This window comes from Streptomyces sp. NPDC053367, assembly GCF_044545925.1.
In the GTDB taxonomy this organism is placed as follows: domain Bacteria; phylum Actinomycetota; class Actinomycetes; order Streptomycetales; family Streptomycetaceae; genus Streptomyces.
Genome location: NZ_JBITYN010000013.1, coordinates 169,921 through 282,965, shown reverse-complemented (window position 1 = coordinate 282,965; position 113,045 = coordinate 169,921). Strand labels below are relative to the sequence as shown.

The 113,045-nt window shown below is 73.7% G+C and carries 99 protein-coding genes and 2 pseudogenes (2 of these 101 only partly in view); 39 read left to right on the top strand and 62 right to left on the bottom strand.

The window, feature by feature from the left end:
* A protein-coding gene (locus ACIGXJ_RS32845) for an NAD-dependent epimerase/dehydratase family protein (RefSeq protein WP_399653216.1) crosses the window boundary here: on the bottom strand, window positions 1–349 show its 5' portion. 677 nt of this gene lie to the left of the window's left edge; 349 of the gene's 1,026 nt are visible here — the first part of the coding sequence; the start codon lies at window positions 347–349; its stop codon lies off the left edge, out of view.
* A gap of 153 nt (window positions 350–502) precedes the next feature.
* On the opposite strand from ACIGXJ_RS32845, the gene ACIGXJ_RS32840 reads away from it, so the two are divergent.
* From ACIGXJ_RS32840 to ACIGXJ_RS32825, 4 genes are all read left to right on the top strand, one after another.
* Window positions 503–1,951: an amidase gene (locus tag ACIGXJ_RS32840; RefSeq protein WP_399653213.1), complete on the top strand. Its 1,449-nt coding sequence runs from the start codon at window positions 503–505 to the stop codon at window positions 1,949–1,951.
* A gap of 2 nt (window positions 1,952–1,953) precedes the next feature.
* Window positions 1,954–2,172, top strand: coding sequence for a hypothetical protein (locus tag ACIGXJ_RS32835; protein WP_399653211.1), 219 nt, complete (start codon window positions 1,954–1,956; stop codon window positions 2,170–2,172).
* Between the two features lie 127 nt (window positions 2,173–2,299).
* Entirely contained in the window at window positions 2,300–3,676 is a 1,377-nt protein-coding gene (locus ACIGXJ_RS32830; protein ID WP_399653208.1) for a flotillin family protein, read from the top strand.
* A 47-nt stretch (window positions 3,677–3,723) separates the two neighbouring features.
* Window positions 3,724–4,173 (top strand): type II toxin-antitoxin system PemK/MazF family toxin, encoded by a 450-nt coding sequence (locus ACIGXJ_RS32825; protein WP_399653206.1) that lies wholly within the window; start codon window positions 3,724–3,726, stop codon window positions 4,171–4,173.
* Here ACIGXJ_RS32825 and ACIGXJ_RS32820 read toward each other — a convergent pair.
* A complete protein-coding gene (locus ACIGXJ_RS32820; protein WP_399653204.1) occupies window positions 4,158–4,985 on the bottom strand; it encodes a TIGR02452 family protein in 828 nt (275 codons plus the stop codon). The genes ACIGXJ_RS32825 and ACIGXJ_RS32820 overlap by 16 nt on opposite strands.
* A gap of 252 nt (window positions 4,986–5,237) precedes the next feature.
* Here ACIGXJ_RS32820 and egtA point away from each other — a divergent pair, with 252 nt between their 5' ends.
* From egtA to egtD, 4 genes are read left to right on the top strand one after another with little or no spacing between them, the layout of a single operon-like run.
* The gene (gene egtA, locus ACIGXJ_RS32815; RefSeq protein ID WP_399653201.1) at window positions 5,238–6,551 is read left to right on the top strand and encodes an ergothioneine biosynthesis glutamate--cysteine ligase EgtA; all 1,314 of its coding nucleotides are present in this window, start codon (window positions 5,238–5,240) and stop codon (window positions 6,549–6,551) included.
* Complete coding sequence (gene egtB, locus ACIGXJ_RS32810) at window positions 6,548–7,870, top strand: ergothioneine biosynthesis protein EgtB (protein WP_399653199.1); 1,323 nt, start codon at window positions 6,548–6,550, stop codon at window positions 7,868–7,870. Before egtA ends, egtB begins: the two co-directional genes overlap by 4 nt.
* A complete protein-coding gene (egtC, locus tag ACIGXJ_RS32805) occupies window positions 7,870–8,661 on the top strand; it encodes an ergothioneine biosynthesis protein EgtC (RefSeq protein WP_399653197.1) in 792 nt (263 codons plus the stop codon). The genes egtB and egtC overlap by 1 nt, the downstream gene beginning before the upstream one ends.
* Complete coding sequence (gene egtD, locus ACIGXJ_RS32800; protein WP_399653194.1) at window positions 8,658–9,629, top strand: L-histidine N(alpha)-methyltransferase; 972 nt, start codon at window positions 8,658–8,660, stop codon at window positions 9,627–9,629. The genes egtC and egtD overlap by 4 nt, the downstream gene beginning before the upstream one ends.
* A 101-nt stretch (window positions 9,630–9,730) precedes the next feature.
* Here egtD and ACIGXJ_RS32795 read toward each other — a convergent pair whose 3' ends face one another.
* Window positions 9,731–10,990 (bottom strand): extracellular solute-binding protein, encoded by a 1,260-nt coding sequence (locus tag ACIGXJ_RS32795; protein ID WP_399653191.1) that lies wholly within the window; start codon window positions 10,988–10,990, stop codon window positions 9,731–9,733.
* 232 nt (window positions 10,991–11,222) lie between these two features.
* On the opposite strand from ACIGXJ_RS32795, the gene ACIGXJ_RS32790 reads away from it, so the two are divergent.
* A complete protein-coding gene (locus ACIGXJ_RS32790) occupies window positions 11,223–11,441 on the top strand; it encodes a dodecin (RefSeq protein WP_399653189.1) in 219 nt (72 codons plus the stop codon).
* A gap of 31 nt (window positions 11,442–11,472) precedes the next feature.
* On the opposite strand, the gene ACIGXJ_RS32785 is transcribed toward ACIGXJ_RS32790, so the two are convergent.
* Window positions 11,473–11,961, bottom strand: a complete 489-nt coding sequence (locus ACIGXJ_RS32785; protein WP_399653187.1) for a hypothetical protein — start codon at window positions 11,959–11,961, stop codon at window positions 11,473–11,475.
* Between the two features lie 112 nt (window positions 11,962–12,073).
* Here ACIGXJ_RS32785 and ACIGXJ_RS32780 point away from each other — a divergent pair, with 112 nt between their 5' ends.
* On the top strand, window positions 12,074–13,072 hold the full coding sequence (locus ACIGXJ_RS32780; protein WP_399653185.1) for an LLM class flavin-dependent oxidoreductase: 999 nt from the start codon (window positions 12,074–12,076) through the stop codon (window positions 13,070–13,072).
* An 11-nt stretch (window positions 13,073–13,083) separates the two neighbouring features.
* On the top strand, window positions 13,084–15,423 hold the full coding sequence (locus ACIGXJ_RS32775; protein WP_399653182.1) for an ATP-binding cassette domain-containing protein: 2,340 nt from the start codon (window positions 13,084–13,086) through the stop codon (window positions 15,421–15,423).
* Here ACIGXJ_RS32775 and ACIGXJ_RS32770 read toward each other — a convergent pair.
* The 5 genes from ACIGXJ_RS32770 to ACIGXJ_RS32750 form a co-directional block, all read right to left on the bottom strand.
* Window positions 15,406–16,269 carry a lysophospholipid acyltransferase family protein gene (locus ACIGXJ_RS32770; protein ID WP_399653180.1) on the bottom strand — a complete coding sequence of 288 codons (864 nt, stop codon included), beginning with the start codon at window positions 16,267–16,269 and terminating at the stop codon, window positions 15,406–15,408. The genes ACIGXJ_RS32775 and ACIGXJ_RS32770 overlap by 18 nt on opposite strands.
* Window positions 16,266–17,021, bottom strand: coding sequence for a GNAT family N-acetyltransferase (locus ACIGXJ_RS32765; protein ID WP_399653177.1), 756 nt, complete (start codon window positions 17,019–17,021; stop codon window positions 16,266–16,268). Before ACIGXJ_RS32765 ends, ACIGXJ_RS32770 begins: the two co-directional genes overlap by 4 nt.
* Window positions 17,022–17,173: 152 nt before the next feature.
* A complete protein-coding gene (locus ACIGXJ_RS32760) occupies window positions 17,174–17,920 on the bottom strand; it encodes a succinate dehydrogenase/fumarate reductase iron-sulfur subunit (protein ID WP_399653174.1) in 747 nt (248 codons plus the stop codon).
* Window positions 17,917–19,866, bottom strand: a complete 1,950-nt coding sequence (locus ACIGXJ_RS32755; protein ID WP_399653172.1) for a fumarate reductase/succinate dehydrogenase flavoprotein subunit — start codon at window positions 19,864–19,866, stop codon at window positions 17,917–17,919. The genes ACIGXJ_RS32760 and ACIGXJ_RS32755 overlap by 4 nt, the downstream gene beginning before the upstream one ends.
* Window positions 19,867–19,868: 2 nt before the next feature.
* The gene (locus ACIGXJ_RS32750) at window positions 19,869–20,540 is read right to left on the bottom strand and encodes a succinate dehydrogenase (RefSeq protein WP_399653323.1); all 672 of its coding nucleotides are present in this window, start codon (window positions 20,538–20,540) and stop codon (window positions 19,869–19,871) included.
* A 120-nt stretch (window positions 20,541–20,660) separates the two neighbouring features.
* Here ACIGXJ_RS32750 and ACIGXJ_RS32745 point away from each other — a divergent pair, with 120 nt between their 5' ends.
* Entirely contained in the window at window positions 20,661–21,545 is an 885-nt protein-coding gene (locus ACIGXJ_RS32745) for a LysR family transcriptional regulator (protein ID WP_399653169.1), read from the top strand.
* Between the two features lie 3 nt (window positions 21,546–21,548).
* On the opposite strand, the gene ACIGXJ_RS32740 is transcribed toward ACIGXJ_RS32745, so the two are convergent.
* From ACIGXJ_RS32740 to ACIGXJ_RS32725, 4 genes are all read right to left on the bottom strand, one after another.
* Window positions 21,549–21,776 (bottom strand): hypothetical protein, encoded by a 228-nt coding sequence (locus ACIGXJ_RS32740; protein WP_399653166.1) that lies wholly within the window; start codon window positions 21,774–21,776, stop codon window positions 21,549–21,551.
* A 54-nt stretch (window positions 21,777–21,830) separates the two neighbouring features.
* Window positions 21,831–23,969: a putative bifunctional diguanylate cyclase/phosphodiesterase gene (locus tag ACIGXJ_RS32735; RefSeq protein WP_399653164.1), complete on the bottom strand. Its 2,139-nt coding sequence runs from the start codon at window positions 23,967–23,969 to the stop codon at window positions 21,831–21,833.
* Window positions 23,966–24,778, bottom strand: a complete 813-nt coding sequence (locus tag ACIGXJ_RS32730; RefSeq protein WP_399653161.1) for an SAM-dependent methyltransferase — start codon at window positions 24,776–24,778, stop codon at window positions 23,966–23,968. Before ACIGXJ_RS32730 ends, ACIGXJ_RS32735 begins: the two co-directional genes overlap by 4 nt.
* 208 nt (window positions 24,779–24,986) lie before the next feature.
* Complete coding sequence (locus ACIGXJ_RS32725) at window positions 24,987–25,934, bottom strand: SCO0930 family lipoprotein (protein ID WP_399653320.1); 948 nt, start codon at window positions 25,932–25,934, stop codon at window positions 24,987–24,989.
* Between the two features lie 1,022 nt (window positions 25,935–26,956).
* Here ACIGXJ_RS32725 and ACIGXJ_RS32720 point away from each other — a divergent pair.
* The 3 genes from ACIGXJ_RS32720 to ACIGXJ_RS32710 all read left to right on the top strand — a co-directional run bounded on the left by ACIGXJ_RS32720 (window position 26,957) and on the right by ACIGXJ_RS32710 (window position 28,645).
* Window positions 26,957–27,094: a hypothetical protein gene (locus ACIGXJ_RS32720; protein WP_399653159.1), complete on the top strand. Its 138-nt coding sequence runs from the start codon at window positions 26,957–26,959 to the stop codon at window positions 27,092–27,094.
* A 15-nt stretch (window positions 27,095–27,109) separates the two neighbouring features.
* Window positions 27,110–27,874, top strand: coding sequence for a DUF4239 domain-containing protein (locus tag ACIGXJ_RS32715; RefSeq protein WP_399653157.1), 765 nt, complete (start codon window positions 27,110–27,112; stop codon window positions 27,872–27,874).
* Between the two features lie 240 nt (window positions 27,875–28,114).
* Window positions 28,115–28,645 carry a hypothetical protein gene (locus ACIGXJ_RS32710; RefSeq protein ID WP_399653155.1) on the top strand — a complete coding sequence of 177 codons (531 nt, stop codon included), beginning with the start codon at window positions 28,115–28,117 and terminating at the stop codon, window positions 28,643–28,645.
* Window positions 28,646–28,766: 121 nt separating this feature from the next.
* On the opposite strand, the gene ACIGXJ_RS32705 is transcribed toward ACIGXJ_RS32710, so the two are convergent.
* A complete protein-coding gene (locus ACIGXJ_RS32705; RefSeq protein ID WP_399653153.1) occupies window positions 28,767–29,498 on the bottom strand; it encodes a hypothetical protein in 732 nt (243 codons plus the stop codon).
* 335 nt (window positions 29,499–29,833) lie between these two features.
* Here ACIGXJ_RS32705 and ACIGXJ_RS32700 point away from each other — a divergent pair, with 335 nt between their 5' ends.
* Window positions 29,834–30,511, top strand: a complete 678-nt coding sequence (locus ACIGXJ_RS32700) for a class F sortase (protein ID WP_399653150.1) — start codon at window positions 29,834–29,836, stop codon at window positions 30,509–30,511.
* A gap of 33 nt (window positions 30,512–30,544) precedes the next feature.
* On the opposite strand, the gene ACIGXJ_RS32695 is transcribed toward ACIGXJ_RS32700, so the two are convergent.
* Window positions 30,545–31,378: a polysaccharide deacetylase family protein gene (locus tag ACIGXJ_RS32695; protein WP_399653147.1), complete on the bottom strand. Its 834-nt coding sequence runs from the start codon at window positions 31,376–31,378 to the stop codon at window positions 30,545–30,547.
* A 138-nt stretch (window positions 31,379–31,516) separates the two neighbouring features.
* Between ACIGXJ_RS32695 and ACIGXJ_RS32690 the strand changes: the two genes are divergently transcribed.
* The gene (locus ACIGXJ_RS32690; protein ID WP_399653144.1) at window positions 31,517–31,972 is read left to right on the top strand and encodes a universal stress protein; all 456 of its coding nucleotides are present in this window, start codon (window positions 31,517–31,519) and stop codon (window positions 31,970–31,972) included.
* Window positions 31,973–32,004: 32 nt separating this feature from the next.
* Here the strand turns inward: ACIGXJ_RS32690 and ACIGXJ_RS32685 are convergent, their stop codons facing one another.
* Window positions 32,005–33,159, bottom strand: a complete 1,155-nt coding sequence (locus ACIGXJ_RS32685) for a CapA family protein (protein WP_399653142.1) — start codon at window positions 33,157–33,159, stop codon at window positions 32,005–32,007.
* A 213-nt stretch (window positions 33,160–33,372) separates the two neighbouring features.
* Between ACIGXJ_RS32685 and ACIGXJ_RS32680 the strand changes: the two genes are divergently transcribed.
* The 3 genes from ACIGXJ_RS32680 to ACIGXJ_RS32670 all read left to right on the top strand — a co-directional run bounded on the left by ACIGXJ_RS32680 (window position 33,373) and on the right by ACIGXJ_RS32670 (window position 35,536).
* Window positions 33,373–33,933, top strand: a complete 561-nt coding sequence (locus ACIGXJ_RS32680; protein ID WP_399653139.1) for a sigma-70 family RNA polymerase sigma factor — start codon at window positions 33,373–33,375, stop codon at window positions 33,931–33,933.
* Window positions 33,934–34,083: 150 nt separating this feature from the next.
* Entirely contained in the window at window positions 34,084–34,590 is a 507-nt protein-coding gene (locus ACIGXJ_RS32675; RefSeq protein ID WP_399653136.1) for a hypothetical protein, read from the top strand.
* Between the two features lie 295 nt (window positions 34,591–34,885).
* On the top strand, window positions 34,886–35,536 hold the full coding sequence (locus ACIGXJ_RS32670) for a zf-HC2 domain-containing protein (RefSeq protein WP_399653133.1): 651 nt from the start codon (window positions 34,886–34,888) through the stop codon (window positions 35,534–35,536).
* 83 nt (window positions 35,537–35,619) lie between these two features.
* Here the strand turns inward: ACIGXJ_RS32670 and ACIGXJ_RS32665 are convergent, their stop codons facing one another.
* On the bottom strand, window positions 35,620–36,174 hold the full coding sequence (locus tag ACIGXJ_RS32665) for an isochorismatase family protein (RefSeq protein ID WP_399653129.1): 555 nt from the start codon (window positions 36,172–36,174) through the stop codon (window positions 35,620–35,622).
* 178 nt (window positions 36,175–36,352) lie between these two features.
* On the opposite strand from ACIGXJ_RS32665, the gene ACIGXJ_RS32660 reads away from it, so the two are divergent.
* Complete coding sequence (locus ACIGXJ_RS32660; protein ID WP_399653126.1) at window positions 36,353–37,534, top strand: PP2C family protein-serine/threonine phosphatase; 1,182 nt, start codon at window positions 36,353–36,355, stop codon at window positions 37,532–37,534.
* An 80-nt stretch (window positions 37,535–37,614) separates the two neighbouring features.
* On the opposite strand, the gene ACIGXJ_RS32655 is transcribed toward ACIGXJ_RS32660, so the two are convergent.
* Entirely contained in the window at window positions 37,615–39,036 is a 1,422-nt protein-coding gene (locus ACIGXJ_RS32655) for a lipase maturation factor family protein (RefSeq protein ID WP_399653123.1), read from the bottom strand.
* Window positions 39,037–39,163: 127 nt separating this feature from the next.
* Here ACIGXJ_RS32655 and ACIGXJ_RS32650 point away from each other — a divergent pair, with 127 nt between their 5' ends.
* From ACIGXJ_RS32650 to ACIGXJ_RS32640, 3 genes are all read left to right on the top strand, one after another.
* Window positions 39,164–40,399, top strand: a complete 1,236-nt coding sequence (locus tag ACIGXJ_RS32650; protein ID WP_399653121.1) for a DUF6777 domain-containing protein — start codon at window positions 39,164–39,166, stop codon at window positions 40,397–40,399.
* A 78-nt stretch (window positions 40,400–40,477) separates the two neighbouring features.
* Window positions 40,478–42,562 (top strand): SpoIIE family protein phosphatase, encoded by a 2,085-nt coding sequence (locus tag ACIGXJ_RS32645; protein ID WP_399653118.1) that lies wholly within the window; start codon window positions 40,478–40,480, stop codon window positions 42,560–42,562.
* A 60-nt stretch (window positions 42,563–42,622) separates the two neighbouring features.
* Entirely contained in the window at window positions 42,623–43,486 is an 864-nt protein-coding gene (locus ACIGXJ_RS32640; protein WP_399653116.1) for an Fpg/Nei family DNA glycosylase, read from the top strand.
* Window positions 43,487–44,078: 592 nt separating this feature from the next.
* On the opposite strand, the gene ACIGXJ_RS32635 is transcribed toward ACIGXJ_RS32640, so the two are convergent.
* Both ACIGXJ_RS32635 and ACIGXJ_RS32630 read right to left on the bottom strand, forming a co-directional pair.
* Window positions 44,079–45,065, bottom strand: coding sequence for an aldo/keto reductase (locus ACIGXJ_RS32635; RefSeq protein ID WP_399653113.1), 987 nt, complete (start codon window positions 45,063–45,065; stop codon window positions 44,079–44,081).
* Window positions 45,066–45,272: 207 nt separating this feature from the next.
* Window positions 45,273–48,287: an alpha-mannosidase gene (locus ACIGXJ_RS32630; RefSeq protein ID WP_399653111.1), complete on the bottom strand. Its 3,015-nt coding sequence runs from the start codon at window positions 48,285–48,287 to the stop codon at window positions 45,273–45,275.
* 233 nt (window positions 48,288–48,520) lie between these two features.
* Between ACIGXJ_RS32630 and ACIGXJ_RS32625 the strand changes: the two are divergent.
* Window positions 48,521–48,726: pseudogene (locus tag ACIGXJ_RS32625) on the top strand (substrate-binding domain-containing protein); the annotation flags it as partial.
* A 113-nt stretch (window positions 48,727–48,839) separates the two neighbouring features.
* Window positions 48,840–50,183, top strand: a complete 1,344-nt coding sequence (locus tag ACIGXJ_RS32620; RefSeq protein ID WP_399653109.1) for an amidase — start codon at window positions 48,840–48,842, stop codon at window positions 50,181–50,183.
* Window positions 50,184–50,238: 55 nt separating this feature from the next.
* Here ACIGXJ_RS32620 and ACIGXJ_RS32615 read toward each other — a convergent pair whose 3' ends face one another.
* Entirely contained in the window at window positions 50,239–50,412 is a 174-nt protein-coding gene (locus ACIGXJ_RS32615) for a hypothetical protein (RefSeq protein WP_399653107.1), read from the bottom strand.
* Between the two features lie 458 nt (window positions 50,413–50,870).
* Here ACIGXJ_RS32615 and ACIGXJ_RS32610 point away from each other — a divergent pair, with 458 nt between their 5' ends.
* Window positions 50,871–51,344 carry a hypothetical protein gene (locus ACIGXJ_RS32610; RefSeq protein WP_399653104.1) on the top strand — a complete coding sequence of 158 codons (474 nt, stop codon included), beginning with the start codon at window positions 50,871–50,873 and terminating at the stop codon, window positions 51,342–51,344.
* 114 nt (window positions 51,345–51,458) lie between these two features.
* Window positions 51,459–51,632 (top strand): hypothetical protein, encoded by a 174-nt coding sequence (locus ACIGXJ_RS32605; protein WP_399653102.1) that lies wholly within the window; start codon window positions 51,459–51,461, stop codon window positions 51,630–51,632.
* A gap of 10 nt (window positions 51,633–51,642) precedes the next feature.
* Here the strand turns inward: ACIGXJ_RS32605 and ACIGXJ_RS32600 are convergent, their stop codons facing one another.
* From ACIGXJ_RS32600 to ACIGXJ_RS32580, 5 genes are all read right to left on the bottom strand, one after another.
* Window positions 51,643–53,136 (bottom strand): SDR family NAD(P)-dependent oxidoreductase, encoded by a 1,494-nt coding sequence (locus ACIGXJ_RS32600; RefSeq protein ID WP_399653099.1) that lies wholly within the window; start codon window positions 53,134–53,136, stop codon window positions 51,643–51,645.
* A gap of 171 nt (window positions 53,137–53,307) precedes the next feature.
* Window positions 53,308–54,654 (bottom strand): wax ester/triacylglycerol synthase family O-acyltransferase, encoded by a 1,347-nt coding sequence (locus tag ACIGXJ_RS32595; protein WP_399653097.1) that lies wholly within the window; start codon window positions 54,652–54,654, stop codon window positions 53,308–53,310.
* Between the two features lie 123 nt (window positions 54,655–54,777).
* Window positions 54,778–55,998 carry a glucose-1-phosphate adenylyltransferase gene (glgC, locus tag ACIGXJ_RS32590; protein ID WP_399653093.1) on the bottom strand — a complete coding sequence of 407 codons (1,221 nt, stop codon included), beginning with the start codon at window positions 55,996–55,998 and terminating at the stop codon, window positions 54,778–54,780.
* 53 nt (window positions 55,999–56,051) lie between these two features.
* Entirely contained in the window at window positions 56,052–57,203 is a 1,152-nt protein-coding gene (glgA, locus tag ACIGXJ_RS32585; RefSeq protein ID WP_399653318.1) for a glycogen synthase, read from the bottom strand.
* Between the two features lie 37 nt (window positions 57,204–57,240).
* Complete coding sequence (locus tag ACIGXJ_RS32580) at window positions 57,241–58,029, bottom strand: (2Fe-2S)-binding protein (RefSeq protein WP_399653091.1); 789 nt, start codon at window positions 58,027–58,029, stop codon at window positions 57,241–57,243.
* A 210-nt stretch (window positions 58,030–58,239) separates the two neighbouring features.
* Here ACIGXJ_RS32580 and ACIGXJ_RS32575 point away from each other — a divergent pair, with 210 nt between their 5' ends.
* The gene (locus ACIGXJ_RS32575; protein WP_399653089.1) at window positions 58,240–59,370 is read left to right on the top strand and encodes a DMT family transporter; all 1,131 of its coding nucleotides are present in this window, start codon (window positions 58,240–58,242) and stop codon (window positions 59,368–59,370) included.
* On the opposite strand, the gene ACIGXJ_RS32570 is transcribed toward ACIGXJ_RS32575, so the two are convergent.
* Complete coding sequence (locus tag ACIGXJ_RS32570) at window positions 59,360–60,601, bottom strand: transglycosylase family protein (RefSeq protein ID WP_399653086.1); 1,242 nt, start codon at window positions 60,599–60,601, stop codon at window positions 59,360–59,362. The genes ACIGXJ_RS32575 and ACIGXJ_RS32570 overlap by 11 nt on opposite strands.
* Window positions 60,602–60,889: 288 nt before the next feature.
* On the opposite strand from ACIGXJ_RS32570, the gene gndA reads away from it, so the two are divergent.
* Window positions 60,890–62,329, top strand: coding sequence for an NADP-dependent phosphogluconate dehydrogenase (gene gndA, locus ACIGXJ_RS32565; RefSeq protein WP_399653084.1), 1,440 nt, complete (start codon window positions 60,890–60,892; stop codon window positions 62,327–62,329).
* A 115-nt stretch (window positions 62,330–62,444) separates the two neighbouring features.
* Here gndA and ACIGXJ_RS32560 read toward each other — a convergent pair whose 3' ends face one another.
* From ACIGXJ_RS32560 to ACIGXJ_RS32505, 12 genes are all read right to left on the bottom strand, one after another.
* Complete coding sequence (locus ACIGXJ_RS32560) at window positions 62,445–63,137, bottom strand: DinB family protein (protein WP_399653081.1); 693 nt, start codon at window positions 63,135–63,137, stop codon at window positions 62,445–62,447.
* 515 nt (window positions 63,138–63,652) lie between these two features.
* On the bottom strand, window positions 63,653–64,291 hold the full coding sequence (locus ACIGXJ_RS32555; RefSeq protein WP_399653079.1) for an aspartate/glutamate racemase family protein: 639 nt from the start codon (window positions 64,289–64,291) through the stop codon (window positions 63,653–63,655).
* Between the two features lie 198 nt (window positions 64,292–64,489).
* The gene (gene panD, locus ACIGXJ_RS32550; protein ID WP_399653076.1) at window positions 64,490–64,909 is read right to left on the bottom strand and encodes an aspartate 1-decarboxylase; all 420 of its coding nucleotides are present in this window, start codon (window positions 64,907–64,909) and stop codon (window positions 64,490–64,492) included.
* A 600-nt stretch (window positions 64,910–65,509) separates the two neighbouring features.
* Window positions 65,510–67,192 (bottom strand): SulP family inorganic anion transporter, encoded by a 1,683-nt coding sequence (locus tag ACIGXJ_RS32545; RefSeq protein WP_399653074.1) that lies wholly within the window; start codon window positions 67,190–67,192, stop codon window positions 65,510–65,512.
* Between the two features lie 8 nt (window positions 67,193–67,200).
* The gene (locus ACIGXJ_RS32540) at window positions 67,201–67,878 is read right to left on the bottom strand and encodes a GAP family protein (protein WP_399653071.1); all 678 of its coding nucleotides are present in this window, start codon (window positions 67,876–67,878) and stop codon (window positions 67,201–67,203) included.
* A gap of 11 nt (window positions 67,879–67,889) precedes the next feature.
* Entirely contained in the window at window positions 67,890–69,323 is a 1,434-nt protein-coding gene (locus ACIGXJ_RS32535; protein WP_399653069.1) for a DUF1254 domain-containing protein, read from the bottom strand.
* On the bottom strand, window positions 69,307–70,290 hold the full coding sequence (locus ACIGXJ_RS32530) for an HAD family hydrolase (protein ID WP_399653067.1): 984 nt from the start codon (window positions 70,288–70,290) through the stop codon (window positions 69,307–69,309). The genes ACIGXJ_RS32535 and ACIGXJ_RS32530 overlap by 17 nt, the downstream gene beginning before the upstream one ends.
* Complete coding sequence (locus tag ACIGXJ_RS32525; protein WP_399653065.1) at window positions 70,287–71,879, bottom strand: DUF1254 domain-containing protein; 1,593 nt, start codon at window positions 71,877–71,879, stop codon at window positions 70,287–70,289. The genes ACIGXJ_RS32530 and ACIGXJ_RS32525 overlap by 4 nt, the downstream gene beginning before the upstream one ends.
* A gap of 444 nt (window positions 71,880–72,323) precedes the next feature.
* Window positions 72,324–72,509 carry a hypothetical protein gene (locus ACIGXJ_RS32520; protein WP_399653062.1) on the bottom strand — a complete coding sequence of 62 codons (186 nt, stop codon included), beginning with the start codon at window positions 72,507–72,509 and terminating at the stop codon, window positions 72,324–72,326.
* A gap of 415 nt (window positions 72,510–72,924) precedes the next feature.
* On the bottom strand, window positions 72,925–73,167 hold the full coding sequence (locus ACIGXJ_RS32515) for a DUF5302 domain-containing protein (protein WP_399653060.1): 243 nt from the start codon (window positions 73,165–73,167) through the stop codon (window positions 72,925–72,927).
* A 179-nt stretch (window positions 73,168–73,346) separates the two neighbouring features.
* A complete protein-coding gene (locus tag ACIGXJ_RS32510) occupies window positions 73,347–74,762 on the bottom strand; it encodes a DEAD/DEAH box helicase (protein ID WP_399653057.1) in 1,416 nt (471 codons plus the stop codon).
* Between the two features lie 151 nt (window positions 74,763–74,913).
* Window positions 74,914–77,010 carry a HelD family protein gene (locus tag ACIGXJ_RS32505; protein ID WP_399653054.1) on the bottom strand — a complete coding sequence of 699 codons (2,097 nt, stop codon included), beginning with the start codon at window positions 77,008–77,010 and terminating at the stop codon, window positions 74,914–74,916.
* Between the two features lie 145 nt (window positions 77,011–77,155).
* On the opposite strand from ACIGXJ_RS32505, the gene ACIGXJ_RS32500 reads away from it, so the two are divergent.
* From ACIGXJ_RS32500 to ACIGXJ_RS32485, 4 genes are all read left to right on the top strand, one after another.
* Window positions 77,156–77,797 carry a TetR/AcrR family transcriptional regulator gene (locus ACIGXJ_RS32500; RefSeq protein ID WP_399653052.1) on the top strand — a complete coding sequence of 214 codons (642 nt, stop codon included), beginning with the start codon at window positions 77,156–77,158 and terminating at the stop codon, window positions 77,795–77,797.
* A 575-nt stretch (window positions 77,798–78,372) separates the two neighbouring features.
* A complete protein-coding gene (locus tag ACIGXJ_RS32495) occupies window positions 78,373–78,513 on the top strand; it encodes a hypothetical protein (RefSeq protein WP_399653050.1) in 141 nt (46 codons plus the stop codon).
* A complete protein-coding gene (locus ACIGXJ_RS32490; protein WP_399653047.1) occupies window positions 78,503–79,708 on the top strand; it encodes an MFS transporter in 1,206 nt (401 codons plus the stop codon). Before ACIGXJ_RS32495 ends, ACIGXJ_RS32490 begins: the two co-directional genes overlap by 11 nt.
* A gap of 69 nt (window positions 79,709–79,777) precedes the next feature.
* Window positions 79,778–79,933, top strand: coding sequence for a hypothetical protein (locus tag ACIGXJ_RS32485; RefSeq protein ID WP_399653045.1), 156 nt, complete (start codon window positions 79,778–79,780; stop codon window positions 79,931–79,933).
* Here ACIGXJ_RS32485 and ACIGXJ_RS32480 read toward each other — a convergent pair.
* From ACIGXJ_RS32480 to ACIGXJ_RS32420, 13 genes are read right to left on the bottom strand one after another with little or no spacing between them, the layout of a single operon-like run.
* Window positions 79,930–80,112, bottom strand: a complete 183-nt coding sequence (locus ACIGXJ_RS32480; RefSeq protein WP_399653043.1) for a hypothetical protein — start codon at window positions 80,110–80,112, stop codon at window positions 79,930–79,932. The two genes, ACIGXJ_RS32485 and ACIGXJ_RS32480, sit on opposite strands and share 4 nt — an antisense overlap.
* Window positions 80,109–81,008 carry a glycosyltransferase family 2 protein gene (locus ACIGXJ_RS32475; protein ID WP_399653040.1) on the bottom strand — a complete coding sequence of 300 codons (900 nt, stop codon included), beginning with the start codon at window positions 81,006–81,008 and terminating at the stop codon, window positions 80,109–80,111. The genes ACIGXJ_RS32480 and ACIGXJ_RS32475 overlap by 4 nt, the downstream gene beginning before the upstream one ends.
* Window positions 80,998–81,177 carry a hypothetical protein gene (locus ACIGXJ_RS32470; protein WP_399653038.1) on the bottom strand — a complete coding sequence of 60 codons (180 nt, stop codon included), beginning with the start codon at window positions 81,175–81,177 and terminating at the stop codon, window positions 80,998–81,000. The genes ACIGXJ_RS32475 and ACIGXJ_RS32470 overlap by 11 nt, the downstream gene beginning before the upstream one ends.
* Window positions 81,167–82,165, bottom strand: a complete 999-nt coding sequence (locus tag ACIGXJ_RS32465) for a glycosyltransferase family 9 protein (protein WP_399653036.1) — start codon at window positions 82,163–82,165, stop codon at window positions 81,167–81,169. Before ACIGXJ_RS32465 ends, ACIGXJ_RS32470 begins: the two co-directional genes overlap by 11 nt.
* Before the next feature lie 8 nt (window positions 82,166–82,173).
* Window positions 82,174–83,649, bottom strand: coding sequence for a D-glycero-beta-D-manno-heptose 1-phosphate adenylyltransferase (gene rfaE2 / locus ACIGXJ_RS32460; protein WP_399653033.1), 1,476 nt, complete (start codon window positions 83,647–83,649; stop codon window positions 82,174–82,176).
* A 50-nt stretch (window positions 83,650–83,699) separates the two neighbouring features.
* Window positions 83,700–84,287 (bottom strand): SIS domain-containing protein, encoded by a 588-nt coding sequence (locus ACIGXJ_RS32455; RefSeq protein ID WP_399653030.1) that lies wholly within the window; start codon window positions 84,285–84,287, stop codon window positions 83,700–83,702.
* Window positions 84,284–85,516, bottom strand: coding sequence for a glycosyltransferase (locus tag ACIGXJ_RS32450; RefSeq protein ID WP_399653028.1), 1,233 nt, complete (start codon window positions 85,514–85,516; stop codon window positions 84,284–84,286). The genes ACIGXJ_RS32455 and ACIGXJ_RS32450 overlap by 4 nt, the downstream gene beginning before the upstream one ends.
* Entirely contained in the window at window positions 85,513–86,469 is a 957-nt protein-coding gene (locus ACIGXJ_RS32445) for a glycosyltransferase (protein ID WP_399653026.1), read from the bottom strand. Before ACIGXJ_RS32445 ends, ACIGXJ_RS32450 begins: the two co-directional genes overlap by 4 nt.
* Window positions 86,466–87,473, bottom strand: coding sequence for a glycosyltransferase family 9 protein (locus ACIGXJ_RS32440; RefSeq protein WP_399653024.1), 1,008 nt, complete (start codon window positions 87,471–87,473; stop codon window positions 86,466–86,468). The genes ACIGXJ_RS32445 and ACIGXJ_RS32440 overlap by 4 nt, the downstream gene beginning before the upstream one ends.
* On the bottom strand, window positions 87,470–88,057 hold the full coding sequence (locus ACIGXJ_RS32435) for a D-glycero-alpha-D-manno-heptose-1,7-bisphosphate 7-phosphatase (RefSeq protein WP_399653022.1): 588 nt from the start codon (window positions 88,055–88,057) through the stop codon (window positions 87,470–87,472). Before ACIGXJ_RS32435 ends, ACIGXJ_RS32440 begins: the two co-directional genes overlap by 4 nt.
* Window positions 88,054–89,121, bottom strand: a complete 1,068-nt coding sequence (locus ACIGXJ_RS32430) for a glycosyltransferase family 2 protein (protein WP_399653020.1) — start codon at window positions 89,119–89,121, stop codon at window positions 88,054–88,056. Before ACIGXJ_RS32430 ends, ACIGXJ_RS32435 begins: the two co-directional genes overlap by 4 nt.
* Complete coding sequence (locus ACIGXJ_RS32425) at window positions 89,118–90,755, bottom strand: carbamoyltransferase (protein WP_399653017.1); 1,638 nt, start codon at window positions 90,753–90,755, stop codon at window positions 89,118–89,120. Before ACIGXJ_RS32425 ends, ACIGXJ_RS32430 begins: the two co-directional genes overlap by 4 nt.
* 22 nt (window positions 90,756–90,777) lie before the next feature.
* Entirely contained in the window at window positions 90,778–91,773 is a 996-nt protein-coding gene (locus tag ACIGXJ_RS32420; RefSeq protein ID WP_399653015.1) for an NAD-dependent epimerase/dehydratase family protein, read from the bottom strand.
* Between the two features lie 281 nt (window positions 91,774–92,054).
* Between ACIGXJ_RS32420 and ACIGXJ_RS32415 the strand changes: the two genes are divergently transcribed.
* Complete coding sequence (locus ACIGXJ_RS32415) at window positions 92,055–92,972, top strand: pentapeptide repeat-containing protein (RefSeq protein WP_399653012.1); 918 nt, start codon at window positions 92,055–92,057, stop codon at window positions 92,970–92,972.
* 13 nt (window positions 92,973–92,985) lie between these two features.
* On the opposite strand, the gene ACIGXJ_RS32410 is transcribed toward ACIGXJ_RS32415, so the two are convergent.
* From ACIGXJ_RS32410 to ACIGXJ_RS32390, 5 genes and pseudogenes are all read right to left on the bottom strand, one after another.
* Window positions 92,986–94,860: an ABC transporter ATP-binding protein gene (locus tag ACIGXJ_RS32410; RefSeq protein ID WP_399653316.1), complete on the bottom strand. Its 1,875-nt coding sequence runs from the start codon at window positions 94,858–94,860 to the stop codon at window positions 92,986–92,988.
* Between the two features lie 79 nt (window positions 94,861–94,939).
* Window positions 94,940–95,659, bottom strand: coding sequence for an SDR family oxidoreductase (locus tag ACIGXJ_RS32405; protein WP_399653009.1), 720 nt, complete (start codon window positions 95,657–95,659; stop codon window positions 94,940–94,942).
* A gap of 87 nt (window positions 95,660–95,746) precedes the next feature.
* Window positions 95,747–96,595: pseudogene (locus ACIGXJ_RS32400) on the bottom strand (NAD(P)/FAD-dependent oxidoreductase); the annotation flags it as partial.
* Complete coding sequence (locus ACIGXJ_RS32395) at window positions 96,585–97,997, bottom strand: FAD-dependent oxidoreductase (protein ID WP_399653007.1); 1,413 nt, start codon at window positions 97,995–97,997, stop codon at window positions 96,585–96,587. The gene ACIGXJ_RS32395 and the pseudogene ACIGXJ_RS32400, both read right to left, overlap by 11 nt.
* A gap of 161 nt (window positions 97,998–98,158) precedes the next feature.
* A complete protein-coding gene (locus ACIGXJ_RS32390) occupies window positions 98,159–99,598 on the bottom strand; it encodes an FGGY family carbohydrate kinase (protein WP_399653004.1) in 1,440 nt (479 codons plus the stop codon).
* Between the two features lie 435 nt (window positions 99,599–100,033).
* Between ACIGXJ_RS32390 and ACIGXJ_RS32385 the strand changes: the two genes are divergently transcribed.
* The gene (locus ACIGXJ_RS32385; protein WP_399653002.1) at window positions 100,034–101,131 is read left to right on the top strand and encodes a mechanosensitive ion channel family protein; all 1,098 of its coding nucleotides are present in this window, start codon (window positions 100,034–100,036) and stop codon (window positions 101,129–101,131) included.
* A gap of 18 nt (window positions 101,132–101,149) precedes the next feature.
* On the opposite strand, the gene ACIGXJ_RS32380 is transcribed toward ACIGXJ_RS32385, so the two are convergent.
* Complete coding sequence (locus ACIGXJ_RS32380; protein ID WP_399652999.1) at window positions 101,150–102,709, bottom strand: M1 family metallopeptidase; 1,560 nt, start codon at window positions 102,707–102,709, stop codon at window positions 101,150–101,152.
* A 977-nt stretch (window positions 102,710–103,686) separates the two neighbouring features.
* Here ACIGXJ_RS32380 and ACIGXJ_RS32375 point away from each other — a divergent pair.
* Complete coding sequence (locus ACIGXJ_RS32375; protein WP_399652996.1) at window positions 103,687–105,906, top strand: NADP-dependent isocitrate dehydrogenase; 2,220 nt, start codon at window positions 103,687–103,689, stop codon at window positions 105,904–105,906.
* Between the two features lie 123 nt (window positions 105,907–106,029).
* Entirely contained in the window at window positions 106,030–106,815 is a 786-nt protein-coding gene (locus tag ACIGXJ_RS32370) for an N-formylglutamate amidohydrolase (protein WP_399652994.1), read from the top strand.
* Window positions 106,816–107,045: 230 nt separating this feature from the next.
* On the opposite strand, the gene ACIGXJ_RS32365 is transcribed toward ACIGXJ_RS32370, so the two are convergent.
* From ACIGXJ_RS32365 to ACIGXJ_RS32355, 3 genes are read right to left on the bottom strand one after another with little or no spacing between them, the layout of a single operon-like run.
* On the bottom strand, window positions 107,046–107,528 hold the full coding sequence (locus ACIGXJ_RS32365) for a hypothetical protein (RefSeq protein WP_399653314.1): 483 nt from the start codon (window positions 107,526–107,528) through the stop codon (window positions 107,046–107,048).
* A gap of 5 nt (window positions 107,529–107,533) precedes the next feature.
* Entirely contained in the window at window positions 107,534–108,133 is a 600-nt protein-coding gene (locus ACIGXJ_RS32360) for an RNA polymerase sigma factor (protein WP_399652991.1), read from the bottom strand.
* A gap of 56 nt (window positions 108,134–108,189) precedes the next feature.
* Window positions 108,190–109,614: a S8/S53 family peptidase gene (locus ACIGXJ_RS32355; protein WP_399652988.1), complete on the bottom strand. Its 1,425-nt coding sequence runs from the start codon at window positions 109,612–109,614 to the stop codon at window positions 108,190–108,192.
* 149 nt (window positions 109,615–109,763) lie between these two features.
* On the opposite strand from ACIGXJ_RS32355, the gene ACIGXJ_RS32350 reads away from it, so the two are divergent.
* Window positions 109,764–112,328: a CHAT domain-containing protein gene (locus ACIGXJ_RS32350; RefSeq protein ID WP_399653312.1), complete on the top strand. Its 2,565-nt coding sequence runs from the start codon at window positions 109,764–109,766 to the stop codon at window positions 112,326–112,328.
* A gap of 12 nt (window positions 112,329–112,340) precedes the next feature.
* On the opposite strand, the gene ACIGXJ_RS32345 is transcribed toward ACIGXJ_RS32350, so the two are convergent.
* On the bottom strand, window positions 112,341–113,045 hold the 3' end of the coding sequence (locus ACIGXJ_RS32345; protein WP_399652985.1) for a LuxR C-terminal-related transcriptional regulator. 1,140 nt of this gene lie beyond the right edge of the window; the window shows 705 of its 1,845 coding nt (coding positions 1,141–1,845); its start codon lies beyond the right edge, outside the window; it ends in the stop codon at window positions 112,341–112,343.

Below are 113,045 nucleotides of genomic sequence, written 5' to 3'. Positions count from 1 at the left end.
GGCGCGGACAGGTGTAGCGGCCCTCGCCGTAGACGACCATCGACCCGGCCAGCACCAGGCGCGGCACGCGGGCCTCGGCCGTCGCGGCGAGCAGGACGGCCGTGCCGAGGTCGTTGTGCGAGACGTACGCGGCGGCGTCGGCGACGCCGTCGCCCAGGCCGACCATCGCCGCCTGGTGGCAGACGGCGTCCACCCCCGCCACGGCCCGGGCGACCACGTCGGGGTCGCGGACGTCCCGCGCGGGGTCCGCCCGGACGTCGAGGACGGACGTCTCGTGACCGGCGCGCTCCAGCGCCTCGACGACATGGGACCCGATGAACCCGGCTCCGCCGGTGACCAGCACGCGCATGCCGCCACGCTAGGCCGGAGCGGGTCCCGGCAGTCCCTGCCGCGCCCGTCATGTCACCGCTCCGTAAGACCTCGTGCGTGAAGTGCGTTCCGCCGCCCCCCTCCTGACGTTACCGTTCGGTAGGACAGGCTCGTCCCCCCGGAGGTGTCCCGTATGACGCTCGACCGTGCCGCAGGGCTCGCGGAGACCGCCCGTGCGCTGGCCGCCGGGGAGGTGACCTCGCGCGCCCTCGTCGAGCGGGCGCTGGCCCGCATCGAGGCGACACAGGGGTCGCTGAACGCCTTCCGCGTCGTGCGGGCCGAGGCCGCGCTCGCCGAGGCCGACGCGGCGGACCGGGCGCTGGCCGCGGGGACGCGCCGGCCACTGCTCGGGGTGCCGGTCGCGGTGAAGGACGACATGGACGTGGCGGGCGAGCCGACCGCGTTCGGCTGCCGGGGCGAGTTCCCGCCGGCCGGCGAGGACGGCGAGGCGGTACGCCGGCTGCGCGCGGCCGGGGCCGTGATCGTCGGCAAGACCAACACCTGCGAGCTGGGGCAGTGGCCGTTCACCGAGGGGCCCGCGTTCGGCGCGACCCGCAATCCGTGGAACCCCGGCCACACGCCCGGCGGTTCGTCGGGCGGCTCGGCGGCCGCGGTCGCCGCGGGCCTGGTGCCGGCCGCGCTCGGCTCCGACGGGGCCGGCTCGGTGCGCATCCCCGCCTCCTGGACGAACCTCGTCGGCATCAAGCCGCAGCGCGGCCGGATCTCCACCTGGCCGCGCGGTGAGGCCTTCCAGGGCATCACCGTCAACGGGACCCTCGCCCGCACGGTCGCCGACGCGGTCCTGCTGCTGGACTGCGCGAGCGGCAACCACGCCCTCGACCCGCACCGGCCCGAGCCGCTCGACGTCTCGGCGGCCGTCGGCCGCGACCCCGGCCGGCTGCGGATCGCGCTCGCGCTGAAGCCGCCGTTCACCGCGCTGCCCGCCCGGCTGGACCCGGAGATCCGCGCCAGGGTCGTCGAACTCGCCGGCACGCTCGCCGCTCTGGGACACACCGTGGAGGAGGCCGACCCGCCGTACGGGCAGATCGGGCTGGCCTTCGTGCCGCGCGCCACCGCCGGCATCGCCGAGTACGTGCGCGAGACGCCCTCCCCCGCGCTGCTCGACCGGCGCACCCGGGACGCCGCCCGGCTGGGCCGGCTGCTCGGCGGGGTCCCGCTGCGCGCGGCTCGTCGGGCGGAGGCGGTGCTGCACCGCCGTATCGGCGCGTTCTTCGCCTCGTACGACGTCGTCCTCGCGCCCACGACCGCCGCGCCCGCGCCCCGGATCGGGGCCCTGCTGGAGCTCGGCGGGTTCGCGACCGACCGGGCGATGATCGCGGCCTGTCCGTACGCGTGGCCGTGGAACGTCCTCGGCTGGCCCGGTGTGAACGTCCCGGCCGGGTTCGTCTCCGGCGGGCTGCCGGTGGGCGCGCAGTTGCTCGGGCCCGCTTCGAGCGAGCCCCTCCTGGTGTCGCTCGCCCACCAGTTGGAGGCGGAGCTGCGCTGGCACGAGCGGGTGCCGCCGCGGGATCTCGGCCCGGATTCCCGGGCCGCGCACGGCGGTTCGGCCCGTACGCTGTGACCATGGACGACACCACGATGGTCGGGCTCCTCGGGCGGGTCACCGGCACGATCGGGCCCGGGCTCGTCGGTGAGGTGATCGTCCGCGTGCGCGGCGGCGCCGAGCACTTCCTCGCCTACGCGGCGGCCGGCACCGAGCGCATCGAGCGGGGCACGGTGGTGACGGTCGTGGAGTACCTGCCGCCGCGGACGGTCTACGTCTCGGCGGTGTACGGCGGTTGACGCCCGCGAGGGCCTTCGTACCAAGCGGGCAACAGCGGCCGGGCGGCCCCTGTACACGACCTGTGGCGTGCCTCACACTCCCGGTACGTTCGGTGCCTGTACGGCACCCGGAACAGGGGGTGTGCCGATGTTCGTCGGCGTCATCGCGGGGGCGGCTGTCGCCTCCCTGCTCGTTCTGACCGGTCTGTTCAAACTGATGTGGCGCGTCGCGGAACCCAACGAGGCCCTGATCATCTCCGGCTCCAAGCACCGTCTGGAGGGTTTGGAGGAGGGCATGGGCTTCAGGATCGTCACCGGGCGGGGCACGCTGGTGCTGCCCGGGGTGCAGGCCGTGCGCAAGCTGTCGCTGGACCTCAACCAGACGGAACTGCACGTCGACTGCGTCACGCACCAGGGCATTCCGCTGAAGGTGCGGGGCGTGGTCATCTTCAAGGTCGGCGACGACTTCGTGTCGATCGCCAATGCCGCCCGGCGCTTTCTGGACCAGCAGAAGCTGATGGCGGAGCGCGTGCACACGGTGTTCGCCGGTCATCTTCGGGCGATCGTCGGCGGGTTGACGGTCGAGGACATGATCCGCGACCGGGAGAAGCTCACCGGGCAGGCGCGTGCGGCCTGCGGCACCGAGATGGAGAAGCTGGGCCTGATCGTCGACTCGCTGCAGATCCACGAGATCGAGGACCCGACCGGCTACATCAAGAACCTCTCCGCCCCGCACACCGCGGCGGTACGACGTGACGCGCGCATCGCGCAGGCGGAGGCCGACCGGCTGGCGACCGAGGCGGAGCAGCAGGCGTTCGCGCGGATGGCGGAGGCCACCCGCGACAGCGAGATCCTCAAGGCCGGCTACCAGGCGGAGCAGGACAAGGCCGCCGCCACGGCCCGGCAGGCGGGTCCGCTCGCGGAGGCCGGGGCCCGCCAGGAGGTCGTCATCCAGGAGACGCGCGTCGCCGAACTCGAGGCGCACCGGCGCGAGCAGCAGCTCCAGGCCGATGTGCGCAAGCCCGCCGACGCCAAGGCGTACGAGCAGCGCACCCTCGCCGACGCCGAGCGCGACGCGCGGATGTCGGTGGCCGAGGCGAAGGCGCGCGAGACCCGGGCCACCGGTGAGGCCGAGGCGGCCGCCACCCAGGCCAAGGGCCTCGCGGAGGCGGAGGCGCTGCGGGCGAAGGGGCTCGCGGAGGCGGAGGCCATCAAGGCGCGTGCGGCGGCCCTCGCCGAGAACCAGGAGGCCGTCGTCGCCCAGCAACTCGCCGAGAACTGGCCGGAGATCGTCCGGGCCGGGGCGTCCGCGTTCGGCAACGTCGACAACATGGTGCTGCTCAACGGCGCCGACGGCATGGCCGACCTGTTCGCCAAGGCCCTCACCATGGGCGGCACCGGGCTAGGGCTGGCCCGGCAGCTGCTCGCGTCGATGAACCAGAACGGGACCTCTCCGGTGAACGGCGCGAGTGTCCCCAAAGTCCCGGTGAGTTCCACCCGGAAGGTCCAGGTGGACGAAGGCTGAGGCGGATCGCCGCCCGCGGTCGCGGCGGCACCCTCTAAGGTGCCCCCGTGACCGCGTTCATCGATGAGAACACGCCAGGCCGTTACGGCCCGCACGCGACCACCGAGATCGATCCGCACTCGGTGGGCCGCGTGCGCACCGAGTACTGCCCCGCGCACGACGGCGACCCCGACCCCGGCGAGATCGTGTGGACCTGGGTGCCGTACGAGGAGCACGACGGGCGGGGCAAGGACCGGCCGGTGCTGGTGGTGGCCCGCGAACGCGGCCGGGGCACGCTCCTCGCGGTGCAGCTCTCCAGCAAGCGGCACGACCACCAGCGCGAGTGGGTGGCGATCGGCAGCGGCCCCTGGGACCGCTCCGGCCGCGAGTCCTGGGTGGATGTCGACCGGGTGCTGCGGCTGCACGAGCAGGGCATGCGCCGCGAGGCGTGCGCGCTGGACCGGATGCGGTTCAACCTGGTCCGGCGGCGGCTGCACGAGCGCTACGGCTGGACCTGACGCAACTGCGCGAAGGTGCGCTCGAAGGCGCCCCGTACGACGGCGTCCCGGGTGCGGTCCAGCACGCCGAACACCACGTGCTCGAACCGACCGGCGAACCGTCCGCCGCGCCCCAGCAGTGCGTGGAAGGCGCCCGCGACCTGCGCCGGGTCGTTCTGGAAGACGCCGCAGCCCCAGGCGCCCAGCACCAGCCGCCGGTAGCCCTCGGCGGCGGCCGTCTCCAGGACGCGCTCGGCGCGCGCGGACAGGGCCCGCGGGAGCTCGGCGGCACGCTCCGGGAGCGTACGGCGTACGACACCGGCGTTCGGGGCGGCGGCGGTGAGGAAGCCCGCCAGGTACGGCTCGTCGAGGAGGCCGCCCCGGTCGTCGCGGAAGACCGGCACGGCGGGTGAGTGGATGACACGGTCGGTGTAGAACGGGTCGCGGTGGGCGCGGTGGTGGTCGTAGAACCGCGGGGCCGCACGCAGGCAGGTGTACAGCGCCGAGGCGCGGCACAGGGCCTCCTCCTGCGCCTGGGCGCCGTTGAGGAAGCCGCCGCCCGGGTTGCGAGCCGAGGCGAAGTTCAGGACGGCCACGCGGCCGCCGACGCGGCGGGCGGCCTCCAGGCTGCTCTCGCCTGTGACCTCGACGCGGGTGCCGACCGGGTCCGCCGGCGGGACGGGTACCGGTTGCGGGCCGTACACGCGGGTGCCCGCGCGGGCCGCCTCGACGGCCGCGGCGAGCGGGACCCGGTGTCCGGCGGGGGCACGGTAGGCCCCGGCCGCGACGATCTCTTCCGTCTCCTTCGCGATGCCGCGCAGTCGCGCGCTCACGGCGCCACCCCCGTGGACGCCGTGAGCGCGCACGTCACGCTCTCCCCCGTGGTGCTCATGGCAGCATCCTGCGTAAAGCTGGGGATACGGGCAAAGGATTTTCGAGGGATCGGAGGTTCACACTCCCGGAAGTCCCGGGGGGCGCTCTTGTGCGAATCGTGCGGAGGGTCTTGGCTGGGACGGGTGAGTCCGGCCGGGGCCGTTGGGGGAACCGGGCCGGAGGCATGAGGGAACGCGTTGGAGGATCCTGGCATGTCCGATTCGGCAGGCGACTGTACGGAGCCCCGCAGGGCCATCACGGAAGCCGAGGTCGAGGCCCTGGTACGGGGCATCTGCTTCAAGACCGGACCACCCGGCACGGTAGGGGTCGAGGTGGAATGGCTGGTCCACGAGCCGCACCGGCCGTGGGCGCCCGTGGCACCCGAACGTCTCGCGGCGGCCTACGCCGCACTGCGCGCCGTCCCCCTGGGATCGGCGCTCACCGTGGAACCCGGCGGCCAGCTGGAGCTGAGCTCGCCGCCCGCCGCGTCCCTGACGGACGCGGTCACGATCGTCTCCGCCGACCTCGCCGCCGTACGGGCGGCCCTGCGCGGGCACGAGCTCGCGCTGCTCGGCGTCGGCCAGGACCCCTGGCGTCCGCCCCGCCGCTATCTGCACTCCCCGCGCTACGACGCGATGGAGACCTGCCTGGACCGTACGGGTCCCGCGGGCCGGGACATGATGTGCGCGTCGGCGTCGGTGCAGGTCTGCCTGGACGCCGGGTACGAGGAGCCCGGACCGCTCGGCATGGGGCGGCGCTGGTGGCTCGCCCATCAGCTGGGCGCGGTGCTGGTGGCGGCCTTCGCGAACTCCCCGCTGGCCGGCCGCAGGCCCACCGGCTGGCGGTCGACCCGGCAGCTGACCTGGACCCGTATCGGCCCCGGCCGGGCGGGTGCGCCCGCGCTGGAGGGCGACCCGCGCGCGGCCTGGGCGCGGCATGTGCTGGACGCGCCGGTGATGTGCGTACGGCAGGAGTGCGGGCCGTGGGAGGTGCCCGAGGGGCTGACCTTCCGGCAGTGGACCCGCTCGGGCGGGCCCCGGCCGCCCACCCGCGAGGACCTCGACTACCACCTCACGACGCTGTTCCCGCCGGTCAGGCCCCGCGGGCATCTGGAACTGCGCATGATCGACGCGCAGCCCGGCGACGACGGCTGGATCGTGCCGCTCGCGGTCACGACGGCCCTGTTCGACGACCCCGGGGCCGCGGAGACCGCGTACCGCGCGGTCAAGCCGCTGGCCGAGCGCTCCCTGTCGCTGCCCGCCCCGCACAACCCGCTGTGGCGCGACGCCGCCCGTGACGGGCTCTCCGACCCCGAGCTGCGCGAGGTCGCCGAGCTGTGCTTCGCGGCGGCCCTGGAGGCGCTGCCGCGGATGGGGGCCGGGCGTCAGGTCACGGACGCCGTGGCGGCGTTCGCGGACCGCTATGTGGCCCGGGGCCGCTGCCCCGCCGACGATCTGCTCGACCGCGTCCACCGCACGGATCTCTCCCCGGCCTCCGGGGCGCACGGGAAGGACATCCCCGCATGACCACCGAGCCGGCCCTCGACACCGAGCCCTTCCGCGAGCGGGCGCTGGTCTCGCTGACCGCCGCGCGCGCCCGCACCACCCTGCTGACCAGCTGTGTGGAGGACCCGGACCTCACCGCCCAGCACTCGCCGCTGATGTCGCCGCTGGTGTGGGACCTGGCGCACATCGGCAACCAGGAGGAGCAGTGGCTGCTGCGGGCCGTCGCCGGGCAGGAGGCGATGCGGCCCGAAATCGACAGCCTGTACGACGCCTTCGAGCATCCGCGCGCCGAGCGGCCCAAGCTGCCGCTGCTGCCGCCCGACGAGGCGCGGAAGTACGCGGCCGAGGTGCGCGGGCGGGTCCTGGACGTGCTGGAGGCGGCCGCGTTCCAGGGCGGCACCCGGCTGACCGAGGCGGGTTTCGCGTTCGGCATGGTCGCCCAGCACGAACAACAGCACGACGAGACGATGCTGATCACCCATCAGCTGCGCAAGGGCCCGCAGGCGCTGACCGCCCCGGACCCGGAGCCGGTGCCGCTGTTCACCGGGCCGGCCGAAGTGCTGGTGCCCGGCGGACCGTTCACCATGGGCACCTCCACCGAGCCGTGGTCGCTGGACAACGAACGGCCCGCGCACCGGCGGGAGGTGGAGCCGTTCTGGATCGACACCACGCCGGTCACCAACGGCGCCTATCTGGCGTTCATCGAGGACGGCGGCTACGACACCGAGCGCTGGTGGGCGCCCGAGGGCTGGGCGCACATCCGCCGCAACTCCGTGCGGGCGCCGCTGTTCTGGCGCCGGGACGGCGGGCAGTGGCTGCGCCGCCGGTTCGGGGTGACCGAGGTGGTGCCGCGCGAGGAGCCGGTGCTGCACGTGTCCTGGTACGAGGCCGACGCCTACGCCCGCTGGGCGGGGCGGCGGCTGCCCACCGAGACCGAGTGGGAGAAGGCCGCCCGCTTCGACCCGGCCACGGGCCGCTCCCGGCGCTACCCCTGGGGCGACGCCGACCCGGCGCCCGAGCACGCCAACCTGGGCCAGCGGCATCTGCGCCCGGCCCCCGCGGGCAGCTACCCGGCCGGTGAGTCGCCGCTGGGAGTACGGCAGTTGATCGGTGACGTGTGGGAGTGGACCGCGAGCGACTTCCAGCCCTACCCGGGGTTCGTGGCGTACCCGTACAAGGAGTACTCCGAGGTGTTCTTCGGGCCCGAGTACAAGGTGCTGCGCGGCGGCTCGTTCGCCGTGGACCCGGTCGCCTGCCGGGGCACCTTCCGCAACTGGGACTACCCGATCCGCAGGCAGATCTTCTCCGGGTTCCGCACCGCGCGCTCGGAGTCCGTCTGATGTGCCGGCACCTGGCCTACGTGGGCCCCGAGGTGCCCCTCGGGCGGCTGCTGTTCGAGCCGCCGCACTCGCTGTACCGGCAGTCGTGGGCGCCCAGGCGGCAGAAGCACGGCACGGTCAACGCCGACGGGTTCGGGGTGGGCTGGTACGCCGACGGCGACCCGGTCCCGGCCCGCTACCGGCGCTTCGGTCCGATCTGGGCCGACTGCGACCTGACCGACCTGGCCCGGGTGGTGCGCACCCGGGCGCTGCTCGCGGCGGTCCGGGACGCGACCGTACCGAGCCCCGACGGCGAGGCCGCGGCGGCGCCCTTCGCCGCTGACCGCTGGCTGTTCAGCCACAACGGCGCCGTCACCGGCTGGCCGGACTCCCTCGCCCCGGTCGCCGCGGCGCTGCCGCCGGTGGACCTGCTGCGGCTGGCCGCCCGCAACGACTCCGCGCTGGTGTGGGCGCTGGTGCTGGCCCGGCTGCGGGCCGGCGACGACATGGGCCGGGCGCTGGCCGACACCGTCCCGGAGGTGGCCGCGGCCGCCCCCGGCTCCAGGCTGAACCTGCTGCTGACCGACGGCACCTCGATCGCCGCGACCGCCTGGGGCGACACCCTGTGGTGCCGCAGCGAGCCCGGCCTGGGCACGGTCGTGGCCTCCGAGCCCCACGACGACGACCCGCTGTGGCGCGAGGTCCCCGACCGCACCCTGCTCGTGGCGACCGGCGCCGACGTACAGCTCTCCCCCCTCAAGGAACCGAGCGACGCCTCGGCCCCCGCCTCCCCGAAGGAGCCCCGTCCGTGAGCCAGTTCCTTCTCACCCGCCTGCTCGCCGAGGACGCCACCGAGGCCGCCCTGCGCGCAGACGTCCTGGCCGGCCTCACCGCGCACCCCAAGACGCTGCCGCCGAAGTGGTTCTACGACGCCCACGGCAGCGACCTGTTCGAGCAGATCACCGAGCTGCCCGAGTACTACCCGACGCGCGCCGAGCGGGAGATCCTGCTCGACAGGTCCGACGAGATCGCCGCCGCGCTGCCCGCCCGCACGCTGATCGAACTGGGCTCGGGCTCCTCCGACAAGACCCGGCATCTGCTGGGCGCGCTGACCTCGCTCGGGACGCTGCGGACGTACGTCCCCGTCGACGTCAGCGAGAGCGCCCTCGCGCAGGCCGGGAAGGCGCTGGTGGAGGAGTTCCCGGAACTCGGCGTGCACGCGCTGATCGCCGACTTCACGGCCGAGCTGACCCTGCCCGACACTCCCGGGCCGCGCCTGCTGGCGTTCCTCGGCGGCACGATCGGCAACCTCCTGCCCGCCGAACGGGCCGAGTTCCTCGCCTCGGTGCGCGCCATGCTCTCCCCCGGCGACGCGCTGCTGCTCGGCACGGACCTCGTCAAGGACGAGGAGACCCTGGTCCGCGCGTACGACGACGCGGCCGGGGTGACGGCGGCGTTCGACAAGAACGTGCTGACGGTCGTCAACCGCGAGCTCGGCGCCGACTTCGACCCGGCGGCGTTCGACCACGTGGCGCTGTGGGACGCCGAGCGGGAGTGGATCGAGATGCGGCTGCGCGCCCGCGCCGAGCAGACCGTGAAGATCCGGGCCCTGGACCTCGCGGTCGACTTCGCCGCGGGCGAGGAGCTGCGCACCGAGGTGTCGGCGAAGTTCCGCCGGGACGGGGTGCGCGGCGAACTGGCCGCCGCCGGCCTGGAACTGAGCCACTGGTGGACGGACGCGCGGGGACGGTTCGCGCTGTCCCTGAGCACGGTGAGGTGAGGACGCGCACACGGATCACGGCGAGGCCCGCACGCCGAGGAGGATCACGGCCGGGTGACCGGCCCGGTCAGGCCACCGGCCCCGTCAGGTCACCGGCCCGGTCAGGCCAGTGACAGCAGGTCGGTGATGCGGTCCGAGGCGCGGCGGGCCTCCGTCTCGGCGTCGGCGCCCCGCAGCACCTTGGTCATGTAGGCCTTGATCGGGTTGTCCGCCTCCACCGCGGCCCACTCGGGTGTGGTGGGGGTGGCCCGGCCCTCGGCGGCGCCCGCGGCCATGGCGGCGACGCCCTCCTCGCCCGCGACCGCGCCGGCGAGGGTGGTCTTGTTGGGGACGTAGTTCATGGTGCGGGCCAGGTCGGTGTTCCACTTGGCTCCGGCGAGGGCCTCCACCACCGCGATGGCACCCTCGCGCTGGTCGGTGTTCTCGGGGATCACCAGGTCGGAGCCGCCGGTGAACACGGCACCGGGCCGGGCCGCGGTACGGCCGGGCACGGGGAAGAAGCCGAGCTTGCCCTCCAGTCCGGGGTTGCGCTGCACGACGGCACGGGCGACTCCGGGCACGGCCACGATCTGGGCGATCTCGCCGCGGGCGAACTCGTCGGCCTGGGGCGGGTGTTCCTCGTCGGCGTCGACCGGGCCGGAGCCGAGGGCCTGGAGGCGGCGGTAGAAGTCCATGCCGCGCAGGGCCTCCGGGCTGTCCAGGGAGCCCTGCCAGGTGCCGCCGGCCTCCTCGGCGAGTTCGCCGCCCTCGTCCCAGATGAACCCGGCGAGGGTGTACCAGTCCTGTCCGGCGAGGTAGATCCCCTCGGTGCCGCCGCGGTTCAGCTTCTCGGTGGCGGAGAGCCACTCCTCGCGGGTCCTCGGCGGGGCGTCCACGCCGGCCTCGGCGAAGAGGTCCTTGCGGTAGACGACCACCCGGTTGGCGGCGTACCAGGGGACGCCGTACTGGTGGCCGCGCAGTTGGCCCGGCTCGGCGAGGCCGGGCAGCCAGTCCCGGCTCCCCCAGTCCCGCACGGACTCCAGCGTCAGATCGACCAGCCGGCCTCCGTCGACGTACTGCGGCACCTGGGTGTTGCCGACCTCGATGACGTCGGGCCCCGCGGCGGCCTTCTCGTCCTTCGCCTCCAGGGCCGCCTGCACCTTGGGGCCGATGCCGGTCCACTCCTGGATGCGCAGGTCGAGGTCGATGTCGGTGTGGGTGCGCTCGAAGTCCTCCGTGAAGCGGTCCAGGAAGTCCCGGGAGGCGCTGTCCTTCATCAGCCACACGGTGACGGTCTGCCGTTCGGTGCCGCCCGGCAGCAGGCCGCAGCCGCTGGCGAGGGAAGCGGAGACACAGACGAGGGCGAGGAGGCGGCGTGTCACTGGTCGGTCCTGTTCTGCCTGACGGACAGGGGAGAGGGACCCGACGTGGGGGGACGAGCACAGGGGCCCGAACGGGTGAGCTGGATTTTGGTATGGACCAATGCGAAGGTCAAGGGGCACCGGGCGACCGGGCCGACGTCTCGCGCTCCGCCGCAGCCTGGGGCACGGTGGAGTGACGCGCGCCACATGCGGCGCCGGCGTCATCCGCCGTCACAGCAGGAGGAGCAGCCCCATGTCGAACCACACCTACCGGGTCACCGAGATCGTCGGCACCTCGCCCGAGGGCGTCGACAAGGCCATCCGCAACGGCGTCTCCAGGGCCTCGCAGACGCTCCGGAACCTGGACTGGTTCGAGGTCACGCAGGTCAGGGGGCAGATCGAGAACGGCGAGATCGCGCACTGGCAGGTCGGCCTGAAGGTCGGGTTCCGCCTCGAGGACACCGGCTCCTGAGGACACCGACTCCTGAGGACACCGAGTCCCCTCAGGTACGGCCCTCCCGCTCCTGCGCCGCCCTCAGCTCGGCGGAGGGCGCGGCCCAGCGGGCCCGGACGACGGTGAAGCCGGCCCGTTCGGCGGCCTCGCACACCAGCTCGTCGTCGTCCACCAGCATCCTCACCTCACGCGTACGGGCGAGCCGGCGCAGGATCTCCAGCTTGGTGAACCGGGCCGGCCTGCGGTCGGCGTCGCCCCGCATATGGACACGCCCCTCGGGCAGCCCGTGCGCCGCGAGCCACTGCAGCGTGTCGCGGCGGCAGCGCTCGGGCCGCCCGGTGAGGTAGACGACCTCGCACTCCCCGGCGCTCTCCACCGCCAGCGCAACGCCCTGCGGGATCGGCGGGTCCTGGGGCGCGGCCGCGAAGAACGCGTCCCAGTTCCGCGGCCTGGTCTGCAGGAAGTGCTGGCGGTGCGCGGTGTCGGCGAGGGTGTTGTCCAGGTCGAACACGGCGAGCGGGGGCCGGGTGTCAGTCACCCGGCCCACCCTAGGTCTCCTGGGCCCGGCCCGCCCAGGCCGAAGGACCCGACGGCGACGGCTGTGTCCGCCACTCCGGGAATGCGACCGCCCCGGCCGCGTTGAACCCTGTGTGACTTCCGTGATCGCCGCGACCCGCTTCTCCGTGCTCGACCGCTCCCGCACCCGAGAGGGCCGCCCGCCCGGTGAGGCGCTGCGCGACACCGTGGCACTGGCGCGGGAGGTGGAGGCGCTCGGCTACCACCGGTTCTGGGTGTCGGAGCACCACGGGGTGCCCGGGGTGGCCGGTTCGGCGCCGACCGTGCTGGCGGCGGCCGTCGCCGCGGCGACCGGCACCATCCGGGTGGGCACGGGCGGGGTCATGCTGCCCAACCACCGGCCGCTGGTCGTCGCCGAGCAGTTCGGCGTGCTGGAGTCCCTCTTCCCTGGCCGTATCGACATGGGGCTCGGCCGCTCGGTGGGCTTCACCACCGGCGTGCGCAAGGCGCTGGGCCGCGACAAGGAGGACGCGGAGGACTTCGCCGGCCAGCTCCAGGAGCTGCTCGGCTGGTTCCGCGGCACCTCCCCGACGGGCGTGCGCGCCCGGCCCGCGGACGGGCTGACCGTGCCGCCGTTCGTGCTGGCCATGGGCGAGGGCGCGACGATCGCCGCCGAGGCGGGCCTGCCGATGGTGATCGGCGACCTCCGCAACCGGGAGAAGATGCTGCGCGGCGTCGAGCACTACCGCGACCGCTTCCGCCCCTCCCCCTGGGCGGCCGAGCCGTACGTGGTGATCTCCGGCAACGTGGCCGTCGCGGACACCCCCGAGCAGGCCCGCCGGCTGCTGGTCCCGGAGGCGTGGTCGATGGCGCACTCCCGCACGCACGGCACCTTCCCGCCGCTGCCGCCCGCCGAGCGCGTCGAGTCGCTCGCCATGACCGCCCGGGAGCGCGGCTTCTACGAGTCGGGCCTGACCGGGCAGCTCGCGGGCTCGGAGGAACAGGTCGCGCACGAACTGGAGACGGTGCTGAAGGAGACGGGCGCCCAGGAGGTCCTCGTGACCACCAGCACCTACGACCGCGAAGCCCTGCTGGACTCCTACCGGCGGCTGGCCTCGATCGTCAGCGGCTAGGGTTGCCCGTCATGCACCACCCTCACGACCCGTACGTCCGCGTCCGCGGCGCCCGCGAGCACAACCTGAAGGACGTGGACGTGGACATCCCGCGGGACGTCGTGGCCGTGTTCACCGGCGTGTCCGGCTCCGGGAAGTCCTCGCTCGCCTTCGGCACGATCTACGCCGAGGCGCAGCGCCGCTACTTCGAGTCCGTGGCGCCGTACGCGCGCAGGCTGATCCACCAGGTGGGCGCCCCGAAGGTCGCCGAGATCAGCGGGCTGCCGCCGGCGGTGTCGCTGGAGCAGCGCCGCTCGGCGCCGACGTCCCGCTCCTCGGTGGGGACGGTGACCAACCTCTCCAACTCCCTGCGCATGCTGTTCTCCCGCGCGGGCGACTACCCGCCGGGCGCCGCGCGCCTGGACTCCGACGCCTTCTCCCCCAACACCGCGGCCGGCGCCTGCCCCGAGTGCCAGGGCCTGGGCCGGGTGCACCGTACGACCGAGGAACTGCTGGTCCCCGATCCGTCGCTGTCGATCCGCGACGGCGCGATCGCCGCGTGGCCGGGCGCCTGGCAGGGCAAGAACCTGCGGGACATCCTCGACGCGCTCGGGTACGACGTGGACCGGCCCTGGCGCGAACTGCCCGCCGGGCAGCGGGAGTGGATCCTGTTCACCGACGAGCAGCCGGTCGTCACCGTGCACCCGGTGCGGGACGCCGACCGCATCCAGCGCCCCTACCAGGGCACGTACATGAGCGCGCACCGCTATGTGATGAAGACGTTCTCGGACTCCAAGAGCCCCGCCCTGCGGGCGAAGGCCGAGCGCTTCCTGACGGCCGCCCCGTGCGCGGTGTGCGACGGCGGCAGGCTGCGCCCGGAGGCCCTCGCCGTGACCTTCGGGGGGCGCAACATCGCCGAACTGGCGGCGCTTCCGCTGGCCGAGCTGGCCGCGTCGCTGGACGGCGCCTCGGAGGCGGCCCGGGTGCTCACCGACGACCTCAGGTCCCGGATCGCGCCGGTCGTCGAGCTCGGCCTCGGCTATCTGAGCCTGGACCGGCCCACGCCCACGCTCTCCGCCGGGGAACTGCAACGGCTCAGGCTGGCCACCCAGTTGCGCTCGGGTCTGTTCGGGGTCGTCTACGTCCTGGACGAGCCGTCCGCCGGACTGCACCCCGCCGACACCGAGGCGCTGCTGACGGTGCTGGGGCGGCTGAAGGCGGCCGGGAACTCGGTGTTCGTGGTGGAGCACCACCTGGACGTGGTGCGCGGAGCCGACTGGATCGTGGACGTCGGCCCGCGCGCGGGCGAGCACGGCGGCCGGGTGCTGCACAGCGGGCCGGTGGCGGAGCTCGCCGCGGTGAGCGAGTCGGCGACGGCCCGCTTCCTCTTCGCCCGCTCCCCCGCCCCGGCCCGCGAAGTGCGGGCTCCGCGCGGCCGGCTGAAGGTCGGCCCGGTCACCCGGCACAACCTGCGGGACCTCACGGCCGAGTTCCCGCTCGGCGCGCTCACCGCGGTCACCGGCGTCTCGGGGTCCGGCAAGTCCACGCTCATCGGCGAGATCACCGAGGAACTCGGCGGCGTGGACAGGCTGGTGACGTTGGATCAGCGGCCCATCGGCCGGACTCCACGCTCCAACCTGGCCACCTACACGGGCCTGTTCGACGTGGTGCGCAAGGAGTTCGCGGCGACGGAGGCGGCCCGGGAGCGAGGCTACGGCGTCGGCCGGTTCTCCTTCAACGTGGCCGGCGGCCGCTGCGAGACCTGCCAGGGCGAGGGCTTCGTCAGTGTGGAGCTGCTGTTCCTGCCGAGCACGTACGCGCCCTGCCCGGACTGCGGCGGAGCCCGCTACAACCCGGACACGCTGGAGGTGACGTACCGCGGCCTGACCATCGCCCAGGTGCTGGACCTCACCGTGGAGGCGGCCGCCGAGTTCTTCGCCGGCACCCCCGCCGTGGCGCGCAGCCTCCGCGCCCTCCTCGACGTGGGTCTCGGCTATCTGCGGCTGGGCCAGCCCGCGACGGAGCTGTCCGGCGGGGAGGCGCAGCGCATCAAGCTGGCGGCCGAGCTGCAGCGCGGGCGGCGCGGACACACGCTGTACCTCCTCGACGAGCCGACGACCGGGCTGCACCCGGCCGACGTCGAGCTGCTCATGCACCATCTCCACGCCCTGGTCGACGCCGGGAACACCGTGATCGTCGTCGAGCACGACATGGCTGTCGTGGCCGGGGCGGACTGGGTGGTCGACCTGGGGCCGGGCGGGGGCGAAGCGGGTGGGCGGATCGTGGCGGCGGGACCCCCCGTGGCGGTGGCGAGGGCTTCTGGTGGGCGGACCGCCTCTTATCTGGCGCGGGCCCTAAGGCTGTCCGCCTAGGAGCTCGGGTTGTTCTGCCGTCCGGCGGGTGCGGCTGGTGCGTGGCTTGTCGCGCAGTTCCCCGCGCCCCTTGAAGGCACTGTCCTCAGCGGCCCTTGCCAGCGCACGGCGGTCGGGGAAGGTCCCGGGAGCGATCGCGGGTCGCACCTCCACCTCGGCGGTCACGCTCCGGGTCGTGGTCACGCGCCACACCGACGTGAGCAGGGAGTCCTCGCCGATGAAGGCCGGGCGGGTGGTGGGGGTGCCGTCGGCGAGGCGGTAGCGGATGGCGACCGGCTGGACGGGGACGTTCGCGTCGAGGGCGGCCTGGAACGCCGCCCGGCGGAAGCGGCCCTGGGCGCGGCCGCACCAGGTGCTCCCTTCGGGGAAGACGCCGACGGCCCCACCCGTGCGCAGCACCTCGGCGAGCTGCGCGACCGTGCCGGGCAGCGTCCGCAGCCGGTCGCGGTCGATGAACAGCGCACCGCCGCGCGCCGCCAGCGCCCCCGCCACGGGCCAGCGCCGGATCTCCCGCTTGGCCAGCATGCGCGCCGGGCGTACGGCGGCCAGCAGCGGGACGTCCAGCCAGGAGACGTGGTGGGCGACGAGCAGCAGGCCCCCGGCCGGCGCGGCCCGGCCGGTGAGGCGCACCCGTACACCCGCGGCCCTCACGGTCCACCGGCACCAGCGCCGTACGGCACCGGCGGGGATTCTCGGCCCGAGCGGCGACAGCACCACCCCGGCGAGGAGCAGCGCGAGGACCGCCGCGATCCGCAGCACGCCCCGTACGACCGCCGCGGCGGACGCGCCCGTCTCCTCCAGGCACGCCCGCGGGGTGCAGGGCGCGCTCGGCAGCCAGGCGCTCACCGGGCCGGGGCGAGCGAGAGGAAGTGCCTCAGATAGCGGGCGTCGACCCGGCGCATCGACAGCAGCACAAAGAGGTCGGCGACCCCGAAGTCCGGGTCGTGCGCGGGCTCGCCGCACACCCGGGCGCCGAGGCGGAGGTAGCCGCGCAGCAGCGGGGGCAGCTCGGTCCGCCCGGTGGGCCGAGCCACGCCGTCGGCGTTCCACGGCAGCAGCGGTCGTACGCGGAACTCCTGCGGAGCCAGGTGCCCCGCCCGCACCCGGTCCCAGGTGGCGGCCGCGACCGCGCCGCCGTCGGAGAGGGGCAGCGAGCAGCAGCCGGCCAGCCACTCGTGGCCGCCGTCCACCATGTACCGGGCGATGCCGGCCCAGATGAGCCCGATGACGGCCCCGTCGCGGTGGTCGGGGTGCACACAGGACCGGCCGACCTCGACCAGTCCGGGCCGGATGCCGTCCAGCCGGGACAGGTCGAACTCGCCCTCGGAGTACAGCCTCCCGGCGATCGCGGCCCGCTCGGGCGGCAGCAGCCGGTAGGTGCCGACGACCTGGCCGGTCGAGGTGTCCCGGACCAGCAGGTGGTCGCAGTACGCGTCGAACGGGTCGATGTCGAGGCCCGGCTGCGGTGTGGCCAGCAGAGCCCCCATCTCCCCGGCGAAGACGTCGTGGCGCAGCCGCTGCGCGGCGCGTACGTCGTCCTCGTCGCGGGCCAGGCGGACGGTGTAGCGCGTGGGTGTGAGCGTACTGACGCCGGACATGGCTCTCTCCTGGGCACGGGCCGGTGGAGCGGGGCTGGGGACACCCCTTTTCTTCCGACCCGGGTTGGCGTGGACGTGACCAACGCCGGGAGAGCGGATGTGAGAAAGCTGAACGACGCCCACCCGCGAAGAGGGCGCCGAGACCTACGGCGCTACCGCTTGACCTTCCGCACGGCCCGCAGCCACTCCTTGTTCATGCCGGTGATGGACATCAGGGGAATCCCCTTCGGGCAGGCGGTCGCGCACTCACCGGTGAGCGTGCACCCGCCGAAGCCCTCCTCGTCCATCTGCGCCACCATGTCCAGCACCCGCGTCTCCCGCTCGGGCGCCCCCTGGGGCAGCACGTTGAGGTGGTTGACCTTCGCGGACGTGAACAGCATCGCCGCCCCGTTGGGGCACGCCGCCACACACGCCCCGCAGCCGATGCACTCGGCGTGCTCGAAGGCGAGGTCGGCGTCCGGCTTGGGCACGGGCGTGGCGTGGGCCTCGGGGGCGGAGCCCGTCGGCGCGGTGATGTATCCGCCGGCCTGGATGATCCGGTCGAACGCGGACCGGTCCACGACCAGATCCTTGACGACCGGGAACGCGGACGCCCGCCACGGCTCGACGTCGATCGTGTCGCCGTCCTCGAAGGACCGCATGTGCAGCTGGCAGGTGGTGGTCCGCTCGGGCCCGTGCGCGTCCCCGTTGATCACCAGCGAGCAGGCGCCGCAGATGCCCTCGCGGCAGTCGTGGTCGAAGGCCACGGGGTCCTCACCGCGCAGGATGAGCTCCTCGTTGAGCGTGTCCAGCATCTCCAGGAAGGACATGTCGGGCGAGATGCCGTCCACCTCGTACGTGGACATGGTGCCGTCGGCGTCGGCGTTCTTCTGCCGCCAGACGCGCAGGGTGAGCTTCATGCGTAGCTCCGCTGGGTGGGGTGGACGTACTCGAAGACCAGGTCTTCCCTGTGCAGCACGGGCGCCTCGCCGGTGCCGGTGAACTCCCAGGCGGCCGCGTAGGAGAACTCGTCGTCCTTGCGGGCGGCCTCGCCGTCCGGGGTCTGGGACTCCTCGCGGAAGTGGCCGCCGCAGGACTCGGTGCGGTGCAGCGCGTCGAGGCACATCAGCTCGGCGAGCTCCAGGTAGTCGACGATGCGGTTGGCCTTCTCCAGCGACTGGTTGAACTCCTCGCCGGTGCCGGGCACCTTGATGCGCCGCCAGAACTCCTCGCGGATCTGCGGGATGCGCTCCAGGGCCTTGCGCAGCCCGGAGTCGGTGCGGGCCATGCCGCACAACTCCCACATCAGCTCGCCGAGCTCGCGGTGGAAGGAGTCGGGGGTGCGGTCGCCGTCGACGGACAGCAGCAGGCTGAGCCGGTCCTCGGTCTCCGCCAGCACCTCCTGTACGACGGGGTGTTCGTCCGTCACCTCGTCCTGGCGGGGGTTGCGGGCGAGGTAGTCGTTGATGGTGGCCGGCAGCACGAAGTAGCCGTCGGCCAGGCCCTGCATCAGCGCGGACGCGCCGAGCCGGTTGGCGCCGTGGTCGGAGAAGTTGGCCTCACCGATCGCGAACAGGCCGGGAACGGTGGTCTGCAGGTCGTAGTCGACCCACAGTCCGCCCATCGTGTAGTGCACGGCCGGGTAGATCCGCATCGGGACCTCGTACGGATCCTCGTCGGTGATCCGCTGGTACATGTCGAAGAGGTTGCCGTACTTGGCCTCGACGGCCTTGCGGCCCATCCGCTCGATGGCGTCGGCGAAGTCCAGGTAGACGCCCTGTCCGCCGGGGCCCACTCCCCTGCCCTCGTCGCAGACGTTCTTCGCGGCGCGGGAGGCGATGTCGCGCGGGACGAGGTTGCCGAAGGAGGGGTAGATGCGCTCCAGGTAGTAGTCGCGCTCGTCCTCGGGGATCCTGTTCGGCGGGCGGGTGTCGCCCTGGGCCCTCGGCACCCAGATCCGGCCGTCGTTGCGCAGGGACTCGCTCATCAGCGTCAGCTTCGACTGGTGGTCGCCGGTGCGCGGGATGCAGGTCGGATGGATCTGGGTGAAGCAGGGGTTGGCGAAGTACGCGCCGCGCCGGTGCGCCCGCCAGACCGCGGTCGCGTTGGAGTTCATGGCGTTCGTCGACAGGTAGAAGACGTTGCCGTAGCCGCCGCTCGCCAGCACCACGGCATCCGCGAAGTACGTGTCGACGCGGCCGGTGATCAGATCACGGGCGACGATCCCGCGGGCCCGCCCGTCCACGACGATCAGGTCGAGCATCTCGGTCCGCGGATGCATCTCCACGTTCCCGGCGGCGATCTGCCGGCTGAGCGCCTGGTAGGCGCCGAGCAGGAGCTGCTGCCCCGTCTGGCCGCGGGCGTAGAAGGTGCGGGAGACCTGGACACCGCCGAAGGAGCGGGTGTCCAGCAGGCCGCCGTACTCACGGGCGAAGGGCACGCCCTGCGCCACGCACTGGTCGATGATCTCGACGGAGATCTGCGCGAGGCGGTGCACGTTGGACTCGCGGGCGCGGAAGTCGCCGCCCTTGACGGTGTCGTAGAACAGGCGGTGGACGGAGTCGCCGTCGTTGCGGTAGTTCTTCGCCGCGTTGATGCCTCCTTGCGCCGCGATGGAGTGGGCGCGGCGCGGGGAGTCCTGGTAGCAGAACTGGACGACGTGGTAGCCCTGTTCGGCGAGGGTCGCGCCGGCCGAGCCGCCGGCCAGGCCGGTGCCGACGACGATCACCGTGTGCTTGCGCCGGTTGGCGGGATTGACCAGCTTGGCCTCGAACCGGCGCTTGTCCCAGCGCTCGTGGATCGGGCCGGCGGGCGCCTTGGTGTCGGCGACGGGCGCGCCGGTCGTGTAGTCGGTGTAAGCGGTCATCTTCAGCTCACCACTCCGGTCATCACGCCCACGGGTACGGCGACGAAGCCGGCCGTGAGCAGCAGGGCGAGGACGTCGGCGATCGTCTTCAGGGCGCGGTCGCGGGTGCGGCTTCCGGCGCCGAGGGTCTGGGCGGCGCTCCAGAAGCCGTGCCGGATGTGCAGGCCGAGGGCGAGCATCGCCACGATGTAGATGACGTTGCCGTACCAGGTGGAGAAGGTGTCCACGACGTTCTGGTAGGGGTGCCCCTCCTGGAAGCCGCCCGGGTGCACATGGCCGGTGGTCAGGTCCAGGACGTGCCAGACGATGAACAGGCCCAGGATGATCCCGCCCCAGCGCATCGTGCGGGTCGCGTAGCTGGAACGCGGCTTGCGGTGCGCGTACTTGCTCGGCCGGGCCTTGATGTCGCGCCGGCTGAGCTGGTAGGCGGACACGGCGTGCGCGAGCACGGCGACGAGGAGCACGACCCGGATCAGCCACAGCGTCCACTCGTAGTGCATGAACGGCTCGCCGACCGTGCGCAGCCAGTGGCCGTAGTGGTTGAACTCGTCCGGGCCGAAGAAGATCTTCAGATTGCCGATGACGTGGGCGACCAGATACAGCAGCATGATCACGCCGCTGACGGCCATCACCGTCTTCTTGCCGACGGAGCTGTCCCAGATCGTGCGCGCCATGGACGGCCGTCGGTCCGTCCGCGTTGCCAGAGCCATGGGTCATGACGTTAGAGCCGCGCATACCCATCGGTCCAAGACATGGTCCGGCTCGTTTCGATAGGCACTGGCTATGATGGTGGTGTGCAGTTCCACCAGCTCCAGTACTTCGTGGCGGTCGCCGAGACCCGTCACTTCACCCGGGCCGCGGAAGTGGTCCATGTCGCCCAGCCGTCGCTGTCCCAGCAGATCAAGGCGCTGGAGCGGGAGCTGGGCGCCGACCTGTTCCAGCGGGCCCGGGGCAACATCACGCTGACCGACGCGGGTGAGGCGCTGCTGCCGCTGGCCCGGCGCATCCTGGCGGACGCGGACACCGCGCGGCACGAGGTGCAGGAGCTGGTGCAGCTCCAGCGCGGACGGGTGCGGCTGGGGGCGACGCCGAGTCTGTGCACCGGTCTGCTGCCCGACGTGCTGCGCTCCTTCCACGACCGCTACCCGGGCGTGCGGCTGCACATCGAGGAGGGCGGCTCCCACGATCTCGTACGGCAGCTCGCGCGCGGTGCGCTCGACCTGGCGCTCGTCGTGCTGCCGCTGCCCACGCCCTCGCCGGCGCTGACGACGGTCGAGCTGCTGCGGGAGGACCTGGTGGTCGTCTCCTCGCCGGACGCGCCGCGGCCGGGGCGGGGGCGGCGCGCGGTGGCGGTCGCCGACCTGGAGGGCGAGCGGCTCGTGATGTTCCGGCACGGCTACGACCTGCGGGAACTGACCGTCGCGGCCTGCCGCTCCGCCGGGTTCGAGCCGGACTTCGCGGTCGAGGGCGGCGAGATGGACGCGGTGCTGGGGTTCGTACGGGCGGGGCTCGGGGTGGCCGTCGTACCGAAGATGGTCGCCGCCCGGTCGGGGCACGGACTGCGGGTGACGCCACTGGCCGGGCCCGGACTGCACCGCGCGATCGCGCTGGCCCACCGCAGCGATGTGGCGCCGCCACGGGCCGCGCGGGAGCTGCAGCGGATGCTGCTGGAGCGCTGACCGCTACCGGGCGGCCCTGCGCCGCGCCGCGGCCGCGCGTACGGCGTCCAGCGGGATGCCGGCCTGTTCGCACAGCGTGGCCAGGTCGAAGCAGACGGACTCGCCGGCCGTCAGCCCGTCCCTGAACGTCCGCAGGATGCCGTCGATGTCGCGGGCGGCCTCGGCCGCGCGGTGGGCCTCGAAGAGGCTGCGCATGCGGGTGACGTCCATGTCGGCGGTCCCCTCGCTCAAGGCACCGGTACCCCCACCTCGATCGCAGGGAGGAGGGCACCGGTCAGCCACCGCTCACCCGCTCGCGTCCACCAGGGCCAGCTCGTGCAGGCGCTCCGGCGGGCCGGGCCGGGCGTAGTACCAGCCCTGGGCGGTGTCGCAGCCCAGTATCCGCAGCTGCTCGGCCTGGGCTCCGGTCTCCACGCCCTCCACCGTGACGGCGAGGTCGAGGCTGTGCGCCAGGGAGACGATTCCCTCGACGATCTTCAGGTCGACGGGGTCGGCGGGGAACTGCTGCATGCTCTGGGTGAAGGAGCGGTCCAGCTTGAGGACGCTCACCGGGAGGCGGCGCAGGTTCGCCAGGTTCGAGTAGCCGGTGCCGAAGTCGTCCAGGGCGATGTCGACGCCCATCTCGGCCAGCCGGCGCAGGGGTTTGAGCAGGTCGTCGTCGGCGCCGATGAGGGCGGACTCGGTGACCTCCAGGCACAGCGCGTCCGGGGTGACGCCGGCGGCCTCCAGGATGTCGACGGTGTCCTGGACCAGACCCGGATGGTTGAGCTGGCAGGGCGAGAGGTTGACGTTGATCCGCAGCGGACCGGCGTCGGCGTAGCGCTCGCGCCACTCGCGGGCCTGGCGCACCGACTGCTCGAGGACCCAGCGGCCGAGCGGGACGATGAGGCCGGTGTGCTCGGCGAGCGGGATGAACCGGTCCGGGCCGAGGACACCGTGCTGCGGATGCAGCCAGCGCACCAGGGCCTCCGCGCCGCGCACACTGCCGTCGCCGAGGTGGACGAGCGGCTGGTACTCGATGAAGAACTCGCCGCGTTCCAGGGCCGCCGGCAGCGCGGTGGTCAGACCGTGCCGGGTGATCGCGCGGGCGTCGGCCTCCGGGTCGGCCAGCTCGCAGCGGTTGCCGCCCGCCGACTTGGCCCGGTACATCGTGATGTCGGCGCTGCGCAGCACCTCCGCGGCGCTGCGCCGGCCGCCCGCCGGGCCCTCGACGATGCCGATGCTGCCGCGCACGGTCAGCTCGCGTCCCTCGATCCGGACGGGCGCGAGCAGCACGTTCTGGATGCGGGCGGCCAGCTCGTCGACCTCCTGCTCGGTGTCCGGACCGGTCGTCAGCGCGACGAACTCGTCACCGCCCAGACGGGCGACCATCTCACCGGGCGCCGTGGCGCAGGACTGCAGCCGGTCGGCGACCTCCACGAGCAGCCGGTCGCCGGCCGCATGGCCGAGGCTGTCGTTGATGGTCTTGAAACCGTCCAGGTCGAGGTAGCACAGGCCGAACCGCTGGTCGGGAGCGGCGTTGAGGGCCTTCTCCAGGCGTTCGAAGAACAGGGTGCGGTTGGGCAGGCCGGTCAGGGCGTCGTGGGTGGCCTCGTAGCGCAGCCGGAGGTTGAGCAGCCGGCGCTCGGTGGTGTCCTCCATCAGCGCGAGCTGGTACTGGGGGCGGCCCTCGGGGTCGCGCAGCAGAGACACCGTGAGGTTGGTCCACAGGACCGTTCCGTCGGGCCGGTAGAACGCCTTCTCGATGTGGTAGTGCTCGCGCTCGCCGCTCACCAGCTCCTCGTAGAGCCGCCACACCTGGGGGGCGTCGTCTGCGTGCGTCCACTCGCGGACGTTGCGGCCGCGCACATTCTGCTCGGAGCCGCCGAACATGCGCAGCAGCGCGTCGTTGACCTCCAGGATGTTGCCGTCCAGGTCGGCGATGCCGATCCCTATGGCCGCGCCCTCGAACACCGCGCGGAAGCGGGCCTCGCTGGCGTGCAGGGCCTGGGCCACGACGCCCTGGGCGCGCAGCGCGGCCTGGGCGATGGATTCCTGCTCGGCGAGGGTCCGTTCGCGCAGCGCCTGGGCGAACCCGGCTGCCATGGAGTGCTGCAGCCGCGCCGAACGCGCCCGCAGGTCCTCCTGGTCGCCGTCCGCACCGCAGTAGAGCACCAGATAGGCGTCGACGCAGTCGAGGGTGCGGCTGAGCACGTCCGGGTCGGTGCAGTGGGCGGCGACCAGGGCGGCGCCGACCGCCTTGCCCTCGGCGGCGTCGAAGGACCTGGCCCGCAGCGCCTCGCTCAACCGCCGGGCGAGCGGCAGCAGTTGCTGCTCGAACTCCGGCCGGGTCAGGGCCGTCGCGGTGACGGGGAAGACCGCGCGGCTCCAGATCGTCGCGAACCGGCGCAGTCTGTCCTCCGGCCCGTCCGGCTCCGCGCTCACGCCGAACGCCCCACGCCCGCGAACCCGGAGAACGCGTACGGGTCCTCGTCCTCCGGTGCGGTGTCGGGCCGCCAGTGCGGCATCGGCACCAGTCCGGGTTCCACCATGTCGTACCCCTCGAAGAACCGCGCGACCTCGTCGCGCGAGCGCATGATCAGCGGGTTGCGAATGTCCTTGTATACGTCCACCGCGCCCTCGGCCCGCTCGGCGGACAGCGGGATTCCCTCGTACGAGGCATGCGTGAGGATCAGCATGCTGCCGGGGGCGAGCGCGTCGCGCAGCTCGGCCACCGCCCGGTACGGGTCGTCCGCGTCTTCCACGAAGTGCAGTATGGCAACGAGCAGGAGTGCCACCGGACGGTTCAGGTCGATCAGCCGCCCCACTTCGGGGGCGGCGAGGATGTCGTGGGGCTTCCTGAGGTCGGCGGCGACCACACCGGTGCCGTCGTTGCCCTCCAGGACCGCCTGGCTGTGCGCGACGGCCACCGGGTCGTGGTCGACGTAGACGACCCGCGCGCCGGGGTGGGCCCGCTGCGCCACCTCGTGGACGTTGCCGAACGTCGGGATGCCGGAGCCGATGTCGAGGAACTGGGTGATGCCCTCGCCCACCGCGAACCGCACCGCGCGCCGCATGAACGCCCGGTTCGCCTGCATGATCTTGGGCAGGCCCGGCATGAACTCCATCGCCTTTCGGGCCGCTTCCCGGTCGACCTCGAAGTTGTGCGAACCGCCCAGGTAGAAGTCGTAGATCCGGGAGACGCTGGGCACCGAGATGTCGATGCTCCGTGGGGCCCAGGCGGGACGCTCCATCGATCTCTCCAAGGCGTAGGCGATCCGGTGTTCGAGCAGAGGCTACTGATCGCCCGGCAAAGGAGCGAGCGGAAACGGAAATTGACCATCCGTTCCCGGTCACTGCCTGCGGCAAGTGCCGAATCGGCGTCCGGTAAACCCTTGCAAACACACCAAAGCGGTCCGCCCCTCCGTGGGGGCGGAGGGGCGGACCGGAGCAAGCGGCCGGTTACTCCTTGGGAGCGCCGATCGGCTTGCCGTCGGGCGCCACGGCGTACCAGGTTCCGCCGACGCCCTGGCCATTGGTGTCACCGGGGGCCTTGTCACCGGAGAAGGTGTAGATGGGCCAGCAGTTGACCGTCTGCTGCTTCGTCCCGTCGGGACGGGTGAAGCTCATCAGCCCCTTCTTCTGCACGCCCTTGGTGTCGTTCGCGGCGACCGGGGCGACGGCCGGCCACTTCCCCAGGCAGGCGCCGGTGCACGCGGAGACCGGCTTCGGCCAGGCCTCGTCCTTCATGAAGCGGTAGACCGTCATGCCGTTGCCGTCCACGACGATCTCGCCCAGCTTCGGGTCCTCACGGGTGGACAGTCCGGGCAGATCGGCCAGTTTCGCCTTCTTCCCGTCGGGCGCCAGCGCGAACCAAGTCCCCTTCACGCCCTGCCCGTTGGTGTCACCCGGGTTGACGTCCTTGGCGTACCGGTAGGCGGGCCAGCCACCGACGGTGAGCTGCTTGCTGCCGTCGGACCTGGTCACCTCACCGAGCAGCGCCGGATCGACCCCCTCCCCCGCGCTGGCGTCGTCCGCGAGGACGGGCGGCCAGGCGGCGGCGCAGTCACCGTCGCAGTTCGTCTTGGGCGGCTCCGCGGTGTCCTGGTCGAACCGGTACAGCGTGCGCCCCGCACTGTCGGTGAGCACCTGCCCCAGCTCGGCGTCGGTCGCCACGGAGAGCTTGCCCGCGCCCTCGGCCGCCGCCGCCGGCTGCGCGTCCTGCTGCGTCCCCCCGGTCCCGGCGTCGTAACCACCACCGGAACCGACCCCGTAGCCACCGGCCGGCGCGGCCGCCCCCACGTTCTGACTCGTCGGCTGCGTTCCCTCTTCCTGACCGCACGCCGTCGTCAGCGCCAGCACGGCCACGGCACCCATCACGAACGAGGCGCTCCGCCAGGAGGTCTTCATCGTCAACTCCCCATCATCACAATCCCGTTGCGGCGAGCCATTGCAACCGCCGCACGGCATGGGGTACGGGGCGGCGGGCGGGGGTGTTCAACGGGGCGGCATTTTCTTTTCGCCGGGAGCGCGGGCGGATGCCGCCGGCCGGGGCGCGTCAGGTGCCGTCCGCCAGGGGCGCGAGCAGGTCTCGCCCGCGGGTCTCGCTCGCGGATCTCGCTCGCGGGTCTCGCCCGCGGAAGGAGGAGCGGGTCTCGGTCGCGGAAGGGAGAGCGGGTCTCGGTCGCGGAAGGGAGAGCGGGTCTCGGTCGCGGAGGCGCGGGCAGGTGCCACGTCAACGCCGTTCGAACCCTTCGGGCCGTCCTGTCCCCCGTTTGGGGCAATCCCCTCCGGGACGGGCACGGCAGGCGCCGCCAAGGCTCATGATCTCGGTCGTGCATGGACCCCAACCGACCCGTCGCGCCGCCACCGTACGCGTGCTGGCCCTGACGGCGCTGACATGGGCGCTGGCGGGCGCACCGGCCGGAGTCGCGACGGCCGACGCCTGCGCCTGGGTCTCGGCCGGCCCCGGCGGCACGGAGGCCGTCGCGGTCGCGGGCGGCGACGACGGCCCGCGGGCAGCCGCGGTCGTCGTCACCGGCAGCGGAGGTGTGCGGGCCGTCGCCGTCCTGGGCGGTGGCCCGGACCGGCCGGTCCCCCCACCGTGCCCGAAGCCGCCCCCGCCCCCTCCCTGCCCGAAGCCGCCCCCTCCTCCGCCGTGCCCCGAGCCGACACCCGCACCGACGCCGACTCCCACGCCTGCTCCGACACCGACGCCCACCCCCACACCCCCGGAGCCGACCCCGACCCCGACGCCCACCCCGCCCCCTCCGCCACCACCGCCGGCGCCCCGGCCGACTCCGCCTCCCGAGGCGCCCGCCCCACCGGCTCCGGCCCCGCCGCCGGCGCCGGCGCCCGCTCCGACGCCGACGCCGACACCGACGCCCGCCCCCACCCCGACCCCCAAGCCGACGCCGACGCCCCGTCCCTCGGTGAGCCCGGTGACGTATCCGCCGTACAAGGCCCCGCGGCAGCAGCGGGTCTCGCACGACGCGAACTCGCCGGTCACCTTCGTCCTGCTCATCACCGTTCCCGCGGTGATCGCCGTGGCCGCGCTGCGGGCGCGCTGATCCTGGAGGCCCCTGTTGCCGGAATGGCTTGTTCTCACCCTCGCGATGCTCGCCGCCTGCGCCGTGGTGGTCACCATCACGCTCCTCCGCCACCGCAGGGCGGACGAAGACGAGGACCCCAGCGAGACCCCGGACGTCATCGAGTACATGACGATGTGGATCGGCGTGGTGTACGCCATCGTCCTGGGCCTGGCCATCGCGGGTGTCTGGGAGGCCCGCAGCTCCGCGCAGGAGCAGGTGCGGGCCGAGGCGCAGGCGCTGCACGAGGTCTCCGAGCGGGTCCGGGTCTACCCGGCGGAGGTCCGGGACCGGATCCGGGACGACGTCAACACGTATGTCGGACATGTCGTGGGCGCCGAGTGGCAGCACATGGCCGACACCGGCGAGGTCACCGAGCGGGGCGACGAGCTCCTGGAGCGCATCCGGGCGGACGTGACCGACTACGAGCCGGCCGACGACTTCGAGGCTCAGGCCTACCAGCCGCTGGTGGACCAGGTGGCCGCGGCCGACCAGGCGCGCGCCGCCCGGGCCACCTCGACCGGCGCGACCATGCCGGGGGTGGTGTGGTTCGGACTGCTCGCGGGGGCCGTGATCACCATCGGCATGGTACTGGTGCTGCAAATCCGGCGGACTCCCCGTGAACTCGTCCTCGCGGGGCTGTTCTCCGCGCTCATCGCCTTCCTGCTGTTCCTCATCTGGGACTTCGACGCCCCGTACAGCCGGGGCATCACCGCGTCGGCGGAGCCGTTCCTGCACCTCTTCCCCGGCGTACAGGGCTGATCCTCCCGCCGTACAGGGCTGATCCCGCCGTACAGGGCTGACGGCCCTTCACACCGTCCGAGCCCGGGCGGGCGACCGCCACGCCGTCAGCGTCCCCCGGGCAGCCCACGCCCATGCCCCATTCGTACGACTGCGTTCGCGCACCTGTGCGCATCTTCCTAGCGTTTCGGTCATCGAGGTGCATTTCTGGCGCAAGCGGAAAAGATCCGCAGCTGCTCCTCGGAGACCGGAGGATTCACCATGCGCGCGATACGCGTCGCTTCGGCCGCACTGCTGTGCGTCACCGCCCTGGGCTGTTCCGCGCCCGCCGTCGCCAAGGGGGACGAGAACATCACGCCGGTCGGCTTCAGCGTCCTGCCCTCGACCATCACCGCGGGCGGCCGGATCACCCTGCTCGTGGACCGCGACAGGGGCGGCTGCAAGGGCACCGTCACGGTGTCGTCGGGCATCTTCGAGACCGTCTCCATCCACGCGGGCCGCTCCTCGGCCTCGACGACGGTCGACTGGGAAGCCAGGGCCGGCGCGATGTACCGGGTCACGTTCACCTGCGACGGGGTGAGCGGCTCCACGGACCTCGCCATCGCCGGCGGCCGGCCGGTCGGCCCCACACCGATGCCGTTGACTCCCCCGCGGGGTGTGCACGCCGGTGAGGGCGGCAGCCTGGCCGGGTTCGATCTGAAGGAGATCGGCCTGGGTGCCGCCCTCATCGCGGGCTCGGTCGGAGCGGCGTACCACTTCTCGCGCCGCCGCACGGGCGAGGACGGCGCCTGATCCCTCCGGACTCACGGCCCGCACGGACTTCGCCCCCGGATCCCAGGGTCCGGGGGGCGTAGTCCGTCTCCGTCACGTGCGAGTCGGACGAAGGGGCGCGCGAACGGCGGCGCGGCCGGCGTCAGGCGCGCTTCTCGGCGCGGCGGCGCATCCAGAAGACACCGCCGCCGATCGCGGCCGCCGCCACCAGTCCGCCGCCGATGGCCATGTCGGTCGGGGTGGCGCCGCTGGAGCTGCTGCCGCCGAGACCGCCGCGGACACCGCCGATGACGGTGAAGGCGTTGTCGCGGGTGAGCGGCTGACGTCCGGTGCAGTGGACCGTGATGCTGTACGAGCCGGGGGCGGCGTTGTTGTTGACGGTCGCGGTGCCCCTGGCCGTCTGGTTGGCTCCGTTGATGGGTTCGAGGCGGGTCGCCGGGAAGGCGCTCGACGTCGCCGTGCCGCCCCGGGGGCAGCCGTCGACGGTGATCGTCATCTGTCCGCCGCGCGCGATGACACTGGGCAGGGCCACGATGTTGCTGACGATGTTGCCGAAGCCGTCACCGCCGCTGGGGCCGCCGGGGTTGCCGAAGCCGTTGCCGCCTCCGTTGTTGCCGTTACCGCCACCGTTGTTGTTGCCGTTACCGCCACCGTTGTTGTTGCCGTTACCGCCACCGTGGTTGTTGCCGTTACCGCCACCGTTGTTGTTGCCGTTACCGCCACCGCCGAAGTTGCCGTTGCCACCGCCGACGTCGGCGTTGCCACCGCTGGGGTTGCCGGGGTTGCCGAAACCGTCCGCGACGGCCGCCGGGGCGGCGAGCCCGAGTGCGGCGACCGCGACGGCCGAGACCGCCAGGGCACGAGAGTTGCGCATGTGATCCTCCGCGGAAGGCGCCCCGGGGCCCGTCCCCGGTCGATCGGCGAGAGAACGCCTCCCACGAAAGACCCTCAGATGCCGTGCGCGAGCCCGCATTTCGGGAATGGTCCGTACCGGTGAGGCGACACGCCGAAGGAAAACCACACAATCGGATATTGCCGCAGGTCACGGACCGTCAGAAAATTCCTGGTCCGCGCTACTCGGATGGCGCACCGGCCGCTCTGCCGCATAACCCGTTCGTCGCTGCCCCGTCGCCGGTTTCGCCCGCGGCATCTAGCGTTCTCGTATGCGCGAAATGACGTGGCGACGGCCGCGTCGAGAGGGGATGGCGAATGTCTGCGTCCGAGCTGGCGGCCGAGCTGGCCGAAGAGGAGGAGCGGCGGAAGAAGCGCGCCCCCTGGGGCGTGATAGCGCTTGTTCTGCTGACCGGTCTCGCGCTCATTCGCAATGGGTCCGGGGAATTCGACGTGGGTCCGCCGCAGCCGGCGTCCGCGGCGGCGGCCGACAGCCGCACCGCGCCGGGCGGCACCTTCGGCCAGGCCCCGGACCCGCTGCCGTACGCCGTGCCGGACCGGGTGCGGATCCCGGCGATCCAGGTCGACGCGCCGATCATGCCCGTCGGCCTGGACGCGGACGGCTGGGTGGGCGCACCGCCGCCGGAGGACCCGAATCTGGCGGGCTGGTTCACGGGTGCCGTCACCCCCGGCGAGAAGGGCACCGCGGTGGTCGTCGGGCATGTCGACAACAAGCAGGGCCCGGCGGTGTTCTACGGCCTCGGGGCGCTGAAGAAGGGAAATCGCGTCGAGGTCGCCCGGCAGGACGGGAAGACGGCCGTGTTCGAGATCTACGGCATCGAGGTGTTCGAGAAGAACAACTTCCCCGGCGACCGCGTGTACGCCTCCAAGGGTGCCGCGGAATTGCGGGTCATCACCTGCGGCGGCGGTTTCTCCAAGCAGAACGGCTACGACGGGAACGTGGTGGCCTTCGCCCGCCTGGTCGAGGTGCGCTGAGCGGCTCCCCGGCCGGGCGGGCTGGCGCCGTCCTCAGGCGTAGTGCCGGCGCGGCACGGTGATGTGGTACCCGGAGTCCAGCAGCTGGGGCAGATAGTCGCGCAGGGCCCGGACGCTCTGGGAGCGGTCGCCCCCGGCGTCGTGCGAGAGCACCACGACGCCGGGGGCGGCGCCGTCCTCGACCCGGCGCGTGATGGTGCGGGCGCCGGGGGTGGTCCAGTCGAGGGTGTCGACGGTCCAGGCGAGCGGCTCCATGCCGAGCTCGGCGCCGAGCTGGAAGGCGGCCCGGTTCCAGGCCCCGTAGGGGGCGCGGAACCACTCGGGGCGGTCGCCGTAGGCCTCCTCGATGACGTCGCAGGTACGTTCCATCTCGTCCCGGATCCGGGAGCGGCTGAGGCGGGTGAGCAGGGGGTGGGACCAGGTGTGGTTGCCCACCACGTGCCCCTCGTCGGCCATCCGCGTCAGCAGGTCCCGGTTGTCCGCGGCCATCTCCCCGCAGACGAAGAACATCGCGCGTACGTCGTAGGCGCGCAGGGTGTCGAGGATGTCGGGCGTGTAGCGGGGGTCGGGGCCGTCGTCGAAGGTCAGCACCATGGTCCGGCCACGTCCGGAGACCCGCAGCAGCGGCTCGTGGCGTACCAGGGTCCTGCCGGGCGCCGTGCGGGGCGGGCCGTAGCCGGTGAGCGGCTGGAGGCGGTAGGCGGACGGCTTCATCGGGATCCGGCGGACCGGGGCGCCGGACGCGGGGACCACGGGCGCCGTGGGCTCGCCGCCCAGCGTGAGCAGTCCCGCCGCACCGGCCGCGCCGGCGGCGGCCGCGCCTGCGATCAACACCCGGCGCCTGCTGAACAACTGATCCTTCTTCATGACTCATCAGTCGCCCCGCGGAAGGGTGCCGCACCACCATGCCACCGGTGCGGCGGCGCGATTGCACCCGCTTGGCCCAGCCGTCGGGCCGCCTTCCCCCGCCGCTGCCGGAGGCGGGGGTTCCGATAGCCTCTCGCTGTGACAGAACAGCACCGGTTCGAGCGGGGCACCGACGGCCCCAAGGTCATCCTGGTCGGCGTGGACGGCTCGGACTCCTCGCTGCGGGCAGCGGCCTACGCCGGCGGTCTGGCGCGGCGGCAGCGCGCGCTGCTGGCGGTCGTGTACGTGCAGCCGGTGATGGCGGCCGGGGCCGCGCTGGGCGTGCCGGTGGCGGACACCACCGGGGACATCGCCGAGGAGCTCGTGGCGCAGATCCGTGCGGCGGCCGAGCGGGTCAAGGGGATATTCGAGGTGCGCTGGGAGTTCCACACCTTCCGCGGCGACCCCTACAACGGCCTGGTACAGGCGGCCGACGAGCTCAAGGCGGACGCCGTGGTCGTCGGCGCCTCGGAGCAGGCCGGCCACCGCATCGTCGGGTCGGTGGCGATCCGGCTGGTGAAGGCCGGGCGGTGGCCGGTGACGGTCGTGCCCTAGGGTCGTGCCCTGGGGGAGACCGGCGGGTGCCGCTACTCGCCCATCACCAGGCCGTCCTCCGCCGCGCCCCGGCTGAGGACCACGTCCCTGATCCGGTCGCGTACGGCGGTGAGGTCGGCGCCCTGCTCCAGCGCGGCGTTGAGGTTGACCACCCGTCCCGCGTCGATGTCGAACAGCTGCGGCACGAACTCGGCCTTGGTCACCTCCCAGCGGCCGCCGGGCCGGGCGGGCGGGGCGAAGGTGAACCGGCCGAGCGTGGACTGGTTGCCGCGCGGGTCGGGAACGCCCTGGTAGTTGTACATCTCGCCGGCGATCTGGTCGCCCATGCCGTAGATCACCCAGGTGCCGTTGACCTTCTCGTACGCCTGCGGGACATGGGCGTGGGTGCCGAGGACGAGGTCGATGTCGGGGCGGCCGCCGGTGCGGGCGGCGGTGAGGGTGCGGGCGAGGGCGAGCTGGCGGTCGTCGGGGGCGTCCTGCCATTCGGTGCCCCAGTGCACGGAGACCACCACCACGTCGGCGCCCGCCTTCCGGGCCGCCCGGGCGTCGGCGATCATCTTCCGTTCGTCGATCAGGTTGACGGCCCAGGGCTGGCCGGCGGGCAGCGGGTAGCCGTTGGTGTCGTAGGTGTAGGCGAGGTGGGCGACCTTCGCGTCGCCGGCCCGCAGGACGGTGACCGTGGCGGCCTCGCCCTCGGTGCGGGCGGTGCCCGCGTGGCGTACGCCCTCCCGGTCGAGGGTGTCCAGGGTGCGCCGGATGCCGTCGGCGCCGTCGTCGAGGCTGTGGTTGGAGGCGGTGGAGCAGCCGTCGTAGCCGGTGGCGGCGAGGCCCCGGGCGACCTCGGGCGGGGACTTGAAGGCCGGGTAGCCGGTGTAGTCGCCGTTCGCGCCGTAGACGGTCTCCATGTGACACAGCGCCAGGTCGGCGCGGGAGACCACGGGTTCGATCCCGGCGAGCATGGGCCGGAAGTCGTAGCCCGTGCCGCCGGCGTCGTAGCGCGCGCGGTCGATGATCGAGCTGTGCGGGAGGACGTCCCCGGAGGCGACGAGCGTGAAGCCGCGCGGTTCGGTGCCGGGCGCCGGGCGTCCGGGATGCGCGGAGGGTTCCTGGCGGTGGGCCTGGCAGGCGGCGCCCGCGGCGAGGAGCGCCGTCAGGGCGAGGGCGACCTGTCGTCTGCGTGCGATCATCCGTTCACCTCTGTTTGATCATATTTACCCACCAATAGGTACGAAGGTGAGATTCTCCGCAAACGGCTCGCCCGGCCCCTTTAACCCGTCCGGTCCGCGTGGACGGGGCTGTCCGGACCGTTCGTCGTACCGTTCGTCGACGCGTTCGACCGTCCGCCGCACATCCGTGCGCGCTCCCTGTCCCGGCACGCGGCCCTGCGATTGCCTTCGGCCATGACGGCCGCGACCACTCTCACCACCGGGACGACGACCGCCGAGCACGAGCTCGCCGCACTGCAGCGGGAGCACGGCCGGCCCCTCTTCGCGCTGCTCCTGCGGCTCTGCGACGGCGACCGGCAACGCGCCGAGGACCTCGTGCAGGAGACGCTGGTGAGGGCCTGGCAGCATCCCGAGGCGCTACGGGCCGACGCCTTCGAGTCCGTACGGCCGTGGCTGCTGACCGTGGCCCGGCGGCTCGCCATCGACGCGCGGCGGGCCCGGCAGGCCCGTCCGGCGGAGGTCGGGGACGCGGTCCTGGAGAGCGCGGGGGTCTACGCCGGAGTGTGCGCCGACCACGCGGAGCGGTCGGCCGCGACGGTCGATGTGCGCGAGGCTGTGAAGACACTCACTCCCGAGCACCGTGAAGTCCTGGTGCTGGTGTATTTCCAAGGGGCGAGTGTGGCGGAAGCGGCGAAAACGCTGGGGATCCCGCCCGGTACCGTGAAGTCCCGCGCGTACTACGCGCTGCGCGCCCTGCGCCGGGTGCTTCCGGGATACGCGGCCGACCTGCGGTGAAACCATCCGTCTGGTCAAGCCTCCGTAAAGCGCCTTGCCCAGGACCCCGGTTGAGTAATCGGCTGTCCTCATCCGTGTTCCGGATGGGCCCCTCATCCGACGGGACCCGGGGTCGGGCGACGCGCACGCACCGGAGGAAGGCAGGAAGGGATGCTCCACAGAGGTCAGAGCACGGACGGGCAGGACGGCGGCGAACTCACCGTCCCCATGGCCTGGTTGTACGCCGAGTACATCGCCGACGAGCTGCTGCGGTCCGGCGACCTCATGCCGCCGACGTCCTTCGAGTTCCGCGCCGGACGTGACGCGCTGGCACTCACCGTCTTCCTCTCCGACACCGAGGGCGAGCTGTCCGGCATCCGGGTGGTCACCCAGCTCGAGACCTGGCTGTCCCTGACGGCGTACGACCAGCCGTGGCAGGACTGGGTGCGTGACCGGATGGCCGAACTCACCGAGGAGGCGGCCAGCGCCGGCGCCCCCAGCCCCGATCTCGACCTCGCCACCGCGGCCTGGCGCTGGCTGGAGGACACGGAACTCCTCGCCCCCGACCTCAACGCGGTACCGGGCGGCGCCGTCGGCGAGGAGGAGGGCCCCAAGGTCTGGACGCCCGCCTGGCAGCTGGGCCTGCCCCTGGGGCACCTGGCCATCAGCCTCTTCTAGGGCCGGGCTTGCAGGGCCCGGCTGCCGGGGCCCAGCTTCCGGGGCCGGTAAGGGCTCGGCATCCAGGCCCGGTTTCCAGGGCCCGGCCAGCGAGGCGGTCCGGCTGAGCCGGCCCCGTCCGGCCCCGTTCCGACGGAATCCCGACTTTTTCCGGGACGCGGCCAATCCGCGCCGCCGACCGCTCCGAATCCTCCGGGCCACGATTCGCGCGCGGCTTGAGTGATTCGGCGGTGCGGTGCGTACGGGTGGGAGCAAGGAGTAACCCCACCCGCACTCAACGGCACGAGGATTCGGCATGAGGTCCCTGGAGAGGCATCGCGACGTCGCCGCGTACGCGCTCGGCGTGCTGGACGAGGCGGAGGCCTTCCGCTTCGAGGACCACCTCATGGAGTGCCCCGGCTGCACCGCGCAGGTCACCGAGTTCGGGCCCGTCACCCGGCAGTTGATGCTGTTCCGCCGGGCCACCCCCAGGTCGGTGCACCCGATGGCGGGCGCCGGTCCGCGGCTGCTCGACCGGCTGCTCGCCGACGTGGCCGCACGGCACCGGGCGCGGCGCCGCAGGACGCTGTACGCGGTGGCCGCGGCGGTGGTGCTGGCCGTGGCCGGCCCGGTGATCGCGAGCGCGGCCGGGGGCGGCGGCGGTGCGGTGCGGGTCTCGGCCACCGACGAGCGGTCGGGGGTGTGGGCCCAGGTCACCTCCGAGGACGAGCCCTGGGGCAGCCAGGTGGCGCTGGAGGTGAAGGACGCGGCCGGTCCGCGCGACTGCCGCCTGGTGGCCGTGGGCCGGGACGGCTCCGAGGAGACCGTCACCAGCTGGACCGTGTCCCCGCGCGACGCCCGGCCCAGCAAGGTGCAGGGCGGCGCGGCCCTGCACCCCGACGAGATCGCCCGCTACGAGGTGCGGACCGCGGAAGGGGAGAGACTGGTGGCGATCCCCCTCCCATGAGCCCCCCAAGTCCCCGTGAGCCCCCGCGCACGCCGTAGGTTCCTCGAGTCCCCGTAAGTCCGGGGAGCCCCCCATGAGTCGGCTCAGCCCTTGAAGTCGACCTCCGCCGTCGCCACCGTCCCCGTCGCGCGGCCCGGCGCGCGCTGTCCTTCCCAGTAGAGGTTGGTGTGCGCGATGACCCCCGCCGGGGCCGGGGCGCCGTACTCGGTCAGGTCCTCGGTGGTGTGGGCGTCGCCGACGAGGAAGACGTCGTAGCCACGGGTGAGGGCGCCGTGGGCGGTCGAGCGTATGCAGAAGTCGGTCTGCGCGCCCGTGACGAACAGCCGCCCGACGCCCCGCTCCGCGAGTACCGCCTCCAGGTCGGTGTCCTCGAAGGAGTCCCGGTAGCTCTTGTGCACCAGAGGCTCGGAGTCCCGGCGGACCAGCTCCGCCACGAACTCCCAGCCCTCGCTGTCGCGGGGCAGCCCCTCGTCGGAGTGCTGCACCCAGACCACGTCGACGTCCTCGGCCCGGGCCCGGTCGATCAGGGTGGCGATGTTGGCGGTGACGCCCTCCCGGTCGTGGACCGCGGCCACGACGTCCTTCTGGAAGTCGATGACGAGCAGGGCGCTGTTCGGGCGGTCGGGCAAGGTGGTCACGGTGCCTCCCGGTTCGGATCCCTCACCTGTGGATCATGTGCCGCCAGCGTAGGACACCCCACTGACAGTCCCTCCGTACGCGCGGGCCCGTCCCCGGTACGGCTCCCGCCGCCGGGCAGCCGCGGCGGCTCGGTGTGAGACTGCTCGACGACGCACCCGACCGACGAGGGGAGCCGTGGTGGTGACGGCGGACAGCGGTGACGGGCTCCTGGAGGAGTTCCTCGCCGACCCGGACAACGCGCGGCTGGACCTGTCCACCTTGGTGGCCCGCTGCGCCAAGGCGCTGGGGCTCCAGCAGTGCGTGGTGTACCTGGCCGATCTCCAGCAGCACGAGCTGGTGCCGCTGACCGACGTCGTCCCGGCCGTGTCCGTCGACGGCTCGGAGGCCGGGTGGGCCTACCGGACCCAGTCGCTGCGGGTGACGGAGTCGGAAGCCGGGGGCCTGACGGCCTGGCTGCCGCTGCTCGACGGTGCCGAGCGGCTGGGCGTACTCGCCGTCCACTGCCCCGAGCTGACCCCCGCCGCACTGCGGCGCGGCAGGGCGCTCTCGACCCTGCTGGGCATGCTGGTGACGTCCCGGCGGGCCTACAAGGACTCCTTCGTCCGGCTCACGCGCACCGAACCGATGCAGCTGCCCGCGGAGATGCTGCGCGCCTTCCTGCCGCCCCGCACGATCGGCACCGCGCAGGCCGTGTCGACGGCCGTGCTGGAACCCGCCTACGAGCTGGGCGGGGACGCCTTCGACCACGCGCTCACCCAGACGACGCTGCACGCCACGGTCCTGGACGCCATGGGCCACGACCTCCCCGCGGGGCTGACCAGCGCGGTGGCGCTGGCCGCGTGCCGCAGCGGCCGCCGCACCGGCGCGGATCTGCCGGAGCTGGTGAAGAACGTCGACACCGCGCTGTCGACGTGGCTTCCGGACCAGTTCTGCACCGGCATCCTCGCCCAGCTGGACCTGCAGAGCGGCGTGCTGCGCTGGTGCAACTGCGGGCATCCCCCGCCCCTGCTCATCCGTGACCAGCGGCTCCTCGTCGACGCCCTGGCGCGGGAGGCGGATCCGCCGATGGGGCTGCCGTCCCTGCTCGCCGACCGGGCGCGGCAGTGCCACGAGATCGCGCTGGAGCCGGGCGACCGGGTGCTGATGTACACCGACGGGGTCACCGAGTCCCGTACGCCCGACGGCGAGGAGCTGGGCCTGAACCGGTTCGCGGACTTCGTCATCCGGGCCACGGCCGCGGGCGAGCTCGCCCCGGAGATCCTGCGCCGGCTCATCCACTCGCTGCTGGGCTCCCAGCCCGGCCGGCTGCGGGACGACGCCACGATCCTGCTCATGGAGTGGTGGCCGCCGACCCGCTGAGCCGCCCCGGACCCGCCGGGCCGCCCCCCGACCGCCGGAGCCACGCCTCCCGGGCCCTCCCCCGGCTGAGCCCGCCCGCGTCACGTCCGGCGCGTGGAGCTGTCCAGCCGTGTCGGCGGCAGGTACTCGCGCACGTACGTCCGCTCCCAGCAGGCGCCCGTCTCGCGCAGCTCGCGCCATGTCGTGTAGCGGTAGCGGAACAGCCGGGCCCGGACGAAGCGGGGCGGGGTGTCCGGCGGGAACGGCGAGCGGCGCAGCAGCTTCAGGGTGTCGCGGTCGTTCTCCAGCAGCCGTTCCACCAGCGCCCCGAACCAGGCCCCGGCGTAGGCCGGGGACAGCGCGGCGAACCACATCAGCCAGTCGAGGCGCAGATGGTAGGGGGCGAACTGGCGCGGCCAGCGCCGGGGATCACCGGGCTTGCCCTTGAACTCGTACTCGCGCCAGTCCGATCCGGCGCGCGGGGTGTCCTCCAGCGTGCCCTCGACGACCACCTCGTAGCGGACCCGGCTGACGCTGCCGAACGCGCCGTAGGTGTTGACCAGGTGCAGCGGATCGAAGGAGCGGTTCATGACCTGCCGCCGGGAGATCATGTTGACCACCGGGTGATAACTGAGGAACACGATCAGCGCGGCCACCGCCAGTACCACCACCTCGTACCAGAGCGGGGCGTCCGGCACGGACGGCGGGTCGGCGGGGAACTCGATCGCCGACAGGGCGAGCACGATGGTGATCCAGTTCAGCCAGGAGAAGTTGCCGGACAGCACCAGCCACAGCTGGGTGACGGCCATCAGCGCGGCCGCTGCGGAGGCGACCGGCTGGGGCGTGAACAGCAGGACCGGCACGCCGAGTTGCGTGACGTGGTTGGCGGCGACCTCGACCCGGTGCAGCGGCCGGGGCAGATGGTGGAAGAACCAGCTCAGCGGACCCGGCATCGGCTGGGTCTCGTGGTGGTGGTCGAGGCAGGTGAGCTTGCGCCAGCACTCGTCGCCGCGCATCTTGATCAGCCCCGCGCCGAACTCCACCCGGAACAGGATCCAGCGCAGCAGGAACAGCACCACGACCGGTGGCGCGACCTCGTCGTTGCCGAGGAACACCGCGAGGAACCCGACCTCCAGGAGCAGGGACTCCCAGCCGAACGAGTACCAGGTCTGGCCGACGTTGACGATCGACAGGTACAGCGCCCACGGCACCAGCCACAGCAGCATCGCGCCCCACAGCGGCAGCGATGCGTCGACCCCCGCGGCCAGCCCCGCGGACACCGCGCAGCCCGTCCAGGCGCAGGCCGCGAAGAAGCGGTCGGAGTAGTGGAGTTGAAAGAGGCTGGGCGCCTGCCGGAACGGCACCCGGGCGACGAAGCGCGGCACCGGCAGCATGCCGCGCTCGCCCAGCAGCGCGCGGAACTGCAGGGCCGCCGTCAGGAACGCCACGAGGTACACGGCGGCCAGGGCCCGCTGGAAGACCAGCCGGCTCAGCCAGTAGTCGGGTGCGGTGAACCAGTCCACGGCCGACGCTCCTCCTCACTCGATTCTGCGCCCGTCACCGGGAGTGAAGCACGCTCCCGTTTGCGTAACCCGTGCGAGTGAAGCAGACAATGAGCAGGTATTGCCCGAAACCAGGCGGGAGAACGCGGTGCGGTCACCCATCCGAACCCTCGTCGCCGCAGGCGCCCTCACGACGGCACTGCTCGCCTCGGCCTGTGTCGCCGAGCAGGCCCGGCCGTCGGGCGAGGAGGTCCTCCCGCAGCCGGTCGCGGCCCAGGGCCCCGACCCCTTCACCGGGTCGACGGACACCTCCGGCGCACCGCCGCGGGAGCGAGCCTCACAGCCGGCCGAGCCGGCCTCCGAGCCGCGTACCGTCTCCGGCGCCACCCCGGGCCTGTACGGCGGCACGGAGAAGGCCGGCAGCTGCGACGTGCCCCGGCAGATCGCGTACCTCACCGCCGACCCGGCAAGGGCCCGCGCCTTCGCCGGCGTCCAGGGCATCGCCCCACAGGCCGTGCCGGACTACCTGCGCGGTCTGACGCCGGTCGTGCTGCGCGCCGACACCCGGGTCACCAACCACGGCTACCGCGACGGACGCGCCGCCGGCTTCCAGTCCGTCCTGCAGTCCGGCACCGCCGTCCTCGTCGACACCCGGGGCGTGCCGCGGGTGCGCTGCGCCTGCGGCAACCCGCTGCTGCCGCCCACCTCGGCGGAGCCCGCCCAGGTGACCGAGGGCGGCGTCTGGTCCGGTTACCGGCCCTCCCAGGTGGTCGTGGTGACCCCGGCGCCCGAGGCGATCGACCACATCACGGTCATCGACGTCGTCCACGACACCTGGATCGAGCGCCGCTGCGGCCACGACACCCGTCACGACCGCCCGGTGCGCCCGCCCGCCTGGGCGACGACCCGGCCCCCCACACCGAGCGAGCTGGAGAGCGCGAGCAGCAGCCCGGACTCCGGCACCCCCGCGCCGAGCAGCCTCGCCCCGAGCGGTGCCTCCCCGAGCGCGTCCAGCCCCGACGCCTCCGAGCCCGGCCGGCCGCCGTCCGGCTGCGCGCCCCCCACGGTCACCGTCGCCCCCGGCGGCACCGGCCGCGCGACCGTGCCGCCCCGGCCCGCGGACTGCCCGACGGCCACGGTCACCGCCACGCCGCCGACCCCGCCCCGCACACAGCCGGCGCCCCGCAGCCCCTCCGCCGGCACCGGCCCCGGAACCGTACCGGCCTCCCCCGACGTGCCCGACCGCGGCGGCCTGATCCCGTACGGCACCCCGGACGACACCGCGGAAGACAACCCGGACGCCGTCCCCGACGACACGGCCGGCACCCGCGTCGGCACCGCCGAGAGCGTCTTCGGCAGCCCCACCGACGTCTTCGACGGGTGAGCCGTACGCCCGCGACCGGGGCCGCCCGGCCGGGCGGCCCCGGTCGAAGAATCGGACGAACACTGGCAAGGTGGGCGCATGGCTGACCGGGTAGCGAGCGCGCTGTCACTCCCGGACGACTGGCCCGCCCACGCGGACTCGGTGCTCGCGCTCAACCGCATGGGCGCCTTCGACTGGGACCTGGACACCGGGCTGATGACGATGGACGCCCAGGCCCACGAGGTGTTCGACGTGCTGCCCGAGGAGTACGACGGCCACCCCGAGACCCTCGGCGCGCGCGTGCCGCCCGGCGAGGCGCGCCGGCTGGACGCGATGGTCTCGCAGGCCCTGAAGGACGGCAGCGAGAACTACGGCGCCTACTTCCGCGTCCGCTGCCACGACGGCACCCTGCGCTGGACCCACACCCAGGGCTACATCCGCCGCGACGAGACCGGCCGGCCGCGCCGCATCATCGGCATCGTCCGGGACGCCACGCCCGAGCTGGCCGAGAGCGAGGCGCACAGCCGCCGTCTGATGGGCGACGACGTCCGGCTCGACCAGTCCAGCGTCATCCAGCTGGCCACGGCCGCCCTGGCCCACGCCCGCACCGTCCAGGACGTCATCGACGTCATCAAGGACACCCACGGGCTGACCCATCTCGGCGCCACCAGCCTGGTGCTGGGCCTGGTGGAGGCGGGCCGCATCCGGCTGATCGCCGAGGGGCCGACCGGCAGCTTCGTGCCCGGCACCGACGTCACAGGCATCGACGAGCCGTACCCGATGAGCGAGGTCGTCCGCACGCTCATCCCGCGCTTCATCGAGTCGCCTGAGGAGTTCGCGGCCGGCTACCCCATCCTGTGGCCGCACATCACCGATCTGAGGATCACCGCGGCCGCGTATCTGCCGCTGATCGTCCAGGCCCGCCCGATCGGCGCGATGGGCCTGCTCTACAGCGACCGGCACGGCTTCAGCCCCGAGGAGCGCAACATCCTCGTCGCGCTCGGCAGCAGCATCGCGCAGAGCCTGCAGCGGGCCATGTTCTACGAGCAGGAGAAGGACATCGCCCAGGGCCTGCAGGAGGCCATGCTGCCGCGCACGATCCCCAGCGTGCGCGGGGCCGACGTCGCCGTCCGCTACCGCGCGGCGACCATCGGCGGCTCCCAGGGCCGTGACATCGGCGGCGACTGGTACGACCTGATCCCGCTGCCCGGCGGCCGGGTCGGCGCGGTCATCGGTGACGTCCAGGGCCATGACACGCACGCCGCCGCCGTGATGGGCCAGCTGCGGATCGTGCTGCGCGCCTACGCCGCCGAGGGCCACACCCCGGCGGCCGTGATGGCCCGCGCCTCGGTCTTCCTGCACGAACTGGACACCGACCGCTTCGCGACCTGTCTGTACGCCGAGGCGGACCTGGCCACCGGGGTGGTCCAGGTGGTCCGTGCGGGGCACATCGACCCTCTCGTACGGCAGGCCGACGGCACCTGCCGCCGGGTCGCCGTCGCGGGCGGGCTGCCGCTCGGGCTGTCCGCGGAGTTCGGCAGCCTGGAGTACCCGGTGTCCACCGTCGAGCTCGACCCCGGGCACACCCTGCTGCTGTGCACCGACGGCCTGGTCGAGCAGCCCGGCGCCGACCTCGACGACGGCATGCGCACCCTCACCTCGCTCATCGCCTCCGGACCCGAGGACGTACGCCGGCTCGCCGACATGCTCATCGACCTCGCCGAGGAACGCGGCGGCGACGACGACGTGGCCCTGCTCCTGCTGCACCGCCGCGGCGTGGACAGCCCCCAGGCGGGCGGCCGGCTCCAGCAGCACGTGGCGTCCGGCGATCCGGAGGCCCTGCGCGAGGCCCGCCGGATGATCCGCACCGCCGTCCGCACCTGGGGCGCCGGCGACCGCGCGGACGAGGTCGAGCTCGTCGCCGACGAACTGATCACCAACGCCCTGATGCACACCGAAGGCGCCGCGATCGTCACCCTGCGGTCTCTGGCCGGCGGCCGCCGGCTGCGCGTGGAGGTCGAGGACTCCTCCAGCGCGCTGCCCCGCCGCCGCGAGGCCGGCGACGCCGGCGTGTCGGGCCGCGGCCTGCTGCTGGTGGACCTGCTCACCGACGACTGGGGCGTGGAGGCCCGCGGCGGCGGCAAGTGCGTGTGGTGCGAGTTCGAGGTCGCGCAGCCGGCCTGAGGCCCCCGGCCGCCCCGCGGGCGACATGAGCGCCCGCCTCCCCGGTGGCACCCTGGACCTATGCCGGAACTCCCCGAGGTCGAAGCGCTGAAGGACTTCCTGACCGAGAACCTGGTCGGCCACGAGATCGTCCGTGTGATGCCGGTCGCCATCAGCGTCCTGAAGACGTACACCCCACCCGTGGGCGCCCTGGAGGGCCACGAGGTCGCCGCCGTGCACCGCTACGGCAAGTTCCTCGACCTCGCCACGGACGGCGGACCCCACCTGGTCACCCATCTGGCGCGCGCGGGCTGGCTGCACTGGCGGGACCGCCTGCCCGACGGCCCGCCCCGCCCCGGCAAGGGCCCGCTCGCCCTGCGGGTCGCCCTGGAGACGGGCGCGGGCTTCGACCTCACCGAGGCCGGGACGCAGAAGCGGCTCGCGGTGTACGTCGTCGAGGACCCGCGGCAGGTGGAAGGGGTCGCCCGGCTCGGCCCCGACCCGCTCGCCGACGACTTCGACGAGGCCCGCTTGGCCACGCTGCTCGCCGGGGAACGGCGGCGGCTCAAGGGCGCCCTGCGGGACCAGGGCCTGATCGCGGGCGTCGGCAACGCCTACAGCGACGAGATCCTGCACGCCGCGAAGATGTCCCCGTTCAAGCTGGCCGGGGCCCTCACCGCCGAGGAGACCAGCCGCCTCTACGACGCCCTGCGCACCACCCTCACCGAGGCGGTCGAGCGCTCCAGGGGCCTGGCCGCGGGCCGGCTGAAGGCCGAGAAGAAGAGCGGCCTGCGGGTCCACGGCCGCACCGGCGAGCCGTGTCCGGTCTGCGGCGACACCATCCGCGAGGTGTCGTTCAGCGACTCCTCGCTCCAGTACTGCCCCACCTGCCAGACGGGCGGCAAGCCGCTGGCCGACCGCAGGCTGTCGCGGCTGCTCAAGTAGCGGTTGCTGTACGTGTTCCGCCAGCCGGTCCAGGGCGCGGCCCAGTTCACGGCGGGTGCCGAACGGGACGATCGCCGCCCGGCCGGGTACGCGCACGCCGCCGGTCAGGGCGACCAGGGTGCCGCCGCCGGGTGCGGGGGCGGTGGCCATGCCGATGATCAGGAAGCGGCTCTGCAGCCTGCACCAGCCGGGCCGCACCACGCCGTGCAGCCGGGCGCGCAGGCCGTAGCGGCTGCGGGCGAGGGCCTCGACGCGCTCGCCCTCGCGGAGTACGACGGTGAGGTGCCGCATGTCCGGCTGGAACCGCCCGAACGCGCCCTCCAGGTCTCCCGTCACGGCCCAGACCACGTCCGGCGCGGCGGGCAGGTGCCCGTCGGCGACCTGGGCGGATGTCGGCGCCGAGCTTCGGGGCGCCGCGGGCGGGCAGCTCGGTGGGTTCGGCGGGCCGGTCCCGGGCGTCGCGCCGCGCGATCCGCACGGCCTCGCGTACCGCGATGGCCCGCACCGAGCCATGCAGGTGTTCCTCCTCGGATGCGGACGAGCCGACAGTCCGAGGAGGGGACGGGTCGCCGGAAGGTTCCTGTGAAGGGCGTCACATGGGCGTCTCCCCGGGCACGGGGGCCTCGGCCGGCAGCAGGCCGGTCTCCCGCAGCTCCTGCCACAGCCCGGCGGGCACGGGCGCCGCGAACTGGTGGGCGCAGTCGACGACTTCATGGGCGGTGCGGGCGCCGACGAGCACCGCCGCGACCGCCGGGTGGGCGGTGCAGAAGGCCAGCGCGGCGGCGCGCAGCGTGGTGCCGTGGCGGGCGGTGACGGCCTTCAGCCGCAGGGCGCGGTGCAGCAACTCGGGCAGTGCGGTGGCGTAGTTGTACGTCGCTCCCGGCCTGGGGTCGGCCAGCAGACCGGAGTTGAACGCGCCGCCGATGACGACGGAGGTGCCGCGCTCCAGCGCGGCGGGCAGCAGTTCGGTGAGTGCCTGCTGGTCGAGCAGGGTGTAGCGCCCCGCGCACAGCACCACGTCGACGTCCGTGTCACGGACGAACCGGGTGAGCATCTCGGCCTGGTTCATGCCTGCCCCGATCGCGCCGACCACGCCCTCCGCGCGGAGTTTCTCCAGCGCCGGATAGCCCTCGCGGAAGGCCTCCTCGGCATGGTCGTCGGGGTCGTGCAGATAGACGATGTCGACGTGGTCGAGGCCGAGCCGCTCCAGGCTGCCCTCCAGGGTGCGGCGCACGCCGTCCTCGCTGAAGTCCCAGACGCGGCGGTGCGTGGCCGGGACGGCGTAGCCGTGGGCGAGGTCGTCGCCGCCCCGGTCGGAGGGCTCCAGGCGGCGGCCGACCTTGGTGGAGATCGCGTACTGCGCGCGGGGGCGTTCGCGCAGGGCCGCGCCCAGGCGGCGCTCGGACAGGCCGAGGCCGTAGTGCGGGGCGGTGTCGAAGTAGCGGATGCCGCGCTGCCAGGCGGCGGCCACGGCCTCGTGCGCCTGTGTCTCGGTGACCTCGCCGAAGAGGTTGCCGATGGCGCTGCCGCCGAAGGCCAGCCGGCTGACCCGGACGGCGCTGCGGCCGAGCCGGTTCACGGGGCCACCGGCCGGGCGGCGGGTCGGTGCGGATGGTCGGGGTACCTGGTCACGGAGCACCTTTCGGTCCGGGGCATCGGCGACCGCATGCCTATCAGGCCGATCAGGTCCGGCAACAGGTCAGGTAACGCCAATTCACCTTCTACTAGGCCGAGTTGCGGTCCTTGCCCTCGTGAGGGCCCCTCGGCGGGCAAGGACCGCACCCGGTCAGCTCCGGCGCAGCCGCAGGGTGACCAGCTCGAACGGCCGCAGCCGTACGGCGATCCGCCCGTCCCCGATTCCGGGCGCGGGCACCCCGGCCAACGGGCGCTCCAGCAGGTCGGTGACCTGGACCTCCGTGACGTCGAAGCCCGGCGTCAGGGTGGCGCGGCAGCGGCCGCCGTGGGCCTCGTGGAAGCGGACGACCACGTCGCCGCCGCCGTCGTCGGCGAGCTTCACCGCGGTGACGACGACCGCGTCCTGGTCGACCGTGACCAGCGGGGCCACCTCCCGCGCACCGGTCAGCCGCCGCTCGGGCAGGTTCACCCGCCAGCCCTCGCGCACCGCGTCGGCGATGTCCGCGCCCGGGATCAGGGCGTGCCGGAAGCGGTGCACGCCCTGGTCGGTCTCCGGGTCCGGGAAGCGCGGGGCGCGCAGCAGGGACACCCGGACCGTGGTCGTCGTACCCAGGTCGCCGTCGTCGCGGACCGCGCGGGTCACGTCGTGGCCGTACGTCGAGTCGTTGACGATCGCCACGCCCCAGCCCGGCTCGGCCACATGCACGAATCGGTGGTTGCATGCCTCGAACTTGGCCTCCTCCCAGGAGGTGTTGGTGTGGGTGGGCCGGTGGAAGTGCCCGAACTGGGTCTCGGACGCGTACCGTTCGGCGTGCACGTCGAGCGGGAACGCCAGCTTGAGGAACTTCTCCGTCTCGTGCCAGTCGACCTCCGTGTCCAGCACCAGCCGCCGCTCGTCCGGCGCCAGCGTCAGCACCTGGGTGACACGGGAGGACCCGAAGGACCGGACGACCCGGACGCCTTCCTCGTCCGCCGTGACCTCGTCGGCGCCGGTGAGGTCGGTGACCGTGTTGCGGTAGAACCGGTCCACGTCCCAGACGTCCCACATGTTGGGGAAGTCGGGGTGCAGCTGGAGCAGGTTGGCGGCTGCGCCCGGGGCGATCGTCTCGCGGTCCGCGGCGATGTCGTACGCCGAGACGACGAGCCCCTGCCGGTCGATCTCGACCCGCAGCAGACCGTTGTCCAGGACGAAGCCGCCGTCCGCGCGCGGGCTCGGCGCGACCGGCCGGTGCGTGGCCCGGGCCTCGGCCGCGCCGGCCGGGACACCGTTCCTGCTGTGCGGTGCGGAGTTGAAGACCAGGTCGCGTGTGCCCTCGCCCGCCAGGGCCCGCTGGGCGGTGTCGATGATGCCGTTCAGTTCCTCGGCCACCCGGGCGTAGGTCCGGCGGGCCTCGCGGTGCACCCAGGCGATGGAGGAGCCGGGCAGGATGTCGTGGAACTGGTGCAGCAGCACCGTCTTCCAGATCCGGTCCAACTCCTCGTACGGGTAGGGCAAGCCGGCCCGTACCGCCGCCGTGGCCGCCCACAGTTCGGCCTCCCGCAGCAGGTGTTCGCTGCGCCGGTTGCCCTGCTTGGTCCGGGCCTGGCTGGTGAGGGTGGCGCGGTGCAGTTCGAGGTAGAGCTCGCCGACCCAGACGGGCGGCTCGGGGTACTCGGCCTCGGCCTTGGCGAAGAAGTCCCGCGGGGTCTCCCAGACGACGGTCGCCGAGCCTTCCAGGTCGCGCAGCCGGGCCGCCTTGGCGACCATCTCGCGGGTGGTGCCGCCGCCTCCGTCGCCCCAGCCGGTGGGGGCGAGGGAGTGGCGGGCGACGCCCTTGTCCTTGAAGTTGCGGGCCGCGTGGGCGATCTCGGCGCCCCGCATCGAGCAGTTGTAGGTGTCGACGGGCGGGAAGTGCGTGAAGATCCGGGTGCCGTCGATGCCCTCCCAGCTGAAGGTGTGGTGGGGGAACTTGTTCGTCTGCGACCAGGAGATCTTCTGCGTCAGCAGCCGTTTGGAACCGGCGGCCTTGATGATCTGGGGCAGCCCGGCGGCGAAGCCGAAGGTGTCCGGCAGCCACGCCTCGTCGTTCTCGATGCCGAACTCGTCGAGGAAGAACCGCTTGCCGTGCACGAACTGCCGGGCCATCGCCTCCGAGCCCGGCATGTTGGTGTCCGACTCCACCCACATGCCCCCGGCCGGCACGAACCGCCCGTCGGCCACCGCCTTCCTCACCCGGGCCCACACCTCGGGCCGGTGCTCCTTCACCCACGCCCACTGCTGGGCCTGCGACATGGCGAAGACGAAGTCGGGCTCGTCCTCCAGCAGGGCCGTCATGCTGGCCGTGGTGCGGGCCACCTTGCGGACGGTCTCGCGCAGTGGCCACAGCCATGCCGAGTCGATGTGCGCGTGTCCGACGGCGCTGATGCGGTGCGCGGAGGGCACGGCGGGGGCGGACAGGGCCGGCTGCAGGAGTGCACGCGCGCGTGCCGCCGTGCCGCCCACGTCCTGGAGGTCGATCGCGTCCAAGGCCCTCTCCACCGCCCGCAGGATCTCGTGGCGGCGCGGGGAGTCCTCCGGCAGCTCGGCCATCAGCTCGCCGAGCACCTCCAGGTCGATCACCAGCTGCCACACGTTCTCGTCGAGGACGGCGAGGTCCATGCGGGTGAGGGTGTACTGCGGTTCGCTGCCGGCGGTCTCCTTGTCGCCGAGCCGGGTGGGCCGGAAGGGGTGGTAGTCGAGGATGACGGGGTTGGAGGCGGCCTCGATGTGCAGGCGCACCTCCTCTCCGCCCTCGACGGGGGCGCCGATCCGCACCCACTGGTTGCGCGGGTTGAGGCCCTTCACCGGGGTGCCGTCGGGGCGGTACACCAGGCCCTCGCACTGGAAGCCGGGCATGTTCTCGTCGAAGCCGAGGTCCAGGACCGCCTCGACCGTGCGCCCGGCCCAGGCCTCGGGCACGGTGCCCGTCACCCGGAACCAGCTGGTCCCCCAGGGAGCACCCCACCGGGCGCCCACCTCGACCGGTGCGGGCTCGGCCGCGAGTCCCTCGGCGACCGGGACCGGCTCGTCGGGGGCGTGCCAGACGGCGACGTCCAGCGGCACGGACTCGGGGTACACGGCGGGACGGATGCGTTCGTCGAGGACACGCCTCAGCCGGGCCTCGACGAGGGTGCGGTCGTCATGCATGTGGAGTGCTCCGTGGGTCGTCCGGTGGGGCTGCTGCCGTCGGAGGTGGTCCTGCTACCAGGGGTGGGTGACGGCCGCGGGGGCCGACGAGGTGTACAGCTCCCCCACCGCGCGCAGTTCGAACCGCGCGGCGCGCTCGCCCTGCTCACGCCGCCGGCCGCCGAGGAAGCAGGCGTGCCGGCAGGTGCCGCCGAGGAAGCGGCGGGTGCCGTCGGGGAGGAGGCGGTGCGGGGTGCGACGTCTCGGTCGTCGCCTGGGAGGACTCCGCCCTGTGCCGCATGGTCCGCCCCCTGCCGTCCGCACTGTCCCGCGACAGCGTCCAGTTCGGCCGCACGGCGGCCACGGAACTCACCGCCCTGCTGGGCGGCGGCCCGGCCGCACGGTCCGGGAGCCGGTGCCTCGGCTGATCGGACGGAAGAGCACGGGACCGGCCCGGGGCCGCGCCTGGTCATCCGACCGGGGCGGCCTCTCGACGAACGGCCCCCGCTACCGGCAGAGTGCTCCCCGCGCAGTGTGTACTCACCAGTAGCCCCCTGTCCCCGAGGAGCCGCCGTGACCAGTTGGGTGGGCCGGACCGCAGTGGAGATCGCCGCAGCCGTGCGGGAGGAGCGGGTCACCGCGCGGGAGGTCGTGGCGGAGCATCTGGCGCGGATCGAGCGGCTGGACGGGCGGATCGGGGCGTTCCGGGTGGTGCGGGCCGAGGCGGCGCCGGTGGAGGCCGACGAGGTGGGGGCCCGCGCGGACCTCGCCGACCTGCCGCTCGCGGGGGTGCCCGTGGCGGTCAAGGACAATCTGGCGGTGCGCGGGGAGTCGACGCGCGTCGGGTCGGCGGCGACGGCCGACGCTCCCGCCGCCGAGGACCACCTCACGGTCGCCCGGCTGCGCGCGGCGGGCGCGGTCGTGGTGGGTCTGACGAACGTCCCGGAGCTGTGTGTCTTCGGCACCAGCGAGGGCGTGCACGGCACCTCCAGGAACCCGTGGGACACCTCGCGCACGGCGGGCGGGTCCTCCGGGGGCAGTGCGGCGGCCGTCGCGGCCGGGTTCGTGCCGATCGCGGTCGGCAACGACGGGATGGGGTCCCTGCGCATCCCGGCCGCCAACTGCGGCCTCGTCACGATCAAGCCGGGGCACGGCGTCGTGCCCGCCGGGATCAGCGACGGGGACTGGTTCGGGATGTCGGAGAACGGGCCGCTGGCCACGACCGTCGAGGACGCGCGGCTGATGCTGTCGGTGCTCGCGGACACCGAGGTGCCCCGCGGCGCGGAGCCCGCGCCGCGCTCCGTGGCCGTGTCCCTGCGCAGCCCCCTCGCCGGGGTCGTCGTCGCGCGGCCGTATGCGAACGCGGTGCGGGAGGCGGCGCGGCTGCTGGCCGGGGCGGGACACCGGGTGCGGCGCGCGGATCCGCCGTATCCGCTGTCGCTGAGCCTCACCGCGCTCGCGCACTGGACGGCGGGGACGTCGGTGGACGCGCGGGGGCTCGACGCGCGGCTGCTGGCCCGGCGGACCCGGGTGCACGCCGCCGTCGGGCGGCGTTTCGTCGCGGGGGTGCGCGGCGGGGAGAGGCGGGCGGCGCTGCGGCGGCGGCTGGAGCCGTTCTTCGCCGAGCACGATGTGCTGCTGATGCCGGCGCTGGCCCGCCGCTCCCCCAAGGCCGGGCCGTGGCACGAGCGGGGCTGGGTGCGCAACATCGCGGCGAACAGCGCCTACGCGCCGATGACTCCGCCGTGGAACCTCACCGGCCGGCCCGCGATGGCGGTGCCGTTCGGGACGCTGCCCTCAGGCGCGCCCTGTGCCGTGCAGCTGGTGGGGCGGCCGGGGTCGGAGGCGGAACTGCTGGAGCTGGCGGCGCAGTTGGAGAAGCTGCATCCGTGGGAGCGTACGGCTCGGATCGGCTGAGACCCCGTACGGGCGTGCACCCGGCACGCCCGTACGGTGACGACAGGGGCCGGTGTCAGTCCACGCTCGGCAGGATGTGGGGCTCGGCGAGGTCGTCCTCGTAGCCCGCGAGCCGGATGGGGGCCGACCGGGCCCAGACATCCAGGCTGCCGATCTCGCCGGGACGGCGGCCGGCTGGGGCGGTGCGTTCCTTGGGGCGCTGGTCGCGATTCGTCTTCTCCGGTGTCACCGCGCACTCCTTATGTTTCGGGTCACCCTCGGGCTGTCCGGTCAGGTGGCGCTGGGCACCTGACGCCGCTCGGGTCTGGCTGGAATCCGTCCGGACGCGGTGGCGCCGATCTTTCGGTGCGAGAGCAGACCGTTGTGAACCGGCTGTTCCCCGGGACGGACCGTGGGTGTGGGTGGGACCCGCTGTACTGTCCGTCCGAGCCAGGATAACCATCTGAGCGGGTGCCCGCTCGATCGGGCTGAAAACATCGGGTAACTATCCGAAGTCGGACAGCCCCACAGGGTGAGCAATTCCTCCCTCTTTGGTACACGAAGAGTGGTTCTGCGGCCACTCGTTCAGCTCAGGCCCTCGAACTCGTTTTCGCCTTCGGAACGACGTTCAGGTGCCGTTGGCGCGGCCGAAAGCTCGCCATGATCTGCTGCCATACCGCTACGGCTGTCTCGCGGGAGGACGGACGCATGGAGCTGCGCGGCGTCGACGAGCTGATGGACCTGCTGAGCGGGTGCCGGGGCGTGCGCACCCCGGGCGATCCGGTCGACCTGCACGAACACGCGCTGCAGACCGCGGCCCTGCTGCGCCGCGGCCGCCCCGCCGACAAGGAGCTCCAGATCGCCGGACTCGTCCACGAACTGGGCCGGGTGCTGCGCCCCGGCGACCGCCCGGCACACCCGGACCTGGCCGCGCACGCGGTCCGGCCGCTGCTCGGCGACCGCGTCTTCCGTCTCGTACGACTGCACGGCCTCGCACGACTGCACGGCGCGGGAGGGACGCCGGTGGAGGCGGCCGGTCCGCTCGCGGAGGACGCGCTGACCCTGCGCCAGGCGCACGACGCGGCGCATGTGCCGGGCCTCGACGCCGGGGTGCTGGACGACTGGCGCACCCTGCTGGAGCTGTGCGCCGCCCGGCACTCCCGGCTCGGGGCCGTCGACTGACCCGGCCCGCCGGGCGTACGGCGGGACCCGGTGCGAGCATGGGTACTGCCGGACCCGGCGCCCCGAAGCCCTCGGGGCGCACCGGGCGGGCTGCCTCGTTCGAAGGAGGCGGAGATGAGCCAGACCGAGCTGCCCCCGCGCCGCCCGCGCACCCTCGCCGAGCACAAGGACCTGGCGAAGACCGTCCTCTTCTACGCGCTCGCGGTGGCCGCCGTCCTGTTCGGCATCGCCGCGCTGATCTTCGGTCTGGCCTGGTCGGACCTCGCCGACAACGCGCGGCCGTTCTGAGCCGGGCGCCTCACCACTTGCCGGGCGCGTAGTCCTTCATGAAGACGCCGTACAGGTCCTCGCCCGCCTCGCCGCGCACGATCGGGTCGTAGACCCGGGCCGCGCCGTCGACCAGGTCGAGGGGCGCGTGGAAGCCCTCCTCGGCCAGGCGCAGCTTGTCGAAGTGCGGGCGCTCGTCGGTGATCCAGCCGGTGTCGACCGAGGTCATCAGGATGCCGTCGGACTGGAACATCTCCTGGGCGCTGGTCCGCGTCACCATGTTCATCGCGGCCTTGGCGGCGTTGGTGTTCGGGTGCCCCGCACCCTTGTAGCCGCGGCTGAAGACACCCTCCATCGCCGAGACGTTGACGACGTACGCGCGCTTGCTCTCCGCCTTGCGCGCGGCCTCGGCCATCGCCGGGCGCAGCTTGCTGATCAGGATGAACGGCGCCGTGTAGTTGCACAGCTGGGTCTCCAGGAGCTCGACCGGGGAGATCTGCTCGATGGTCTGCACCCAGGTGTTGCTCTCGACGACGTCCGGCAGCAGTCCGCCCGCGTCGATGGCGGTGCCGTCGAGGTGGCGCTCGATGCTCGCGTTGCCCGCGACCAGCGCCAGGTCGGCCACCTTCTGCGCCTCCAGGCCCGAGACACCGACGGGCAGCGCGGCGAGGCCGTCGACCGCTCCGGAGTTGAAGGCGCCGATGACGTGGTGCGGAGGCAGCTCACCGGCAGGCAGGGGGGCGGACTCGCCCTCGACGAGCGCGGCGTAGGCGGACGGCAGACGGCGTACCGTCTGGGTCGCGTTGTTGATCAGGATGTCGAGCGGGCCCTGCTCGGCGACCTGGTCGGCGAGCGCCACGGCCTGGGCGGGGTCGCGCAGGTCGATGCCGACGACCTCCAGGCGGTGGATCCAGTCCGCGGAGTCGTCCATGGCCTTGAAGCGGCGGATGGCGTCCTTGGGGAACCGCGTGGTGATGGTGGTGTGGGCGCCGTCGCGCAGCAGCCGCAGCGCGATGTACATGCCGATCTTGGCGCGGCCGCCGGTGAGCAGGGCGCGCTTGCCCGTGAGGTCGGCGCGGGCGTCGCGCTTGCCGCGGTTCAGCCGGGCGCAGTCCGGACAGAGCTGGTGGTAGAAGTAGTCGACTTCCACGTAGCGGGTCTTGCAGGTGTAGCAGGAACGCGGGCGCTGGAGTATGCCCGCGATCTGCCCCTCCTCGATGCGCGACGACGGCAGGATGCCCTCGGTCTCGTCGTCGATGCGCTGGGCGGAGCCGGTCGCGGTGGCCTCGGTGACCGCCTTGTCGTGGGCGGTCTTGGCGGCGCGCCGCTCCTGCTTGCGGCGCTGCTTGACCGTGCGGTAGATGTGCGACGTGGCCCGGCGCACCTTGATCGCGTCGGGGTGGTCGACGTCGAGCTTGTCGAGCTCCTCCAGCACGCTGAGGCAGACGGCGAGCCGTTCGGGGTCGATGCCGGGGCCGTACACGACCTCGTCCGTGGTCGTCGCGCCGTCCTCTGTCACCGTCATGGCCGCGTTTCCTGTTTCCCTCGTCGCTGTGTGCGCTCGTCGTTCGAACGGGGGATTCTACGGAGCGGAGGGCCGTGCTGACAAAAACGGTTCGCGTCGTGGGGGCTGGTCATACCGCCCGGCTGCGGCCGTCGTCGGCCGGTCGCGCAGTTCCCGGCGCCCCTGGGGACGTCATCCCCAGGGGCAGGCAGTGAGCAAGGTCTCCACTTCTTCCGACAGCGCCTCGGCCAGGCGGTCCAGGTCCGGGATCGCCTCTGCGTCCGCCACCAGGCCGTAGTGGACCTTTCCCCGGTACGTCGAGACGGCGACGGCCAGCGACTGGCCGGGGGCCAGCGGCGCGTACGGGTGCACGGCGGTCAGCTCGTGGCCGCCGAGCCGCAGGGGGACGCCGGGCAGGGGGACGCTGGTGACCAGGAGATCGAACCAGAGGCGGGCGGCCTGGGCGGCGATGGGGCCGGCGAGGCGGTGGCCGAGGGCGGGGACGTGGTCGGCGAGCAGGGCGACCGCGCCGGCGCCCCGGTCGGAGCCCGCCTCCTTGTTGCGGTCCATCGCCGTACGGACGGTGTCGAGGCGGCTGAGCGGGTCGGGGTCGCCGACGGGGAGCCGTATCAGATAACCGGACAGGCGGTTGCCCTGCGGGAGGGCGGTGCGCGGGCGGCGCCTGGAGACGGGGATCAGGGCGCGCGGGGCGACTCCGTCGGCGCTGTCGCCGCGTCCGTCGAGCCAGCGGCGCAGGGCGCCGGCGACGACCGCGATGAGGACGTCGTTGACGGTGCCGCCGGCGCTCTTGCGGATGCGGTGCACGTCGTCGAGGTCGACGACCGCTCCGGCGGTACGGCGGGTGCCGGACGGCTCGGCGGTCAGCGCGGGCGAGGAGCGCACGGCCAGGCCGGACACCGCGAGGGACGCGCCGATGTCGAGGGCGCGGCCCGCGTCGGACAGCGCGCCGCGCAGCAGGCCGGGAAGCCGGCGCACATCGGGGAGGAGACCGCCGCCCGGGGGCTCCTCGGCGCGGCGGGGCCGCGGGGCGGGTGCGTCCAGCGGGTCCAGGACGGCGGCGGCGAGGGTGAGCGCGCGCAGTCCGTCGGCCAGGGCGTGGTGGAACTTGAACAGCACCGCGAAGGACACGCCGTCCTCCCCCGGCAGGACGTGCGCCTCCCACGGCGGGCGCTCGCGGTCCAGCGGGTACTGCATGAGCCGCCCGGCGGCGGCCTGGAAGTCGCCGGCCGGGGCGTGCAGGACGACGTGGTCGAGCGGGTCGAAGCCGGGGTACGGCTCGCGGGCCGCGCCGCCGAAGGCGGACGGGCGCAGCAGCAGATGCGGCGCCCAGGTGTCGCGGATCCGCATCCGCAGTCCGGCCACCGCGGCGGCCCGCGCCGCGAGGAGGTCGGCGGCGTGGGCGCCGGCGGTGGGCGAGTGGGCCGCGAAGACGCCGAGCGCGCCCAGGTGCATGGGGTGCTCGGGGGAGTCGATGTTCCAGAACGCCAGGTCGAGGGGTGCGAGCGGATCTGAAGTCAATGGCTTGCCTCGCGTCGGGCGACGGGTGGGTCAGCAGTGAAACCCGAGCGGATGATCACGGTCAAGTATCACCGTGCTACACACAGTCAACACCCGGTGAAGTCAGGTCCGCCGCCGCGCCGCTCACGTCACCCGCTGCCCCTTGCCCAGCGCGATCACGCCGTTCTTGGAGACGCTGTACAGCTCGGCGTCCCGCTCGGGGTTCACTCCGATGGTCGCGCCCGGCGGGACCTGGACGTTCTTGTCCAGGATGGCGCCGCGCACGACCGCGCCCCGGCCGATGTGCACGTTGTCGTGCAGGATCGAGCCCTGCACCACCGCGCCCGGGTCGACCACGACACCGGGCGACAGCACCGAGCGGGTGACCTGGCCGCGGATCAGGCAGCCCGCGCTGATGATCGACTCGCCGGCTATGCCGCCCGCGTTGAACCGGGCCGGCGAGAGCTGGTTGGAGTGGGTGTAGATGGGCCACTGGCGGTTGTACAGGTTGAACGCCGGGCGCTCGGCGATCAGGTCCATATGGGCGTCGTAGTACGCGTCGAGCGTGCCCACGTCCCGCCAGTAGCCCTGGTCGCTCCTGGTCTCACCGGGGACGTGGTTGTCGCTGAAGTCGTACAGCTGGGCCTCGCCGCGGTGGGTGAGCTGGGGCAGGATCGAGCCGCCCATGTCGTGCACGGACGTCTGGTCCTCGGCGTCGCGCTGGAGCGCCTCGATCAGCACCTTGGTGGTGAAGATGTAGTTGCCCATGGAGGCGAACACGCAGTCCGGGGCGTCGGGCAGTCCCGGCGGGTCCGCGGGCTTCTCCAGGAACCGCTCGACGGTACGGCCGTCCGGGCCCGGCGAGATCACCCCGAACGACGACGCCTCCGCGCGCGGCACCCGTATCCCGGCCACCGTCACCCCGGCACCGGCCTCGATGTGCCGGGCCAGCATCTGCCGCGGGTCCATGCGGTAGACGTGGTCGGCGCCGAACACCGCCACATACTCGGGCTGTTCGTCGTGGACCAGGTTCAGCGACTGCAGGATCGCGTCGGCGCTGCCCAGGTACCAGCGCGGGCCGAGCCGCTGCTGGGCCGGCACGGGGGTGACGTAGTTGCCGAGCAGGCTCGACATCCGCCAGGTCGTGGTGATGTGCCGGTCCAGCGAGTGCGACTTGTACTGCGTGAGCACGCAGATGCGCAGGATGTCGGCGTTGACGAGGTTGGACAGGACGAAGTCCACGAGGCGGTAGGTGCCGCCGAAGGTGACCGCCGGTTTGGCGCGGTCCGCGGTCAGCGGCATCAGGCGCTTGCCCTCGCCCCCCGCCAGCACGATCCCCAGAACAGACGGTCCCCCACGACGCATCGCCGCTCCCCTCACCGTGGTCTGCCCATGTCCCTGCCCCCGAGCGGTGACCGCTAAGCCTGTTCGAGGATCTTCGTGTACAGGCCGGCCGTGCGCCGGGCGACGGCGTCCCAGCCGAACTCCTCCACCGCGCGCGCCCGTCCGGCCTCGCCCATGCGCCGGGCGCCCTCCGGATCTGCGACGACGGCGTCCAGCGCGCGGGTGAGGCCCGCCTCGAAGTCGTCGTCCACGGGCACCAGCAGACCGGTCTCGCCGTCGGCGACGACCTCAGGTATTCCGCCGACCCGCGACGCCACGACCGGGGTGCCGCACGCCATGGCCTCCAGGTTGACGATCCCGAGCGGCTCGTACACCGAAGGGCACGCGAACACGGCCGCGTGGGTGAGGAGTTGGATCACCTCGGGGCGCGGCAGCATGGTCGGGATCCAGAAGACGCCGTCCCGGACCCGGCTCAGCTCCTCGTGCAGTTCCCGGAACTCGCGGTCGATCTCTGGGGTGTCGGGCGCGCCCGCGCACAGCACGACCTGCGTGGCCGGGTCGATGTCCCGCACGGCGCGCAGCAGATGGGGTACGCCCTTCTGCCGGGTGATCCGGCCGACGAACAGCACGTACGGGCGCGAGGGGTCGAGCCCGACCCGCTCCAGCGCGTCGGTGCCGGGGTCCGGGCGGTAGAGGGCGGTGTCGATGCCGTTGTGCACCACGTGCACCTTGTCCGGGTCGAGCGCCGGGTAGCAGTCGAGGATGTCCTGGCGCATGGCCCCGGACACGGCGATCACGGCGTCCGCCGACTCGGCCGCGGTGCGCTCCGCCCAGCTCGACAGGGCGTATCCGCCGCCGAGTTGCTCGGCCTTCCAGGGGCGCAGCGGTTCCAGCGAGTGGGCGGTCATCACATGCGGGATGCCGTGGAGCATCTTGGCGAGGTGGCCGGCGAGATTGGCGTACCAGGTGTGCGAGTGGACGAGTTCGCGGCCCTCCAGGGCGGCCGCCATGGCGAGGTCCACGGAGAAGGTCCGCAGGGCGTCGTTGGCGCCGTCGAGCGCGGACCACGAGCCGTGCCGCGTCACCCCTTCGCCTCGGCCCTCGCCCCAGCAGTGCACGTCGAGGTCGACCAGGGACCTCAACTCCCGGGCCAGAAACTCGACGTGGACGCCGGCCCCGCCGTACACGTCCGGCGGATACTCCCGTGTCAGCAGTCCCACACGCACCATGACCCCCAGTCGTTTCGCTTACGGATCTTCATGGTCACCCAGATGCGGCGCCCGGGGAAGACCGCAACGGCCTGGGCGGACGCGGTGGGGCGGTGAAACAGCAGTCGCCGCACACGCCGCCGCCGGGCAGCCGGTAGTAGAGGCAGCAGCTGCGCCTGCGGAAGGCCGTGCCGGTGAGGGTGCCGGTGCCGGCCAGCAGGGGGTGGCCGAGGAGTTCGGCGGCCAGGGCGCGGGCCCGCTCGCCGGCGGCGGGGCTGCCGTGCGCGCGTGCCCAGCGGTCCAGCTCGCGGGCGGCACCGGCCAGCGCGGAGGCCGCGTTGCCCCGCAGCAGCCCCGGCGCGAGCCGGTGCGCGGCGCGCAGGGCGGCGGCGAGCGGCTCCAGGTGCCCGAGGAGGACGGCGTCCGCGAGCCCGGCCGCGTCGGCGGGCCGCCCGGGCCGCACCTCGGCCGGCCACAGGTCGTCGGGGGCGCCGGCGTCGGGGTCCCAGTGCAGCAGGCGCGGGTCGAGATCGGGCAGGCGGCCGTAACGGACGGCGCAGCCCAGGGAGATCGACCACAGCCGCGCCGCGAGCCCCAGGTGGGCGACGGAGGCGGCGACGCGCGGCTCGGGTGCGCGCAGGGCGGCGGCGACCTTGCCGACCCGGAAAGTCAGTGGATTCACACAAACGTCGGATGTGACGATTCCATAGGCGTCCGCGAGTGTCGGCAGACGTCGCGGTGCCTCTCCTGCCGACCCTAGGAGGGTGCGCACTGCGAAGAAGGCGCCGAGCGGTCGCAGGGCGGCGAGATCGGGGTCGAGGTCCACGAACAGCAGTAGTACCAAGTCACCTGCGCGGAGGAACTTCAGGGTGTCCGGCCGCTGTCACCCGCCTTGGGGAGGACGGCGTCACCTGCGTACTCCATCGGTAGTACGAGGCATTGAGTGCTCAGGGACGACGACGGGAACAGCGGAAGAGGGCATCGTGTTGTGCATGGAAGCCGATAGTTCGCCGCGTGGGGTCCCACAGCCCCGCCTCACGCAGAGGAGCTGCCGATGAGCGCCCTCGCGTTGTCCGTGCTGCTGTCCTTCGTGTCCGCCGTGGCGTACGCGGGCGGGGCGATCGTGCAGGAGCGCGTGGCGGAGACCTCCCCCGGCGAGCAGTACGCACCGCTGCGCCGGCCGGGCTGGTGGGGCGCGGTCGGTCTCAACGGCCTCGGCGGACTGCTGCATGTGGTGGCGCTGGCCTTCGGTCCGCTCAGCCTGGTGCAGCCGCTGGGTGCGCTGACCATCGTGTTCGCGCTGCCCATGGCGGCGCTGTTCGTGGGCCGCAGGGCGGGTGCCACCGCCTGGCGCGGAGCGATCATGGCGACGGTGGGCCTCGCGGGTCTGCTGTCCCTGGTCGGTGCCTCCGGCGCGCATTCGCTGGACGGTCCGGACCGGATCGCCGTCTTCGTCGTCACCGGCGGTGTGGTCGCCGCGCTGACGGTGGCCGGGCGGGCCGCGCACCGGCATCCGGCGGTCCGGGCGATGGTCCTGGCCACGGCTTCCGGTATCGCCTTCGGCATCTCGTCGGTGTTCACCAAGACGGTCGCGGTCGACTGGACCGGCGGCATCGGGGCGGCGGACGTGCCCTCGCTGGCCGCCATCGGTGTGCTGGCCACGGCCGGTCTGCTGCTGTCCCAGGCCTCCTACCGGGGCGCCGGGCTCGCGGCCCCGCTGGCCACCCTGACCGTGGTCAACCCGGTGGTCGCGGCCGCGGTGGGCATCACGATGTTCGGCGAGACGTTCCGCTACGGCACGGCCGGTACGGTCCTCGCCCTCGGCTGCGGTGTGGTGGCGGCCGGCGGTCTGATCCTGCTCACCACCGAGCGCATCGCGCGCACGGAGGGTGTGGCCGCCGAGCAGCCGTCCGGGGCACCCGCACCGGCCTTGGCGGCGCCACGGGTCCCGGTCCCGGCCGAGGGAAGCGTCCCCGCGCCGGCGGAGGACCCGTTCGGGCGGGCACCGCTCACCACGGGCGCGTTCACCGACCGGTCGGCGGGAGCCTTCGGCGACCTGCCGGGGCGAGCCTTCGACGACCTGCCGGCCGGGCAGGAGGGGCCTTACGCCCTCCTCCCCGCCTACGCCATGCCGTACGTCCCGCTGCCGGTGCTCGACCGGCACCGTATGCGTGTCAAATCCTGACGCCGCCCGCTCGCAGGTAGGCGACCGGGTCGACGTCGGAGCCGAAGCCGGGCCCGGTCCGCACCTCGAAGTGCAGATGCGGGCCCGTGCTGTTGCCCGTGGAGCCGGAGCGGCCGATGCGCTGCCCCACGCCGACCGTCTGGCCGGCCCGCACGCCGATCGCCGACAGATGGGCGTACTGCGAGTAGCGGCCGTCGTCGTGCCGCAGCACCACCTCATAGCCGTACGACCCGCCCCACCCGGCGCTGACGACCTGCCCCGCGGCGACCGCCCTCACGGACGTGCCGGTGGGCACGGGGAAGTCGACGCCGGTGTGGTAGCCCTTCGACCAGGACGAACCCGCCTTGTGGTACGGCGTGCCGGTGGCGGCGTCGACCGGGGCCACGCGGGACGTTCCGCGCTCGGCCGACCGTGACGTCTTGTGCGACTCGGACGCGGGCTTGGGCTGCTTCTTCTCCGGCTTGGGCTGCTTCGGCCCGGAGTGTTCGGGCCCGGGCTGCTTCTTCTGCGGCGCCTTGTGCTCGGCGCGGTCGCGCTGGGGGGCCTTGTGCTCGGCGCGGTCGCGCTGGGGGGCCGTGGGCCCGGTGGGTCTCGCGACCTGCTTGCCGTCCAGGCTCAGCCGCTGCCCCGGGATGATCAGGTCCGGGTCGGAGCCGATGGTCGTACGGTTGGCGGCGTACAGCCCCTGCCAGCCGCCGCGGACCTCCTCGCGGTCGGCGATCCCGGACAGCGTGTCGCCGCGGACGACGGTGTACATCTCGGCCCGGCCCGCCCGGGACTGGGGCGTGCTCTGCGGCTGCACATCACGTACGGAGGTCTTCGCCTGCAGGGGGTGCACGCCGGGGCTCTCGCCGCCCCGGGTCAGCCCCGCGCGCTCGGAGCACACCGGCCAGGCGCCCGGTCCCTGTGCGTCGAGGACCTTCTCGGCGACCGCGATCTGCTGCTCCTTGGACGCCAGGTCGGCGCGGGGCGCGTACGCGGTGCCGCCGTAGGCCTCCCAGGTGGACTGCGTGAACTGCAGGCCGCCGAAGTAGCCGTTGCCGGTGTTGATGTTCCAGTCGTTGGTGGCCTCGCACGCGGCGACCTTCTCCCAGGTCTCCACGTCGGCCGCCTGGGCGGCACCGGCGCCGACCAGCGGGAGGGCCATTCCGGCGCCGCCGGCGGTGACGGTGAGCGAGGCCCGGTTGATCCTGTTCGGCTGATACCGGCGGTGCCGGCCGCGTACGGCCATGGAGTGCTCCCTCGACAAGCGTCAGGAGGGCCAAAAGTAAGCGCGCCGAACAGGCCATGACAAGACGGCAATCGGTCGTGCGGTCACTCCAAGTGGCCGGGATCCTCCCCTTGTTGGCGGGCTGCGGGAGCCGCCGCTGAGGCACGGGCCGTGTCGAGTGCGTACTGAGCCGCGACAGACGTCATGAACTGTCGGCGCATCGGCGTATCGGCGCGGGGGGACCGCCCCCGGCGGCGATACTGGCGGTCACGCCCGGCAAGCAGCACCGAACTCATAGGAGCAGGCGGTATGAGCACTTCAGCCCAGATCGGCGTCACGGGGCTCGCGGTCATGGGCCGCAACCTCGCCCGCAACTTCGCGCGCAACGGCTACACGGTCGCCGTGCACAACCGGACGGCCGCCCGGACGCACGCGCTGGTCGAGGAGTTCGGCGACGAGGGCGAGTTCGTCGCGGCCGAGACCGCCAAGGAGTTCGTCGCGGCCCTGGAGCGGCCCCGCCGCCTGGTCGTCATGGTGAAGGCCGGTGACCCCACCGACGCGGTGATCCAGGAGTTCGCGCCGCTGCTGGAACCCGGCGACATGATCATCGACGGCGGCAACGCGCACTTCGCCGACACCCGGCGCCGGGAGCGGGAGTTGCGCGAGCGGGGCATCCACTTCGTCGGCACCGGCATCTCCGGCGGTGAGGAGGGCGCGCTGCACGGGCCGAGCATCATGCCCGGCGGGTCCGTGGAGTCGTACGACTCGCTCGGTCCGCTGCTGGAGAAGATCTCCGCGAAGGCCGCCGACGGGGCGCCGTGCGTGACGCACGTCGGCCCGGACGGCGCCGGGCACTTCGTGAAGATGGTCCACAACGGCATCGAATACGCCGACATGCAGCTGATCGGCGAGGCCTACCAGCTGCTGCGCGATGTCGCCGGGTACGAGCCGGCCCAGATCGCGGAGATCTTCCGGACCTGGAACACCGGCCGGCTGGACTCCTATCTGATCGAGATCACCGCCGAGGTGCTGTCGCACGTGGACGCGGCGACGGGCGGGCCGTTCGTGGACGTGGTGATGGACCGGGCCGAGCAGAAGGGCACGGGCCGCTGGACCGTGCAGATCGCGCTCGACCTGGGCGTGCCGGTGTCCGGCATCGCCGAGGCGGTCTTCGCGCGCTCGCTGTCCGGGCACGCCGCGCTTCGGGAGGCCTCGCGCGGGCTGGCCGGTCCCACGGCGTCGCCGCTGAGCGGGGCGGCGGCGGATGCCTTCGCGGACCGGGTCGAGCAGGCGCTGTACGCGTCGAAGATCGTGTCGTACACGCAGGGCTTCCACGAGATCGCCGCGGGCAGCGACGAGTACGGCTGGGACATCGACCTCGGCAGGGTCGCGTCCATCTGGCGCGGCGGCTGCATCATCCGGGCGGCGTTCCTGGACCGCATCCGGGAGGCGTACGACACCCGGCCGGACCTGCCCAGCCTGCTGTCCGACGAGACCTTCGCCCGGGAGATCGGCGCGGCGCAGGACGACTGGCGCGAGGTGATCGTCGCCGCGACCCGGCAGGGCGTGCCCACGCCCGGCTTCTCGGCGGCACTGGCGTACTACGACGGGCTGCGCGCGACGCGGCTGCCCGCGGCGCTGACGCAGGGGCAGCGGGACTTCTTCGGGGCGCACACCTACCGCAGGGTGGACCGCGAGGGGTCGTTCCACACGCTGTGGGGCGGGGACCGGTCGGAGGTCTCGGCGTAGGGGCTCCCGTCCGGATCACGGGGCGGGCCGGCGGACGGCCGGCCGGCCCCGCACCACCCGGCAGCGAGCGGCACACCGCGCTCACGACGCCCGCCGGCCGAGGACCGGCGGTCGGTCAGGCGCGGGTCCGCCACAGGTCGCGGAGCAGGGCGATCTCGGCCATGTGGTGGATGAACTCGATGTTCCCGGCCACGAGGACGCTGATGAAGGGGTGGTCGGCGTCGTTGCTGTACGGGTGCTGGGACAGACCGACGGTGTCGAGCTGCTCCTCGGTGAGGGAACCGACGCTCTCGCGATAGCGGTCGATCAGCGCCCAGAACCGTTCGAGGGCGAGCGCGGCGGAGGGGGTGAAGTCGACCAGGAGCTTCGGGTCCCGGCGGCGCTCGCCGAAGGTCCACTCGTAGCCGCCCGCGAAGTGGAAGTGCAGGTGGTTCAGCCGCCACGCGATGGTGGTCATGGGCGGCGCGTCGGGCTCGGGCTCGCCGGTGTGGGCGAGGACCTCCCGGACCCGTTCGACGCTCACGCTCCAGTCCTCGGCGATCTTCTCGACACTCATGCCGTCCGCGGCCTGCCGGGCGACCTCCGCGTACTCGTTCGCCGGGATGTCGGGGGCGCCCTGGTCCAGCACCCACTCGCCGGGCCCGAACGCCCTGGGCGTCACCGCCTCGCCCCGCCGCCGGACCGACCAGCTGCCGGGCGCCGGCTCCCACAGGTACTCCTCGTCGCTCAGCCCCGTCAGCCGTACCTGCGCCATTTCCCTGGCGTGGTCGAACTGCTCCAGCACCAGGCCCAGACGGTCCGTCCGCATGCCGTCCCCTTCTCGTACGGCCGCGCTCACGGCCCCCACGGAAACTAGCGGTTGCCCGTACGGGGGCGCGAACGAATTCCCCGCGGACGCGAGGGCGAGGTGCGGTGCTCAGGACAGGGGCGGTCCCGGCTCGGGGTTCGGCACCGGCTCCGGGCCCGGCGGGATCGGCGACGGGTCGGGACCGGGGACCGGCCCGGGCGCGGGAGGAGTCGGTTCGGGACCGGGACCGGGGGGCTGCGGCGGTGTCGGCTGAGGTCCGGGTCCCGGAGGCTGGGGCACCGGCTGGGGGCCCGGCGGCGGGGGCGGGGGCTGCGCGGGGTCCGGGTAGGGCTCGGGACCCGGCGTGGGACCCGGCGGTACGGGGTCGGGATACGGCTCGGTCATGCTGTCCTCCGGCTCATCGCGGCCACGGCCTCTGGACTACTGCCCCGGTTACCCGCCTCGGGACCGGCCAGTCACCCGCCCGAGCCAACGGGCGCCGCCGAGTGGGCGACGCGGCAGCCCTCCGCGCCACGTCACGCCCGGGTCGCCGCCTCCGCCGCCGCGGCGAGCCCCAGACGTGGGCTGGAGAGCACCGGCACGCGCGTGGTGGCCAGGGCCTGGGCCGGGGCCATGGACGCCTGGGCGAGGACGATCGCGTCGGCGTCGGTGACGGTGTCGGCGGCGTCCGCGATCAGGCGGAGGTAGGAGCCGGTGTCGCCCGACTCGAAGCGGGGCCAGGCGTCGTCCACCAGCACGAGACGGACCTCCGCCGGGCGGCCGCTGCGGTGGGACTCGTCCTCGATCAGGGCGGCCGTGGGGGTGAGGGTGCTCCGCAGGGCGGCGAGGACGACGATGCGCGGGCCGGCCGCGACCGCCGCCGCGGCCATGGGCCGGTCCACGCGCAGGACGGGCACCCCGGCGGAGGCCGCGGTCGCCTCGGCGATGCCGCCGAGCGTGGAACAGGTGCACAGGACGGCACGGGCGCCGTCGGCGACGGCCTCCCCGACGAGCGCGCGGACGTCGGCGGCGACCGCGTCGGGACCGTCGCCGCGGGCCCGGGTCAGCAGGTCCTCGGCGACGAGGTGGCGCAGGGCGAGGCCCGGGTGGGTCTCGTCGCGCAGGGCGTCGAAGACGGGGACGTGGACGGGCGAGGTGTGCAGCAGGGCGAGCATCACGGCCCCTTCAGAGGCGGTCGGGGTGAGCGGCGAGCCGGTCCCGCGCAGCACGCGGCAGCCCGGGGTCGGGGGCCGGGGCCTCCGCCCGGGGTCGGGCCCCCGGGCGTCCCGCCGCCCGGTCGTCGCGGATCTCGATGTCGCTGATGGGCACTCCCCGTCGCACGGGCGGCCGAGGCGGCGGGGGGGGACAGCGGGTCAGACGACGACGGCCTGCGGGCTGCGCTGCTGGTCGGAGCCCGGCACCGGTTCCCCCGCGTCCGTGCCGAGGGCCACGATCCGGTTGTCGCCGTCCACGTGCACGACCCGCGGCTTCAGCTCCCGCGCCTCGGCGTCGGTGACCTGAGCGTAACTGATGATGATCACCAGGTCTCCGGGGTGCACCAGATGCGCGGCGGCCCCGTTGATCCCGATCACCCCGGACCCACGCTCCCCCTCGATGACGTACGTCTCCAGGCGGGCGCCGTTGGTGATGTCGACGATGTGCACCAGCTCACCGGGCAGCAGGTCCGCCGCGTCGAGCAGGTCCGCGTCGATGGTCACCGATCCCACGTAGTGCAGGTCGGCCTGGGTGACGGTGGCGCGGTGGATCTTGGACTTGAACATGGTGCGCAGCATGTTGAACTCCTGGAAGACGGCTCCCTGCCTGCTTTGTGCAGGTCAAGGGCGTCCTCGACTCTACACCGGGACGCACCGAACGATGTTTGTGAGGAACATCGCTTCTCGTTGGGGATAGGGCTCCTGCCTGGGCTTGCGCGCCGACCGGGCTGGCTTCGTCCGGTCCCCGGAACGCTGGGCGGTCGAGCAGACCTACGACTGACTGATGCTCCACCGGCGTCTGTGGAGCACCGTGGAGCACTGTGGAGCACACAGCACCGCTCGTCGGGAAAAACGGCGAGGCCAAGTTTCCGGCAGCTGCGTCCCGGTAGTTCATGTGAGGTTCGGCGCATCCGAAGCAGGCCCGGCCCGAGGCGTGTCACCCGCGTTCTGCGACACCTCCACGCCGACGGGGACGCGGCTGGCGACACCGACTGCGTGGTGCGGTTCGGTTCGCCGTGCTCCTCACTCATGTGGCGGGGCGTCACTTTTGAGAGGGGCAGAGCCACCGGGCTCCGGCAAGGGTGCGCCGACCTGCCCCGGGCGGCCGCCCCCGTGCCACCGGGCTCGCACTCCCCCGGACCGCCGACGGTTCGACGGGCGCCGTGTCGAAGGGTGCGGTCATGTGCCGGTACTGGCCGCGTCGACCGCCGCCCGCACCGTGGGATACACGCGTCTCAGCTCCGTCCCGCCTTCGGAGGTCCGCAGGACGTCCCTCACCTGGCCCACGTCGCGGGCGAGCAGGAGCCGGCCTCCGAGGGCCGCGAGTTCCTCGGCCAGGCCGTCGAGCATGCGCACGGCGCTGACGTCGACGAAGGGAACCGTCTCGGCGTCGATCACGACCGCCGTCACCCCTTCACGGGCGGCGGCCCTCAGGACCTGGGACCGGATCCGCTCGGCGTTGGCGAAATAGATGCCGCCCTCGACGCGCAGCACGGTCACTCCGGGGATCCGGCGGCTCTCGCTGTGCCTGTCGAGTGAGGCGAAGCGTCCGTTCCCGGGCAGTTGCCCCAGTTCGCTGATCACCGGGCGCGAGGAGCGGTACAGGAGGAGAAGCAGGGAGACGCCGATGCCGATGAAGAGGCCGGGCAGCGTGTCGAAGACCATCACGCCGAGCATCGCCGCGACCGCGGCCGTGAAGTCCGGCCGCGCGGCGACGCCGTAGTCCTGGCCGAGCCTGCGAGTGAAGACGCGGTAGAGGGAGACCAGCGAGTGGATGTCGACCAGCTCCACCACCGCCGCGATCACCACCCCGGCGAGCACCGCCTCGGGGAGCTGTTCGAAGAGACCGGTGAGGAAGAGGAGCGTGATCACGGTCAGGGCGGCCACGAGGATCCCGGAGAGCTGGGTGCGCGCGCCCGCCGACCAGTTGACGGCGGTCTTCGAGAGGCTGCCGTTGACGACCATGCCGCTGGACAGGCCGGCGCCCAGGCCGGCGGCGCCGAGCCCGATCAGCTCGCGGTTGGCGTCGATCTCGTAGTGGTCGCGGGCGGCGTAGTTCTTCGCCGCGCCGAGTCCCTCGGCGAAGGCGACGAGCGTCACGCCGACGCTTCCGGCGGCGAGACCGCCCAGGTCGTCGACCGAGACATCGGGGAAGCCGAACGAGGGCAGACCGCTCTCGATGCTGCCGACGACATCGACACCGTGGGCCTCCAGGTCGAAGGCCGCGGCCAGGAGGATTCCCAGCGCCACCGCGATCAGCGAGCCGGGTGCCCGGGGGGCGACCCGCTTGAGAACGAGGATCAGGGCGAGGCTGCCGGCGCCGACCAGGACGGTGAACCCGCTGGTGCCGCCGAGGTCTGTGATCAGGGCCCAGATCTTCTCGAAGAAGTTCCCGGACCCGCCCTCGACACCGAACAGCTTCGGCAGCTGGCCCGCGATGATCGTCAGCGCCAGGCCGACGATGAAGCCCTTCAGCACGGGCTCGGAGATGAAACTGGCGACGAAGCCGAGGCGCAGGAGACCGGCGAGGAGCGCCGCGATGCCCACCGTGACGGCCAGTGCCGCCGTCATCGCGGCGAAGTCCGCACTCGAACCACCCGCGGTGTCGCCGACGATCGCCGCCGAGAGTGCCGCCGTCGCCGCCATGGGCCCGGTGACCAGGTGTCTGGAGCTGCCGAAGGCGGCGTAGAGGATCAGGGCCGCCGGCGCGGCGTAGAGGCCGACGACGGGCGAGACGCCGGCGATCGTCGCGTAGGCGAGTGCCTCGGGCACCAGCACCGCCCACACGGTCATCCCGGCCAGCGCGTCCCGGCCCAGCCACTGGCGCCGGTAGCCCCGCAGTGAGGGGAACAACCAGTGCATGTCCGCCCTCACGAGGAGAGATCACTGACGGCGTCGCCCAGCAGTTTCGCGGCGAAGAGCAGACAGATCACCGCCATGATCGCCGTGTTGTGCCGCTCCATCCAGCGTTTGAGACCGTCGAGGATGTGCTTCGAGCGCTCCTTGAGGGCGAAGTAGAGGACGACCGGCGTTCCGGGCCCGAGCGCCCCGAGCACCACGTAGACCGCCAGTGCCACGGCCTGTGCACCGGCGGAGGTGTCCGTGCGCGCGATCGCCGACGCCGCGGCGATCGAGAGCAGCAGGTTCTTGGGGTTGAGGGCGGACAGCGCCGTCCCGAGTGCCAACGCCTTGAGAGGGGTGAACGAGTCGACCGTCTTCATCCATTTCGGCAGCGGCACCTCCTGGTCGCCGCGCGGCCGGCCGCGCCACTCCTTCACCGCCACCCACAGCAGCAGCACGCCGAGCGCCAGGTCGAGCGCGCTGACCCAGTCGGCCGGCTGCCCCTGGTCGCTCGGGCCGGCGCCGCCGGAGAGGAGCAGCACGATCGTGCCGACCAGGGCCAGGCCCAGGGCCCAGCCCAGGAGCAGCGCCGGCCCGTTGGACCGCGCCCTGGGCGTGGCGAGCATCAGCACCACACCGATGATGGGGAACGCGCTCAGCGCCACGGCGACGCCGTAGGGCAGAATCTGACCGATCGCCTCGCCCACGGCCGCCTACCTCACACCGGTTCGATCTCGCCCGGCCGCCAGCTCTTGTCGAACCAGCTTTCGAGCGGACCGTAGAGCCGCAGCATCACGAAGAATCCCTTGCCGGGCACGGTCTGGACCCAGTTCGCCTCGCCGCCGTCCGGCGGGGTGGGACCGAAGCGGACGACGGTGTCGCCGTTGCTCTCGGGCCGGACGCCTTCCGACTGGCTGTTGACGCTCGGGTAGGGGTGGTCCGTGCGCAGCAGCGACCGGGTCTGGGGGTCGTAGGCGTTGACGGCCCAGAAGTTCTTCACCGGGATGCCGCTCGGCAGGGTGAGCGTGTAGTGCCGTCCGCCGTCGAGCCACGCGCCCGTGGAGTCCTCCGCCGTGTAGGCGTATTGCGATCCGGTGCCGACAGGCGCCGTCACCATCGCCGGCGAGGAGGCGGCCGCGAAGTAGTAGAACACCGCCCGGGAGTCGAGCAGGCGGGCGCCCTCCGGCGACAGGAACTCGTGACTGCGCGTGGGGAACGGGGTCTTCCACGACCCGTCGCGGTAGAAGTAGAAGCCCGGGTCACGTGGCCTGAAGGCCAGCGTCCGTACGACGCCCGACGCGATCCGCGCGGCGGTGTCGAGGATCGAGCGCATACGGTCGTCCGGCCGGAAGGGCTTGCCGCGCACGATGCCGAGCGCGGCGAGCTGACCGGCACGCTCGGGATCGAGGGAACCGGGCGGCTCCGCCTGGACGATGGTGTCGATCTCCTCGAAGAAGGAGAAGTCGTTCGCGTGGACCGTGTTGAAGTCCGATTCCGCCCAGTTGACGTAGCGCTGCTCGGGCGGGTCCGCCGCGGCCGAGAGGGGGTAGATCCGTGCCGTGAGCAGACTCTCCGTGCCTCCCAGTGCGCGCAGCAGCACCCAGGAGCCGAACGTCTGCGGCCGGACGACGAAGTAGCCGTCGGGGACGTCGCCTTCGTAACCCGGGGGAAGGAAGAGGTACTTGCCTCCTTCTCCCTTGTCCGGCCCGGCGATGCCCATGTCGGTGACGTAGCGCTGCCACATGTCGTTGACGATGCACAGGGAGTTCCCCGGTGCCTCGATCACGGTGGGGCCGTCCTCGTCGAGCGCGAGGAAGGTCATCCCGTAGGTGGTCTCCGTGTTGCCCGTGAGCACCACCGGTGCCGAAGTGCATCGCGGGGCCGTGTAACCGATCGTGCGGGAGTCGACGCCGACGCTCCGCAGTCCGCGCCGCATCGCCACCATGGACGCGCCGGGAACGCAGTTGAGGAACGCCTCGATCCCGCGCAGCAGATCCAGCGCGTCGTAGCTGCGGGTGATCGTGTCGGGCATGGGCATGCCGTCGAAGAAGTCCAACGTGCCGAAGACCGTCTCCAGCCGGTCGGGGCAGCAGATCGAGGCGAGGGTCTCGGCCGATGTGCCCGGGCTGGGCGCGTCACTGATGTGGGGCACTGCGTCTCTCCTGAGTGAGTCGTTCCGTGAAAAGCGCGTTCCAGTCGTCCTTGACGCTGACCGTCGTCCAGCCGTACCTCTCGGCCGCGGCGCGTGCCCGCTCCGCGCAGTCGGTGTAGGCGTACTCCCGGACGTCGTCGTCGTGGACGACGAGCAGGGCGAACCGCGCGGACCGGAGCAGTTCGACGTCCACGTCGTCGTTGCCTGCCGCGAAGGCCGGCAGCCTGCCGGTGCGGGCGAGGACGTCCTCCGGTTTGCCGGGCCCGACCGCGACGGAGCCGTGCGAGGTCGCCCGGCGGACCATCACGCCGTCCCGGTAGGCGAACTCCGGGGCCGAGCCGATCACGTTCTCCCTGAACAGGCCCCAGGTGTCCTCGCAGATGACACGCATGAAGTCGCGCCCGCCGCCCGAGCAGACGAACAGCCGCCAGCCGTACGCCCTGAGGTAGTCGAACAGCTCCAGCATCGGCTGATAGACCAGGCCGGAGTAGGGCGCTCCGAAGCGCTCATGCCGCCAGGAGGCCAGGTACCGGGCGGCCTCGTCCTCGTACTCCGCGAGGGTGGTGCCTTCCCAGGCCGCTCCGATGGCCTCCACCATCGACGCCACCGCGCCGGGGTCCTGTTCGTTCAGCGCGCGGAAGTACGACTCGTCCCGGTCGGCGATCGCCCGGTAGGGCCGCTCGCGGGCCAGCGAGGGGTCCGCCTCCAGCCGCGCGGCCAGTTTCCCGAGGACGAACGCCATCTGCACCGGCGCCGGCTTCTCCACCCACAGGGTGCCGTCGTTGTCGAACACGGCTACCCGGTCCTGCGGCGGAACGAAGCCCGGCGAGCGGTCGTCGGCTGCGGACGTCACGAACTCGACGATCGCCCGTTTCGCGGCACCGTCGTTCCAGCTCCCCAGCGGAGTCGGGCCCATCACCTCACCGTCCGTCCCGTTCGCCTCCGAAGTGCCGTCGGGCGGGGTCACGTCACCGCCTCGATCTCGCCCGGCCGCCAGGTCTTGTCGAAGAACGGCTGCAGCGGGCTGTAGAGCCGCAGGACCACGAACCATCCCCGGCCCGGCGTGGTCTGGATCCAGTTCCCCTCCGGCACACCGTCGGGCCGGTCGGGCCCGAAGTGCACCGTCGTCGTGCCGTCCGGGCCGGGGACCGCCGCCGGGGTGGGATAGGCCTGGCTGCCGGCTCGGGGGAACCGTTGCGGGGTGTCGAGCATCGACCGCGTCTGGTTGTCGTAGACCGTGACCGACCAGAACTTCGCGGCGGGAATGTCCGGCGGAAGCACCAGACGGTAGTGCCTGCCGCCGTCGAGGGCCCGGCCCTCCTGATCCGCGAGGGAGAACACGTACTGCGAGCCGACGCCGGGCAGCGGTGCCGTGAACGCCGGGCTGATGCCCACGCCCAGGTACCACCACCAGGACCGCAGGTTGAGTTTCCGGGCGCCGTCGTTCGGGCGGGGCTCGACGCCCCTGTCGGTGATGTCCGCGGGCGGGGCCAGGAATTCGTGGCCGGACACCAGCAGGCCGTTGAGCCACCGGGAGGAGGCACCGTAGTAGTGCGCCCCCTCGGCCGGACGCGGACTGCAGGCGAGTGTGCGGGCCGTGGCGTTGCCCACCGCGGCCGCCTCGGTGAGGATCTCCCGCATCCGCGCGTCCGGCTCGAAGGGCCTGCCCTTGACGATGCCGACCGCGGCCAGCGCACCGGCGATCTCGGGGTCGAGCGCCTCGGCCGGCTGATCGTGCACCAGCTCGCTCGCGAAGTCGAAGTACGTCGCGTCCGCGGGCGGAACCGTGTTCACGGGCAGACCGGAGCCCTCGACGAAGCGCGGTGGATCGGGCCTGCGCAGCGCGGCGGTCCAGGTCTGGGCGGTCCATGGCAGCGGCGGGGCCGTGCCGCCGGTGACGATCTCCCCGATGCTGGTCCCGTAGTACCCGGGGACGTAGCGGTAGATGCGCATGCCCTCCTTGATCCGCTCGACCGCCGGCTTCGGGTCGTCGCCCTCGAGGAAGGCGCGACCGCCCAGGATGAGCCGCGTGGTGCGGGTGCGGAGCGTGAAGAACCCGCCCTCGGGAAGAGGGCCCTCGTGACCGGGTGGCACGAAGAGGTACTTGCCGCCCGCTCCGCGATCCGGACCGGCCATGCCGGGGTCCGTGACCCAGCGGAACCACATGTCATTGAGGAAGCAGAGGGCGAGGGGCGGCACTTCCACGACCAGCGGACCCTCGGTCAGGTCGAGGAAGGTCAGGAAGTAGACGGTGTCGGCGTTCCCGGTCAGCACGAGCGCCTTGGGATCCATGAACTCCGAGAAGAGCAGGACGTCGTGGTCCTGGATTCCGGCCTCCAGGAATCCCCGGCGGGCGGCCCACAGGCTGACGCCGGAATACGCGTCGAGGAACGCGCTGACCGCCCGCACGTGGTCCAGATGGTCGTAGACGCGGTTCGCGGTCTCCTCGGTGGGCAAGCCCAGCGGGAATTCCAGAGTGCCCAGGTGCGTCTCGACCCGCTCGGGCGTCGAGATCGACTCCACGGCCGAGGCTGAGATCTGTGCGGTGCGCTGCAAGGGATCGCTCCGTTCTCGGGAAGATGCCGCCCCGTCGACCATGCGCCTCACCCACCGCGGACCACCACCGCACCTGGGCCATCGGGGGGTCTTCGAGTGGCGGGGTACGTGGTTCGGCCTACGGCGGGGCACGGCGAAACGACGCCGGGCGAGACCGCCACCGTGTCGTCTCTCGCCCCGGGCGGACGGGCCCTCTTCCTGGCCGCCACGCGGTCCTCACCGGGCCGACCGCGCCTTGGTCGTCAGACTCACCGTGACCGACGTGATCAGCACGGTGGGGAGACCGCACCCGGCGAGGGCCGTGGTGTCCACCAGCTTGGGCGGCACTTTTTGCGACGGCCGGAATGTGATCAGCAGCTTGGTCCGCTGAGACGCAGTCGCATGCCGGCCCGAGGCCCTGGCGGGCCGGGCCGGGTGACTCCCTCGCGACCTGGAGACCGCCTCTCAGGCGTTCCCGTCATGGATCCGCGCACCCGGATCCTCCGCCCACTCCAGCGCCCACAGCTTGAGTTCTTCGGTCCGCCGGGAGGTCAGGGCGTACGCGCAGGAGTCCTCATCCTGGTACCGATCCGCGCCGATCAGCCGGTCCCGGAGGTCTTCGAGGCTGAACTCGTCGTGGCGCGACGTCACCGAGGATTTCGAGGTCGGCGGTGGAGTGGTGGCGGGAGGCGGCCTGGACGCCGACGACGTCGCGGACAGTACCGCGGTCGGCGAGGGCACGGACCTTGGTGCCGAGCACGTCGTCGAGGGACAGAACGAAGCCGTGGGGGGTCTGGGCAGGCCGGTCGGGGATTGTCAGGAACATCGCTCCGCTCGGGCGAGACGGTTTCACACCCGGGCCTTTCACGCCTCACCGGCGTCTGTTCAGGCTGCGCCACCGACCCGCGCCAGCGGCAGTTGGGCCCTCCCACAGGGCGCGACCGCCGGCTACGCCTCGCCCGCGACGCGCGCACGGACATGCGCACGTTGCGGGCCACGGCACCGGGCGCGCGAGTGGAAGCGCGCAGAGTGCCGGTGAAGCGGCAGGACCGCAGGACTGATCGGCTCAGCCGCCGCTCTTACGCCTGAACGACCGCTGGCTCGCAGCCGGGCCGTGCGCCGCGCGCACCTTCGGCGCATCCGCGTTGGCGGCGACATCGGCCGCGTCCGCCTGCGCACCGCGCTTGCGCGCCAGGGCTTCACGGAACTTGCGCTTGAGGTCGTAGTTGCCGTCGCTGTCCGGCGTCAGAGGGGACGTCTCGGGGGCAGCGGGCTCCGAACCCTCCGTCGTTGCGCGCTCTTCGGTCATGGTGACCTCCTGGGTTCGGGGGGGGGGGGTGGGCCAGCACAGCTTGTCATGCCGGGCGCAGTGCGGGGGCGCCGGCAACATCATCCTGTTCCGTTTCGGCGGGTATCCCTCTCGCTGCCGAGGGCGTTCGCTGCCGAGGGCGTTCGCTTCGGAGGGTTGTGGATCCCGTGGCCAGGCTCTCAGCCGTTGCGACGCACGAGCGCGGCCTTGCGGGCCTCGGCGAGCTTGCGGGCCTCACCGGCTCTTCGGGACTTGCCGCCGGCGCCGCGGGAGGTGTCCTTGCTGGTGCCGAGGCCGCGGAAGGGAGCGTTGGTGTTCTTGGGCCGGGGGACGGCGGGCCCGCCGTCGAGCGGGGTGCCGGAGGGGGCCTTGGCGCCGGTGATCCGGCTCAGCTCCGCCTCACCCGAGCGGACCTTGGTGACGGTCGGCTCGATACCGGCCTCGGCCAGCACGCGGCTCGTCTCGCGGCGCTGGCCCGACAGCACGAGCGTGACCACGCTGCCGGACTCACCGGCGCGGGCGGTGCGGCCGGCCCGGTGCACGTAGTCCTTGGGGTCGGCGGGCGGGTCGACGTTGACCACGAGATCGAGGTCGTCGATGTGCAGGCCGCGTGCCGCGACATTGGTCGCCACCAGGACGGTGAGCTCGCCCTTCTTGAACTGCGCCAGCGTCCGGGTGCGCTGCGGCTGGGACTTGCCGCTGTGCAGGGCCCCGGCGTGCACCCCGCTGGCCCGCAGATGCCGGGTCAGCTGGTCGACGGCGTGCTTGGTGTCGAGGAACAGCAGGACGCGGCCGTCGCGGGCGGCGATCTCCGTGGTGACGGCGTAGCGGTCGGGGCCGTGGACGACCAGGACGTGGTGCTCCGTCGTCGAGACCGTGCCCGCGGACGGGTCGACCGAGTGGACGACGGGGTCGTGGAGGTAGCCCCGGACCAGCTGATCGACGTCGCGATCCAGAGTCGCCGAGAACAGCATCCGCTGGCCGTCGGGGTGGACCTGGCCGAGCGCCTCGATCACCTGCGGCAGGAATCCCAGATCGCACATCTGGTCGGCCTCGTCCAGCACGGTGATCCTCACCCGTCCCAGGCGGCAGGCGTTGCGCTCGATCAGGTCGTGCAGGCGTCCGGGGGTGGCGACGACCACCTCGGCTCCCTGGCGCAGCTCGGCGATCTGCCGGCCGATCGACATGCCGCCGACGACCGTGGCCATCCGCAGCCGCAGTGCCTCGGCGTACGGGGTCAGCGCCTGGGTGACCTGTTGGGCCAGCTCCCGGGTGGGCACGAGGATCAGCGCGAGGGGCTGCTTCGGTTCGGCGCGCCGCCCGGCCGTACGGGTCAGCAGCGGCAGGCCGAAGGCGAGCGTCTTGCCCGATCCGGTGCGCCCGCGCCCCAGGACGTCGCGCCCCTTGAGGGCGTCGGGCAGCGTGGCGGCCTGGATCGGAAAGGGTTCGCGCACCCCGAGTCCGCTCAGTGTCCGCAGCACCGCATCCGGCAGTTCGAGGCCGGCGAAGGAGACGGCCGGGGGCGGCGCCGGAGTCGTGGCCGCGGGCTGGGCGGGACCGCCGTGAGCGATGCTGGAGTCGTCGGGATGCTTCATGAACAGCCTTCCGCAGGGGAACGTACCGAAGAAGGCCCGGTAGGGGTGAACAGTCCACGCACAAGCGGAACCGATCAGGCAGAATCGCCCACCGCGACGACCACGCAAACGCATGACACTAACACAGGGCAAACGGCCGGGTGGGGCCCAGTCAGGCGGCGAGCGGCTGCGGCAGTGGCCGGGTGTGCAGGATGTCGAGGCGGGAGACGGCGCGGGTCACGACGACGTACAGCCGGTGCAGTCCGCGCGGCTCGGACTCGACGATCGCGGCCGGCTCCACGACGACGACGTGGTCGTACTCCAGGCCCTTGACGACCGTCGCGGGCAGCACGGTGACCCGGGCGGCCGTGCCGACCTGTTCGGCGGTCGCGGTCTCGACGCCCGCCCCGCGCAGGGCAGCCGCGGTGGCGGCGACCGCGTCGTCGGTGGTGATGACGGCGACCGACCCCTCGCGGCCGAGGGCCGCGCGGACGGCGGAGACGGTGGCGGACGCCAGGTCGTCGACGGCGCTGACCGTCAGCTCGCCGTCATGGCGCAACGAGCGGGCGGGCGGCACGTCCACGCCGAGGGCGTCCACCAGCCGGTTGGCCAGCTCCATGACCGGGGCGGGGACACGGAAGCCGGTGGTCAGCGGGACGATGTCGGCCTGCGCCTTGCCCAGGTGCGTCAGCTGCTCCCGCCAGGTCCGCGCCGACCAGGGTGCCGTCGCCTGGGCCAGGTCGCCCAGCACCGTGAGGGAGCCGAACGCGCTGCGCCGGGCGATGGCCCGGCACTGCATCGGTGACAGGTCCTGGGCCTCGTCCACGACCACATGGCCGTAGCCCTCGGGGCGTTCGACGAGCCCCGCGACCTCGTCCAGGAGCAGCATGTCCTCGGCCGACCAGGTGGCGCTCCGCTCCGACCGAGGGGGCTCGGCCCACAGCAGGGCCCGCTGCTCGTCGGCGTCGAACACACCGTCCGCCGCGGCCTCCAGCACCGCGGGGTCGCTCAGCAGCGCGGCCACGACCTGCTCCGGCCGCGCCACCGGCCACGCGGCCTCCAGCAGCGCGGCGACCGGTCCGGAGCGGCCGGTCTTCCGTGCCCAGGTCGCGCTCTTGGGGCCGGCCCGCCGCTCGGCCTGCCGCTGGATCAGCGCCACCACCCGGGAGCGCACGTGCTCGCGGCCGATGCCGTACGGCACGCCCATGTCCCGCACCTCGTCGACGACCCGGGCGAGGTCGCAGGCGTCGACGCGCCAGCGGTACGAGCCGTCGGTGACCGCGATGGACTCCTCGGGGTGCCTGACCCGGGCGTACAGGGCGCGCTCCAGGACGGTGGCCATCCCGGCGCTGTGTTTGAGGGCGCCGACCTGCTGCGGGTCCACCCGCCGGACCGGGTGCCGGGCGACCACGTCCTCCACGGTGAGCTGGGCGACGTCGATCTCGCCGAGCGACGGCAGCACCTCGGAGATGTAGCGCAGGAAGGTGCGGTTCGGGCCGATGATCAGCAGGCCGCCGCGCTGCAGCCGCTCGGGGTACGTGTAGAGGAGGTAGGCCGCGCGGTGCAGGCCGACCGCGGTCTTGCCGCTGCCCGGCGCGCCCTGCACACAGACCGACTCGGTCAGTTCTCCGCGGACCAGGTCGTCCTGTTCCGGCTGGATGGTGGCGACGATGTCCCGCATCGGGCCGAGGCGGGGCCGCTCGATCTCGGCGGCGACGATCGCGCTCGCCGCGTTGCCCTCGCCCTCGCCCCCGGCGAAGCGGCCGAGGCGCTCGTCCTCCAGTCCGGTGAGGTCCTCGGGAGCGCCATGGCTCCAGGGCGCCCATCCGAAGCGCCGCCGTACCGCGACCCCACGCGGGTCCAGGGCGCTCGCCCGGTAGTAGGTGCGCGAGACCGGTGCGCGCCAGTCGATCACCAGGGGCGGTGCGGCCGGGTGCTCCGAGACCCGCCCGCGGCCGATGTAGTACCGCTGCCGCCGGTGGTCCCCCGCCTCCTCGGAGTCCTCGAAGTCGAGCCGGCCGAAGAACAGCGGGCTGTCGGGCTCCTCGGCCAGCCGCCGTGCGCGGGTGCGCAGATAGCGGCCGAGCGCCTCGGCACTCGCGCCGTCGCCCGAAACGTCCTCGCCCGCGACGACCTGGTGACGGGCGTCGTCCACCTGACGGTTCACCGCCTCGCGGCACACGGCGACGTAGGCGCGTTCCAGGGCCAGCTCGTCGTCGAGTGCGGCCGCCTCCCGGGTGCCGTACGTGTCCTGGGCGTGTGACGTCATCGATCGAGACCTTTCCGGAGTGACGGCCTTGCGCGCCGCCCTGCGGGCAGGCCGGCGGCGCGCGGGTCACAGCATAACTGAACTCGGTTAAGTCAGAGACCGAGTCAAGTAATTGTCCGAGTAAGGTGGGTGTTACGATGGCCCGGTGAAAGCGCCGATGGGCCTGCGGGAGCGCAAGAAGCAGCGAACGCGCGAGACGATCTCCGACACGGCGATCACGCTCTTCCTGGAGCACGGGTTCGACCGGGTCTCCGTCGTCGACGTCGCGGCCGCGGCCGAGGTCTCCAAACCCACGCTGTTCAAGTACTTCCCGACCAAGGAAGACCTGGTCGTCCACCGCTTCGCCGACCACCAGACGGCGAGCAGCGACGCGGTGGCGGAGCGGCCGCCGGGGGTGTCCCCGGTCGACGCCCTGCACCGGCACTTCCTGGACGGGCTGGCGGCTCGGGACCCCGTCACGGGGCTCAACGACGACGAAGGCGTCCTGGCCTTCCAGCACCTCGTGTACTCCACTCCGAGCCTGGTGGCGCGCGTCGGCGAGTACCTGACCCGGGCCGAGGAAGCGCTGGCCCGGACCCTGGCCGACGCGCTGGACTCGGACCGTGAGATCACGGCCCCGCTGCTGGCCGGCCAGGTCATCGCCACCGAGCGCGTCCTGGCGTCGGCGAACTGGCGGCGCATCGTCGCCGGCCGGTCCGCGGACGAGGTCCACCCCGAGGCGGTGGCCGACGCCGACCACGCCTACGCGCTGCTGCGTCAGGGTCTGGCCGGGGTCGCCCGGACGTGAGACCGGGACCGGCGGAAGCCTCCTGCCCGCCGGTCCCGGGGTGTGCGTGGTTCAGCCGTGTCGTGGCGGGCGTGGTTCAGCCGTGTCGTGGCGGGCGTGGTTCAGCCGTATCGTGGCGATGATCTGGTCCGTGCCCAAGACGGCGGTCATCACGGTCTGCCACGCCCCCGCGAAGGCCGCGTGGCCGGACGCCCAGGCCGGGAAGCAGGGGGTGGGGCCGAGCGGCTGCCACGCGGTGTGTACGCCCCGCCTAGGAACTGATGCCGTCCAGGAAGTTCCCGACGGCCTCGACGATGCGGTTCTTCCGCCGGTGGGCCTTGCTGCAGTACCGCCGTGTGCGCCAGCGCCGCGTCTGCGGCACCGGCGTACCGCACCAGTCGCACGGAACCGTTCTTCTCGCTCCCCCGTTCACGCCGCAGACCCTACCGCGCCGGGCGACGCGGTCCCCGTGCGCCCGGCAGGGCTCGGCGTACGGGTCCGCCGCGGCGAGCCGGCCCTCGCCCTGACGCCGTGTCCGCACCGACGTCCGGGTGACGGCACTGGCGGCCGCCGCGCGGCGAGGGTATGGCTGGTGGATGACCATGCGGCACACGAGCGACCGGCCCGAGACGTTCCACCCGGCCCGGGACGCCGGCCTGCGCCTGCCGGACGCGTACCGGCGCGGCGCCCTCGTCCGGCCGCGGGGCCCGATCCCGGCCGGCGGCGATGGACGCTGACCGGGCCGGCCGGCGCCGGTGCCTGCTCGCCGGCGCCGTGTTCGCCGTCTGCATGGCGGGCACCACCCTGCCGACGCCGCTGTACGGCCTGTACCAGGAGAAGTTCGGCTTCTCCGAGCTCACCGTCACCGTGGTGTACGCCGTCTACGCCTTCGGGGTCATCGGTGTGCTGCTGCTGGCGGGCAACGCCTCGGACTCCGTGGGGAGGCGACCGGTGCTGCTGTGCGGGCTCGGGTTCGCCGCGGCGAGTGCCGTGTGCTTCCTGTCCGCCACCGCCCTGGGCTGGCTGTACGCCGGGCGGCTGCTGTCGGGGCTGTCGGCGGGGCTGTTCACCGGGGCCGCCACGGCGTACGTGATGGAGCTGGCACCGCGCGGCGACGCCTCGCGCGCCACGTTCGTGGCGACCGCCGCCAACATGGGCGGCCTCGGCTGCGGTCCGCTGCTCGCCGGGGTGCTCGCCCAGTACGCCGACTGGCCGCTCTACCTGCCGTTCGCCGTGCATCTGGCGCTAGTGGCCTGCTCGGTCTGCGTCGTGCTGTGGCTCCCGGAGACCGTGCGGGAGCGACAGCCGCTGAGTGCCGTACGACCGCGGAAGCCCGGCCTTCCGCCGCCGGTGCGGGCCGTGTTCGGACCGGCGGCGGCGGCCTCGTTCGTGGGGTTCGCGCTGTTCGGGGTGTTCACCTCCGTCAGCCCGTCCTTCCTCGCCCAGTCGCTGGACGTCCACAACCGCGCGGTGAGCGGGCTCGTCGTCGCGCTGGCCTTCTTCGCCTCGACCGCCGGGCAACTCGCCGTCGGCCGGGTCGGCGTGGGCCGCTCGCTGCCGCTCGGCTGCGCCGCCCTCCTCGCCGGACTCGGACTGCTCGCGGGCGCCCTGCGCTGGGACCTGCTGCCGCTGGTCGTGCTCAGCGCGGTCGTGGGCGGGGCCGGGCAGGGGCTGGCCTTCCGGGGCTCGGTGGCCGCGGTGGCCCAGGCGGCCCCCGCGGACCGGCGCGCCGCCGTGGTCTCCGCCCTGTTCGTGGTGGCGTACGCCGGGATCTCGGTGCCCGTCATCGGCGTGGGCCTGCTGGTCGGCCCGGTCGGACTGGAGGGCGCGGGGCTCGTGTTCATCGCGTGCATGGCGCTCGTGGTGTCGGCGGCGGGGGTCTATCTGCTGCGGCGGCGACCGGTGCCGGCGGAGAGGGGCGGGGCAGGTTAGGGAGCGCGCTGGGTGGGCGGGGTACCCGGGCCGTGTCCGTCGGAACGTACGGGTGGGAGGAGCACCACCATGACCGATCAGCCCCTCAGCGATCACACCCCCTCCCAGGCCGAGGGCGAGCCTGAGGACGTGGACGTACGGGACACGGAGGATCTGCCGCTGCCGGACGTGCCGACGCCGTCGCAGGCGGAGGGCGAGCGCGACGACGAGGAGGAGAACGGCTAGCCGGCGTAGCGGCGGGCCTGTTCCAGGGCTTCTGTGCGGCGTGCCGGTTCCGGCGGGACCGGGTCGCGGGCGCGGAGCACCTGGGGCAGGTCGGCCGCGGCCGGGGTGAAGGCGCCGGCGCGGCTAGCCGGCCCGTAGGACGCACGTCCGCCCGAGGACGAGGAGCGGAGCATGCTCATGCCGGCCGGTGCTCCTCCTCGCGCGGGCCGGTGCCGGTGTCGAGCAGCCGGGCGGCCCGCTCGACGCGGTCCGGGAGGCGGCGGCGCCGGGCCAGCGCGGCGGGGAGCCGGGCGAGGACGCCGACCAGGGCGCGGCGGGCGCTCTCGTCGCCGGTGACGGCGGCGGCCGCGAGGCGGGCCACCGCGCGGGCGGCCAGCGGGAGCGGGCGGCGCAGCCACAGGGTGAGGACCTCGTTGCGGCGCATCAACGGGTCGCGGCCCTCGCGGCCGGCCCGCTCGGGAAGGTGGCGAGCCGTCAGCGAGGGTTCGTAGACGACGCCCCAGCCCGCGGCGGCCAGGTCGTAGGCGAGCACGGTCTCCTCCCCGCCGAAGAACAGCACCGGGTGGAAGCCGCCCGCCGCGAGGAACGCCTCGCGGCGCACCACGCACGCGCAGGCCAGGAAGCCGAGCACCGGGCGGCCGGGCAGGTCGGCCTCCGTGGGCAGCGGGGAGGCGGCGAGGATCTTGTTCATCGGGTCCTCGGCGGCCTCCGGGCCGACCAGGGTGCGGCCGGCGAGCAGGCCGAGCCGCGGGTGCGCGTCGAGCAGGTCGGCCGCGTGGCGCAGCGCGCCCGGCATCCACCAGGAGTCGTCGTCGCAGAACGCGACGTAGGGCGTGGTCGCGTGGCGGGCGGCCAGATTGCGCCCGAGGGCACCGGTGTTGCGGCCGGGGCGGATGACCCGGGGCCGGGCGGGGTGGTGCGGGGGGACCGAGTCGGCGCCGTTGTCCACGACGATCACCGGGGGCCGCTCCGGCAGCGCGGCGAGCTCGTCGAGCGTGCGCCGCAGGGCCGCCGGCCGGTCGCGGGTGATCAGCGCGACCGTGACCCGGCCCTCGGGGCAGGGCTCAGCGGCCACGGATCCCCACCTCCAAGGTGTCCACGTCCGTGCAGATGTCCATGACGATCCCCGCAGGCCGCTCCGGCAGCGCGGCGAGCTCGTCGAGCGTGCGCCGCAGGGCCGCCGGCCGGTCGCGGGTGATCAGCACGACCGTGACCCGGCCCTCGGAGCAGGAATCAGCGGGCACAGGGTCCCGCCTCGTCCTGTGGGGCGTCCAGGTGGCTCAGCGCGGCGGTGAGTACCTCGTCCGTGCGGATGTGCAGCAGCAGCGGGTCGGGGGTGGCGGCGTGCGGGTCGCCCGGCGGGCCGGGTTTCCACAGGACGGTGTGGCGGGGCGACCTCGGTGGTCCCCACAGCAGCGGGGAGACCGGGCCGAAGAGGGTGACGGACGGTGTCCCGTGGGCCACCGCGAGGTGGGCGGGGCCGGTGTCGCCGCTGATCACCAGGGCGGCCTCCGCGATCAGCGCCGACAGCTCGGCGAAGGGCAGCCCCCCGGCCAGGACGTCGTGCGCGGGCACCCCGGCCCGCGCGGCGACCTCCTTCACCAGGGCGTCCTCCCGCGGGCCCCCGGTCACCACGACGCGGTGCCCGGCCGCCCGCAGCGCACGCGCCACGGCGGCGTACCGCTCGCCCGGCCACCGCCGTGCGACGGCCTCCGCGCCGGGGTGCACCACGACGGCCCCCGGCGCGGGCGACGGCCTCCCGGGCGGCGGCAGCCGTACGTCCCCGGGGTCGGCCGCGATCCCGTGCGCACCGAGCAGCCGGCACCAGCGGGCGCGTTCGTGCTCCTCGGGATGCCACTTCGGCGGCAGCTCGGGCAGGGGCCGCGACCCCGCGTAGGCGATCAGCCGCCGGGGCCGCAGCACCGCGAGCGCGTCCCTGCTGGCCGGGCCGTTCCCGTGCAGGTCGACGGCCACGTCCGGCGGCGGGTACGGCCAGTGCCCGAGCGCCGGCACACCCCTGCCGGGCGCCTCGGCCGCCAGCACCCCGTCGACCGCCCCGGTCGCGAGCGCAGCCTCCTCCAGCGCCCCCGGCACCGCCAGCACCACCTCATGCCCGGGGAACGCCCGCCGCAGCGCCTTCAGGGCGGGAATTCCGGCGAGGAGGTCGCCGAGGCCCAGGGCACGCAGGACCAGGAGGCGGGGGCGGGCGGGGGCGTCGGAGCGGTTGGGCATCCTCGGGTTCACCTCCGGTTCGGGGAGAGGGCCGCACGGGCCGCGATGCCGGTCGTGGAGCGGCCGTCGAGGTAGGGCAGGAGGACGACCTGGCCTCCCCAGCTCGCGATGAGGCCGGCTTCCGGGAGGTCGGTGCGGGCGTAGTCGCCGCCCTTGGCCCAGATGTGGGGGCGGAGTTCGGCGAGGAGCCGTTCGGGGGTGTCCTCGTCGAAGACGGCGACCGCGTCGACGCATTCCAGGGCGCGCAGGACGCGGACCCGGTCGGCCATCGGGACCAGGGGGCGGCCCTCGCCCTTGCGGCGGCGGACGGAGGCGTCGGAGTTGACGCAGACGACCAGGCAGTCCCCGGCCCGGCGGGCGGCCTGGAGGAGGGAGACGTGGCCGGCGTGCAGCAGGTCGAAGCAGCCGCCCGCGGCGACGACCGTGCCGCCCGCCGCACGGACGCGCGCGGCGGTCCGCAGGGCGTCCCGGGTCAGCTCGGCGCCGGTGGCCGGGCGCCGGGCGCCGCCCTCGGCCGGCGGCGGACCGGCCGCGCCCAGGGAGCCGACCCCGCCCTCGGCGACGTACCGGGTGGCGGCGTGCACGGCCGCGCGGACCGCGTCCTCGGTCAGCGCGCCGTCGGCCAGCGCGCCCGCGGCGGCCGCCGCGAACCGGTCGCCGGCCCCGCACGCGTCGCCCTCGGCGGTGACCGGGCAGGGCACGAGCAGCGGTGTCGCGCCGTGGGACAGCAGGGCTCCGCGTCCGCCCAGCGTCACCGCGACGGAAGCGGCCCGCCAGGCCCGTACGAGCGCGGCGGCGTCCTGCGCGGCGGTGTGCAGTTCCCCTGCGCTGTCGCGGTCCTGGGTGGCGTCCGGCCGCGAAGGCCCCTGCGCGGCCGCGAACGTACGGGCCTCCGCCGACGACGGCGTCACCAGGCGTACGCCCGGGACCGGCGGGCGGCCGCGCGGATGCGGGTCCCAGACGACGGGGACGCGGGCGGCTGTCTCCGCCAGGGCGTCGCGCAGGGCGTCGGCGGTGCCGCGGCCGTAGTCGGCGACGAGGACGGCGGCCGCGTCGGCGACGGCCCGGCAGGCCTCCTCCGTGCGGCCTGCGGCGCGGCCGTCGCCGTCGTCGAGGCGCAGGAGGGGGCGGCCGGCCGCGAGGACGCGGGTCTTGGAGGACAGCTCGCCGGTCAGCGGCAGCGCCACCACGCGGACGCGGTCCGGCAGCAGGCGCCGCAGCCGCGTGCTGGCGTCGTCGTCGCCGAGCGCGGTGACGAGGGTGACCTCGCGGCCGTCGGCGGCGGCGAGGCAGGCGGCGAGGGCGGCGCCACCGGGCCGGGTGCTGCGCCGGGCCCCACTGACCACGGGCACGGGCGCGTCGGGCGCCAGCCGCTCGGCGCGGCCCTCCAGGTCGTGGTCGAGCAGCGCGTCCCCGACGACCAGCAGCGGCACGGCGGCAGCCGTACGGGCGCCGCCCCGGGTCTGAGGTCCGGTCCCGCTCATGTGTCCTCCTTCGCGGTCCCCGCTCATATGTCCTCCTCCGCGGTCCCCGCTCACGTGTCCCCCTCCCCCGTCCCCGCCACCGCCTCGTCGAAGTACTCGCAGAGCATGTGCACGGCGACGAGGTGCAGCTCCTGGACGGTCGCGGAGGTGGGTGCCGCCACCGGCACGGCCTCGTCGGCGACGCTCTGCAGCGGGTTCGGGGACGGGCCGGTCATGGCCCACACCGTCAGGCCCTGGCCGTGGGCGCGGGACGCGGCGGCGAGCAGGTTGGCGCTGGCGCCGCTGGTGGACAGCAGCATCAGCACGTCACCGGGGCGGCCGTGCGCGGCGACCTGGCGGGCGAAGATCTCCCGCACCCCGTAGTCGTTGGCGATGGCGGTCGTCGTGGACGTGTCGGCGTGCAGCGCGAGCGCGGAGAACGCCGGCCTGTCCTCGCGGTAGCGGCCGACCAGCTCGGCCGTGAGGTGCTGGGCCTGGGCCGCGCTGCCGCCGTTGCCCGCGACCAGCAGCCGGCCCCCGGCGCCGAGGCGGCCGGCGAGCTCGAAGCCCCAGCGCCGCACCTGCGGTGCGTACCGGCGGAACTCCGCCACGGCCCGGATCAGGTCGTCGCAGTGGCTGACGTCGGTGGCGAGGGTCATCGCAGGGCTCCCGAGAGCGAGGGGACGGAGGAGACGGCGCTGTACACGTGGGCGACGCCGTCCGCGACGCGGTCCCAGGTGTAGTGGGCGAGGACGCGGCGCCGGCCCTGGGCGCCGTAGCGGGCGCGCAGCGCGGGGTCGTCGAGCAGGTCCAGGACCGCGCCGGTGATGTCGTGCCGCGGGTCGGCCGGGACCAGGCGGCCGGTCACCCGGTCGGCGACGGTGTCGAGCTGGCCGCCGACCGCGGTGGCGACGACGGGCGTGCCGCAGGCCATGGCCTCCACGGGGACGATGCCGAAGGGTTCGTAGCGCGGCAGCGAGAGCACGAGGTCGGCGTCGGAGATCAGGCCCGGCATCCGGTCCCGGCTCACGCCGCCGAGCAGCCGGACCCGGTCGGCGACGCCGCACTCCTCGGCGATCGCCCAGAGCCGCTCGGCCTCGGGCTCGGCGAAGAGCAGGGCGGGCTCGGGTCCGCCGGCGATCACGAGTTCGGCGTCCGGGATCTCGGCGAGGGCGCGGATCGCCCGGTCGAAGCCCTTGCGGGGGACCAGCCGGCCGATGGAGAGCAGCCGGCGCGGTGCGCCGTGCGGGCGGCGGGTGTCGACCGGGCGGAACATCACCGGGTCGACGCCGCAGGGGACGATGGAGATCTTGTCGCGCGGCAGGCCCATGGCCTCCAGCTCGGCGACCTCGTCCCGGCAGGTGGCGATGATCGCGGCGGCCTCGCGGCCCACGGCCGTCTCGATGGCGACGCGGTCGGCCGGGCTGGTGTCGGCGGCGCCCTGGTGGCGCTTCTTGACGGTGCCGAGCGCGTGGTAGGTCTGCACGACGGGGACGCCGAGCGTGCGGGCGCCGGTCAGCGCGGCCATGCCGGACATCCAGAAGTGGGCGTGCACCACGTCGGGCGGGCGGCTCGCCCAGGAGCGGGCCAGCCAGGACCCGAAGCCGGGCATGTAGGGCAGGAGTTCGTCCTTGGGGATCGGCGCGGGCGGGCCGGCCGGCACATGCACGACCTTCACGCCGTCGGGGGTGGTGACCTGGTCGGGCAGCCGGGTGGAGTCCCGCCTGGTGTAGACGGTGACCTCGTGCCCGCGGCGGACGAGCTGCGCGGCGACCTGCGCGACGTAGACGTTCTGGCCGCCCGCGTCGGGGCCGCCGAGCACGGCGAGGGGGCTCGCGTGCTCGGACACCATGGCGACACGGCCGGCCTGGGGGCAGGTGGGGCTCATCGCATGACCTCCTTGATCAGGCGCTCCCAGTCGTCCAGGAAGCGCCGCTCTCCGTAGCGGGCCTGTGCCGCGGCCCGGGCGGCCTGTCCGGTCCGCCGTGCGTGCTCGGGCTCGGCGAGGAAGGCGCGTACGGCGTCCTCCAGTACGTCGAACCGGTTGGACACGACACCGGCCCCGGCGGGGACGGCCTCGCGCACCTCGGTGGTGTCGAGCGCCACGACGGGCATGCCGAGGAACATCGCCTCCAGCAGGGACAGCCCGAGCGACGTCCAGCGCACGGGGTGCAGATAGAGCCGGCAGCGGGCCATCGCCGGGTGCAGCGCGCCCTGCGGCAGGTCCCGCATCCGGCAGTGCTCCAGGCCGGGGCGGCCCTCCAGCAGCTCGGTGCGCATCCCGAACACGTCCAGGGGGGCGACGCGGGCGAACCGGGGCAGCAGGTCGGTCCCGGTCGTACGGCCGCGCCGGGCGGGGTCGTTGACGACGACCGCGGCGCGCTGCTCCTCGCCGGTCCACAGCGGACCCGGGTCGATGATGCCGTGCTCGACGACCTCGGTGGGGGCGCGGCCGTTGTCCCACATCAGCCGGTTGAAGTGGGTGACGTGCACGACGGGGATGTCGGCGCGGTCGGCCAGCGGGTGGCGGGTGTCGACCGCTGTGCCGTCGGGGCAGTTGTGCTCGACGTAGACGGCGGGCACGTCGATGCCGGGGCGGCGGCCGGTCCAGCGTGCGGCGAGGGCGAGTTCATGGGGCCGTTGCAGCACCATGAGGTCGATGTCGGCGTCCCGCAGCTCGTCGGGGGTCAGCTCCTCGACGGAGTCCGGCCACTGCCAGGTTCTGGCCCGCCCCAGGCCGTCCGGTCCCCGGTCGGGGGTGACCGGGACGAGGTGGGTGTACGGACCTTGGACGAAGGCGGTCAGCCAGGAGCCGTGCACGTGCCAGACCAGGACGTTCATGCGCTCTCCTCCAGCAGTTTGTGCACCGCGGCGACGACGTCCCGGCCCGTGACCTCCTGCAGGCAGGGGTGGCCGGGCACGGGGCAGTGCAGGGCGCGGGTGTCCGCGCAAGGGGCGTTCTGGTCGCCGAGGACGATGCAGGGCACGCCGTAGGGCGCCCAGCGTTCGGCGGGCACGACCGGCGCGAACAGCGACACGACGGGGGTGCCGACGGCGGCGGCGAGGTGGGCGGGGCCGGTGTTGCCGCAGATCACGACGTCGGCGGTGCGCAGCACTCCGGCCAGGGTGCGCGGGTCGGTGCGCCCGCCGAGGTCGACGGCGGTGCCGCCGCTCACCGTGCGGGTCAGCGCGGTCTCCTCGGGCCCGCCGGTGACGACGACCCGGTGACCGGCGTCGGCGAGCAGTTCGACGGCCTCGGCGCAGCGGTCGGGGCTCCAGGCGCGGGCGGGGGCGCTGGCGCCGGGGTGCAGGACGACGTAGGGGCCGTTGCCGGTGAGGGAGATGGTGTCCGGCGGGGGCAGCACCCGCAGCCGGCCGTCGTCGCCCGGCGGTGGCAGGAAGCCCAGGGCGGCGGCGGTGTCCAGGGCGGCCTCGGCCTCGTGCCGCCCGGGCAGCCGCCGGTGGCGTACGTCGAGCAGCCGGCCGGGGTGGTCGACGCTGTCGGCGCCGATCCGGGGCACGCCGGCGAGCTTCAGCACCAGGGCGGTGGGCAGGGGGCTCTGGTGGAAGGAGGTCAGGATCAGCGCCACGTCGAAGGCGCCGTCCTGGAGCAGCCGGACCAGCCGGGGGACGTCGGCGTCGGCGACCGACGGCGGGGTGAAGCCCTCCCAGGGGGCGGCCCACACGATCACGTCGTCGACGCCGGGCAGCATCCGCGCGGCGGGTTCGCCGACCGGGCCGCACAGCAGGGTGACGTGGGCGCTGCGGGCGGCGACCGCGCGGACGGCGGGCCCGGCGAGCAGGACGTCCCCGAAGCTGTCGAGCCGTACGACCAGGGCCCTCATGGCCGTTCACCTCGGTCCGGTGCCAGCGCCGCGTGTACGGCGGTGAGCAGGTCGTCGGCGGTGCGGGGTGCGGCGGCGATCTCCTCCGGGCGGGTCGCGGCGGTGGGCACGAGGATGCCGCGGGCGCCCGCGGCGCGGGCCGCGAGGACGTCGGCGGCGATGTCGCCGATCAGCACGCACCGGTCTGCGGGCACTCCGAGCCGGCCGGCGGCCTCCAGGACGAGACCTGGAGCGGGCTTGCGGCAGTCGCAGCCCGCGCCGGGCAGGTGGGGGCAGTACAGCCACGCGTCCAGACCGCCGAGGAGCGCGTCGGCGCGGGCGTTGACCTGCTGTACGGCGTGGTGGGTGAGCAGACCGCGGCCGATGCCGGACTGGTTGCTCACCACCGCGGTGGGCACGCCTCGGGCCCGCAGCACCTCCAAGGCCTCCCGGGCGCCGGGGCGCAGCCGCACCCGGTCGGGGTCGCCGTTGTACGGGACGTCCTCGACGAGGGTGCCGTCGCGGTCGAAGAGCACGGCGGCGGGCCGCCGGCCGGTGTCGGCCTCCGGGCGGGGACGGGCCGTCGGCCGCGGGTGTCCGGTCATGGCGTGCTCCCATGGACGGCCGCTCCGCGGCGGCTCCCGAGGGGGGCGGCCCGCCCGTGGCCACCGGAGCCGTGGGTGCCGAGAGGAGCCGCCCGGCGGTGGCGGCGGGTGCCGTCGAGCCAGTGGGCCGTCGCCAGCGGCGGGATGAGGGCGCTGGTGACGGTCATGGTGAGGATCTCGTCGGGGGTGCGCGGGCCGGGTGTGATGCGGGCCAGGGCGAATTCGGCGGTGCCGGCCGCCCACAGGGCGCCGGCCGCGGCGGCGGCCCGGCGGTGGCCGGTGAGCAGACCGAGGCATCCGGCGAGCGCGGCGGCAGTGACGAGGACGTGCCGGGGCAGCCGGCCGCGGGGCGCCTGGGCGCGGTCCCACCAGTCGCGGCCGTGCAGCCGGTTCATCAGGGCGTCGTCCGCGTTGCCGCGCTGGGCGCGCACCGAGACCCAGCGGTCGGCGGGGCGTACCGGGTGCAGGGTGACGCGCCGGCCGCGGTGCAGGGTCCAGCCGGCCCGCTGCACCCGCAGCGCCAGGTCGGCGTCCTCGCGGAAGGCGCGGCGGAACCGTTCGTCGAAGCCGCTGACCGCTTTCAGGGCCTGGGTGCGGTACGCCATGTCGGCGGTGGCCCACGCCGCGTGCTCCAGGCCCGCGGTGCCGCGCTCCCAGTCGGTGGGCCTGCGGTCGGCGGGCAGCGGGACGCGCAGCCTGCCCTGGATCCCGCCGGTGGTGTCGGCGGCACGGGCCAGGTCGTCGGCGAGCCGGCGGGTCCAGTCGGGCAGCACCCGGACGTCGTCGTCGAGGAACACCGTCCAGGGCGTGGTCACCTCGCGCAGCCCCGCGTTGCGGGCGGCGGCCGGACCCCGCCCGCCGGTGCTCAGCACCCGCAGGCGGTCGCGCAGCGGCCCGGCCGCGTCGAGCGGCAGCGGGCCCGCGGGGTCCGGGCGGTCGTCGACGACGACCACGGCCTCGGGCGGGTGCCCTTCGGCCGCGGCCAGGGCGCGCAGGCAGTCGGCGAGGCAGGGCCGGCCGATCGTCGGGACGACGACGGCGTACGCGGGGGCGGGGCCGGTCATGCGAACACCGCCCTGCGGCGGACGGCGAAGGGGCCGAGGGCCAGCAGGTCCACGGGCGCGGAGCCGAAGCACTCCAGCGCGTCGCGGGGGTCGTCGACCATGGGCCGGCCCGCGGTGTTGAGGCTGGTGTTGACCACGACGGGCAGCCCGGTGCGCTGTTCGAAGGCGTCGAGCATCCGGGCGACCAGCGGCTCGGTGCGCCGGTCCACGGTCTGGATGCGGGCGGTGCCGTCGACATGGACGACGGCCGGGATGCGGTGGCGCCAGCCGGGGTGCACGTCGTGCACGAACAGCATGTACGGGCTGGGCATCGGTCCCTCGAACAGCTCGCCCGCGCGCTCGGCGAGCACCATCGGCGCGACGGGCCGGAACTCCTCGCGGCCCTTGACGGCGTTCAGCCGCTCCAGGTTCGCCGCCCGGCCGGGATGGGCCAGCAGGGAGCGGTGGCCGAGGGCGCGCGGGCCGTACTCGCTGCGTCCCTGGAACCAGGCCACGACGCCGTCCCGCTCCAGCTCGGCGGCGACGGCCTCGGCGATGTCGACGGGCTCGTCGTACGGTACGGCGGCCCGCTCCAGCCAGGCGCGCAGTTCGGCGTCGGTCCAGTCGCGGCCCAGGGCGGCGGTGGGCATGGGCTCGGTGCGCGGCTCGGTCCGGCCGGCGATGTGCAGGGCGGCGCCCAGGGCGGTTCCGGCGTCCCCGGCGGCGGGCTGGACCCAGATGTGCCGGAAGGGGCCCTCGCGGTGCAGCCTGCTGTTGGCGACGCAGTTGAGGGCCACGCCGCCGGCCAGGGTGAGCACGTCGTCGCCGGTACGGCCGTGCAGCCAGTGCGCCAGCTCCAGCAGGACCTCCTCCAGGCAGGTCTGGGCGCTGGCGGCCAGGTCGGCGTGGTCCTGGGTCCAGGGCTCGCCCGCGGGGCGGGGCGGCACGAGGGTGGACCAGGGCACGGGCCGGGCGGTGAAGCCGCCGTCGGCGTCGGCGTGGACGTAGCCGCGCAGCTGGTCGGCCAGGCGCGGCTTGCCGTACGAGGCGAGCGCCATGACCTTGAACTCGTCGCTGCTGCGCAGGAAGCCGAGGTGTTCGGTCAGGTCCTCGTAGAACAGGCCGAGCGAGTCGGGCAGGGTCTGGGCGGCGAGGACGTCGAGCCGGGGGCCGGTGTAGCGGCCGGCCAGGTGGGAGCGGCTCTCGCCGCGGCCGTCGAGCACCAGGACGGAGGACTCGGGGTGCGGGGAGGCCGGTCCGGCGGAGGCGGCGTGGGCGACGTGGTGGGGGACGAAGCGCACCTTGTGCGGGGAGAGCCCGGGCAGGGCCTCGGCGAGGAACTCCGGGGCGCGGCGGGCGTACTCCTGGCGCAGGTGGTCCCAGGGGTCGTGCAGGCCCATGTCCTCGGCGGGCCGGGCGAGCGCGGGGTCGTAGGAGTAGGCGACCGCGTCGAGGTCGGCGGGGTCGAGGCCGGCCCGGTCCAGGCACCAGCGGGCGGAGCGTTCGGGCAGTTCCCAGGCGGAGAAGGGGACGGGCCGCTTGCCGTGCTTGCGGCGGCTGAAGCGTTCCTCCTCGGCGGCCGCGACGACGGCGCCGTCCACGACGAGGGCGGCGGCGGGGTCGTGGAAGAGGGCGTTGATTCCCAGCACTCGCATGCGTGTCTCCAGGGGGTACGGCTCAGGGGTGCGGGGCGGGCTCGCGCGCGGGCTGCGCGGCGGCGAAGTGGGCGATGGTCTGCTTGATGCCCTCCTCCCAGGGCACGCGGGGCGTCCAGCCGAGCAGTTCGCGGGCCAGGGAGGTGTCGGGCCGGCGGCGCTGGGGGTCGTCGACGGGCCGGTCCACGAAGCGGATGGAGGACGACGACCCGGTCAGCTCGACCACCCGGCGGGCGATGTCACGGACGGTGACCTCGTCGGTGCCGCCGATGTTCACGGGCCGGACGGAGTGGCTGGCGGCGACCAGCAGGATGCCGTCGACGGTGTCGTCGACGTAGCACAGGGAGCGGGTCTGGCTGCCGTCTCCTGCCACGGTCAGCGGCTCTCCGGCGAGTGCCTGGCAGACGAAGGTGGGCACGGCACGGCCGTCGTGGGCGCGCATACGGGGGCCGTAGGTGTTGAACAGGCGGACGATGCCCGCGTCGGTGCCGAGCGTGCCGGCGTGGGCGGTGACCAGCGCCTCCGCGAACCGCTTGGACTCGTCGTAGACGCTGCGCGGTCCCACCGGGTTGACGTTGCCCCAGTAGTCCTCGCGCTGCGGGTGGACGAGGGGGTCGCCGTACACCTCGGAGGTGGAGGCCAGCAGGAAGCGGGCGCCGTCGCGCTCGGCGATCCCGAGCATGGTGCGGGTGCCGAGGCTTCCGGTGTCGAGGGTCTCCAGCGGCAGCCGCAGGTAGTCGACCGGCGACGCGGGGCAGGCGAAGTGCAGCAGCAGGTCGTACGGCCCGGGCAGGCGCTCGGGGGCGTCGGGGGCGCACACGTCGGTGTCCACGAACCGGAAGCCGGGGCGGCCGAGGAGGTGGCTGATGTTGCGGGTCGATCCCGACACGAGGTTGTCGGCGCAGTCGACTTCGGCACCCGAAGCCAACAGCTGCTCGCACAGATGGCTGCCGAGGAAACCGGCCCCGCCGGTCACCAGGGCGCGGCGCCAGGGGCCGCGGTTCGTCGCAGGATTCATACGGCATCCTTCGGAGCGTGCGAAGTCCTTGGGCTGGATGAAGGCGTCGTTGTGCAGATGAAGGCACTGGGCCCGTCGTCCTGAGCGAACGGGCGCTTCCGGGCCGGCCGCACGGTCGGCGGCGGCGCATGCCCACGGGTTACCGCACGAGTTGGTTTCACACGTTGATTCCTGGTGCGGTTCTGACGGGTGTGACCGCAGGTGCCGGACCGCCCGTGTTCTGCGAGAATGGCGGGCCGCGCGGGCCCGGTACGCCCGCCTTCACTAGGAGAGATCGCACGGTGACCCGACAGCGCAAGGCCCCTGCCGCGGCCCCTTCGGCCGGCCCGGACCGCGAGGAACTGCGGGCGGACTGCGGCGACTGCTTCGGCCTGTGCTGCGTCGCCCTGCCTTTCGCCCGCTCGGCCGACTTCGCGGTCGACAAGCCCGCCGGGAAGCCCTGCGGCAACCTGGACGCCGGCTTCCGCTGCGGCATCCACGCCCGGCTGCGGCAGGAGGGCTACCGGGGCTGCACGGTCTTCGACTGCTTCGGCGCCGGCCAGAAGGTCTCCCAGGTCACCTACGGCGGCCGGGACTGGCGCCGGGCCCCCGGCACCGCGCGCGAGATGTTCGAGGTGTTCCCGGTGATGCGGCAGCTGCACGAGCTGCTCTGGTACGTCGCCGAGGGCCTGGACGTGCCCGTCGCGCGGCCGGTGCACAAGCAGCTCCGCCGGATCGAGTCCCGTCTTCGGGACCTCACCCGGGGCGAGCCGGCGGCGCTCCTCGCGCTCGACGTCAACGCTTTGCGGGGCGAGGTGAACGTCCTGCTGCTGCGCGTCGGCGAGCTGGTCCGCGAGCAGGTGCCCGGCCGCACCCGCAACCACCGCGGCGCCGACCTGATGGGCGCCCGCCTCGCCGGCGCCGACCTGCGCGGCGCGAGCCTGCGCGGTGCCCTCCTGGTCGCCGCCGACCTGTCCGGCGCCGATCTGCGCATGTCCGACCTGATCGGCGCCGACCTCCGCGACGCGGACCTCGGCGGCGCCGACCTGACGGGCAGCGTCTTCCTCACCCAGGCCCAGGTCAACGCGGCGAGGGGCGACGGGACTACGAGGCTGCCCGTCTCATTGAGCCGGCCCCCGCACTGGCTTCCTCAGGGGCGCGGGGAACTGCGCGAAGCAGCACGACGGCGGGTCGGCCGCACGGCGTCGGAGCACGGCTGACGCGACGGCGACATCACGCGGCAACCTCTTCCGCGTCCCCGGAGAACTGCGTCCGATAAAGCTCGGCATAACGCCCGCCCGAGGCGAGCAGGTCCTCATGCGTGCCCCGCTCCACCACACGCCCGCCCTCCAGCACGAGGATGAGGTCGGCCCCGCGCACCGTGGACAGCCGGTGGGCGATCACCAGCGCGGTCCGCCCCTCCAGCGCCTCGGCGAGAGCCTCCTGCACCGCGGCCTCGGAGGTGTTGTCCAGGTGGGCGGTGGCCTCGTCGAGGACGACCACCCGCTGCCGGGCCAGCAGCAGCCGGGCGATGGTCATCCGCTGCCGCTCGCCTCCGGAGAGCCGGTACCCGCGCTCCCCCACCACCGTGTCGAGCCCGTCCGGCAGGGACCGCACGAGCTCCTCCAGCCGAGCCCGCCGCAGCGCGTCCCACAGCTCGTCCTCCCCCGCCTCGGGCCGGGCGAGCAGCAGATTGGCCCGGACGGTGTCATGAAACAGGTGCCCGTCCTGCGTGACCATGCCGACCGTCGCCCGCAGGGACTCCGCGCTCAGCTCGCGGACGTCGACCCCGCCGACCCGGACCGCGCCCGCGTCGACGTCGTACAGCCGGGGCAGCAGCTGGGCGATCGTCGACTTGCCCGCGCCGGAGGAGCCGACCAGCGCGACGGTCCGCCCGGGCTCGGCGCGGAAGGACACGCCGTGCAGCACCTCGGCGCCGCCGCGGGTGTCGAGGGAGGCGACCTCCTCCAGGGAGGCGAGGGAGACCTTGTCGGCGGACGGGTAGCCGAAGCGGACGTCGTCGAACTCGACCGCCACCGGTCCGCCGGGCACCTCGCGGGCGTCGGGCCGCTCCTCGATGAGCGGCTTCAGGTCGAGCACCTCGAAGACCCGCTCGAAGCTGACGAGGGCGCTCATCACCTCCACGCGCGCCCCGGCGAGCGCGGTGAGCGGCGCGTACAGCCGGGTCAGCAGCAGGGCGAGCGCCACGACCGCGCCGGGGTCCATGCTGCCGCGCAGCGCGAACCAGCCGCCGAGGCCGTAGACGAGGGCCAGCGCGAGGGCCGAGACTAGGGTGAGCGCGGTCATGAACGCCGACTGCGCGGTCGCCGTGCGGACGCCGATGTCGGCGACGCGGCGGGCCCGGTCGGCGAACTCGGCGGACTCCTCCGCGGGCCGCCCGAACAGCTTGACCAGGGTGGCGCCGGGCGCGGAGAACCGCTCGGTCATGCGGGTGCTCATCGCCGCGTTCAGCGCCGCCGCCTCCCGCTGCATACGGGCCATCCGGCCGCCCATGCGCCGGGCGGGCACCACGAACACCGGCAGCAGCACCAGCGCGAGCAGGGTGATCTGCCAGGACAGGGTGAGCATGACGGCGAGCGTGAGCACCAGCGTGACCAGGTTGCTCACCACCCCGGACAGGGTGTTGCTGAACGCCCGCTGGGCGCCGATGACGTCGCTGTTGAGCCGGCTGACCAGGGCGCCCGTGCGGGTGCGGGTGAAGAACGCGACGGGCATGCGCTGCACATGGTCGAAGACGGCCGTCCGCAGATCGAGGATCAGCCCCTCGCCGAGCCGGGAGGACAGCCTGCGTCCGAGGATGCCGAGCCCGGCCTCGACGACCGCGATGAGCGCGATGAGCAGGGCGAGGCGGACGACGGTGTTCTCGTCGCCGCCCTGCACGATCGTGTTCACCACCTTCCCGGCGAGGACGGGCGTGGCGACGGCGAGCAGCGCGGTGGCCACCCCGAGCAGCACGAACAGGGCGATACGGGTGCGGTGCGGGCGGGCGAAGGCGTAGATGCGGCGCAGGGTCGCGCGCGCGAACGGCCGGCGCTCGCGTTGGGCGTTCATGACGCTGTACAGCTGCGTCCAGGCGGTGGTCTCCATGCTCATGTACACGACCGTAGAACCTGAAGCATCCTTGAGGTCAAGGTTTTCCGGCGCCCGCCGGATCACGCCCGGGGGCTCACCAGGGCACGGGCTTGCCGTCGCGGAAGAACCCGCCGGTCGGCCCGTCGTCCGGCAGCGTCGCCGCCCAGACCACCCCGGCCGCCCCCTCGGAGACGGGCCGGCCGCCCCCGCCGCCCATGTCGGTGGCGACCCAGCCCGGGCAGATGGAGTTGACCAGGATGCGCCGGCCGCGCAGTTCCCCGGCGAGCAGCCGGGTGAGGGCGTTGAGCGAGGCCTTGGACACGCTGTACGCCGGTGTGCCGCCGCTCATCGAGGCGAGCGAGCCGCCTTCGCTGCTGACGTTGACGACCCTCGGGTGCGGGCTGCGCTCCAGCAGCGGCAGCAGCGCCTGGGTGACGCGCCAGGCGCCGAACAGGTTGGTGTCCAGGGCCTGCTGGACCTCGGCGAGATCGGCGGTGCGGGCCTGCGCCCAGGTGTCGTACAGGATCGCCGCGTTGTTCACGACGACGTCCGTGCGGCCCAGCTCGCGAGTGACCCACTCGGCCATCGCGGTCACGCTCTCCTGGTCGGAGACGTCGAGCTGCACGGCGGTCACCCGCTCCCCGCCGGGGTCGAGCCGGGCGGCGGCGGAGCGCCCCTTGGCCAGGTCGCGGGAGCCGAGGACGACCCGGTACCCGCGCTCGGCGAGCTGGCGGACGACCTCCCGCCCGATGCCCCGGTTGGCGCCGGTCACCACCGCGACGCGCGGCCCGCCGCTCCTCCTCGGTGCCGTCATGGAACCCTCTTTCGCTCAAGTCGCCTGTTTGACAACCGATTTCACCATGTCCGCCGGACCCGGCGGACTTCACCTGCCCCACTGGGCCAGCACCGCGCCGGCCGTCCGCTCCCCTGCGCGGGCCGCCGCCCTCGCCCGCTGCCCCGGGCTCACGAGCCCGCCCGTGGTGAAGACGCCCGGCCGGGACCCGCCGCCGCGCCGGGCGAGTCCGTCCTCGGGGACGAACTCGCCTGTGAACACGACGGTGTCGCAGGGCAGTACGGCCGTACGGCCGTCCCGGTGGCGGACACGGACGCCGGACAGCCTTGCGTGACCGAGGAGTTCGGCGACGGCGGTGCCGGTGAGCAGCGGGACGCCGTGCAGCAGCCGGGTGGCGGCGGCGCGCAGGGGGGCGCTCTCCCGGTCGGTCACCATGGCGACGACCTCCGCCCCGGCGGCCCGTACGGTGGCGGCGGCCGCACGGGAGACGTCCTCGGCGCCCACGACGACCGCGCGGGTGCCGACCGGCTGCCCGAACAGGTGCACCGACTGCTGGAGTTCGCCCGTGGTGTACACCCCGGCGGGGCGGGTGCCCGGCACCAGGCGGGCCGCGCGGGGGCGTTCGCGGGCGCCGGTGGCGAGCACGATCGCGCGGGCGCGGACCGTCTCCGCCCCCTGCGCGCCGACGGTGCTCAGGGCGAGCGGGCCGGCCCAGCCGAGCGCGGTCACCCCCGTCCGTACGACGGCACCGGCCCGCTCGGCCCGCCGTACGAGCCCGCGCGCGTACCGCGGGCCGGTGCAGAGGCCGCCGTGGGCGCAGTACCGGGGCACTCCCCCGGCCTGCGGATCGCGCTCCAGCACCTCCACGCGGCCCACGCCGGCCGAGGCCAGCCGGGCGGCCGCGGTGAGCCCCGCCGGGCCTGCGCCGACGACGAGGACGTCGACCTCACGCGTCATGGGCGGTGCCCTCCTCCAGCAGGGCGCGTACCGCCGCGCCGCAGTAGGCCCCCTGGCAGCGGCCCGCCCGGGCGCGGGTGCGGCGGCGCAGGCCGTCGAGGCCGCGGGGCGGGATCGTACCGGCGAGGGCGTCGCGGATCTCGCCGCGGGAGACCCGCTCGCAGTGGCAGACGAGGATGCCGTACTCCGGGTCGGCGGCGACGCGTTCGGGCCGCTCGCAGGGGCGCGGGGAGGCGGCGCCGAGGTCGGGCAGGCGCACCGGCTCCAGCTCCCTCACGGGGCCCGGGTCCAGACCTGCCCGCTTGAGCAGGCCCATGACGTGGTCGGCGATGGCCAGGGAGGCGGTCAGGCCGGTGGAGCGGATGCCGCCGACCGTGACGCCGGCCTGGCCCGGGTGGGCGCGGATGCGGTAGTCGTCGTGCTCGGTGGCGGCCCGCAGCCCGGCGTAGACGGCGGTGACCTCCTCGTCGAGGAGCCGGGGCAGGATGCGGCGGCCCTTCTCCCGCAGCAGCGCGAGGCCCTCCGCGGTGGACTGGGTGGCGCGCTTGTCGTCCAGGTCCTCGGCGGTGGGGCCGAGCAGGACGTTGCCGTACACGGTGGGGGCGACCAGGACGCCCTTGCCGAGCGCGGTGGGCACGGGCAGCAGGATGTGGCGGACGAGGTCACGGGCGAAGGCGTCGAAGACGATGAGCTGGCCCCGGCGCGGGGTGACGGTGAAGTCCCGGTGGCCGAGCAGCCGGTCGAGGGAGTCGGCGTGCAGCCCGGCCGCGTTGACCAGCCGGCGGGTGTGCAGGGGGCCGCGCGCGGTGGTGAGGGTGTGGACGCCGTCCTGTACGCCGATGTGCCGCACCGGCGAGTTGAGGTGCAGGTCGACGCCGTGGCGGACGGCCTGGGTGGCGTAGGCCAGGTTCGTCGTCCAGGGGTCGACGATGCTCTCGCCGGGGACGTGGAGGGCACCGAGCGCGCCCGCGCCGAGGTGGGGTTCGCGCGCGTACAGCTCGGCCGGGCCCAACAGGCGTGTGTCGTGGCAGCCGTTGCACCCGGCCTTCGCCACCAGGTCGGGCAGGGCGGCCAGTTGCTCCTCGTCCCACGCGACGAGCAGCCCGCCGACGGGTTCGACGGCGATGCCCGTCTCGGCGGCGTACGCGGTGAGCATCCGGGCGCCCTCGCGCACGAGCCGGGCCTCCAGGGAGCCGGGGGTCGCGTCGAAGCCGGTGTGCAGGATGGCGGTGTTGGCCTTGGAGGTGCCCTCCCCCACGTCGTCCCGGGCCTCCAGCAGCGCGACCCTCAGGCGGGGGTGCCGGGCCAGGGCGCGGGCGACGGCGGAGCCGACGACTCCTGCGCCGACGACCGTGACGTCGTAGGGCTGCGGGGGGAGGGGGCCGTGCCGGGTCACGGGCATGGCGGGTCTCCTTCGGGGGGCGGGGCGTGCCGGGTCACCGGCATGACCGGTCCCCTTCCGGCAGCGGGCATCGCCTGTGCCCTTGCGACAGCAGGGCGGTCGGCTCACGGACATCACCCGCCCCCTCCGGCAGCAGGGCGTGCCGAGGATGGTCCGTGCGGTCACTGCTTGTCCCGTTCCAGCAGGGCGGCCACCGCCGAGCGGAAGGCTCCCAGGCGTTCCGCCGCCACGTCCGCCGTGATGCGCGGCTCGTACACCGCCGACGGCCGCCACTCGGGCAGGGCCTCGGGGAGGGTCAGCCCCGGCTCGGCGCCGAGACGGGCCAGGACGCCCGCGCCGAGGGCCGTGGCGTCGGTGAGCGCGGACACTTCGACGGGTCGTTGCAGCAGGTCGGCCTGGGTCTGCATGAGCAGGGCCGAGCGGGTCAGGCCGCCGTCGACGCGGAGGTGGGTCAGCGGGGTGCCGAGGTCCGCGGCGGCCGCTTCGGCGAGCTCGACGACCTGCGCGGCGAGCCCTTCGCACAGGGCTCGGACGACATGGCCGGGCCCCGTGTCCAGGCCGAGTCCGGTCAGGGAGCCCCGGACGTCGCCTCGCCACCAGGGGGCGGCGAGGCCGGCGAGGGCCGGCACGAAGGTGACGCCTCCGCTGTCGGGGACGGCCCCGCCCACCCCGTCCAGGTCGGCGGCGTCCCGGATCACGCCGAGGTCGGTGAGCCAGCGGACGGCGGAGGCGGCGGTGTAGACCTGGCCGTCGAGGCAGTAGCCGGTGCGGCCGGCGAGCCGCCAGGCGACGCAGGCGACCAGGCCCGAGTCGCCGCGCCGGGGCGTGTCCCCGGTGTGGGCGAGCAGGAACGCACCCGTGCCGTAGGTGCACTTGGCGCCGCCGGGGCCGGTGAGGTGCTGGGCGAGCAGCGCGGCCTGCTGGTCGACGACGAGGCCGGTCAGCGGGATCGGGGGGCCGAACGCCGTTGTCGTACCGACGTGTCCGGCGGCGTCGACGACCGACGGGAGCTTCTCGTCGGACAGGCCCCACAGGTCGAGGGCGCGCGGGGACCAGGCGGCCCGGTCCAGGTCGAGGAGCTGGGTGCGGCCCGCGGTGGCGGCGTCGGTGACGAAGGCGCCGGTGAGCCGGTGGACGAGCCAGGCGTCGGAGGTGGTGACGACGCCGTCGCGGGTGAGACGGCGGCGGATCCAGGCCATTTTCGGCGCGGCGAAGTAAGGGTCGACGGGCAGGCCGGTGAGCTGCTGTAACTCCTCGGCGTGCGGCGCGAGTCCGGAACACAGCGGCTCGGCGCGGCGGTCCTGCCAGACGAGGGCGTCGGTGAGGGGCTCGCCGGTGGCAGGGTCCCAGGCGAGGACGGTCTCGCCCTGGTTGGCCAGGCCGAGCGCGGTGACCGGTTCACCCGCCTCGGCGAGCGCCTGCCGGCCGGCGTCCAGGACGGAGGCGTACAGCTCGGCGGGGTCGGCCTCGACGCGGCCGCCGGGGAGGTGGCGGGGCCGCACGGGCGCGAACCCGGTGCCGAGCACTCCGCGTTCGGGGCAGATCACCAGCGCCTTGGTGCCGGACGTGCCCTGGTCGACGGCGAGGACGGGGCCGCTCATCGGGGCCCGCCCGCGGTCCGTACGGCGCTGGTCATCGGATCCCTCCCCCGGTGATCACGGTTCGCCAGCCTGCCCGCGTGCCCGGCACGGCGTCAAGGGCGGCCGGACGCCGACCACGTGCGCGAACTGATGTTCCGGATACGGCAGGATGAAGGCGCGCGCCGGTACACGAGACCGGTCGTCCCCGGACACCGGCACCGGTCCGACCCCGGCACCGGTCGTCCGGACTGCGGCCCGCGGGGCGGAACCGGCTGGTCCGAGGAAGCGGGCCGGTCAGGTGACACCGGACGGACCGGGGGCAGCGGTCCGTCCGGGGGCAGCGGTCCGTCCGGCGCACGAGCACATCCCCGATCGAGCAGGTGACAACGTGACGAGACTTCACATCCGGCCGTCGGCGGCTCCCGCCGCCGCACACCGTCTCCCCGGAGGTGACCGGTGACCCGCACGCTGACCCTGGACGACTACGTCGTCGCCGGCATAGCGATGGCCGCGGGCCTGCTCGCGGCGTTCGTCCTGCGCATCCTGCTGCGCTGGCTGGGCAAGCAGGCCGACCGCACCCGCTGGGGCGGCGACGACGTCATCGTGGACGGTCTGCGGACCGTGGTGCCGTGGGCCGCGGTGCTGGGCGGCGCGGCCGCGGCGGGTGCCGCGCTGCCGCTGACCCCGACTGTGCAGCGGCATGTGAACCAGACCCTGACCGTGCTGCTGATCATCGCGACGACGGTCGCCGCGGCCCGGGTGGTCGCCGGCCTCATGCGTACGGTGACCGAGTCCCGCTCCGGCGTCGCCGGGTCGGCGACGATCTTCGTGAACATCACCCGGGTCGTGGTCCTGGCACTCGGCTTCCTGGTGGTGCTCCAGACGCTCGGCATCTCCATCGCGCCGATGCTCACCGCCCTCGGTGTGGGCGGCCTGGCCGTCGCGCTCGCGCTTCAGGACACCCTGGCGAACCTCTTCGCGGGCATCCACATCCTGGCCTCCAAGACCGTGCAGCCCGGTGACTACATCCGGCTGAGCAGCGGCGAGGAGGGCTATGTCACCGACATCAACTGGCGTCAGACGACGATCCGTTCGCTCTCCAACAACCTGATCATCATCCCCAACGGCCGTCTCGCCGGGGCCAACATGACCAACTACAACCGCCCCGAGCAGGAGCTGACGATCCTGGTGCAGGCGGGTGTGGCCTACGACAGCGACCTGGAGCACGTGGAGAAGGTCACCGTCGAGGTCGTGGCCGAGGTGATGAAGGAGATCACCGGGGCGTTGCCGGAGCACGAGCCGGCCGTGCGGTTCCACACCTTCGGCGACTCGCGGATCGGCTTCACGATCATCCTGGGCGTCGGCGAGTTCAGCGACCAGTACCGGATCAAGCACGAGTTCATCAAGCGGCTGCACCGCCGCTACCGCGAGGAGGGCATCCGCATCCCGGCGCCCACCCGCACGGTGTCGCTGGAGCAGGGCGCGGTGGTCATCCCGCAGCAGCGCACCGGCACGGCCGAGCCGGGCGAAGTGACCTCCGCCCGGCTCGACTGACACACCTGCGGGAACGCCTTACAGCGTCGCGGAGTTGTCGTGGGGCTGGGCGCTGCGGCTGGGCGGGGCGGCGAACGACGAGCTCACCGGAGTGACCGTCCAGTCCGGGTGGCCGGGCATCCGCGGCGTCCTGGTGCCGTAGAGCCACTCGGTGAGGAAGCCGGACAGGTCCTCGCCCGCCGTCTGGGAGGCGACCGCGATGAAGTCCTTCGTGGACGCGGCCGAGTTGCGGTGGCGGGCGAGGAAGGCGCGCTCGATCGCGTCGAACACGCCCTGCCCGACCCGCTGCCGCAGCGCGTACAGCACGAGCACGCCGCCCAGGTAGCGCTGGCTGTCGAACAGGTTGGCCGCGGTCGGCGAGGCCACCGGCCCCGACTGGGCCCGCCACTGGTCGCCGAGCGCGTACGTGTGCTTCATCCGCGCCTCCAGCGTGGTCAGGCCGAGGGAGTCCGGCCAGCCGCGCTCGTAGCGGTAGAGCAGCCCGTAGTAGTCGGCGTGGCCCTCGTTCAGCCACAGGTCCGCCCAGGTGGCCGGGGAAACGCTGTTGCCGAAGTAGGAGTGGACCAGCTCGTGCATCATGTGCGAGCCGATCTTCTTCTCCTCCTGCAGGAGGAAGTTCGGCTTGTACAGGGTGAGGGTCTGCGTCTCCAGGCCGGTGAAGTCGAACGCCGCCGGGTCGTCGGAGTTGCAGGGCAGCAGCCCGTACGCCTCGAACGGGAAGGCGCCCAGGCGTGCCTCGACCCACTCCACCAGCTTCGGCGTGAGGGCGAGCGCGGGCTCCAGGGCGGCGGCCCGCGCGGTGGGGACGACGTCACGCAGGGGCAGCCCGTGCGGGCCGGGCCGCTCCTTGACGACGTAGTCGCCGACGGTGATCTGCACCACCTCGGTCGCGATGGGCGAGGCGGAGCGGTAGTAGTACGCCTTGCGGCCGTCGGCGAGGGTCTCGGTGCTGACGAGCGTGCCGCTGGCGACTCCGCGCAGACCGGCGGGGACGGTGATGCGGCAGCTGAAGTCCGCCTTGTCCGCCGGGTGGTCGTTGCAGGGGAAGACGGTGTGCGCCGAGTTCGGCTGCGGGCACACCGCGAACCCGTCCGGGGTGGGCACCCAGGCGGTGTGGGCGAGCGCCCGCCGCGGGTCGGCCGAGTACAGCACGGTGACCCGCGCGGCCGTGTTGGCCGCGAGCGGCGTGGCCGGGGTGATCCGCAGCTTCTCGCCCGACTGGGCGTGGGTCGCGGGGATGTTGTTGACCCGGACGGACCGTATGTCGAGGCCGAGGGCGTCGAGGGAGAGGCGGTTCAGCTCCCGGGTGGTCGTGATCATCACGGTCGCCGTGCCGGTGACGATCCGGCTGCCGGCGTCCCAGGCCAGGTCGAGGTGGTAGGCGCTGACCCGGTAGCCGTCGTTGCCGAGGCTCGGGTAGACGGGGTCGCCGAGCGTCTCGGGGCCCGGGGAGGGGCTGCGCACAGGACGCTTGGCGGTCGGTCCCCCCGTGGCCGCGTACGCCGGGACACCGGCGCTCAGGGCCGCGGCGGTCCCGAGGAGGGCGGCCGGGGCGGTCAGTCTGCTGCGATATCTCATGGTCGGCTTTCGCTCGGGCGGCCGGCTGGTCGGTTCCGGCCGTCGTCGGATGAGATGACGATCACCTGCCATGAGTGCGAGATCACCCCGTTCGGTTGCCTCGTGACCCGGATGATCCACACGCGGACCGGGACGGAGAGCTGGATGCCGCGTGGTGGGGGCGCGGTCGGAGACCCGGTGAACTGTGGATGGGGGCCGGGGTCGCGGTGATGATCTGTAGACGGGGGGCAGGCCGAAGTCCCGGTGATCCGTGGACCGGGGCGCGGGGGTTGGGTCGCGGTGGTCCACGAACCGGGGCGCGGGACCGGAGTCCCGGTGAGCCGCGGACCGGGGCGGGGCCCGGGAGACCCGGTGGCCCAAGGACCGGGGTGTGGGGCGGGAGACCCGGTTATCCACAGACGGCGCGCCGGAAAGCCGGACCTTCCACGGACCCGCGCGGGGCCCCGAGCCCCGGCCGCCACGGTCGCGGCGGTGCCGGAAACCCGGACGGTCCACGGACGGGGCCGCACCAAAGCCCAGGCCATCCGCGAACACGACCGGGCCGGGAGACCCGGTGGCCCAACGACTGGCCCGCGCCGGAAACCCGGACGACCCGCGAACACGACCGGGCCCGAAAAGCCGGACGGCCCGCGAACACGGCCAGACCCGGAGACCCGGCAACCCGCGAACACGGCCAGACCCAGAGACCCGGCAACCCGCGAACACGGCCAGACCCAGAGACCCGGCAACCCGCGAACACGGCCAGACCCGGAGACCCGGCAACCCGCGAACACGACCAGACCCGGAGACCCGGCAACCCAGGCAGCGGCCCACGCCGCGCACCCGAAGCATCCGCCAAGCCGCCCGCGCCGGAGGCGATTCCGGGTCGCGGGGGCGGATGATCCACACGCGCGTCCGGGCGGACCCCTGTCGAGGCGGGGGCGATCACGAGATATCTTGATGTCGAGCAATGTTGCAGACGTGGAGCGGAGCACCCGGTGACTGACTCGACCATCATCTATACGCACACTGACGAGGCCCCGGCCCTGGCGACGTATTCCTTCCTGCCGGTGGTCCAGGCCTACGCCTCGCAGGCGGGTGTCTCTGTGGAGACCCGGGACATCTCGCTGGCCGGGCGCATCATCGCGGTGTTCCCGGAGTACCTGAGCGAGGACCAGCGCATCCCGGACGCGCTGTCGGAGCTGGGCGAGCTGGCCAAGACGCCCGCGGCCAACATCATCAAGCTGCCGAACATCTCGGCCTCCATCCCGCAGCTCAAGGCCGCGGTCGCCGAGCTGCAGGCGCAGGGCTACGCGCTGCCGAACTACCCGGACGACCCGAAGACGGACGAGGAGCGGGAGATCAAGGCCCGCTACGACAAGATCAAGGGCTCGGCCGTGAACCCGGTCCTGCGCGAGGGCAACTCCGACCGCCGCGCCCCCGCCTCGGTGAAGAACTACGCCAAGACCCACCCGCACCGCATGGGCGCCTGGTCGGCGGACTCCAAGACCAACGTGGCGACCATGGGCGAGAACGACTTCCGCTCCACCGAGAAGTCCACGGTGGTCTCCGAGGACGGCTCGCTGCGGATCGAGCTGGTGGCCGAGGACGGCTCCACCACGGTGCTGCGCGACTCGGTGCCGGTGCTCGCCGGTGAGGTCGTCGACGCCTCCGTGATGCGCGCCGCCCAGCTCCGCGAGTTCCTCGCCGCGCAGGTCGCCCGCGCCAAGGCGGAGGGCGTGCTGTTCTCCGTGCACCTGAAGGCCACGATGATGAAGGTCTCCGACCCGATCGTCTTCGGCCACGTCGTACGTGCCTTCTTCCCGAAGACGTTCGCGCAGTACGGCGAGGCGCTGGCCGCCGCCGGCCTGTCCCCGAACGACGGCCTGGGCGGCATCCTCAAGGGCCTCGACGCGCTGGAGAACGGCGCCGAGATCAAGGCGTCCTTCGACGCCGAGCTCGCCGAGGGCCCCGCGCTGGCCATGGTCGACTCCGACAAGGGCATCACCAACCTGCACGTGCCGTCCGACGTCATCGTCGACGCCTCGATGCCGGCCATGATCCGCACCTCCGGCCACATGTGGGGCCCGGACGGCCAGGAGGCCGACACCCTCGCGGTCCTGCCGGACTCCTCCTACGCGGGCGTCTACCAGGCCGTGATCGACGACTGCCGCGCCAACGGCGCCTACGACCCGTCGACCATGGGCTCGGTCCCGAACGTCGGCCTGATGGCGCAGAAGGCCGAGGAGTACGGCTCCCACGACAAGACCTTCGAGATCGCCAAGGCCGGCACCGTCCGCCTGGTCGACCAGGCCGGCAACGTCCTGATCGAGCAGCCGGTCGCCGAGGGCGACATCTTCCGCGCCTGCCAGACCAAGGACGACCCGATCCGCGACTGGGTCAAGCTGGCCGTGACCCGCGCCCGCGCCACCGGTGACCCGGCGGTGTTCTGGCTGGACGAGACCCGCGCCCACGACGCGCAGCTGATCGCCAAGGTCAAGCAGTACCTGCCGGAGCACGACACCGAGGGCCTGGACATCCGCATCCTGGCCCCGGTCGAGGCCACCAAGCTGTCGGTGGAGCGCATCCGCCGCGGCGAGAACACCATCTCGGTGACCGGCAACGTCCTGCGCGACTACCTGACCGACCTGTTCCCGATCCTGGAGCTGGGCACCAGCGCCAAGATGCTGTCGGTCGTCCCGCTGATGGCGGGCGGCGGCCTGTTCGAGACGGGCGCCGGCGGTTCCGCGCCGAAGCACGTCCAGCAGCTGGTCAAGGAGAACTACCTGCGCTGGGACTCCCTCGGTGAGTTCTTCGCGCTGGTACCGTCCCTGGAGCAGTACGCGACGGCCACCGGCAACACCAAGGCCAAGGTCCTCGCCGACACCCTGGACCGCGCCACGGCGACCTTCCTCAACGAGGACAAGTCCCCGACCCGTCGCGTCGGCGGCATCGACAACCGCGGCAGCCACTTCTACCTGTCCCTGTACTGGGCGCAGGAGCTGGCGCAGCAGACCGACGACGCCGACCTGGCGAAGGCGTTCGCGCCGCTGGCGGAGACCCTCGCCGCCAACGAGCAGAAGATCGTCGACGAGCTGATCGCCGTCCAGGGCAACCCGGTCGACATCGGTGGCTACTACCAGCCCGACCCGGCCAAGGCCGCCGCGGTCATGCGCCCCTCGGCCACCTGGAACGAGGCCCTCGCCTCCCTGAGCTGACGCTCTCCCGGGTCCGCGTGACTCCGCCCCGGCCGGCCATCGTGCCCGGCCGGGGCGGAGCCGTTGTCAGACCCGTATGGCACCTTGATCACACAAGCTTCCGCCCTTTCCAGGGAGACCGTGATGTCCTTCGCCCTCGTGTCCGGTGCCGACGACTCGCCCGTGATCCTGCATGTGCCGCACTCCTCGCGGGAGATACCCGCCGCGGCGCGGGCCGGGATCGTGCTCGACGACGAGGCGCTGGAGCGGGAGCTGGACCACATCACCGACTCGCACACGGCCGAGATCGCCGCCGAGGCCGCCGCGCTGGCCGGGGTCACGCCCTGGCGGTTCGTGAACGGGCTGTCGCGGCTCGTCGTCGACCCGGAGCGGTTCCCCGACGAGCGGGAGGAGATGCTCGCGGTGGGGATGGGGGCCGTGTACACGCGGACCACGCACAAGGACGTGCTGCGGGAGGGGGACGGGGATCCCCAGCCGCTGATCGAGCGGTACTTCCGGCCGTACGCGCGCGCCATGGGCGAGGCGGTGGCCGACCGGCTGGCGGCGACCGGGCGGGCCGTGGTCATCGACGTGCACTCGTACCCGACCGAGGCGCTGCCCTACGAGCTGCACGGCAGCGGACCCCGGCCGCCGGTGTGCCTCGGCACCGACTCCTTCCACACGCCGCCCGAGCTGCTCGGCGCCGCCCGCGAGGCGTTCTCGCGGATCGGGGAGACGGGCCTGGACAGCCCCTTCGCGGGCACGTACGTGCCGCTGGAGTTCTACGGCCGTGATCCGCGGGTTGCCGCGCTGATGGTGGAGATCCGGCGGGACACCTACATGACCGAGCCGGGCGGGCCCGCCACAGCCGGGCTCGGCGCGCTCGCGCAGGCGCTGGCCGACCTGGTGGACGCCGTACCGAAGGGCTGATCAGGCCGGAGCACTCCCGGAGCTGCTCGTCCCCGCGCCCTGCTCTGCCCCGCGCCCTGCCCGTCCCCGCACCCTGCCCCTCCCCGCACCCTGCCCCTCCCCGCGCCTTGGCCGCCCGCACTCCGCCGGACCGCCTGTCCCCGCTGCGGCTCGCGGTCCCCGCGGATCAAGGGGCCGGGCCGAACAGGACGGCGGTCAGGGGACCGCGCAGCCTGCCGCGCCCCGTAGCGTCAGGCGCGCAGCCACTCGGTGACGACCACCTGCCCGCCGGCCCGCAACCGCAGCGCGAACGGTCCCGACGGGGTCAGTGCGCTCGTGAAACGGCCCATGTCGTCGGCGGCGAGCGCGGTCGGCGCGGCCGGGTGCGCTCCGCCGAGCACCTCGACGCCGGCCGGCTGGGGCGGCAGCACCTGCCCCATCAGGCCCTCCTCGCTCACCTCCACGTCCACGGTCAGCTCGCCCGCGCGGAAGGTCAGCATCCGCGGCGGGTCGGCCGCCCCCCGCACCGGGATGCCGTCGACCAGCGAGTCGAAGGTCAGCTCGGCGATCCGGGCGTCGAGGTCGTGCAGCACGAACGCCTCCACCGCCAGGCGCCGCAGTTCGGCCGGCACCGGGTCGAGGACGGCCGCGGCGCGCCGCAGCTCCTCCTCCAGCAGGCCGGTGTCGAACGGCTCCTCGCCCAGGGCCTCGTCGTGCAGGCCGGGCTCGTCCATCTCGTTCACAGCGCTCCCCGTGCGTCGATTCGGGCGCGCAGCCGCCGCAGACAGCGCTGGCGCAGCGGTCCGATGGAGCCCACGGCGATCCCGAGGGCCGCGGACACCTCCTGGTAGGTCGGCGGCGGCGAGGCCATCAGCACCCGCAGCAGCTGCCGGCAGCGGTCGCCGAGCGCCTCGAACTCCTGCCACATGCAGCGGATCCGCTCGGTCTCGGCGGCCGCCTCCTCGGAGTCGAGGACGGACTGCTCGGGCGTACGGTCCTCGCTGACCCGGTCCAGCAGCTGCGGGTCGTCGGTGGGTGTGAGCCGCTTGAGGCTCTTGATGACCTTCAGGCTCTCGTGCCGTGCGGTGCTGGCGAGCCAGGACCCCGCCTTGTCGGGTTCGCGCAGCCGGCCCAGATGCTGGGCGAAGCGGAACCACACCGTCTGGTAGACCTCGTGCGCGTCGGCGTCGGACAGCCGGTGGGCGCGCACCACCGACCACACCAGTGGGCTCAGCCCTTCCACCAGCGCTTTCCAGGCCGCCGCGTCACCGTCGACGGCCGACTGGACGAGCGCGCCGACTTCTGCACGGTCCACGGTCCCACCCCTCGTGTACGGCATGTCATCGTACGCCGTGGAGGGGGATGTTCCGATCCGTGTTCGTACGTCGGTGCCCATCATGAGGCGGTGACCGGCACGGGGCGCCAGCCGGCCGGCCGCAGCGCCGGCACGTGCGCCCCGCGCACCTCGGCGAACTCGGTGTTGGCGGCGAGGAGTTGCCGGCGGGCGGCGCGCGGGTCGGTCTCCTTGTGAGCGGTCATGTGGGCGGCGATCATCCCGGCGGCGACCGGGGCGGCGAAGGAGGTGCCGCTCCAGTTGGCGAAGCCCTCGAACATGACCTGGTCGGCCTTGCCGGAGCCGCCGTTCTGCTCCTCGGTCAGCACACCGGTGTGGCCGGGGGCCTGGCAGGTGCAGGTGTAGGTGAAGCCGTAGCGGCAGGCGTCGTAGGTGGAGTGCTGGTAGACGTACGGCACGGGCGTGGTGAAGCCGGTGAGGGGGCCGGTGAGGCGCTCGCCGGGGGCGTACGCGCGCACCCAGGAACCGTGGTTGGAGAAGCAGGCGCCGAACTCGCCGTCGCCGCGCAGCGCTCCGACGGAGAGCACGCAGTCCTCGAAGTCGGGCAGGCCGGCGTAGGCGGCGGGCCAGAAGGGCGTGGCGCTGGCGTTGTTGCCGGCGCAGGCGACCAACAACGTGCGGTGCGATGTGAGTTCGAGCATGAAGTTCTCGACGCCGAGCAGTCCGTCGAGGCGGCCGTTGGAGGTGCCGGCGGAGAGGCTGAGGATGTCGGGCCAGCCGCCGCGGTCGACGGCCTCGAAGAGCTTCTCGCCGAAGTCGGACTCCAGGATCGCGCCCGCGTCGGTGAGGGCGTTGCTCACCGTGATCTCGGTGTTGGGGGCGACGGCGGCGACGAGCCCGGCTATGAAGGTGCCGTGGCCGACGTACTGCTGGAGGACGCCCTGGTCGTCGGTCTCTCTGAGCTGGGCGTCGCCCTCGGTGTGCGCGAGGGGCGGGTAGGAGCGGTAGTCGTGCATCAGCCCGGTGTCGACGACGAGGACGCCGACCGCGGTCTCGGGGTCGTAAGGCCCGCTGTCCAGAGCGGGGTTGGGGGTCTCGGTGCGCGGGACGGGCACGGGTTCGTCGCCGGGGCAGGCGTTGACCGCGATGGAGACGACGTGGTTGCGGCTGACCAGCCGGCGCCCGGCGCGGCCCTCGGCCTGCCGCACGGCGCGCATGGCGGCGGCGACCTCCTGGTCCGCGCCCCGTACGCCCTGGCCGGGGTCGCCGACCCGGATGCGGGTGATGCCGGAGCGGTTGGTCTGCCGGCTCGCGCGGCGCACGGTGTCGGCGGTCAGCGCGGGGTGCTCGGTGAAGTGGGCGCGCACGACGTCCTCGACGATACGGGCCTCCTCGCCGTCGCGGGCGAGGACGACGCCCTTCTCGTAGATGAACTCGGCGGAGTCGTCGGGTCCCAGGGCCAGGGGGACGTCCGGCAGCGAGCGCTGGATCTGGTCGAACTGCTCGTGGAATCGCTGTGGTGCCATGGCGGGGTCCTCCCGGTGGGGCAACGGTCGTCAAACAGAGCCGCGGGTCCGTTGCCTGATACAGACCCTGACCGGTGTGGTGCGGTTCCGTGGCGACTAGCATCCGTTGCGTGACAGCGGGAAGCGACTCGGTGCTGGAACTGCTGCCGATGGTGTTCGCCGCCCCGAGCGAGGCGCTGGCGCGGGCCCGCGGCGTGCTGGAGTCCGACGCGTCGCCCCTGCACGCCTCCGTGGCCCATCAGGTGATCGGCATCTGGCAGCGGGACTTCGGCGATCTGCGGCTCGCGCTGCACCATCTGCGCCGGGCCCGGGACTGCGCAGCGCGCGCGGACTCGGCCGAGCGGGAGGCCGACGTGCTGGGCACGCTGGGGGTCGCGTTGGTGCACGCGGGGCGCACTCGGCAAGGGCTCGCCGCGTTCGAGCGGGGCGTGCTGCGCGGCAGCGGGCACACGCGGGCGCGGGTGCTGTACCGCAGGGCGTACGCCTGGTGGGTGCTGGGCCAGCACCGGCAGGCGCTGGACGACGTACGGCGGGCGATCCCGGTGCTGCGGCAGGCGGACGACACGATCTGGACGGCGCGGGCGCTGACGCTGCGGGCGACGGTGCATCTGGCGCTGGGCTCGGTGGACCGGGCGGAGGCGGACTTCACGGCGGCGGAGGCGCTGTGGGACACCACCGGGCAGGAGCACGACAAGGCGGACGCGGTGGAGAGCCGGGGGCTGGCTGCGTTCCGTGCCGGGGACATCCCGGCGGCGCTGCGGCTGCTCGACGAGGCCGAGGGCCGGTACGCGGCGCTGGGCACGCCGACGTTCATGCTGAACATCCGCCGCTGCGAGGTGCTGATGGCGGCGGGCCTCGCGCCGGAGGCGCTCGCGGAGGCGGACGCGGCGATCGCGGCGCTGGACGGCATCGGCGGCCAGTCCACCCGCAAGGCGGAGCTGCTGCTCGCCGCGGCCCGCGCGGCACGGCTGGCCGGTGACCCGCACACGGCGATAGCCCGCGCGGCGCTGGCGGTGCGGCTGTTCGCCGGGCAGCGGCGCACCTGGTGGGAGACGCACGCCCGGCTGGTGCTGATCGAGGCGCGGGTGGCGGCCGGGCGGCGGTCGGGCCGGCTGGTGGCGGACGCGGCCGCGGTCGCCGAGCGGCTGGCGTCCTTCGGGGCGCCGGCCGCGCCGGAGGCGTCGCTGCTCGCGGGCCGGATCGCGCTGGCGCTCGGCTGGCGGGCGGACGCGGAGCGGCACTTGGCGGTGGCCGCGCGCAGCAGGCACGCCGGGCCGCCGCTGGCGCGGATCACCGGCTGGGCGGCGCAGGCGCTGCGCGCGCAGGCGGCCGGGTCGGGGCGGGGTGTGCTGGAGGCGTGCCGGCGCGGTCTGGCCGTGCTCGACGACCACCGGATGACGCTGGGCGCCTCGGAGCTCAGGGCCCGCGCGTCCGAACAGGGCGCGGAACTCGCGGCGTTGGCGCAGCGGGCCTCGCTGGCGGCGGGCGGGGCGCGCAGGCTGCTGGAGTGGAGCGAGCGGTGGCGGGCGACCGCCCTGTCGGCGCCGCCGACCCGGCCGCCCGCCGACCCGGCGCTGCAGAGCGGGCTGACCGCCTTCCGGGAGATCGCGGCGCGCGCGGACGCCGCCCGGATGGAGGGCCGTCCGGTTCCGGCGCTGGAGCGTGAACAGCGGCGCCTGGAGCGGGAGATCCGTTCCCGGACCCTGCACATCCGCGGTGACGCGCCCGGCGACGGGCACCGGTTCGACACGGCCCGGCTGCTGGCGGCGCTCGGCGGGAGCAGGCTGCTGGAGCTGGCGGTGGTGGACGGCCGGGTGCATGTGCTGCTGTGCGGCGGGGGGCGGGTGCGCCGCTTCGAGGCGGGGCCGCTGGCGCAGGCCGAGGTGGAGGCCGAGCATGTGCAGGCCGGGCTGCGGCGGCTCGCGCATCCCGGGGCGGAGGGGCGGCTGCCGGTGGTGGAGGCCATGGGGCGGCGCTTGGAGGAGCTGCTGCTGGGTCCGGCGGCCGCGCATCTGGGCGGCGGTCCGGTCGTGGTGGTCCCGCCGGGGCGGCTGCACCGGGTGCCGTGGGCGCTGCTGCCGTCGCTGCGGGACCGGGTGCTCAGCGTGTCGCCGTCGGCGACCAGCTGGCTGCGCGCCCATGAGACCGCGCCGCCGCCGGGTGGCGGGTATGTCCTGGTGCGCGGTCCTGGGCTGGCCACGGGTGGCGCGGAGGTGCCCGAACTGGTGGGCCGCTACGGCGCCCCGACCGTGCTGGAGGACGACGAGGCGCGGGTGCCGCGGGTGCTTCAGGAGCTGGACGGGGCGGCGCTCGCGCACATCGCCGCGCACGGGGCGTTCCGGGTGGACAGTCCGCTGTTCTCCTCGCTGCGGATGGCCGACGGGCCGATCGTCGTCCATGACTTCGAGCGCCTGGACCGCAGCCCGTACCGGATCATCCTGTCCTGCTGCGACACCGCGCGCTTCGCGTCCGTCGGCGCCGACGAACTCCTCGGCCTGGTCACGGCGTTGCTGCCGCTGGGCACCGCGGGCGTGGTCGCGTGCAGCGCGCCCGTCAACGACGAGGCCGTGGTGCCGCTGATGCTGGCCCTGCACAAGGGCCTCGCCGCCGGGCTGTCGCTGGCCGAGGCGCTGCGCGACGCCCGCGCCGCCGTCCCGGACGACGCGGTGCACCAGGCGACGGGCTGGGCGTTCACGGCGTTCGGCGCGGCGTGAACCGGGCGCGGGTCAGGCGGACGGACAGGGCAGGGTCCGGCGGTCGCCGCCGAGGCGGGCGTAGGCGCCGTAGAGGTGGTTGCCGACCGTGCGCACGGACAGGGTGAGGCGTTCGGCGATCTGCCGGTTGCTCAGTCCCGCCGCCGCCAGGGTGACGATCTGCCGCTGCCGCGCGGTGAGTTCGCCGAGCACCAGCCCGGTCAGGGCCGGGGTACGGGCGCCCTGGCAGCGGCGGGCCAGGGCGGCGGCCCGGGTGCGCGAGGTGCGCGCCGCGAGCGGGTCCCGGTGCGCGCGGGCCGCCTGGGCGTGCGCCTCGGCCGCGAACAGCAGGAACCCCCGCTCGCGCAGCGCCTCGGCCACCCGGTCCAGCGCGGCCCCGTCCGCCCGGACCAGCGCCTCGGCGTGCGCCGCTAGCACTCCCCCGGCGGGCAGCCTTCCGAGCGCCCGCTCCGGCGCACCCAGTCGTACGGCGTCGTAGGGCCGGTCCCCGTCGAGCGCGGCGCGCGCGCCGTCGAGGTCGCCTCGTGCCGCGGCGAGCCAGGCGGCCGCGGCGGACGGTGGACGGCCGGTGCCCGGGCCGGCCGGCCACCCGGTGCCGGTGCCGGCCGCCTCGCCCGACTGGGCGGTGCTCAGGGCGAGTTCGAGCAGGCACGCCCCGTCGCCCGGGCTGTGCCGCAGGCCCTGGCGGGACCAGGACGCGGCCTCGCGCAGTTCGCC

Bases quoted from the DNA above. Each gene is read 5' to 3' on its own strand.
- ACIGXJ_RS32840 (WP_399653213.1), top strand. From the start codon at position 503: ATGACGCTCGACCGTGCCGCAGGGCTCGCGGAGACCGCCCGTGCGCTG.
- ACIGXJ_RS32835 (WP_399653211.1), top strand. From the start codon at position 1,954: ATGGACGACACCACGATGGTCGGGCTCCTCGGGCGGGTCACCGGCACG.
- ACIGXJ_RS32830 (WP_399653208.1), top strand. From the start codon at position 2,300: ATGTTCGTCGGCGTCATCGCGGGGGCGGCTGTCGCCTCCCTGCTCGTT.
- egtA (WP_399653201.1), top strand. From the start codon at position 5,238: ATGTCCGATTCGGCAGGCGACTGTACGGAGCCCCGCAGGGCCATCACG.
- egtB (WP_399653199.1), top strand. From the start codon at position 6,548: ATGACCACCGAGCCGGCCCTCGACACCGAGCCCTTCCGCGAGCGGGCG.
- egtC (WP_399653197.1), top strand. From the start codon at position 7,870: ATGTGCCGGCACCTGGCCTACGTGGGCCCCGAGGTGCCCCTCGGGCGG.
- ACIGXJ_RS32790 (WP_399653189.1), top strand. From the start codon at position 11,223: ATGTCGAACCACACCTACCGGGTCACCGAGATCGTCGGCACCTCGCCC.
- ACIGXJ_RS32775 (WP_399653182.1), top strand. From the start codon at position 13,084: ATGCACCACCCTCACGACCCGTACGTCCGCGTCCGCGGCGCCCGCGAG.
- ACIGXJ_RS32765 (WP_399653177.1), bottom strand. From the start codon at position 17,021: ATGTCCGGCGTCAGTACGCTCACACCCACGCGCTACACCGTCCGCCTG.
- ACIGXJ_RS32760 (WP_399653174.1), bottom strand. From the start codon at position 17,920: ATGAAGCTCACCCTGCGCGTCTGGCGGCAGAAGAACGCCGACGCCGAC.
- ACIGXJ_RS32755 (WP_399653172.1), bottom strand. From the start codon at position 19,866: ATGACCGCTTACACCGACTACACGACCGGCGCGCCCGTCGCCGACACC.
- ACIGXJ_RS32750 (WP_399653323.1), bottom strand. From the start codon at position 20,540: ATGGCGCGCACGATCTGGGACAGCTCCGTCGGCAAGAAGACGGTGATG.
- ACIGXJ_RS32730 (WP_399653161.1), bottom strand. From the start codon at position 24,778: ATGGAGCGTCCCGCCTGGGCCCCACGGAGCATCGACATCTCGGTGCCC.
- ACIGXJ_RS32725 (WP_399653320.1), bottom strand. From the start codon at position 25,934: ATGAAGACCTCCTGGCGGAGCGCCTCGTTCGTGATGGGTGCCGTGGCC.
- ACIGXJ_RS32710 (WP_399653155.1), top strand. From the start codon at position 28,115: ATGCGCGCGATACGCGTCGCTTCGGCCGCACTGCTGTGCGTCACCGCC.
- ACIGXJ_RS32705 (WP_399653153.1), bottom strand. From the start codon at position 29,498: ATGCGCAACTCTCGTGCCCTGGCGGTCTCGGCCGTCGCGGTCGCCGCA.
- ACIGXJ_RS32700 (WP_399653150.1), top strand. From the start codon at position 29,834: ATGTCTGCGTCCGAGCTGGCGGCCGAGCTGGCCGAAGAGGAGGAGCGG.
- ACIGXJ_RS32695 (WP_399653147.1), bottom strand. From the start codon at position 31,378: ATGAAGAAGGATCAGTTGTTCAGCAGGCGCCGGGTGTTGATCGCAGGC.
- ACIGXJ_RS32685 (WP_399653142.1), bottom strand. From the start codon at position 33,159: ATGATCGCACGCAGACGACAGGTCGCCCTCGCCCTGACGGCGCTCCTC.
- ACIGXJ_RS32680 (WP_399653139.1), top strand. From the start codon at position 33,373: ATGACGGCCGCGACCACTCTCACCACCGGGACGACGACCGCCGAGCAC.
- ACIGXJ_RS32675 (WP_399653136.1), top strand. From the start codon at position 34,084: ATGCTCCACAGAGGTCAGAGCACGGACGGGCAGGACGGCGGCGAACTC.
- ACIGXJ_RS32670 (WP_399653133.1), top strand. From the start codon at position 34,886: ATGAGGTCCCTGGAGAGGCATCGCGACGTCGCCGCGTACGCGCTCGGC.
- ACIGXJ_RS32645 (WP_399653118.1), top strand. From the start codon at position 40,478: ATGGCTGACCGGGTAGCGAGCGCGCTGTCACTCCCGGACGACTGGCCC.
- ACIGXJ_RS32640 (WP_399653116.1), top strand. From the start codon at position 42,623: ATGCCGGAACTCCCCGAGGTCGAAGCGCTGAAGGACTTCCTGACCGAG.
- ACIGXJ_RS32630 (WP_399653111.1), bottom strand. From the start codon at position 48,287: ATGCATGACGACCGCACCCTCGTCGAGGCCCGGCTGAGGCGTGTCCTC.
- ACIGXJ_RS32610 (WP_399653104.1), top strand. From the start codon at position 50,871: ATGGAGCTGCGCGGCGTCGACGAGCTGATGGACCTGCTGAGCGGGTGC.
- ACIGXJ_RS32605 (WP_399653102.1), top strand. From the start codon at position 51,459: ATGAGCCAGACCGAGCTGCCCCCGCGCCGCCCGCGCACCCTCGCCGAG.
- ACIGXJ_RS32600 (WP_399653099.1), bottom strand. From the start codon at position 53,136: ATGACGGTGACAGAGGACGGCGCGACGACCACGGACGAGGTCGTGTAC.
- glgC (WP_399653093.1), bottom strand. From the start codon at position 55,998: ATGCGTCGTGGGGGACCGTCTGTTCTGGGGATCGTGCTGGCGGGGGGC.
- ACIGXJ_RS32575 (WP_399653089.1), top strand. From the start codon at position 58,240: ATGAGCGCCCTCGCGTTGTCCGTGCTGCTGTCCTTCGTGTCCGCCGTG.
- ACIGXJ_RS32570 (WP_399653086.1), bottom strand. From the start codon at position 60,601: ATGGCCGTACGCGGCCGGCACCGCCGGTATCAGCCGAACAGGATCAAC.
- gndA (WP_399653084.1), top strand. From the start codon at position 60,890: ATGAGCACTTCAGCCCAGATCGGCGTCACGGGGCTCGCGGTCATGGGC.
- ACIGXJ_RS32560 (WP_399653081.1), bottom strand. From the start codon at position 63,137: ATGCGGACGGACCGTCTGGGCCTGGTGCTGGAGCAGTTCGACCACGCC.
- ACIGXJ_RS32555 (WP_399653079.1), bottom strand. From the start codon at position 64,291: ATGCTCGCCCTGCTGCACACCTCGCCCGTCCACGTCCCCGTCTTCGAC.
- panD (WP_399653076.1), bottom strand. From the start codon at position 64,909: ATGCTGCGCACCATGTTCAAGTCCAAGATCCACCGCGCCACCGTCACC.
- ACIGXJ_RS32545 (WP_399653074.1), bottom strand. From the start codon at position 67,192: ATGCACTGGTTGTTCCCCTCACTGCGGGGCTACCGGCGCCAGTGGCTG.
- ACIGXJ_RS32515 (WP_399653060.1), bottom strand. From the start codon at position 73,167: ATGACCGAAGAGCGCGCAACGACGGAGGGTTCGGAGCCCGCTGCCCCC.
- ACIGXJ_RS32510 (WP_399653057.1), bottom strand. From the start codon at position 74,762: ATGAAGCATCCCGACGACTCCAGCATCGCTCACGGCGGTCCCGCCCAG.
- ACIGXJ_RS32505 (WP_399653054.1), bottom strand. From the start codon at position 77,010: ATGACGTCACACGCCCAGGACACGTACGGCACCCGGGAGGCGGCCGCA.
- ACIGXJ_RS32495 (WP_399653050.1), top strand. From the start codon at position 78,373: ATGACCATGCGGCACACGAGCGACCGGCCCGAGACGTTCCACCCGGCC.
- ACIGXJ_RS32490 (WP_399653047.1), top strand. From the start codon at position 78,503: ATGGACGCTGACCGGGCCGGCCGGCGCCGGTGCCTGCTCGCCGGCGCC.
- ACIGXJ_RS32485 (WP_399653045.1), top strand. From the start codon at position 79,778: ATGACCGATCAGCCCCTCAGCGATCACACCCCCTCCCAGGCCGAGGGC.
- ACIGXJ_RS32480 (WP_399653043.1), bottom strand. From the start codon at position 80,112: ATGAGCATGCTCCGCTCCTCGTCCTCGGGCGGACGTGCGTCCTACGGG.
- ACIGXJ_RS32465 (WP_399653036.1), bottom strand. From the start codon at position 82,165: ATGCCCAACCGCTCCGACGCCCCCGCCCGCCCCCGCCTCCTGGTCCTG.
- rfaE2 (WP_399653033.1), bottom strand. From the start codon at position 83,649: ATGAGCGGGACCGGACCTCAGACCCGGGGCGGCGCCCGTACGGCTGCC.
- ACIGXJ_RS32455 (WP_399653030.1), bottom strand. From the start codon at position 84,287: ATGACCCTCGCCACCGACGTCAGCCACTGCGACGACCTGATCCGGGCC.
- ACIGXJ_RS32450 (WP_399653028.1), bottom strand. From the start codon at position 85,516: ATGAGCCCCACCTGCCCCCAGGCCGGCCGTGTCGCCATGGTGTCCGAG.
- ACIGXJ_RS32445 (WP_399653026.1), bottom strand. From the start codon at position 86,469: ATGAACGTCCTGGTCTGGCACGTGCACGGCTCCTGGCTGACCGCCTTC.
- ACIGXJ_RS32440 (WP_399653024.1), bottom strand. From the start codon at position 87,473: ATGAGGGCCCTGGTCGTACGGCTCGACAGCTTCGGGGACGTCCTGCTC.
- ACIGXJ_RS32435 (WP_399653022.1), bottom strand. From the start codon at position 88,057: ATGACCGGACACCCGCGGCCGACGGCCCGTCCCCGCCCGGAGGCCGAC.
- ACIGXJ_RS32430 (WP_399653020.1), bottom strand. From the start codon at position 89,121: ATGACCGGCCCCGCCCCCGCGTACGCCGTCGTCGTCCCGACGATCGGC.
- ACIGXJ_RS32425 (WP_399653017.1), bottom strand. From the start codon at position 90,755: ATGCGAGTGCTGGGAATCAACGCCCTCTTCCACGACCCCGCCGCCGCC.
- ACIGXJ_RS32420 (WP_399653015.1), bottom strand. From the start codon at position 91,773: ATGAATCCTGCGACGAACCGCGGCCCCTGGCGCCGCGCCCTGGTGACC.
- ACIGXJ_RS32410 (WP_399653316.1), bottom strand. From the start codon at position 94,860: ATGGAGACCACCGCCTGGACGCAGCTGTACAGCGTCATGAACGCCCAA.
- ACIGXJ_RS32405 (WP_399653009.1), bottom strand. From the start codon at position 95,659: ATGACGGCACCGAGGAGGAGCGGCGGGCCGCGCGTCGCGGTGGTGACC.
- ACIGXJ_RS32395 (WP_399653007.1), bottom strand. From the start codon at position 97,997: ATGCCCGTGACCCGGCACGGCCCCCTCCCCCCGCAGCCCTACGACGTC.
- ACIGXJ_RS32390 (WP_399653004.1), bottom strand. From the start codon at position 99,598: ATGAGCGGCCCCGTCCTCGCCGTCGACCAGGGCACGTCCGGCACCAAG.
- ACIGXJ_RS32380 (WP_399652999.1), bottom strand. From the start codon at position 102,709: ATGAGATATCGCAGCAGACTGACCGCCCCGGCCGCCCTCCTCGGGACC.
- ACIGXJ_RS32370 (WP_399652994.1), top strand. From the start codon at position 106,030: ATGTCCTTCGCCCTCGTGTCCGGTGCCGACGACTCGCCCGTGATCCTG.
- ACIGXJ_RS32365 (WP_399653314.1), bottom strand. From the start codon at position 107,528: ATGGACGAGCCCGGCCTGCACGACGAGGCCCTGGGCGAGGAGCCGTTC.
- ACIGXJ_RS32360 (WP_399652991.1), bottom strand. From the start codon at position 108,133: ATGCCGTACACGAGGGGTGGGACCGTGGACCGTGCAGAAGTCGGCGCG.
- ACIGXJ_RS32355 (WP_399652988.1), bottom strand. From the start codon at position 109,614: ATGGCACCACAGCGATTCCACGAGCAGTTCGACCAGATCCAGCGCTCG.
- ACIGXJ_RS32350 (WP_399653312.1), top strand. From the start codon at position 109,764: ATGGTGTTCGCCGCCCCGAGCGAGGCGCTGGCGCGGGCCCGCGGCGTG.